Source organism: Mesorhizobium sp. CNPSo 4688 (genome assembly GCF_057784295.1).
The window spans coordinates 111,994-225,777 of the sequence record NZ_JBWLUY010000002.1; the positions used below are offsets into that span (position 1 = coordinate 111,994).

The following is a 113,784-nucleotide window of genomic DNA, read 5'->3' on the forward strand; positions in this document are numbered from 1 at the left end:
ATGCCGATGGCGGTGATCAGCGGCGCCAGCCGGAACGAACCGCGCAGCGGCCGGTAGGCCACCTTCTCGATCGTCCAGTTGTAGAGGCTGGTGAGCAGCATCGCCACGATCATCATGATCAGCAGCGCCAGGACGATCGGCACCGAATAGAACAAGGCGCCGAGGATGAGGAAAACGACGAGGGCGGCGAAGGCCCCGACCATGAAAATGTCGCCGTGGGCGAAGTTGATCATGCCGATGATGCCGTAGACCATCGTGTAGCCGATTGCGATCAGCCCATAGATCGATCCCAGCGTCAGCCCATTGATAAGCTGCTGGACAAAGTACTGCATGTGTACATGGCTCCCCTGGAATGTCGCCCATGCAGACGCATTCCTTTTCGTATTTCCCCTAGTCGTAAAGTTTCGAGCCCGGATTGCAACGTGATTTTTCAAACGTCGTGCGTGTTTTGGCGGCACGCCTTCCGATTGCCCGTTTTTTTGCTCCCGACCCCTGGACTATCGCGGACCCTATCATTGGCCCAACGCAATGTCTTTGACGATTCAGCCGGACAATGCACCCCGTTTCGAAGAAATCGCCGTCAAAATTAGGTGATGAGACGATTCGTTGCGTTGCTGACAGGCTTCGTTTTTTAGCCACATTCCTTTCCGCAGAGGCAAGATTCTTGCTGCCTAGCCACAAAGCGTTGATCGAGTCGGCCGCGATGGCCGATAAAAGACCGTGTTGAACCCGAGCTTCCAGGCCCGGCCGCCGGACAAGGAAGCGACTGCCCGTCTGTGATCAGTAGGCGGATCCACCGTCCTCGCTCAGCGCATGCCGCTCCGTGCCTTTCAAGGGTGGATTGAAGACGCTGACCAGGATCATGTCGCCTGCGGCGTCGGCCCGCAGATAGTGCTCGTCATGCTCATTGAGCACATAGATCGTACCCGGTTCGATGCGGTGCACCGCACCGGACATGTCCTCGACCTCGCCGGTGCCGGCGATGCAGTAGCAGGCCTCGAAATGCCGCCGATACTGAAGGCGCGATTCGCTGCCGGCGCGCACGACGGTGTGACAGACGGTGAAGCCCATGCCGTCCTGCTGGGTCAGCAGCCGGTGGCTGGTGCCATTGCCCCAATTCACGAAGAAGTCAGATTTTTCTACATCAGCCAATTGTCTGGTGAACATGTCGATTTCCCTGCGGATACCGGCCAAGGACCGGGAAGTTGCGGATGGATTGGTGATCCACGGCAGAGATGCCGCATGCCGGGCGGGCCTTCAAATGATTGCTTCTCACTGATCATGTTAGTAAATCTTACAGATGGACTACATTCCGCTGAATGCCATCCGCGCCTTTGAGGCTGCCTCGCGCCGCTTGAGCTTTTCCGCCGCCGCCGACGAGCTGCATGTGACCCATCCGGCGATCAGCCACCAGATAAGGCGCCTGGAAGAGTGGCTGGGCGTGCCTCTGTTCCACCGCGACGCGCGCAAGGTAAGGCTGACCGATGCCGGCGTGATCCTGCAGGCGTCAGCGAGCGCTGCCCTTGCCGAACTCGGCGCCACCTGCCGGCGCATCCGGCGCAATGCCGCGGAGGCGACCATTTCTGTCGGCTGCATCCCGTCCATCGCCAGCCGCTGGCTTGTGCCCCGCCTGCCAGCCTTCACCGCCAGTCACCCCGACATCGGCATGCGCGTCGCCTATGCCAAAGCCGAGGACAGGCTTGGCGATGGCGACAATGACGTGCTGATCACGCTCGGCGCCGATCCGACGCCCGGCGTCACCAGCCTGAAACTGTTTTCGCGCCTCAACCGCCCAGTGTGCAGCCCCTACTATCTGGCCGGCAGGGAGCATCTCAGGACACCTGCCGCGATCGCCGGCGCCGAACTGCTGCACGACGAGAACCGCCAGGGCTGGAGCGAGTGGTTTGCCGAGGCCGGACTGGCCAAGGTCGATGTCGGCAACGGACCGGTCTTCGCCGACTTCAATATTCTTGCCACCGCCGTCATCGCCGGCCACGGCGTGGCGCTGTGTCCGGTCGATGTTTTCCGTGACGAGTTGAAGCGCGGCGACCTGGTGGTCCTGTCCGACATATCGACGAACCGCGACAAGGCTTACTTCCTGACCATGGCGGCGAATGCCTCCCCCGCCGCACTCACCTTCGCCGACTGGTTCCGTCGTGAGGTTTCTGTCGGGCCGGATGATCAGCCGCCCAGCAACCTCACTTGACGACGAACCCATGCGCGAACGGATCGCGGTCGTCGATGAAGATAGTGTTCAGACCGGTCATCCGCGCCCAGCCGCCGATCGAAGGGATGATGGCCGGCTTGCCGGCAACGGTGACGTCCTTTTCGACCTTGCCCTTGAACAGCGAGCCGATGATCGATTCATGGACGAAGCTGTCGCCGGCCTTGAGCTTGCCCTTGGCATGAAGCTGCGCCATGCGCGCCGAGGTGCCTGTGCCGCAGGGTGAGCGGTCGATCGCCTTGTCGCCATAGAAGACGGCATTGCGCGCATCGGCGCCCGCCACCGTCGGCTTGCCCGTCCACAGCATGTGCGACAGCCGGTTGATCTCAGGATTTTCCGGATGCACGAACGAATACTTCTCGTTGAGCCGCTGCCGTACCACCGGGCTCCAGGCGATGAAATCGCCAGCGGAGTAGTCACCCATATCGCGGTAATTCGCCTGCGGTTCGACGATGGCGTAGAAATTGCCGCCATAAGCGACATCGACGGTAATCTCGCCAAGCTGCGGGCACTCCACCGTCAGCCCTTCCGCATAAAGGAAGGACGGCACATTGGTGATACGCACCTCTTCGACATAATCGCCAACCTGTTTGTACTCGGCGATGACCAGGCCAGCCGGCGTGTCGAGCCTGAGCACACCCGGCGTTTTCGGCTTGATCAGCCCATGTTCGATGGCCATCGTCACCGTGCCGATCGTGCCGTGGCCGCACATCGGCAGGCAGCCCGATGTCTCGATGAACAAGATGGCGATGTCGCAATCCTCGCGCGTCGGCGGATAAAGGATCGAGCCCGACATCACGTCATGGCCGCGCGGCTCGAACATCAGCCCGGTGCGGATCCAGTCATACTCCGCCAGGAAATGCGCCCGCCGTTCCATCATCGTCGACCCCTCGAGCAAGGGACCGCCGCCTGCGACCAACCGCACCGGATTGCCGCACGTATGGCCGTCGATGCAGAAGAAGGATTTTTTGGCCATGATTTCCTCGAACTCAAAACCGTTGCGGGCTGAAGGGGGTAAGATCGATCGGCGAAGTCTGCCCGAGAACGAGATCGCGGATCAAGCGGCCGCTGGCCGCCGCCTGGGTCAGGCCGAGATGGCCATGGCCAAAGGCGTAGACAACGTTGGGCGCAGTGCGCGCCGTGCCGATGACCGGCAGCGAATCCGGCAGCGACGGACGATAGCCCATCCATTCGCGACCGCCTGACGGGTCCAGCCCCGGCAGGAACTGTTTGGCTTTTTCGAGCATGGCCTTCGAGCGCGCAAAATTCGGCGGCCGGTCGAGTCCGCCCAGCTCGACGGCGCCGCCGACGCGCAAACCTGTGTCGAGCGGCGTGATGACAAAGCCGTGGCCGGAGAAGATCAGCATCCGCTGCACGGCAAAGGCAGTCTTCGGCAAGGTCGTGTTGTAGCCGCGCTCGGTCTCCAGCGGGATAATGTCGCCGAGGTTCTTGGCCAGCAGATGCGACCATGCCCCGGCAGCGACGACGAGGTGTCTCGCCTGTCTGGTCGTGCCGTTAGCCAGCGTCAGCGCCGCGCCGCCATCATTGGCCGAAACGCGCTCGACGCGTGCTTTCTCGAAACGCGCACCCAGCCCTTCGGCATAGGCCCACACCGCCTTGCCGAGCAGTTTCGGGTCGGCAACCGTCTTCCATCCCGGCACGAACGTGCCCTTGATGAAGCGCGGCGACAGTCCAGGCTGCAGCCGCGCCAGTTCCTCGCCTTCGACATGGCGAAAGCCGATGCCGAAGCGCTCTCGCGCCGCCCAGCCCGACAGTCCGGCCTGAAACTCTGCCTCGCTTTCGTAAAGTTCCAGCGAACCATCCTCGTGCAGCATCGGCCGCGTGCCGGACCGCTCGAGCAACCCCATCCATTCGGCCTCGGCGAGCCTCATCATGCCCGCCTGTGCCACAAGGCTCGCCTCATAATGCCGCGGCGCGCCAGCGCGCCAGAAGCGGAACAGCCATGGCAGGAGCTTCGGCAGATAGGCCGGTGGGATGCTGAGCGGTCCGAGCGGATCGGCAAGCCATCTCGGCAATTGCCGCATCATGCCCTTATGCGCCATAGGCAGCACGTCGGAGAAGGCAAAGGCGGCGGCATTGCCGGAGCTCGTCTCCTCGCAGATGCCGGTGCGGTCGAAGATAGTGACGCTGCGCCCGGCCTCGGCCAGCTGCGCTGCGGCGCAGATACCGACAATGCCGCCACCGACAATGGCGATGTCGATCGCAGCATCGCTATTCATGACCGCGCGCCATGCAAAATGGCCAATCTCGGTGCTCCGAGCCAGCCCCCTCATCCGGCCCTTCGGGCCACCTTCTCCCCGAGGGGAGAAGAGTTCGCCAACGCCGGCGCGAGTCTCTTCTCCCCAACGGGGAGAAGGTGGCCGCGAAGCGGCCGGATGAGGGGGCCTGCAGCATTGACAATTCAGAACGTCGGCAACTTCGGCCGTACTGCCAGCGCGTCCGTGACGATCTTTTCCACCGTCTTGCGGCGCTCGCCCGACAGCGGCTGGCGCGGCATGCGCACGCGGTCGTTGGTCTGGATGGCGAACACTTCGGCAAGCTTGATGTTCTGCACCAGATAGGTAGACACGTCGAGATCGAGCAGCGGCCGGAACCAGCGGTAGATCGAAAGCGCCTCCTCGCGGCGGCCCTGCTTCATCAGCTGGTAGATGGCGACGGTCTCGCGCGGGAAGGCGGTGACCAGACCTGCCACCCAGCCGATGGCGCCGACCGACAGCGCCTCGAAAGCGAGATTGTCGACGCCGGTGAAGAGGTCGTAGCGGTCGCCGAAGTGGTTGATGATCTCGGTGGAACGGCGGATATCGTCGGACGATTCCTTGATGGCGACGAAGCGCTTGTCGGTGGCCAGTTCCTCCATCTGGTCGACGGTGACGTCGACGCGGTAGGCGAGCCGGTTGGAGTAGATCATCACCGGCAGGTCGCCGGCCGCGGCGACGGCGCGCAAGGCGGCGACGGTCTCTTCCGGGTTGGTGTGATAGATCGGGCTCGGCACCACCATCAGCCCGTTGGCGCCTTCCTTGGCGGCGCGCTTGGCGATGCTTGCCGCCTCGCGGGTGCCGGCCTCGTTGACCGTCAGCAGCACCGGCTTGTTCCCGGCGACTTTCTGTGCCGTCTTCAGCACCTCGATCTTTTCGTCATGCGACAGCATCGGGCCTTCGCCGAGCGAGCCGCAGACGATGATGCCGTCGCAGCCGGCCTCCATCTGTAACGCAAAGCAGCGCTCCATCTCGGCATGGTCGAGGCGGTCGTCGGCAGTGAATTTGGTCGTGACGGCGGGGAAAACTCCGGTCCACATAGCTATCTCTCCATCTGATATATCAGCCGTATATCTGCTAAGAAATCTACTGTCAATGCGGAATCTGCTATGATATATCTAAAATATATCAGGAGCGGACCTTTGATATCCACCGACACTGCATCCCCAGAGCCGGCTGCCACCAAGGCCTATCGCGCGCTCGAGCATATGATCGTGACGCTGGAACTGGCGCCGGCGAGCTTTGTCACCGAGGGCGCCCTGATCGAAAGGCTCGGCCTCGGCCGCACGCCAGTGCGCGAGGCGATCCAGCGCCTGGCCTGGGAAGGCTTGCTCGACATAAGGCCACGCGCCGGCATCGCCATTGCCCCGCTGCACCCCGGCGACTGGCTGCGCGTGCTTGACGCGCGCCGCGGCGTCGAGGTGGTGCTGGCACGCTCAGCCGCCCGTTTCGTCACCCGCGAGGCCGCCGACATGTTTCACGATGCAGCACTTGCCATGCAGAAGGCGGTCATCTCGGGCAACGTGCTGGCCTTCATCCAGGCCGACAAGGCGCTCGACGAGGCGCTGGCGCAGGCTGCCGACAACCCGTTCGCGGCGCGGCTGGCCGCGCCCTTGCAGACCCACAGCCGCCGCTTCTGGTTCCGCTACAAGGCCGACACTGGCCTTGCCGAATCCGCCGAGCACCACGTCGCGCTGATCCGCTCGATCCTGGACGGCGACGAGGAAGCCGCCGCCAAGGACGCCAAGCGGCTGATGGCGCTGCTGCGTGGCCATGCCGAGACGGCGGCGACGCGCTGAACGGGCGATCAGATCCCTTGCGCGGTGGCGATGGCGGTATTCTCCCATCCGTCACCGGTCGCGAAGATGCAGCTTCGACCCTTCACGTCGGTCACCAGCATCGACCAGGTCCCATTTGCCGCAACATAGATCTCGACAATGGCGGCCTCGCCGACCACACCGTAGCCGATCTGCTTTTGTTGAAAGGCCTGCGCCAGCCCCGCGACGAGGTCGCTGTGGCCACCGCAGATAAATTGCGCCTGCGCCGATGGCGTCGACAGCGCCAGCGCGGTGCCGATCGCGGCTATCCTGATCCATCGAAACGAAAATTTGTGTGCCATGGGCACCTCCTTCGCCTTGGCGTTCCGGCAAAGGGAGGCACATGGGGCAGCCTCAATATACCGAAACGTTCCAGGCCGGGTTCGACGTCTTCATCACGTCACTCCTTCTGGTTTTCCGGTCTGTCGTCAGGGAAATTTATCATTCCCTTGAATCGATATGGTGAGGCCCCGAACCGAAAACAAGCACCATTTCGGGACTTGCGGCGCGTTGCAGGACAACGGTCGGCGTCAGACTTCCGCCGGTTCGCGAAGTGCTGCCCATTTCAGCAGGGCATCGAGCGCCGGGCACAGGGCCTGACCCCAGTCGGTCAGGCGATATTCGACCTTCGGCGGCACCTGGTGATGCACGATACGGCGCACGATGCCATCGGCCTCCATCTGTCGCAGCTGCTGGATCAGCATTTTTTGCGAGATTGCCGGGATCGCCCGTTCGAGGTCGGAGAAGCGCAGCACCTTGCCGCCGAACAGGTGAAACAGGATCACCAGTTTCCAGCGGCCTTCGAGGATGCGCAGCACATTCTCCACGCCGCTTGCCGCCGATGAGGGTGTCAGCGGCTCGTCCTTGCTTTCAGGCCCAACCTTACTTTCGGGTAAGTACCTTACCTTTTCGTCGGTTCTTGTCATTTCCGCAGCATATCTCACTTTAGGGACCGAGCAAGCACCGCCGACGTCGAACCGGTGGAGCGACAACCGGAACCGGAGACGAGATCCATGACCGTAAAACTTCCCCAGCCGCTGGCGGATTATTTTGCTGCCAAGAACCGGCACGACATCGACGCCATGCTCACCCCCTTCGCATCGGATGCGACGGTTCGCGACGAAGGCGAAGTCCATCAGGGGTCGGCCGCCATCCGCGACTGGATGGATGCAACCACACGCAAATACCGGGTGACGGTCGAGGTCGCCGACGCGACGGCCAATGGTCAGGCTTGGCGGGTCGCCGGCCTCGTCTCAGGCAATTTCCGCGGCAGCCCCGCTACGCTCCATTACAACTTCACGCTGGCGGGCGACCGGATCGCGCGGCTGGAGATCGGCGCATGACCATCGTCCAGAAATTTGCGGTCGACGCCCAGGAATTTGCCGGCAAGCGGGTTCTGGTCACTGGCGGCACCAAGGGTGCTGGCCTAGCCATCGTTCACCGGCTTACGGCGGCAGGTGCGGCCGTTCTGACGACCGCCCGCTCTGCTAGCCCTGACGCGCCATCGCCGCAGATGTTCGTGCAGGCCGATGTAAGCACCTTGGCAGGCACCGAGACAGTCGCCGCAAGTGTGTTGGAGCAGCTTGGTGGCATCGACATCGTCGTGCACAGCGTCGGTGGTTCGAAGAGCCCAGGCGGAGGATTTGCCGGACTGCCGGAGCAGGCCTGGCAAGATGAACTAAACCTCAACCTGCTGGCGGCGGTGCGGCTCGATCGCCTGCTTGTCCCGCATATGATCGAGCAAGGCTCCGGCGCCATCGTCCATATATCGTCGATCCAGCGCCGCCTGCCGCTGCACGAATCCACCATCGCCTATGCGGCGGCCAAGGCGGCCCTATCGACCTACAGCAAGGCGCTGTCCAAGGAGCTCGGGCCGAAAGGCATCCGCGTCAACACCGTGGCGCCGGGCTGGATCCACACCACCGCTTCAGAAGCCATGGTGAAGCGGCTGGCATCCCACTCGGGTTCGGACGAGGCAACCGCCCGCCAGGGCATCATGGATGCGCTGGGCGGCATCCCGATCGGCCGGCCGGCATGGCCGCAAGAGGTTGCGGAACTGGTGGCTTTCCTTGTTTCCGACCGCGCCTCGGCGATCCACGGCGCCGAATACGTCATCGACGGCGGTACGATTCCGACGGTGTGACGTCATGCAAAAAATCAGGGGCGCAACTAAGTTGCGCCCCTGATCGTGGAACAAGTACCAGACGTCAGTTCATCGTCGGGATGACGAATTCCGCGCCATCCTTGATGCCGGACGGCCAGCGCGACGTCACCGTCTTGGTCTTGGTGTAGAAGCGGAACGCATCCGGGCCGTGCTGGTTGAGGTCGCCGAAGGACGACGCCTTCCAGCCGCCGAACGTGTAGTAGGCGATCGGAACCGGGATCGGCACGTTGATGCCGACCATGCCGACCTGGACACGGGAAGCGAAGTCGCGCGCGGCATCGCCGTCGCGGGTGAAGATGGCGACGCCATTGCCCATTTCGTGGTCGTTGGCGAGCTTGATGGCGTTCTCATAGGTCGGCGCCCGCACCACCGAGAGCACCGGTCCAAAGATCTCTTCCTTGTAGATGCGCATGTCGGCGGTGACGTTGTCGAACAGGCAGCCGCCCATATAATAGCCGTCCTCGTAGCCCTGCATAGAGAAGCCGCGGCCGTCGACGACCAGCTTGGCGCCTTCCTTGACACCAATGTCGACATAGCCCTTGACCCGCTCCAGAGCTTGGCGCGTCACCAGCGGGCCGAAATCAGCGGAGGAATCGGTCGATGGGCCAACCTTTAGGCTTTCGACACGCGGGACCAGCTTTTCCATCAGCCGGTTGGCGGTGTCGTTGCCGACAGGCACCGCCACCGAGATCGCCATGCAGCGCTCGCCGGCCGAGCCGTAGCCGGCGCCGATCAGCGCATCGACCGTCTGGTCCATGTCGGCGTCGGGCATGATGATCATGTGGTTCTTGGCGCCGCCGAAGCACTGCACGCGTTTTCCCGCCGCCGTGCCGCGCGAATAGATGTAATGGGCGATCGGCGTCGAGCCCACGAAGCCGATGGCCTTGATATCGGCATCGTCGAGAATGGCGTCAACGACATCCTTGTCGCCATTGACGACGTTGAGGATGCCGGCCGGCAGGCCGGCCTCGATGAACAGTTCGGCGATGCGCATCGGCACGCCCGGGTCACGCTCGGAAGGCTTCAGGATGAACGCGTTGCCGCAAGCGATTGCCGGCGCGATCTTCCACAGCGGGATCATAGCCGGGAAATTGAACGGCGTGATGCCGGCAACAACGCCGAGCGGCTGGCGCATCGAATAGACGTCAATGCCGGGGCCGGCGCCGTCGGTGAACTCGCCCTTCATCATGTGCGGCGCGCCGATGCAGACCTCGACCACTTCGAGGCCGCGCTGGATGTCGCCCTTGGCGTCGGCGATGGTCTTGCCATGCTCGCGCGCCAGTATGTCGGCCAGCTCGTCATAGTCCCTGGCCACCAGTTCGAGGAACTTCATCAAGACGCGCACGCGCCGCTGCGGGTTGGTGGCGGCCCATTTCGGCTGCGCTTCCTTGGCGTTCTCGACCGCCGCGCGCAGTTCCGCCGGCGAAGCCAGCGCCACCGTACCGCGCACCGTGCCGTCCATCGGCTGCATCACGTCCTGCTTGCGCCCGCTGGTCCCGGCGACATGCTTGCCGCCGATGAAATGACCGTATTCGATCATGGTTTCTCTCCCTGAGTTTGTGATGGCGCATTCAACGCCTTTGCCGGCGCGAAGGCAACGCGAGGGAGAACGCAACCGTTGTGCAGAAAATAGACAACCGAGGATGAGTGTGCATTAATTGCCGCAAATGACAGCGCGTGCCTATCTTTGCAGGACTTCTCAAAGTTGAGCTTCGTCACACCCCCCTCTGTCCTGCCGGACATCTCCCCCTCAAGGGGGGAGATTGAGCTCTCATGGCTGCTTTCGACAATATTCAACGTCGCAGAAAGAAAGCTGCCGATCTCCCCCCTTGAGGGGGAGATGTCCGGCAGGACAGAGGGGTGCGAAGGATCACAGCGCCGGTCATTGCCATCAAGGCCGTCCCCATGAACTGGGATGACGTCCGCATCTTCCTCGCCGTCGCCCGCGCCGGGCAGATCCTCGGCGCCGCCAAACGGCTGGAGCTCAACCACGCCACCGTCTCGCGCCGCATCGCCGCACTTGAGGACGCATTGCGGGCAAAACTCTTTCGCCGGCTCACCACCGGCAGCGAGCTGACGCCGGCCGGCGAGCGCTTTCTCGACATTGCCGAGCGCATGGAGGGCGACATGATCGCTGCGCGCTCGACCGTGTCGGGCGAAGGCGACGACATCTCCGGCACGGTGCGCATCGGCGCGCCCGACGGGTTCGGCGTCGCCTTCCTGGCCACGCGTCTCGGTGCGCTGACGGCGCTGCACCGCGAACTGACCATCCAGCTGGTGCCGGTGCCGCGTTCCTTCTCGCTGTCGCGGCGCGAGGCCGACATCGCCATCACCGTCGAGCGGCCGAGCGAAGGCAGGCTGGTGGCGGGAAAGCTGGTCGACTATACGCTCGGCCTGTTTGCATCTCGCGGCTATGTCGAGGCGCATGGCCTGCCGCGGACATCAGCGGAACTAAGCCAGCACACGCTGATCGGCTATGTGCCGGACCTCATCGTCAGCCCATCGCTCGACTATGCCGCCGAGTTCAGCCCGGACTGGCGCACCAGCTTTGCCATTTCCTCGGCCCTCGGCCAGGCCGAGGCGGTGCGCTCCGGTGCCGGCATTGGCATCCTGCACACCTTCGTCGCCCGCTCGATGCCGGAGCTGATCCCCGTCGACATCGTGGCTCCGATCCGCCGCGCCTACTGGCTGGTCTATCATGAATCGGTCAGGCCGCTGCGCCGTGTCCAGATCGTCGCCAACTTCATCACCAAGGCGGTGGAACGCGAACGCGGGCTGTTCGTGTAGGCTGCGCCTTATGAGGACAACCACGCGCTGGAGACCTATTTCGTCGAGCTGATCGACACCGCAAGCACCATATCGAGATCGTCAATCCCTACCTCAATCTGACACCGGAGCTCAGCCTGGCCATCGAGCGGGCTCTGGCGCGCGGCGTCAGGATCGACATTGTCGGCTGCATCGACCTCAAGGGCGACATTGGCGGCAAGTTGCTGACCGCGCTCAACAAGCTGTTCGTCGCGAAATATGGCGACCGCATCAACATCCGCGAATTCAAGGCGCCCGATGTCGTGCTGCATTCCAAGATCATGATGATCGACGAAAGGCTGGTGACGATCTCGTCGGTCAACCTCAACAACCGCAGCTTCTTCCACGACCTGGAGAACGGCATGATGGTGCTCGACCCCGCCTTCTACGCCAGAATGAAACCGGTCTATGACGACTATGTCGCCCATTCGAACCCGGTCCCGACCAAGGTGACGATCCCGTGGGCCTACCGGTGGCTGTTTACGAAGGGCTGGGTGAAGGAGGCGTTCTGATCCCTACCGCAAATACCGCTCCGGCCCCAACTCGCGCACGTCGATGTCGGGCACTTTGCTGGAGATGATGTCGGACAGCACCTTGGCCGAGCCGCAGGCCATGGTCCAGCCAAGCGTGCCGTGGCCGGTGTTGAGATAGAGGTTGGAAAACTCGGTGCGGCCGACCAGCGGCGGCCCATCCGGCGTCATCGGCCGCAGTCCGCACCAGAACGACGCGGCCTTGAGGTCGCCGCCATCCGGGAACAGATCGCCGACCGAATGTTCGAGCGTGCGCCGGCGCGATTCGTGCAGCCGCAGATCGAAGCCCGAAATCTCCGCCGTGCCGCCGACGCGGATGCGGTCGCCGAGCCTGGTGATCGCCACCTTGTAGGTTTCGTCCATCACCGTCGAAACCGGCGCAGCCGCCGCATCCTTGATCGGCACGGTGATCGAGTAACCCTTGACCGGATAGACCGGGATCGGACGCCTGAGCAGTCGCATGAAGCGTGCCGAATAGCTGCCCAGCGCCAGCACGTAGGCGTCGGCCGCGCGCGAGCGCTGGTCCGTGCCGAAGCTGACGATGCGATTGCGGTTTTTGGTGAAGCGCCTGATCTGGCTGCCGTATTCGAAGGTGACGCCACGCGCCACGCAGAGCTCGGCCAATCTGTCGGTGAACATCTTGCAGTCGCCGGTTTCGTCGCCGGGCAATCTCAGCCCACCGACGAATTTTCCCCTCACGCCGGCCAGAGCCGGCTCGGCCGCGATGCAGCCATCGGGATCGAGCAGCTCGTAGGGCACACCGTATTTCTTCAACACCTCGACATCGCCGCCGGTACCGTCGAGCTGCTTTTGCGTGCGAAACAGCTGCAGCGTGCCCTTGGTCCGCTCGTCATAAGCGATGCCGGTCGCCTCGCGCAGCGCCTTCAGCGTGTCGCGGCTGTATTCGGCGAGCGGCACCATGCGCGCCTTGTTGATGGCATAGCGATCGGCCGTGCAGTTACGCAGCATCTTGAGCAGCCACGTCCACATGTAAGGATCGAAGGCCGGTCGCACCACAAGCGGACCATGCTTCATCAACAGCCATTTGATCGCCTTCAGCGGAATGCCGGGACCGGCCCAGGGCGAGGCATAGCCGGGCGACACCTCGCCGGCATTGGCGAAGCTGGTTTCCAGCGCCGGCCCCTTCTGGCGATCGAACACCGTGACCTCGTGGCCGGCCTCGGCGAGGTAGTAGGCTGTGGTGACCCCGATAACGCCGCCGCCCAACACGAAGATCTTCATCGCATCACTCTCCACGACGACATCTTATCCGAGCCTGAAGCCGTCGCCTCCTGTCTGCCGGATTTTGCCGCGTCCGCCAAGGGGCGGCGTGTCGCGCCTCTATTCGTTGATGTAGCGGCGATGAAAGCGCGGGCCGAGGCTGGTCAGGATTTCATAGCCGATCGTGCCGGCATGACCAGCCGCATCGTCGACGCTCTGCGACGGACCCAGCAGTTCGACAAGGTCGCCCTCGCGCAGCCCGCCGGCCGGCAGCGCCGAAATGTCGAGGATGATCGAATCCATCGACACCCGCCCGACAAAGGGCAGCCTGACACCTTCGAACCAGGCGGCCGATGCGGCGCGCCGGTGCCAGCCATCGGCGTAGCCGAGCGAGATCGTCGCCACACGCAAAGGACCGCTGGCCAGAAAGGCATGGCCGTAGCCGACGCCCACACCCTTTTCGATGCTGCGCGTCTGGATGATCTTTGCCTTGAGCCGCACCACCGGCAGCATCGGGTTCGCCTCGTCCGGCGTCGGGTTGATGCCGTAGAGCGCAGCACCTGGGCGGGCGAGGTCGTACCGATAGCGCGGCCCGAGAAAGATGCCGGAGGAATTGTCGAGCGACGCCGGCGCCTTGGGCAGCATTTTGCGCAACCGTTCGAATTCCATGAGTTGCGCATCATTGGCCGCATTGGTGGGTTCGTCGGCACGAGCCAGATGGCTCATGACCAGGACAACGTCGATGCCGGTAAAGGCATCGGCCGCAAGCGCCTCGACCTCCGCAGGCGCCATCCCCAGCCGTGACATGCCGCTATCGACCTGAACGGCCGCCTTGAACTTGCGGCCAGCCTTTTGGCCGGCCCCGCTCCATGCCTTCAGTTGCCCGGCGCTGTTGATGACGGGCACAAGATCCGCCGCTATCGCTTCCGGCTCGGAGCCCGGCGGCAGCCCGTTCAGCACATGGATCGCTGGCTGCGGCCCGAGTGCCTCGCGCAGCGCGACACCCTCAGTGAGATGCGCGACAAAGAAGATGTCGCAGCCCTCGGCAACCAGCGCCGCCGCCACTTGCCGCGCGCCGAGCCCGTAGCCGTCGGCCTTGACGACGCCGGCGCAGCGCACGCCGCCAAGCTTCGCCTTCAGCCGCCGGTAATTCTCCCGGACGGCGCCGAGATCGATGGTCAGGACCGCGCCGGCCGCCGCTTCGCTGATCGGCCGCAGGCCGGCCTCACATGCTGGATCCAGTGACTTCCCCGAGGCGCTGCCCATCCCGGCTCCTGACCAGAGCACCAAACAACTCTATCAGTACGGACAGATCGTGGACGCCGCAACAGCTGAGCTGGTTACGCCAAGTGACGGAATGCCGCCACCACATCCTCATAGACCTTGCGCTTGAACGGCACGATCAAGCCGGGCAGGTCCTGCATCGGCCGCCAAGCCCATTCATCGAATTCGGCGGTATGGCCGCCGGGCGGCGGATTGATCTGGATCTCGCTGGTCTCGCCGTGAAAGCGGTAGGCGAACCATTTCTGCGTCTGGCCGCGATAACGCCCCTTGAAGGCGATGCCGACCAGATCGGCCGGCAGATCGTAATTGATCCAGTGCGGCGCCTCGGCCAGCAGCGTGACCGAGCGCATGCCGGTCTCCTCATAGAGCTCGCGCCCGGCCGCCTGCAGCGGCTCCTCGCCCTTGTCGATGCCGCCTTGCGGCATCTGCCAGAGCTGCTTCGTGCCGGCAAATTCACTATCCGGCTCGGCGATGCGATGGCCGACCCAGACCAGCCCGTCGCCATTGAGGATCATCAGTCCGACGCAGGGGCGGTAGGGCAGCGTCTCGGGATCGATCTTTTTAGCCATCAGTTAGGTTCAGCCGTTTCGGGAGTTCGCGCTAATTTTTTTCCGGATCAATCGCCACCGCCGAGATGGGCACGATCTCGATGCCGCGCTTTTTCGCCTCGAGCACCCACGCCGCAACCGTGTCGACGGTGAGGTCGAAGGCCGAGCCGATGCCGACGGCGGAGCCTTTGGCGCGCGCTGTGGCTTCCAGCGCGTCGAGCTTTTTCAGGATGGCGCCGCGATCCTGCACGGCATCGATCGCCATATCGCCGACGACAAACGGCACGCCGTCCTTCAAGGCGAGATCGGGCGCCAGGCTCCGCGCGGATGAGCCGTCGTCGATATAGGCAAGGCCGCGTTTGCCGAGCTCGGCCATGAACGGTCCCATCGCCGTCGCGTCGGCGGAAAAGCGCGCGCCCATATAGTTCATGACCCCGGTATAATTGGTGGTCCGCGACAGCGCCCAGCGCAGGCTCTTCAGGTTCTCGTCCGGGCTTGCCGCCACCGTCAGCGTGTTGCGGCCGGGATTGACGTTGGGATAGTCGAACGGTTCGAGCGGCACCTGCATGACCACCTCATGCCCGCTCTGCCGTGCCGCCTGCATCCAGCGGCCGATGCTGTTGCCTTGCGGTGCAAAGGCCAGCGTCACTTCCGCCGGAAGCTTGGCGATTGCTGCCTGGGTTCCGGTCTGCGACACGGCAAGCCCCCCGATGACAATCGCCACGCGGGCGCCGCGCGACCCGGACCACGGCCGCGCATAGACGTCGAACGGCCGCCTGCCGTCGGCGGCGCGCACCGGCAGCGGGCCGGTGTCGCTGGCCTCGATCAGCGCCTTGTCAGGAATATGCGCGATCTTCAGATTCTGACCGATCGTCGACGGGTCATGAATGACGATGGCCGCATTCGCTGGACCGTCGCCCTCCTGGGTCTGCATATGAATGATCTGCGGCCCGGCAGCCTTGGGCGGCGCTTCCGCCTTCGGCGCGGCGGGCGCGGCAGTCGGTGCCGCCGCGGCAGGCTCCGCCGCCGCCGTCACCTTCGGCGTCGAGACCGCCGCCTGTTCGGGCTTGCGGAACGGCTTTTCGCGAAGCGCGATCGCGCCGGAGATGCCGAGCGCGGCCAGCACGACCAGTGTCGTCGCGACAGTACGGGCGCTCAACCCGCGCGACGCAGCGCGCGGCCGGACGGTCTGTCCGAGCGGGCGTTCTATGTCCTTGCCGATGTCAGCCAAGCCGTATCCCCGGGCGCATGATCAGCGAAACCTTTTCGCCATGCGCAGATCCAACACTGACGGCGCGTCCTCGGCGCCTTTTGAGGCCCCGCTCTCCAGCCACTGCCTCCGAATCAAACTGCCGGAACCTTGCGGTCCCGGCAGCATTGCATTGCTTCGATCAGGCAGCCAGATGCATGTCGCTCAAAAGTGGTCCCGGTTTTGGGACATCGACATGCATCCAAACAAAGAGTCCCGCCGGTCGACTTACTGGTTGAGCACGGCCTTCTCCGGATTCGGCGGGAACGCCGGATCGGTCTTCTGGCCGCGCAGCAGCTGTTCGGCGTAGATCAGTTGCAGGTCGTCCTTCGGATCCGGCGGCACATAGGCAGCCGAGCCCGAACCGGTATCGCTCTCGTCGGCGCCCTTGATGTGACCCTTAAGGTCCGATTCGCCGCGCGTCAGGTCCCTGCCCTGCAGTTCGGGCGGCAGCGGCTGGTCGACCTTGATGTCGGGCGTAATGCCTTTGCCCTGGATCGACTTGCCGGACGGCGTGTAATAGAGCGCCGTCGTCAGGCGCAGCGCGCCGTTCTCACCAAGCGGGATGATGGTCTGCACCGAGCCCTTGCCGAAGGACTGCGTGCCGACCACGGTGGCGCGGCGCAGGTCCTGCAGCGCGCCGGCAACGATTTCCGAAGCACTGGCCGAACCGCCATTGACCAGCACGATCAGCGGCTTGGCGCCGATGTCGTCGCCTGCCTTGGCGTCGAAGCGGGTGACATCCTTCGGGTCGCGGCCGCGGGTCGAGACAATCTCGCCACGGTCGAGGAAGGCGTCAGACACGCTCACCGCCTGGTCGAGCAGGCCGCCCGGATTGAGGCGCAGATCGAGCACATAGCCCTTGAGCTTGTCGTTCGGCACCTGCTTCTTGATGGTGTCGATGGCGTTCTCGAGGTCGTCATAGGTCTTTTCGGTGAAGGAGGTGATCTTCATGTAGCCGACGTCGTTCTCGACCCTGAACTTGACCGCCTTGACCTTGATGATGTCGCGCACGACGGTCAGCTCGATCGGCTTGTCAGCGCCCTGGCGCAGAATGGTGAGCTTGATCGGCGTGTTGACCAGGCCGCGCATCTTCTCGACCGCGTCGTTCAGCGTCAGGCCGCGAACCTCTTCGCCGTCGATCTTGGCGATATAGTCGCCGGCCAGCACGCCTGCCTTGGCGGCCGGGGTGTCGTCGATCGGCGTGATCACCTTGACCAGGTCGTTCTCCATGGTGACCTCGATGCCGAGGCCGCCAAATTCACCCTTGGTCTGCACGCGCATGTCCTGCGCCTGCTCGGCATTCATGTAGGAGGAGTGCGGATCGAGTGAGGCGAGCATGCCGTTGATGGCGTTTTCGACCAGCGACTTGTCATCCGGCGGCGTCACATACTGCGCCCGCACGCGCTCGAAGATGTCGCCGAAGATCGCCAGTTGCTTGTAGGTTTCGGAGCCTGCAGCGTTCGCCGTCGAGCCCGGCGCGCCATAGACCAGGCTCATCGCTGACGCGCCCATCAGCGCACCGGCAATAAGAAGCGACAGTTTCCGCATCATTTCACGTCCTTCCAGAGAAGCGGTCCGCCCACCATGGGGTCGGATCGACGGGTTTTCCATCCTTGCGGAACTCGACGTAGAGTTCCGGCGTGGCATTTCCATTCTTCGAGGCCGAGGTGCTTGCCACCCGGGCCTCTCCCATCGCGCCGACCGGCTCTCCTGCGAGCACCGACTGGCCAGACGCGACGCTGATTCTGCTCATCCCCGCCAGGACGACATGATAGCCGTCTCCCGCATTGAGGATCAAGAGTTGACCATAGGAGCGAAAAGGCCCCGCATAAAGCACATTTCCGTCCGCAGGTGCTGTAACGATGGCTCCCGATTGTGTCGCAACCATGTCGCCAAGCATCACCGCGCCGTTACCGTCATCGGCCCCGAAACGGCGCTTGATCTTGCCGGTGACCGGCAGCGCGACCTGGCCCTGAAGCGCCGAAAACGGCGCCGATGCAGTGAGACGGTTGCCTTCCGGCACTGGCAGAGAGGCGAGCTCCGTTGACGCAGTGGTATCCGCGTCCGGCTTGTCGCCGTCAGCCGCCTTCTGCTCGCCTGCCTTAACTGCATCCGCCGCCTTGCGGCTCTTGTCGGCCTCGAGCGAGGCGATCAGTTCCTTCAGGCTGCCGGCCTTGGCCGCAAGGGCTTGGGAGCGCTGCTTTTCCGCCACCATCGCGGTCCAGGTGTCCGCTTCGAGCTTCTGCTTGGCCTCAAGCAGCATGGAGAGCCGCTTCTTTTCCGCCGTCTGCTCGCCGACCGCCGCCGTCAGCCGGGTCCGCTCGGCCTCGATCGAGGCCGTCACCCGCGCCTGCTCCTTGAGGTCAGCCAGCAATTTGTCGGTCTGCTGGCGCAGTTCAGGCACCACGGCGCCGAGCAGGATGGCGCTGCGCACCGACGACAGCGCGTCTTCCGGCTTGACCAGGATCGCCGGCGGCGGATTGAGCCCCATGCGCTGCAGCGCGCCCAGCACTTCAGCCAGCACGTCGCGTCGCGCCGCCAGTGAGACGCGGATTTTCTGTTCCTCGCCCTTCAGCCCTTCGAGCCTGGCGCCGATATCCTCGATGTCCTGGCCGAGCTTCTGCTCGGTCATCGCCGATTGGATCAGCGCCGCGGTGATCGAGGCATGGTCCTTCTTGACCGCCGCAATGTCGGCGGCAAGCTTGGCCAGCCGTTCGGACGACAGCGTGATCTCGGCCGACACCTTCTCATATTCGGCCCGGCTCTGATCGGGGTCGGGCGCGATATCGAGTGTGCTCTGCGCCCGCGCAAGCCCAAGCGATAGCAACAGCGCCGCGACAGCGATGCCGCAGCGCGCGCGCCCGTAGCCCGTTCCTGATTTCCCGTTGTCAGCCATTGAAGCCCGACTCTATGCGTGGCTTCGTTAACGAACCATCAACCATGATCGAAACCGAAGCCTAGCATAAGACAGCCGCGCATTGGGGCGGAAATCGGTATGACGGTGATTGCGTCCACCGGTTTACGACCGATGGTACGGATGGCCCGAGAGAATTGTCGCCGCGCGATAAAGCTGCTCGCCCAGCATGACGCGCACCAGCTGGTGCGGCCAGGTTGCCGCGCCGAACGACAGTACCAGATCGGCTTGGTCGCGCAGCGGCTGGTCGTGTCCGTCGGCGCCGCCAATGGCGATGATCAGCGCCTTGCGGCCGCCATCGCGCAGCTGGCCGATGCGGCTGGCGAAATCGTCTGAGGACAGGTTTTTGCCGCGTTCGTCGAGCAGGAACAGGGCCGTGCCCGGCTGCAGCTGCGCCTGCAGCCTCTGGCCTTCCTCGCGGCGGCGCTCATTGGCGTTCTGGGCGCGTCCCTCGGCAATCTCGGAGACACCGGAGAATTCGAGCCCGATCGCCGGGCCGCTCTTGGCGAAACGCTCGAAATAGCGGTCGGCGAGTTCTCTCTCGGGGCCGGTCTTCATCCGGCCCACGGCATGAACGAATACTTTCATCGCGCCTCTATAAGCCGCGCGAGCGGCTTAGTGGAGGGTCTCTTCCTCGAGATCCGGCGCCTGCCACATCTTTTCAAGATTGTAGAATTCGCGGACTTCGGGGCGGAAGACATGGACGATGATATCGCCTGAATCGATCAGGACCCAGTCGGCGCCGGACAACCCCTCGACGCGCGCCATGCCGAGGCCGGCATCCTTGAGCGCCTTGAGGAGATGGTCGGCGACAGCCGAGACATGACGGTGCGATCGACCCGACGCGACGACCATATAGTCGCCGAGGCTCGATTTCCCCTGAATGTCGATTGAGACAATATTTTCGGCCTTGGAGTCTTCCAGACTGGCAAGGACTGTCTTGATGGCACGGGATACGGCGTCGTCTACGCTGATCCTGGCCGGCGAAGGCACGATGTCGGCCTTCTTCCGCAGTGCTGTTCTCAGTGTATTTCCTTTCGCAGCAAGAACAACCAAATCACCCATGAAAATCAGGTGACCACCCATAGATAGGCAGAGTTCCGTTGCAGTTTCAAGACGCAGGCTCTGCCAGCGCGAACGTGGCGCCCACCTTGCGGTTCCGCCGGGCTTCAAAAAAATCGGAACCCATGGCGTCCGCAGGGGTTATCGACGCACCCGCCAACCGGAATTTCTCTGATGCCCATCGACCCCCAAAACACGCTTCTCACCGTGCAGGCCGGCCTTGCGCAACTGAGCACCCTGATCGTTTCCTATTCTTTCTCCGCCGTCGGCGCCGTCATCCTGCTGGTTGTCGGCTATCTCGTTGCCGGTCTCGCCGAACGCTCAATCTCAGCCGGGCTCGGCCATATCCATGGCTTCGACGCGACGCTGCGGCATTTCTTCTCCAAGATCGTGCGCTACGCCATTCTGATCCTGGTCGTCATCATGGTGCTCGGCCAGTTCGGCGTGCAGACGGCCTCGATCATTGCCGCGATCGGCGCCATAGGCCTTGCCATAGGCCTGGCGCTGCAAGGCACGCTGCAGAACATCGCCGCCGGCATCATGCTCCTGGCGCTCAGGCCATTCCGAATCGGCGAATATGTCGAGGTCGGGCCGATAGCTGGCACGATCGAGGAGATCGGCCTGTTTGCCACCAGACTGCGCACGACGGACGGCGTCTACGTGCTGGCGCCCAATTCGACCCTGTGGAACCAGCCGGTTCGCAATTTTACCCGCAACGGCGTGCGCCGCACCGACATCACGCTGAGCATAGGCTCGTGGAACGACATCGACCTGGCGCAGAAGACCATGCTCGGCGTCGCCGCTGGCGAGCGCCGCATCAAGCGCGAGCCGGTGCCGATCGCCTTTGTCGCCACTGTTGGCGACGCCAGTGTCGCCATCACCTTGCGCTACTGGACGTCAGCGGCGGATTTCTTCGCCACCCAGATCGATCTCACCAAACGCGTCAAGCAGGCCTTCGACGCCGAGGCCATCTCGGTTCCGGCGCCGCCGCCGGAGGCCCGGCAGGAGGCTTCCGCCACCCGACAGTAGGTTTGTGGAACCCGTCTAGCGCTGCTCTTCAGGGGCGAAAGCGAGCTCCACCGGCAGCGGCGCCTGCGCCGACATCGGCGCGAAACTGCCGGTCTCCGTGGCGGGCACGGCGCGCGTCGTCGCCACCCGCCACAGCACGAACAGGCAGAAGACGGTGGCGATGATAATCGCCACATAGATGAAGGCCTGCGTTCCATAGACAGCCGACAGCGCCGTCACGATGCCCGGCACGATGAAACCAGACAGCGACCAGGCAAACAGCAGCGAACTCGACAGCGCCACCATGTCGTCCTTGCCGGCGCGATCGGCGGCATGCGCGCTGGCCAGCGAATAGATCGATTCCGACGCGCCGTCCCAGATCACATAGATCACCACCAGCACCGCCAGCGCGCCGCCGTCGAAGCCGATGGCGAGCAGGCCGGCGACGATGGCGAGTGCTGCAGCGCCGGCCAGCACGTAGCGGCGGTCGGTACGGTCGGAGATCCAGCCGAGCGGGATCTGCAGGATCAGCGTGCCGACCGGCATGGCCGAGAGCAGCAGCGCCACATCGGCCTGGCTGTAGCCCTTGGCCGTGGCGTGGATCGGCGCGAAGCCAGAAATCGCCATCGACAGGCCGCCGACGGCCAACATGCCGGCCACGCCGACCGGTGAGATTCGCCAGGCGCGCCCAAGCGCCACCGAGGCCGCGCGAGGTGGTGGCGGTTGAGCTAGACGGGTCATCCCCACCGGCAGGATCGACACCGCGGTGAAGGCAATGCCGATCAGCGGCGCCTGCGCCGACGCGATGTCGACCGCCGCAAGCAGGGCATAGCCAACGCCGAGCCCGGCGACATAGGCGACGTAAAACACCGCCATCACCCGGCCGCGAATGGCGTTGGCTACGGCATCGTTGAGCCAGCTCTGAGCAACGATGAACAGGCCGCATATGGCAAAGCCGTAGAGAGCGCGCGCCGCGATCCACAGCAGCGGATAGGTGCCGGCGCCGATGGCCGCGTTGGAGAGCGCAATCAGCGCCGATAGCACCATGAACGCGCGGGCGTGCCCGACCCTTCTGACGAGAGGTCCTGTCAGGATGCAGCCGGCAAGGCCGCCGGCCGACAGGCCGGTGATGATCAGCCCGGCCCATGTCGGATCGAAATGCTCCACACCGAGCCGGACCGGGATATAGGCAAACATCAACCCATTACCGACCGCAATCAGCGCCATCGACACGACGACACTGGCAATGGCGATCACCGGCGCCGGCGGGGCGCCATGGTCCGGGTCGATGTGGGTCTTTGCGAACGTGGCCATATCCGCAGAGCATCGCCTACGCGGCAACGAAAGGCCGCCGCAAAAGCGACATCGGCAGGTCTTCCCTTCTCCCCTGTGGGAGAAAGGGAGGTCAGCCCTCCTTCGCAGACCTGCGAATAGCGCTCGACGACAGCGACGAGCGCGGGCCGTGAATAAAAGTCCAGGCCGGCGCCTTCATCCGCGCAAGCCTGGGCGCATCGCCTTCGTCGACGCGGGCATAGTCGAAGGTCTTGGCTACAACCGAGGACAGGAAGGACAGCGTCGCACCTGGGCGGTCGATGACGGCGATCGGGAAGGTCATGACGATCCGGCGCCAGCGCTGCCAACGGTGGAAATCTCGAAGTGAGTCGGCGCCCATGATCCAGACGAAGTCGACGCCGGGATTGCGCGCCTTGACCAGCGCCAGCGTGTCGGCGGTGAAGCGGATATGATGCGCCGCCTCGAAAGCCGTCACCTTGATCTTCGGGTTCTTGGCGATCTGCTCCGACTGAACCAGCCGGTCGCCGAGCGGCGCCAATTCCCTGGTGCTCTTCAGCGGATTGCCAGGCGTCACCATCCACCACAGCTGGTCGAGCGCCAGGCGCCGCAGCGCAATCTCGGCCACCAGCGCGTGGCCGGCATGCGGCGGGTTGAACGAGCCGCCGAACAGGCCGACGGCAAGGCCCTTCTCGGCGTGGGGCATGCGGAGATAGCGATTGGAAATAGCGCCCTTGCCCTCCCCCTTATGGGGAGGGTCGATCCGCGAAGCAGAGCGGGGTGGGGGTGTTGCGGAATTCAGCGTCGTACCCCCACCCGGCTCGCTGCGCTCGCCACCCTCCCCACAAGGGGGAGGGTAAGGCCAGCGCTCAAGGCCTCACCTGTCCCGACCCGCGCACGCGGTATTTGAACGAGGTCAGCTGTTCGACGCCGACCGGTCCGCGCGCATGCATCTTGCCGGTGGCGATGCCGATCTCGGCGCCCATGCCGAACTCGCCGCCGTCGGCGAACTGGGTCGAGGCATTGTGCAAGAGGATCGCCGAATCGATCTCGTTGAAGAAGCGCTCCACCGCCTTTGCATCCTCGGCGATGATTGCCTCGGTATGATGCGAGGAGAACGTTTCGATATGGTCGATGGCGCCGGCAATGCCGTCGACCAGCTTCACCGCGATGATGGCGTCGAGATATTCGGTCACCCAGTCGGCATCGGTCGCCGGCTTGGCGTCGAAGAACAGCTTCATCACGTCGAGATCGGCATGGATTTCGCAGCCGGCAGCGCGCAGCGCGTCGAGGATCGGCACCAGATGGGTGGACGCCACGGCACGGTCGACCAGCAACGTCTCGGCGGCGCCGCAGACGCCGGTGCGGCGCATCTTGGCGTTGACGGCGATCTTCACCGCCATGTCGAGGTCGGCCGAGCGGTCGATATAGAGATGGCAGATGCCTTCGAGGTGGGCAAAGACCGGCACCCGCGCCTCGCTCTGCACGCGCCCGACCAGGCTTTTGCCGCCACGCGGAATGATGACGTCGAGATTGCCGGAAAGCCCCTTCAGCATTTCGCCGACGGCGGCGCGGTCGGTGGTCGGCACCAGTTGGATGGCGTCTTCCGGCAGTCCGGCGGCCTTCAGCCCCTCGACCAGGCAGGCATGGATGGCAGCGGAGGAATTGAGCGAGTCCGAGCCGCCGCGCAGGATCACCGGATTGCCGGCCTTGAGGCAGAGAGCGCCGGCATCGGCCGTCACATTCGGCCGGCTCTCATAGATGACGCCGACAACGCCGAGCGGCGTGCGCACGCGCTCGATCTGCAGGCCGTTCGGCCGCTCCCAGGCAGCGATCACATCGCCGACCGGATCCTTGAGTTCGGCGATTTCACGAATGCCGTCAGCCATGGCGCGGATGCGCGCCGGATCGAGCTTCAACCGGTCCATGAAGGAGGTGGACAAGCCCGATTCATGGCCATTCGAGACATCGATGGCGTTGGCGTCGAGAATCTCCTGCTCACGCGAAATGATCGCCTCGGCCATGGCAACGAGCGCGGCATTCTTGGCGGCGGCGGTGGCGATGGCCAACGGTCGGGCGGCGGCGCGGGCGCGGCGACCGATATCGGCCATCAGCGCGATGGTGTCATCCCCGGATTTTTCATGCAGCTTCAGCATGGCTCATCCTCCGCTCACGTCGCCTCCGGCCCATAGCGGATCGGCAGCCCGTATCTGGTCACCCGCGCCGCTCACCACAAGGTCGTCGCGGTGGATCATCGCCGAGCGCGCCTCGTAGCCGAGCACGGTTTCGATCTCGGCTGTCTTCAGGCCAGCGATCCTTACGGCATCTGCGGCATCGTAGGCAACCAGCCCGCGCGCGATCTCGCGGCCCTCGGGCGACAGGATCGCCACCGTATCGCCGCGCGAAAAGTTGCCGCTGACCAGCCTGACGCCTGCCGGCAGCAGCGATTTGCCGGACAGCAGCGCGCCGATGGCGCCGGCATCGACGGTGAGCCGCCCCGCGGGTTCGAGCTGGCCGGCGATCCAGGTCTTGTAGCCTTTGACCGGATTGGCGCTCGGCCTGAAGAAGGTCGCGCGCTCGCCGCGTTCGATCGCCATCAGCGGTGACAGCCTGGTGCCCGAGGTTATGATCATGGCGGTGCCGGCGGCGGTAGCGATCTTGCCGGCGTCGAGCTTGGTGCGCATGCCGCCACGCGACAGTTCGGACGCGGCCGCCCCCGCCATCGCCTCAATGTCAGGCGTGATACGGTCGACCACGGAGATGAACCTCGCCTGCGGATCGCGCGCCGGCGGTGCGGTGTAGAGCCCGTCAATATCGGAGAGCAGCACCAGAAGATCGGCGCCCATCATCGTCGCCACCCGCGCCGCCAGCCGGTCATTGTCACCATAGCGGATTTCGGAGGTCGCTACCGTGTCGTTCTCGTTGATGACCGGCACCGCCTTCATCTTGAGCAGGGTCGAGATGGTCGCGCGCGCATTGAGATAGCGGCGGCGCTCTTCGGTGTCGCCGAGCGTCAGCAGGATCTGGCCCGATTTCAGCCCGCCCTTGCCGAGTGCATCCGACCATGCGCCGGCCAGCGCGATCTGCCCGACGGCGGCCGCCGCCTGGCTCTCTTCAAGCTTCAATGCCCGCTTGCCGAGACCGAGAATGGTGCGGCCGAGTGCAATGGCGCCGGACGACACGACCAGGATTTCGGCGCCACCACTGGCGAGCACCGCAATGTCGTCGGCCAGCGAGGCCAGCCAATCGCGCTTCAGGCCGCTGGCGCGATCGACCAGCAGAGCCGAACCGATCTTGACCGTGATGCGCCGGTATTTCTTAAGCGATTGCGCCGTCATCGTTATGAATTCCAGCGGGTCTCGACGGGAGCTGCGGCCCTGTCGCGCGCTTCGCCTACCACCGCCATCAGCGCGCGCAGCACCGCCTCGACGCCTTCGCCGGTGACGGCCGACAGAAGCATCGGCGCGCGGCCGGCGGCGCGCTTCAGCGACGCCGCCTTCTTCTTGCGCGCATCGGCGTCGAGGATATCGACCTGGCTGAGCGCGACGATCTCGACCTTGTCAGTCAAACCGTTTCCGTAAGCCTCAAGCTCGGCGCGCACGGTCTTGTAGGCCTTGCCCGGGTTTTCCTCCTGCGCCGAGACCAGATGCAGCAAAACCCGCGTGCGCTCGACATGGCCCAGGAAACGGTCGCCGATGCCGACGCCCTCATGCGCGCCTTCGATCAGGCCCGGGATGTCGGCGATGACGAACTCGCGCGCGTCGATGCGGGCGACGCCGAGGCCGGGATGCAGCGTGGTGAAAGGATAGTCGGCGATTTTCGGCTTGGCCGCGGTCACCGCAGCCAGGAATGTCGACTTGCCGGCATTGGGCAAGCCGACCAGCCCGGCATCGGCAATCAGCTTCAGCCGCAGCCAGATATTCATCTCTTCGCCGGGCAGGCCGGGATTGGCGCGGCGCGGCGCCTGGTTGGTCGAGGTCTTGAAATGCTGGTTGCCGAAACCGCCATTGCCGCCCTTGGCGAGCAGGAAGCGCTGGCCGACCACGGTCAGGTCGCAGATCAGCGTCTCATTGTCCTCGGCAAACACCTGGGTTCCGGCCGGCACTTTCAGCGTCACGTCGGCGCCCTTGGCGCCGGTCATGTTGCGGCCCATGCCGTGGACGCCGGTCTTGGCCTTGAAATGCTGCTGGTAGCGATAGTCGATCAGCGTGTTCAGCCCGTTGACGGCTTCCAGCCAGACATCGCCGCCGCGGCCGCCATCGCCGCCGTCGGGGCCGCCGAACTCGATGAATTTTTCGCGCCGGAACGACACCGAACCGGCGCCGCCGTCGCCGGAGCGGATATAGACCTTGGCTTGATCGAGAAATTTCATTGGACTACGCAGTTTCTGCCGTTGGCCTTGCGGCTTTGCTCTAACCTTGCGCCTTGCTCTAAACCAAGGCGGACCGAAGGGCGAGGCCGATTTGCGACTAAAGCGCCGGATGCCCTTTTGCCGGGGACGCGGTAGCGGTGTTCGCGGGACGGAGCGTGGGGGGCGCGGGAATGAAGGTTGTCACCTATAACATCCAGTACGGCATCGGTCTCGATGGCCGCTACGATCTCGGCCGCATCACCGATGCGGTGCGCGGCGCCGACGTCATCGCGCTGCAGGAAGTGACCCGCAACAACCCGCGGAACGGCAACCGTGACATGGTGGCCGAGATCGGCGAGGCGCTGCCCGAGTATTTTGCCGCCTATGGCAGCAATTTCGAGGTCAATGTCGGCTCGCGCCTGGAGGCCGGCCGCGCCATCACCACAACCTTCCAGCTCGGCAACATGGTGCTGTCGAAGACACCCATCCAACTGTCGCGCAATCTGCTTTTGCCACGTAGCCGCAGCCTGGAGGCTATGAACTTCCAGCGCGGCGCGCTCGAGGCGCTGGTCGAGACCCCGCTCGGCTTCGTCCGCTTCTATTCCACCCATCTCGACCATCGCAGTCCTGTTGAACGCGCCAGCCAGATCCGTTTTCTGCGCCAGCGCCTGTTGAACTATGCTCTCGAAGGCGGCGGTCTCTCCGGCATCCCCGAGATCGGCCTGCCGGACCTGCCCTATCCCGAAGCCTTCATCGTCATGGGCGACTTCAACATGCTTCCCGGCTCCTCGGAGTATGTCGAACTCGTCGGCCGTCCGGACCATGAGTTCGGCATGCCGCTGACCGCCGATCTCGCCGTCGATGTCGCCCAGCGCCTCAACGCGCCGGACATCGTCACCTGGGTCGATCCCAACCGGCCGCAAGACACAAGCCGCCACAAACGCATCGACTACATCTTCACCTCGGCCTCACTCGCCGGATCGCTGAAGCGCCTGTGGGTCGACCAGAGAGCCGTCGGTTCCGATCATCTCCCGGTCTGGGTCGAGATGGGCTGAGTTGAGCCCGATCCACAACCGACGTTTCCAAACCTGTCGTTTGGAACCACGCGCTTAGGTGCGTTGAGATTCAGGCCAGGCCGAGTCGAGAATGGTGGCTTCCGAGAACCGGAGCGGAGCGTACTTAAGTACGTGAGCACCGGAAGCGCAGGAAGCCGCCATTCGCAGACCGGCCTCGCCTGAATATCAATACACCTAGAAGTGGACCCAATTTCGGAGACTAATCCACGTCTTGCGATCCAGCCTATACCGCTCGACCGGCACCTGGCCGGCGACGATCGAGTTCAGCATGCCCTGGCCGGCATACTGGAAGCCGCACTTGTGGATGACCCGGCGCGAGGCCGGATTGATGACCCTGGTCGAAGCCTGCAGCACCTGCGTTGACGTCCGCTGGAAGGCGAGATCAACCAGCGCATGCGCGGCCTCCGTCGCATAGCCGCGCTTCCAGTAGGGCTCGCCAATCCAGTAGCCAAGCTCTAGCCCGCGATCGGTCATGTTGAGGCCGGCGCAGCCAACGAAAGTGTCGGTGCCCGCTAGCGTCAGAGCGTACGCAATTCCGGCCCGCCGCGATCTTGTCATGGCCAGGAAGGCGCGTGCCTCGGCCTCGCCATAGGGGTGCGGCATGCGGGCCAGCATTTCGGCGACATGACGGTTGTCGGCAAGCTCGACCAGTTGCGCGATATCGGCTTCGCAAGGCGCCCGCATCACCAGCCGTTCCGTGGCCAGCGCCGGGCAGTCTATCGCGTAACTTTCGTCTTCGGTGTCTTCCGCTTCGGCAACCATTTTCAGTCCTCCAGGCAAGAAAAAAGGGGAGATGGAAAACCCATCTCCCCTGATCCTTTTCCTGGCCCGATCCATTCATTGGTTGGCCAGACACCGGTTCCCGAGATGGGCGCCGGTTTTGTAGTGCGGAACCGGCTACTCCGCGGCTTTGGTAATCGGGTTGACCGATACGTAGGTTCGGCCGTTGGCTTTTTTGTTGAAGGTGACTGCGCCGGTCTCGAGCGCAAAAAGGGTGTGGTCCGTGCCCATGCCGACATTGACGCCGGGATGCCAGGTGGTGCCGCGTTGACGGATGATGATGTTGCCCGGGATGACGGCTTCGCCGCCGAACTTCTTCACGCCCAGGCGCTTGGAATGCGAGTCGCGACCGTTGCGCGACGAGCCGCCAGCTTTCTTGTGTGCCATCTAACTAACTCCGATGCGCCTCAAGAGGCGCTTGAATGGTCTTATGAACGCGTTCGCGTTCCGTTTCAAGTCCGATCCGGCGACCTTATCGCCGGAAAAATTACTTCTTCGCCAGCTCCTTGGCCTGCTCGCGCCAGTCCTTGATCTGGTCGGCGCTGAAGGGCATGTGCTCGTCGATCTTGGCGACATCCTTGTCGGTCAGCTTGGCCAGCTGCGCGAAGGTGATGATGCCCTGTTCGGCCAGATCCTTGGCGGCGACCGGGCCGATGCCCTTGATCACGGTCAGGTCGTCCGGCTCGCCCTTCGGCGCCTTGAACAGCGGCGCAGCGACGGTGGTCTCGGTCTTGGCCTCTGCCTTCGGGGCAGCCTCTGCCTTGGCTTCCTTCTTGGCCTTGGCTTCCTTCGGCGCGGCCTCGGCCTTCGCCTCGGGCGCTACGTCTGCCTTGGCTTCCGGCGCCTTGGCTTCGACCTTGGCGGCAGCCTTCTTGGAAGGCTTGGCGCCACCCAGCAGGATCTCGGCGATCCTGACCGTGGTTAGAAGCTGGCGGTGGCCGATCTTGCGGCGCGAATTCTGCCGGCGGCGCTTCTTGAAAGCGATGACGGTGCGGTTCTTGCCCTGCTCGACGACTTCCGCCGTGACCAGAGCGCCATCGACGAACGGTGCGCCGAAGGTGACATTTTCGCCCTCGCCATGCGCGAGAACGCTGCCGATTTCGACGATATCGCCGACATTGGCTTCGAGCTTTTCGATCTTCAGGAGATCGTTGGCGGCAACGCGATACTGCTTACCGCCCGTTTTAATGACTGCGAACATTTTTTGCCTTTCGCTGTTCGGTCGGCCTTGATGAACCGCCTCTGGCGGTTCGGCCGTCTTTTTGTCAGTCTGCGGGTTCAAAAAACAAGCGGCGCGGAAGAACCCTCCACGCCGATTGCGCGCTTCCCCTAACCGAAGGTTTGGCTGAAGTCAAGGCAAACGGCCCGATTCCCTGCTGCTCCGGTCCTTGCTCCAGAACGCGGGCTGACGCCGCCTGTCGACGCCGCCAATGCCTGATCAGGCAAGGCCCGCACAGGAAGCTGAATTTCCCCGCGGATTTGGCCTTGTAACCTGCCCGCCCAGCCGTTATCTAGTGCGCCGCGCCGGCAACGGCCGACCATGACCGCGGAGAGGTGGCAGAGTGGTCGAATGCACCGCACTCGAAATGCGGCATGGGTGCAAGCCCATCGGGGGTTCGAATCCCTCCCTCTCCGCCAGATTTCTCTCCTAACAGATTGATTTTGTGGGATAGTTGTCGACGCCGCCTGCCTCCTTCCCAATGCGTTTCCCAAGGAAAATGCACCGAAGGCGACTTGGATTATGCACCGCTTTTCTGACCGTACCGAAAGCCTGATCCTCGGGAGATTCTCCCGTCGCGCCCTACGGCGAGGTCATCATGTGGCCCGACGATCTGGAGTCGCAGGAAGTGCTGGTGAGGAGCGGGCTATGATAAATCCAAACGCCGTGCTCGACCCTCTACCAGCAGCGATCGAGCCGAGCAACGACATGATCGTTCTGCCGTTCCACCACGCTTGCCGCAACAACTTCGGCATGATCGCTCTCCGCACCGAAGATGATTTCATGCTCGTCTCGCCGTCGCACTACCCTGAGCGCTACCCGCCGGCTCTTGCATTCAATAGGTCCGACGCCCACCATTTTAGCCCGCTGCCGCAACGGTTGCGGGCTTTTCATTTGGCGGTGGGGACTAGCGGGATAGCGGGCAAAATGCCGTCGCTTTCGAGTGTCAGCAGATGTGGTAAGGTTGATCGTCGGCGAGTGGCAGAGGTCCAGCAACAATGACTTTGAGACGAACCAGAGCTTACGGCACATCCGGCTTGGTTCTAGCGGTTTGCATTGTATTTGCTTGGCAGAACGCCGCTGCCGCTCAAAATTGCGACGCAGCCGCGACGCCTGGCGTCAATTGGCAGGACTGTGACAAAAAGCTTCTCATCCTAAAAGGAGAGGACCTGAGCGGGGCGAACCTGATCGGCGTTGATTTCACTTCGACCGACCTCAGGAACAGCAATCTCCTTGCGGCAAATTTTGAGAAGGCAACGCTTGTGCGTGCTTCCCTGGCCGACTCGACCGCCAAAGGCGCCCGGTTCGACAAAATCGAGGCCTACAGGACCGACTTCAGCCATATGGACGCGCAGGGCGCTGTGTTTACGGGCGCGGAAGTGCAGCGCTCGAATTTCGAGGACGCCAATCTGACCAATGTTGATTTCACAAAGGCGGAATTGGGGCGAGCGCAGTTCCATGACGCCGATATCAGCGGCAGCCGTTTTTCGTTTGCCAATCTCGCGCGGGCGGACTTCCGAGGAGCGACGTTCACCGCGCCGATAGACTTTGACCGCGCTTTTTTCTTTCTGACCCGTATCGAGGGCCTCGATCTTTCCAATTCGGCGGGTCTATCCCAGTGGCAGCTCAACATGGCTTGCGGAGACGCCCGGACCAAGTTGCCTTCTGGCTTGACGAAGCCTGAAGATTGGCCCTGTAGCGAGCCATAGGCTCGGCGCCCTGTCGCTGCCGGGGCTGAAATCGCCAAGCGCGCCCTTGCGGGGGCGAAGCTTGCCCATCATGCTTTAGCGCATCAATTTGGGAGGCGGCGGCGATGACTGAACGTGAGCACGAGATACTCGCAAATGCTTGGGCGCAGGCAACCGGAGCGCAACAGATCCTGCAGGCGCTTCTCATCATGCTGAAAAAGTCTGGCACGTCGCGCGAGTTTTTGGAGCAGGTGTTTGATCTCGCGGCTCAGCCGTCTGAGGCCATGGCGTTGAGCGACGATCAGACGACTCGGGCGATCGCAGTGAGGACGGCTCAGATCGTGGATCACTTTCGCGCTAACGTCCTTGGTTGACGATTGAACCTCGTCCCGCTCGGAGTAGCCGCTTGCCTCCTGATGGCCGGCATGGGCGCCCATATGCTGTTTCGCTGGCGCCTTTTCGTGAGGAGACTATGGGCAAGCATTTCCGCGACGAACAGATCGAGGAATTCCTAAAAGCCTACGTCGCGAGGTTCCCGGACGCCGTAGAGCGAATGGAACATGTCATGTTGAATCCGTTCGACGATAATGACGAGCTGATGTCCCAGAACTTCCGCGAGATTTATCAGGTCGCACAGTCGATGGAATTCTTCACGGCATACGCGACGCATGAGCCGAGTGCGATCCATCATTTGGTCAGGGACGTCGCGAGACGTGTGTCGGATGGGCTTGGCCCTATGGGATCGAGAAAAATCAAATATTGACGCGCCGCCTGGCCTGGATAGCAAGATGCCCCACCGGAATCAGCCGGTGGGGCTCTTAGAACAGCCCACTTAGGGACTAGCTGAAGGGCTGTTCGGCGGTGTGACCCGGGGAGGATCACATGTGCAATTTAACGCCTTCCTTTGCCCGGCACATCGGCCGAACAGATGACGACGGTCCCCGTGCCTTGGACTCCCGCATAACAAATGATGCTGCGATCATGCTGTTAGGGGTGTAGGGTCGCTCGTCGTCCGCTTCCACCGGCATGTGGACGCTTGGGAGCCAACTCAGGTGCTTTCGCCCCGCCAGGGATAGAAAGCCATGGTTGAAGTTGCCCCGGACCCAGGTCCTGATTCCGTTGAGATCACCGATTGCCACGGCGAGTGGTTTGTCCTCGTTGTGCGAAACGGCAAAGCAAGTATCAGCAGTTTTGAGAGTGAATTCTACGCTCGCTCTTTCGCCGAGGTTCAGCGGACCGGCTTAGGTCTCCCTCCAAGAAAGAAGTCCCAATGAGCAAGCCCCAAAGTTCTACCGATCCTGCCTCAACTACCCGTACGACACGGCGGATTTTGCCGAGAAGCACGGTCTGTCACTCAGGGCGGCAGACGTCAGGCTTCAGTAAGGCTTAAGCCCAGGTTCAGGAGGCGGCGCGTTCGGGTCGGGGCAATCAGACAATTGCTCACACGCAGGAGGCCGATCGCCAACTCCGCCATAACGTTCCACCAGTTTTGCGAATCCGTAGGCGAAGGCGAAAAGAAGCGCCAGGACAGCCACTATTCGGACGGCCATGCGAGATTATAGCACGATCATCCCGGCGCGTTTGTTTAGGCTTCACGAACGTAATATGATCTCTTGCCAGCCGGCACCCATTGCCGGTTAGGCCCGGTGGTCAAACCCCAAGCCCCCCGCCCTTGACCGCTGGGCCGCCGGTAGCCTCGCCAGCGCGCATTTATGCCGACCGCTGTCTGCCAATGTTGGCGCGACCGGAAAGTGTATCGTTTTACTCAATTTCCAATTGCTGGACTCGCGCGATGCGTCGGTAGTTTAATTTTTGCATCAGGCCAAGGAGTGGAAGGGTCACGAACTGGGAGGAACTAGACACATGGATTTCGAATTCGACATCCGCCATCCGTCTGACGATCAGCCGTACGAAATCACCTCTTTCGCCCAAAAGTACGGCCTTACGATCCCAATTGCGGACGCCGTGCTCTTCGCCAAAGGACCGTCGCGGACGGCATGCGACGCTGCCGCACTGGCTTTCCTCTGCGCTATTGCCGCACAAGCCAAGAGACAGAGGGCGCAATAGGCCCGCCAGGCGGCCGGCGGGGCTCCTACGCCCGCGAAGCCCTCCGCGCATCCCGGTGCCCGCCTGTGGGCGCCATGCACTGCAACGCCATACCGCGGGAAAGCCGTTCCTACTTGTCGAGCCATGGCCCGAAATGACCGGGCGGCAGTGACGCCTTGTTGCGTAGCAGCCAGCGCCCGATCGGCGCCTGCTAGGCGACGAGGCCTTGCCTGATTTGGTTTACCTCTTCGATCGGGACCGGATGCCCGGTGAGGAAGCCCTGCATCAAATCTACCCCCAGGCGCTGCAGCAATATGTACTGCTCTTCCGTTTCAACGCCCTCGGCGAGCACGACATGGCCGAGATTGCGAAGCAGTCCGACCATGTCCCTCAACAGGCTAAGGCCATGAGACGTCTGGCAATCGTGGAGGAAGCTGCGGTCGATCTTGACCACGTCGAATTTGAAACGGCGGAGCCATGTAAGGCCAGCAAATCCCGTTCCGAAGTCGTCCAGCCAGATCTGAACGCCCAATTTTCGCAGCCGCTCCACGTTTCTTACCGCTTGCGCCTCCAGAAAGATGTCACTGCCTTCGGTGATTTCGATGGCCAGTTTCTGTGGCGCGAGGCCGTGCCGACCAAGGATTTCGGTGATCCGGAGTGAAAAGTTAGGAACCTTGAGCTGAAAGACAGATACGTTCACGGTCACGACCGAGCCCAATCCGTATTCGGCCATGTCACCGCAGGCTCGATCGACCAGCCACGTACCCAGTTCCACTATCGCGCCGGTTTGCTCGGCAACGGGTATGAATACGGACGGACTGATCATGGTACCGTCGAAGTCACATACCCGCATCAGCGTCTCGTGGCCCAGCACTCGTCCAGACGCCAGGTCGCAAATTGGCTGGTAGGCGACAGAAACGAGCTGGTTGGAAACTGCCAGCTTCAGCAGTTCCGAGAGATTTTCGCCGGAGCGATCCCGGCCGGTGGCGTGCGGGTCGTAAATTGTGAACGTAGCCCGACCCGCAAACTTGGACGCGTAGAGCGCGCGGTCAGCTTCCTGCAGCAGGATTCGAAGTTCTATGCTCTGATCGGCGCGCGTCAACGAGGCTCCGGCACTGATCGTGACAATGTTGAGCTTGTCACCCCGATCAGGGTGGTAGATGTCCAAGTCCTCCACAGCGCGACAAAATTGCTGCGTTATTTCGTGAAGGTGAGCCCGTCCGGTGACCTTGCAGAGAATGACGAATTCTTCTCCGCCATAGCGTGCCGCGACGGCGTTGTTCGAAGCCGCTATTTCGGAAAGGACCTGGGCGAGTTTGATCAGACAATCGTCGCCGGCTTGATGACCAAGTCCGTCATTGAACCTTTTGAAGTAGTCGACGTCGATCAGAATGAGGCCTATCTCGTCGTCGTCCGCGACCCAGTCTTCGCGCAGCTCCGAGAACTCTCGAATGATCGCTCTCCGGTTTTTCATCCCCGTGAGCGGATCCGTGTCCGCGATCTCGGTTAGCTTCTGCCCCTTCCTTATCGCAGCCTGCTCCTGGAACTGCGCCCGAAGTGCGTGCAGGAAAGTCTGGTACCGCTCCAGGCTAAGTCGCCAGGAAAGATACAGCGACAACACCAGACAATTCACGAAATAGGCCGACAGCACGACTCGGCCCACGATCTCGGCCTGGAGGAAGAACAGCGCGGCGCACACAAAGCTTGCGGCGACCGTCGCGGAGGCAATGGCCGAAAGCCAAAACCGGAAGTTGAAGAACAAATTCGCACCCAGGATAAACACGGTGCCAAAAACCATGAAATGGGAGAGGGCATCCTGATGCTCTGTTCCAAGAGCGGAGACGAGCCATCCAAGGGCCCCGGATACAATCGCCAACGCCGCTACAAGGTGCAAGGTGGCAAGGGCGAAGCCCCGTCGGGCGACAAATTCGACAAGCGCCAGGGAAGTGAGCCCTAGCACAACGCGGGTCAAAACAAGCCGATCGGCGATATCCGGAAAAAGAAACCAATCGAAGAGGCCGTAGGCCACATAGCTGACTACAGCAGCCGCAATACCCCATCGCACGAGCCTGCGATTTTCATCCGCATCTTTCTGCAGGAACAGCGCCAGGAGTTCCGGATCGGCCGAATGCCACCGCGGGCGTGCAATCGCCACCGCCACCTTCTGGGCAACGTCCTCGCTCAGTTGCATTGCAACGCTCCTCTGCGATCTGCAGTAGCGAATGCAATAGCCGAGGTTGCCTGCCATCGGAGAATGAAGGCGCCACTGTCCGCAGGAAACGTCGGATGTCGCTAACCGACGGTAAACAGGCGGTCCGGATTTAGCCAGTTAAGGAGGGTGGATGACCGCCCAATTGGCTAAAGTTTTATTAAAATTTTATTAAAATAGTTCGCATCATGCGGCGACGCACCTATGCTGTTTGCCGTTGGGCCGGGGGGCTAAACCTGAGGGTAAACGGCATGCCTATCGACCCAAAATTGCAGCTCGACGAATACAGCCTCGTCACCACCAGACTGATGAAAAAACATGCCGCGACCTCGGAAGAGACGGCTGACGCGGACGAGTTGAGGAACAGCACGGCCCAGCTCGCCTTGATACTGGATCTTGCTCATCAAGCCTTCACGCGGCACAAACCGGCCGCCCTCACCGTCCATCGTTTGGCGGGCAGACTCCATAAGCTCCGCCGGCAGGTTGCTCCCGCGGTCTGGCAGAAACTCGTCCCTATGGCTCAGCAGCATCGTGTCGCGGAATATTTGATCCAGGACCCGTTCACACGTTGGTCCGTCGAAAAGCCGCGCGGGTATTCAGGCGATGCAGGCCTGCTGGACATTTACTACAAGCATCCCACTGCCGACGAGACCGTGGCTTCGTCGACCTTACTTGGTCGGCAAATTTACGCATACACCAGTGAAGCTGCCAGTTCGGTGGCGGGGCGCGAGCGGCGGGATATTCTGACCAGGACGGTGGACGAGACGGCCAGGAGGACGGAAAAGGCGGAGGTGCTGGCGATTGCCTGCGGCCACCTGCGGGAAGCCGAACGCTCCGACGCATTGGCCAAGGGCAAACTGCAACGTTGGATCGGCCTGGACCAGGACCCCGTCAGCGTAGCCACTGTGAATCACGACTTTGCCGGCACGGCAGTAGAGGCACTCCAGGGCTCTGTACGCGGCATTCTTCGCCGCGCCTACGCTCTTGGCACGTTCGATCTCGTCTACGCATCGGGGCTTTACGATTACCTGCCGCGTGCCATCGGCGTCCGCCTGCTGCAAAGAGCCATGGAACTCGTCAAGCCTGGTGGCGAATTCCTGTTTGCCAATTTCAGCGACGAGATCACGACGGATGGTTACATGGAGACCTTCATGGATTGGCCACTCATCTTACGGTCGGCTGACGATATGCGGGACATCATCAATGCCGCCCTCGGCGGGAGCTCTTTCGAAGCGCAAGTATATTATGGCTCGAACCGAAATATCGTTTACGGCAAAGTCAGGAAGGGCGACCTCTAACTGGCCACAGTGCAGGAAATCGCGCGAGTCGCCCATTTTCGGCATCATCGTTGCCAGCGCTTCAGATGATCGATCAGCGCGCGCAGTTTCGGCGCGACATTCCTGCGGCTTGGGTAATAGAGGTAGAAGCCAGCAAAGCGCGGGCAATAATCCTCGAGCACCGGGAACAGTTCGCCCCGTTCCATTGCGGGGCGAAAACTCTCTTCCATGCCGAAGCTGATGCCAGCCCCGGCCACCGCCAGCTTGACCATCAACGCCATGTCATTCGTTGTGATCTCCGGCGCGACGTCGACCCGGACCTCCTTGCCGTTCTCTGCGAACTCCCAGCGATAGGGCGCGGCCTTGGGCGCCGGACGCCAGCCGATGCAGCGATAGCGGGCAAGGTCGGCGGGATGCGAAGGCACGCCAAAGCGATCGCGATAGCCAGGCGAGCAGACGGCAATTTGCCGCTCGTCGCCGGCAACCGGTACCGCGATCATGTCCTGCGCGATGACCTCGCCCAGCCGAACCCCAGCATCGTAGCCTTCGACGACGATGTCGAACTCTTCGTCGGTCACCGTGATATCGAGCTGGATCTCGGGATTGGCTTCGACAAACCCGCCAAGAAACGGCCCTGACAGGAAGCGTTCGGCAATCGATGATACGGCCAGTCGCAATTGTCCGCGCGGACGGTCGCGCAAGGCCTGTGTCACATCGAGGGCGGCGCGCATGTCGGCAATGGCTGGTCCGACCTCGGCAAAAAGCCTTTCGCCCGCCTCGGTCAGGCTGACGCTGCGCGTGGTGCGTTGCATTAGGGCAATGCCGAGGCTCTCCTCCAGCCGTTTGATGGTCTGGCTGACGGCCGAGCGGCTGACGCCCATCCGGTCGGCTGCAGCACGGAAATTCCGCTCCTCGGCCACAAGCGCAAAGACCACCAGCGCATTGATATCGGGCGACATTGGTTTGCTCAGCTTTCCACGGCGTATCGAACTGGGCGCCTTATCGCAACAATGCCTCTGCGCTATCTCCTTGGCAACCACCTCGCAGCCTAAACATCAAAGGAAAGTTGCCATGTCTCTCGACAAAGTCGTTCTCAGCACCGGTGCCTCCAGCGGCGTCGGCCAGACCCATCCTTACGTCGGCATGTGGGTCACGGCCGACCGCCACATCCGCCACGAACTCCTGCCGAGCGGCCGCTATGTCGAGGCAAGGGGAAAGCGCGAGCGCGCCTATCTCGGGCGCTATGTCGTGACCGGCAACCACATCGACTATTGGGACGACACCGGCTTCACCGCCGACGGAGACTTCGTCGACGATGTGCTGCACCACGCCGGCATGATCTTGTACCGGGACAAGTGACGAGCCGCGCGCAAGGCCGATCGGCTGGATCGGATTTCTAAGCCTTTGCTGGTACTCAATCGTCGGTGGGCGGAGTTTCCCGACAGTGTCGCAGCGCGCATTCATCACCCTGCTGATCCTGCTGGCGGTGCTTGTCGCGCTGTCGGCAGCATCGTTTCCCGGCGCGATGATCGGCTTCCTGTTCGGCATCACGATCGCCTTCTTCATCGCGATACCGGGAGCAGCCATTGGCGATGCGCTGCATCGGGCCGGCATTCCGGTGACGGGCGAGCAACTCGTCTAGGCTCTGGGCGGCCTCTACGCCGTTCGTCCTTGCCGCGGCCTGCAGGCTTGGCTGCGGCTCCGGCGAGGCGACATGGACGGAGCGCGATCAGCGGGTTGCGGATGGCCCTTCTGCTGGCCCTGCCGCGGATCGCCTGGCTGTCGGTCAATGCCATGCAACGCAATTGGCCGTGACCCCATTCAGCTCTCGAAATAGCAGGCACGGTCGAGATCGGCGATAAGCCCCGGCCCGGTCGGCAACCATCCAAGCGTGTTGCGGGTTTGCTCAGCTGAAGCCGACAGGTCCCTGCCGATGAAATGGCCGAGGAAGCCGAAATGCCCGGCCGCCTCCTCGGGGCTTTTGGAAACGACCGGCAGGTTGAGGCGGCGGCCGATGATCTCGGCGATCTCCCTGGTCGCCACGCCCTGTTCGGCAACGGCGTGATAGCTGACGCCGCCCGTCCCCTTCTCCAGCGCCAGCCTGTACAAAGTGGCGGCGTCGAGCCGATGCACCGCCGCCCAACGACTCATCCCATCGCCGATATAGGCCGACACTCCCTTTTCACGCGCAATGGCAATCAGCATCGGCACGAAACCGTGGTCGCCGTCGCCATGAACGGTCGGTGGCAGCCGCACGGTCGAGGCGCGCACGCCGCGTGCGGCTAGCGCCATGGCCGTCGCTTCGGAAGCGCGCGGCATGGCGGCCGATGGCGGCGCAGGTTTGTCGTCCTCGGTTGCGGGCTTTCCCTGCGCAAAGCCCGCAAGTCCGGAGGTGACAAGCAGCGGCCGCTCGGAACCTTCCAGCACCGCGCCGAGCGTTTCGATGGCGCGCTGGTCTGCTGCACAACTGGCGGCGAATTTCGAAAAGTCGTGGTTGAAGCCGGTATGGATGACGCCGTCCGCCTGGGCGGCACCGCTGCGCAGGCTGTCCAGGTCCTCGATATCGCCGCGATGCGCCTCGGCACCAGCGGCAATGATCGACGTCGCACCCGCTTCCGAGCGGGCAAGGCCGAGCACCTGATGACCCGCCCCAAGCAATTCCCGCACAACCGCCGAACCGACAAAACCGGTGGCGCCGGTAACGAACACACGCATGATGATTTCTCCTTGGTTTTTGCCGAGCCGCTTGGGGCAGCCCTGTTGCCGAAGGAGATAGAAGGTTGAGATCATACGATCTATGCTGTAGAATCCGAAATATCTTCGCAATCGTCCGGGAATGCTCATGGATCCGCTGTCAGACGTGCTGTCGCTGCTGAAGCCGCGCAATTATCTCTCGGCCGGGCTGGAAGCCGGTGGCGACTGGGCGATCCAGTTTCCCGACCAGCAGGCCGCCATCAAATGCGGCGCCGTGGTCTCCGGTCGGTGCTGGCTGTCGGTCGAAGGCGTCGCTGACGCGGTGCGCCTTGACGCCGGCGACTGTTTCCTGCTGCCGCGCGGCCGGCCTTTCCGCCTTGCCAGCGATCTCGGCCTGCCGACGGTCGACGCCCGAACGATCTTTTCCCCGACGCGCACCGGCGGCATCACCACCCACAATGGCGGCGGCGATTTCCTGCTGGTCAGCAGCCGCTTCGCGCTGTCCGGCGACCATGCCGGCATTCTGCTGCGGATGCTGCCGCCCATCGTCCATATCCGTGGGGACAGCGACCATTCGGCGCTCCGTTGGCCGGTGGAGCGGATGATGCAGGAATTGCGCCAGCGGCGTCCCGGCGGCTTTCTCATCGTCGAGCATCTCGCCCATATGATTCTGATCGAGGCCTTGCGCCTGCATATGGGGGCTCGTGACAGTGTCGGCTGGCTGTTCGCGCTGACCGACAGGCAGATCGGCGCCGCGATCGCCGCCATGCACGAAGACCCGGCGCATGGCTGGACATTGCAGACGCTGGCCGAGCGCACCGGCATGTCGCGATCGACCTTTGCGCTGAAGTTCAAGCAGACGGTCGGGGCCTCACCCCTCGACTATCTGACGCGCTGGCGCATGATGCTCGCCGGCGACAGGTTGATGCATTCCGGCGATCCGGTGTCCGTTATTGCGCTGGCGCTCGGCTATGAATCCGAAAGCGCCTTCAGCACGGCGTTCAAGCGCGTCATGGGCTGTTCGCCGCGCCAATACAGCCGGCGCCTGGAAACGGACTCGCCGGCGCAGGGCGAACGCGAAGCCGCCTGAGCAGGCGATCCGATGCCGGATCACCTTGCTTACAGGCTGTAGCGCGAGCGAAACTCGGCGAAGGTCATCGCCAGATGGTTCTCGTCGACCTTGCCGGTGATCCCGTCGACGCTGCCCGACTGGCTGAATTGCCAGATGGCATAATTGGTGAAGCCCGACGGTATCGGCGGTGGATTTGAGCCGTAGCGGGCGAGCCAGAGCGGGCAGTTGCCGAAGCCGCTCGGGTTGCCCAGCGCCTGCCAGATGTTGGCGCGGGTATAGATGAACGGCCAGCGGCCATTATGGGCAGACCGCACCGCCGCCACCCAATCCTTCGCCTTCTGGACATAGGCGGCCCTTGCCGCCGGTGTTGCCGGAATGAGTTCGATGTCGAGCGAGGGAATGAGGTCGCCGCTGCCGAACGACACCGTGTTGAGGAAGGCATGCGCCTGGTCGGCGCCCGAAGCGGTGTTGCGCAGGAAGTGATATCCCCCCACCAGCAATCCCGCCGCCTTGGCATCGGCAACATTGCGCACCGCGAATGCGTCCTTGCCGGTCTTGTCGGATATCTTGACGAAGGTGAACTTGACCCCGGCGTTTGCGACCCGCGTCCACTTGATGGCGCTGGCGCCGCTGCCACCGGCCTCGTTCTGATAATGCGAGACGTCGATCCCCTCACGCGTCGGCATGCCTCTGCTCCATAGCCAGGCGGGCGCCGAGAAATTCGGCGCGCCTCGTTCGTTTGATGCAAGCTGTAAGAAACTTCCCCCGAAGCTCAATGAACACACATGCGGATAGCGGTTCTCTTGTCTTCGCTGAGTTCAGTCATATTAGCCCTATCTAAGTTCGCCTCTGTGAAACCCTTCACACAGTTCTGTTTTGCAGGGACTGGACGATCCGGCCGTCGACGGCGTCCGGTTGCGCCATGGCGGCGATATGGCGTGACCTGCCGGAGCGAAAAACGGGCGGCCTTTGGCCGCCCGTTTCGTTTTCGTCGGCGACTGGATCAACATCCAGGATCAATATCCGTCGACGTCAGTGACCGCCTGCGCGAAAGCCTGCGGCGCTTCCTGGGGCAGATTGTGGCCAATGCCGCCCTCGATGGTCCGATGCGCATATTTGCCCGAAAACTTGTTGCGATAGGCCGTCGGGTTGAGATGCGGCGCGCCATTGGCATCGCCCTCGAGCGTGATTGTCGGCACGCCGATGACCGGCCCGGCGGCAAGCCGGTTTTCCAGATCGTCATATTTCGGATCGCCCGCCGCCAGCCCGCCCCGCCAGCGGTAATTGTGAATGACGATGGCCACATGGTCCGGATTGTCGAAGGCCGCGGCGCTGCGCTCGAACGTGGCGTCGTCAAAGTTCCATTTCGGCGACGCCGTCTGCCAGATCAACTTCGCGAAATCGTGCCGGTATTTGTCGTAGCCGGCCGCGCCGCGCTCGGTGGCGAAATAGAACTGGTACCACCAGTTATGCTCGGCACTTGGCGGCAGCGGCACCTTGCCCGTCTTTATGTTGCTGACGAGATAGCCGCTCACCGAGACCAGCGCCTTTGCGCGTTCCGGCCACAGCGCCGAGATGATGCAGGCGCAGCGCGCGCCCCAGTCGAAACCGGCAAGGATCGCCTTCGGAATATTGAGCGCATCCATCAGCGCGACGATGTCCTGGGCGACCACCGTTTGCTGGCCGTTTCGCATCGTGTCGGCGGACAGGAAGCGCGTCGTGCCGTAGCCGCGAAGATAGGGCACGATCACCCGGTAACCCGCCGACGCCAGCAGCGGCGCGACATCGACAAAGGCATAGATATCGTAAGGCCAGCCATGCAGCAGAATGACCGGCGGACCGTCCGCCGGACCGGCCTCGGCATAGCCGATGTCGAGAACGCCGGCCTTGACCTGCTTCGGCGCCGCGAAAGACGTGTTGGTGCCCGGCTTGACCGTAGGCAAGGTCGCCGCCTTTGCCGTGCCGGTCAGCGCGCCGGTCGCGCCGGCCAGGCCGGCCGCAGCGAGGGTCAGGGCCGCCGTGCCGAAGAAGCGGCGGCGGTCGTGATTGATTTCGTCGGTCATGGGTTTCTCCTACTGATTTGATACCGGCTGGAAAGGATGGCCCGGGTGTATCTCCCATGTGTCCCCATCCGTTCAAATTGAAAGCGGATGTGGCGAGGCGGCACCCGGACACACTGAGATACATTTCCGGCCGATCGGCACACATTCGGGATACGTCGCCTGCCTCATATGCGGAGGTCGCTGGCCTCCGGGCCATTGCGACTCAACGTTATCCTCCCCTAAGGAAACTATCTCCATGACCGCGATCGAAAAAGTCCTCTACACCGGCAAGACCCACACCACGGGCGGCCGCGACGGCGCCTCGAAAAGCCGTCCCGCATCGACCTCGGCTCCTTCGTCGAAAGCCTGGTGTATGACCACCAGGACACCGGCAAGGCCGTCTCATCAGGCGCGGAAATCGATGCCGCCGTCATGACGCGCCCGTAGGCGCTGCGGCGCATCCTCACCAACCTCGTCGACAATGCGCTGAAGTTTGCTGAGAGCGCGGAAGTCTCGGCGGAGAAAGGACCCGGCGATCACGTCGTGATCAAGGTGCTCGATCGCGGTCCCGGCATCCCCTGACGACCAGCTCGAGGCTGTTCTGCAATCGTTCTTCCGTCTCGAGCAATCGCGAAACCGCGGCAGCGGCGGCGCCGGACTTGGCCTGGCGATCGCCTATCAATTGTCTCTCGCCATCGAAGGCAGGCTCGAGCTGAAAAACCGGCCCGGCGGCGGATTGATCGCCGAAATCCATTTGCCCAATCAGATGCAAATGGGCCGCAATTCGTAATCGCAGAGCGGCTGGGTGACCAGTCTGGCGGTCGTCACACCGATCCATGATGCGCCGCTATGGCGTTCAGGAACACCTTGCCAAACTCCTTGAGCTTGGCCGCACCGACGCCGTTCACTTCGGCGAAGGCATCAAGGTCGTGCGGACGGCGCTCCGCCATGTCGATCAGCGTGCGGTCGGAGAATACCACATAGGCCGGAACCTGACGCTCCTTGGCCAGCCGCAACCGCAGCGTCTTGAGGGCGGCGAGCAGCGACGCATCGACATTTTCGCCCTGGGGTATCTGGCCAGCACGAGCCGCGCGGCGCGCCGCCCGGGTGCGCGTCTCGACGCGGTACTGGAACGGAACCTCGCCACGGCCGAGCGCATGGCCTTTTTCGGCGATGGCTAGGCCGCCATGACCGCCCGGATCCGGCATCAGGAAACCATTCGCGACCAATTGGCGGATCAGCGACAGCCAAAAGTCCTTCTTGTGCGTGGCACCATTGCCAAAGGCGGCCAGCCTGTGATGGCCCCTTGCCGCCACCTTCTCGGTTTCATGGCCAAGCAGGATGTCGATGACATGGCCGGCACCGAAGCGCTCGCCGCTCTGTGCGACCGCCGCCAGGATAAGGCGCGCCTCGGCCGTTCCGTCGGCGCGCGGTGCCTGCTCCAGGCAGTTGTCGCAATTGCCGCAAGGGGCCGCCTCTTCGCCGAAATAGCCGAGCAGCACCTGGCGGCGGCACTCGGCCGTCTCGCAATAGCCGATCAGCGTGTCGAGCCGGCCATGCGAGCGGCGCTTGTGCTCGACAGCGGCGTCCTCGTCCTCGATGAACATGCGGCGCATGCGGATGTCGCCGAGACCGTACAGCATATGCGCTTCCGCTGCTCGCCCGTCGCGGCCGGCGCGGCCGATTTCCTGGTAATAGGCTTCGAGGCTGCCCGGCAGATCGGTGTGGAAGACATAGGCGACGTCAGGCTTGTCGATACCCATGCCGAAGGCGATGGTCGCCACCATGACGACGCCCGACAGCGTCATGAAAGCGTTCTGGTTGGCGTCACGCGCCTCCTTGCTCATCCCGGCGTGATAGGCAAGCGCGGTGACGCCGTTTTTCTCGAGGAAGGCCGCCATCTCTTCGGTCTTCTTGCGCGACAGGCAATAGACGATGCCGCTGCGCCCCTGATGGCGCTCGATGAAATGGAGCAATTGCCGCTTGCTGTCCTGCTTGGGCTCGATGGCAAGCTTGATGTTCGGACGGTCGAAGCCAAGGACTTGCGTTTCCACACGCCCGCCAAACAGCCGCGTCTCGATGTCTGCCCGCGTCGTCTCGTCCGCCGTCGCCGTCACGGCAATGATCGGCACATCGGGAAAGACGCCACGCAGCTGCGACAGATCTTCGTATTCGCGCCGAAACGCCGGACCCCATTGCGAGATGCAATGCGCCTCGTCGATGGCGATCAGGCTGACATCGAGCCTGGCCAACGCATCGAGCATGCGCTCGGTCATCAGCCGTTCCGGGGCGAGGTAGAGCAGACGCGTCTGCCCCGACGCGACGCGGCGCCACGCCGCGACATTGGCGTCACGATCGATCGAGGAATTGATCGTATCGGCCGCGACGCCGGCAAGGCGGAGTGCCGCGACCTGGTCTTGCATCAGCGCTACCAGCGGTGAGACGACAATGGTCAGCCCGCCTTTGACCAGCGCCGGGACCTGGTAGCAGAGCGACTTGCCGGCACCCGTCGGCATGACCGCCAGCACATGACGGCCGGCAAGCAGCGCCTCCATCACCGACGCTTGGCCCGGGCGAAAATCGTCAAAGCCGAACACGTCCTTGAGGACGCGCCGTTTGGGATCGTGCGCCGAAACGCTCGTCGTCGATATCTGCATCACGGATGTTTTCGATCGGCCGCCCGAAGCAGCGGCATGGGGCAACGATTAGCGCAGCCCCCGTCCGACCACAACAAGCAGCAGCAACATCCCACCGATGATTGACCTGGCTGGCACCGTTAAACCTATCTTCACCAAGTTGCGGCACCGTCCAAACCCTGCGGCGATGTTTCGAGTACCGCTGCGCCAAGAGCGCACAGGCAACAGGCCCGCGCCTCCCAGGAGGCGCGGGTTTCCGTTTCTGGAGCAGGCGAAAAGGATCAGGCCAGGAAATCAGCCCGGTGCGGGGTAAAACTGTCGACCAGCCGCCCGGCCTCCAGCGCCTTGACCCCGTGCACCAGGTTGGACGGCACGATGAAGCTGCCGCCGGTCTCGATTGTTTCGGTCCGGCCGTCGATGGTCACCTCGAAGCGGCCTTCGGCGACATAGCTGGCCTGGACATGCGGATGCGAATGCAGCGCGCCGACGCCACCCTTGTCGAAACCGAACTCGACCATCATCAGTTCGTCCGTATGCAGGAGAACGCGCCGCCTGTTTCCGTCCGGTGTCGGCGTCCAGGCGCTCTCGCCGGGATGGGCGAAAATCTTGGCATCGGTCATTGTTGTCTCCTCATCGCGCCAGCCAGCCGCCGTCGACCGGAACCACCGCGCCATGCATATAGTCGGACGCCGGCGCCAGCAGAAAGACGGCGGCGTCGCCTATGTCTTCCGGCCCGCCCCAGCGACCGGCCGGGATGCGCGCCAGTATGGCCGCACTGCGGTCGGGATCGGCGCGCAGCGCCTCGGTGTTGTTGGTTTCGATATAGCCCGGCGCAATGGCGTTGACGTTGATGCCTTTTGCCGCCCATTCGCAGGCGAGCAGCCTTGTTATGCCGAGCGCGCCATGTTTCGACGCGGTATAGGACGCGACACGGATGCCGCCCTGGAAACTCAGCACCGAGGCGATGTTGACAATCTTGCCGCGCCGGCCGGGCTCGGCCAGCACGTGCGTGGCAAAACCCTGGCTCAGAAAAAACAGCGTCTTCAGATTGACGTCGATGACGTCGTCCCAGTCGGCCTCACTGAAATCGACCGCATCGGCGCGGCGGATGATGCCGGCATTGTTGACCAGGCCGTCGATCGGGCCGGTCTTTTCCCAGACCTGGTCGAGCATGGTCTTGGCGGCGGCATGATCGGCGAGATCACACCGCACGGCTTCGAACTGCCCACCGGCCTCACTGACCTTTGTTTCCGTGTCGTCCATCGCCGAGCGGCCGACGCCGATGACGGTGCCGCCGGCGCGCGCGATCGAGACAGCGATGCCCTGGCCGATGCCGGTGTTGGCGCCGGTGACCAGGATGCGCCTGCCGGCGAGGCTGAAGGCGGACGGCCCGCTCAACGCAGTTCGCCCAGCGGCACCGGATCGACATCGGTGTAGTCGACATTGTCGCCGGCCATCGCCCAGATGAAGGCGTAGTTGGAGGTACCGGCGCCCGAATGGATCGACCAGCCCGGCGACAGCACCGCCTCTTCGTTGGCCATCACCAGATGGCGGGTTTCGTCCGGCTCGCCCATGAAGTGAAAGACGCGCGCCGTCTCCGGCAGATCGAAATAGAGATAGGCCTCCATGCGCCGGTCATGCACATGGCAAGGGATGGTGTTCCACACCGAGCCCGGCGCCAGTTGCGTCATGCCGACCACCAGCTGGCAGGTCTTGACGCCGTCGGCATGGATGAACTGGAAGATCGAACGCTCGTTGCAGGTCTCCTTGCTGCCGAGATCGAGCCGCTTGGCATCGCCGATGCGGATCAGCCGGTTCGGATAGGCGTGATGCGCCGGCGCGCTGAGCAGATAGAATTTGGCCGGCGTGCCCTTATCCGCCGAAGCGAACGACACATCAGTGCTGCCCATGCCGAGATAGAGCATGTCGCGCGGCTGCAATGGATGGGCCTCGCCGTTCGCCGTCACCGAGCCGGCGCCGCCGATGTTGACGATGATCAGCTCGCGGCGGTCGAGAAAATTCTTCGTTCCCGTCGGCTTGATCGCTTCCAGCGGCAACGGCGCTGCCGCCGGCACGGCGCCGCCGACGATCATGCGGTCATAATGGGTATAGGTCAGGCTGACGCGCCCCGGCTGGAACAGGTCGTTAATATGGAAGTTGTGACGTAACTCGTCGGTTCCCATGGACGCCGCGGCTACCGGGTCGATGGCGAAACGCGAGGTGAAATCGGTATGCGGGTGACTTTGAGACATTACTGCTCCAGCTGATTCGTCTATTCGGTTTCCGCCGCCTTGACCGAGTCGGCATAAAACACCTGGCGGGAGTGCAGGCGCTCGCGGTAGCGCTGCTGGCTGGCGGTGAGATGAGCGCGCATCGCCTCGCGCGCGGCTTCGGCGTCGCCCGATGTGATCGCATTGAGGATCACCAGATGCTCGCGCTGCAGCCCGCGCTGATAGCTGTCGGACTGCACCAGCTCGGTCGACCAAGGCGAGGTGACGTCGCAGGGAATGGCGCGGCGTCCGAGCACATCGAGCATCTCGACATAGAACGGGTTGTTGGTGGCGCTGGCGATCGCCCGGTGGAAGGCGAGATCGGCCGGACCGGTCGGTTCGCTGTTGAGCAGCAGGCGCTCGAACTCGAAGAAGGCTTCCTGGATCGCCGCCTCTTGCGCCGCGTTGCGGCGGATGGCGGCGAGCCCGGCCGATTCGATTTCGACCGCCAGGCGCACTTCGAGCACGTTGAGCGCGACCGAATCCTTGGCTCCCATATCGGCGGCGAGCGCGCCGAACATGGTCGAGATGTGTTCGGTGACGAACACGCCGGCTCCCTGGCGCGCCTCGACCAGGCCATCGGCCGCAAGCTTGGCCAGCGCCTCGCGGATAACGGTGCGGCTGACGCCGAAAGTCTCGGTCAACTGTCCCTCGGTCGGCAATTTGTGGCCCGGCAGGATCTCGCCGGCATGCAGCTGCTTGCGGATGGCCGCGACGACGGTTTCCGACAGTTTGGGTTTTCTCTCGACCCTCAGGTCAACAGCGCTATCCGATGCCATGTCGCACCCCTGTTTGAAGACGCCCTATTTGCCCTATTTGAAGACACTCGGCAGCCAGAGCGAGATCGCCGGAATATACGTCACCAGTCCCAGGACCACGATACCCGCGCCATAGAACGGCCAGATCGATCGCATCGCTTCCCACACCGTGATCTTGCCGACCGCGCAAGCGACGAACTGCACGGTGCCAACCGGCGGCGTGTTCAGCCCGATGCCGAGATTGAGGATGGTGATGACGCCGAAATGCACTGGGTCGACGCCGTAATGCGTGACCAGCGGCAGGAAGATCGGCGTGCAGATGATGATCATCGGCCCCATATCCATGAACGTGCCGAGCAGCAACATCAGGACGTTGAGCAGAAGCAGCACCACCAGCGGGTCGGTGGAGATGGCGTTCATCCCCGCGATCAGCAGCACCGGCACTTTGAGATAGGCCATCAGCCAGCTGAACGAAGCCGCCGTGCCGATGATCAAAAGCACCATCGATGTCGTGCGCACCGCGCCTTTGGTGGCATGGACGAAATCGCTCCACGCCATGGACCGGTAGACGAAGACGGTGACCAGCAAGGCGTAGATGATGGCGATGCAGGAGCTTTCCGTCGCCGTGAAAATGCCCGAGCGGACGCCTCCGAAGATGATGCCGATGAGCAAAAGCCCGGGCACGGCGATCACCGCCAGCTGGCCGACGCGCGAAAAGCCGGGGAAAGCCTCGACCGGATAACCGCGGCTGCGGGCGACAAAATAGGCCGTGACCATCAGCGACGCGGCGAACAGCAGACCGGGCAGGATGCCGGCGGTGAACAGGTCGGCGATCGAAATCTTGCCGCCGCCGGCGATCGAATAGATGATCATGTTCTGCGACGGCGGCAAAAGCAGCGCGATCAGCGCCGCCATCGAGGTGACGTTGACAGCGTAGTCCGCGCCGTAGCCGCGCTCTTTCATCTGCGGGATCATCAGCCCGCCGACGGCGGCGGCTTCGGCCACCGCCGAGCCGGAAATGCCGCCGAACAATGTCGCGGCGATGATGTTGACCTGACCAAGCCCGCCCCTGACATGGCCGACCAGTGAGCCAGCAAAGGAGACGATGCGCTGCGCGATGCCGCCGCGCACCATCAGGTCGCCGGCGAAGATGAAGAACGGGATCGCCATCAGCGAGAACGCCGACATGCCGGATTTCAATTGCTGGAAGACCACCAGGGGCGGCAGGCCGAGATAAAGCACGGTGGCGAAAGATGCAGCCCCTAGGCAAAACGCGATCGGCGTGCCGGCAAACATCAACAGCGTGAAGACGCCGAACAGGATCCAGAGTTCCATCTAGGCCTCCTGCACGGCCGGCATTTCCGGCACGTCTTCGAGATTGATGTCCTTGTCGATGTCGACGCCAGACCAGCGCAGCACGATGCGCTCGGCCGAGAACAGGCAGATCAGGACGCCGCCGGCAACCAGCGGCAGATAGTCGAAACCGCCGGGAAGTTCGAGCGCCGGAATGACGGTGTGCCAGGTCAACCCGACCAGCTTGCAACCATACCAGACCATTCCGAAGCCAAAGCCGAACGCGATCAGGTCCGACAATGTGCGCAGCGCCCATTTGCTGCCCTTCGGCAGGATGTAGAGCAGCACGTCGAAGCCCATATGGTAGTTCTCGCGCACGCCGACCGCCGCGCCGAGGAAGATGAACCAGTTCATCAGCATGATGGCGGTGACTTCCGTCCAGCTCGGCGACGCGTTGAGCACGAAGCGGGAAAACACCTGGTAGGCGACGAGCGCGGTCATGACGACCATCCCGATACAGGCGAGATAGAGCGCGCCGTCGCAAATCTTCGAGAGCACCGCGCTGAAGCGCGGCGGCGCGCCGCTCCTGGCATTTCCCGCAGTCATCCGATCCTCCCGGCCTTCCGTTCCTGAAATGATTGGCGGGGCGGCGCTCTGCCGTCCCGCCAGGAGATTACTTGGTTGCCTGGATGCGCGCGGCGAGATCCTTGAGTTCCGGCGTCGACAGGTACTTGTCGTAAACCGGCTTCATCGCATCGATCAGCGGCTGCTTGTCGATCTCGCTGACCTTGACGCCGGCCTTCTCGACGATGTCGCGCGACTTCTTTTCCTGCGCATCCCACAGCTCGCGCATCTTGACGACGCTGTCCTTGGCCGCCTGCTTGACGATCGTCTGGTCTTCCGGCGACAGCTTGTCCCAGCTCGGCTTCGCCATCACCAGCACTTCCGGTACGATCTGATGCTGGTCGACGGTGTAGTGCTTGGCGACCTCATAGTGCTTGGCGGATTCGAAGCTCGGCCAGTTGTTTTCGGCGCCGTCGATGACGCCAGTTTCGAGCGCCGAATAGACCTCGCCATAGGCCATCGGCGTGGCGTTGGCGCCGAGCGCATTGACCATGTCGACGAACACGTCCGACTGGATGACGCGGAACTTCATGCCCTTGAGGTCGGCGATCGAGGTGATGTCCTTCTTGGTGTTGTAGAAGGAGCGCGCACCGGAATCGTAGAAGGCGAGACCAACCAGATCATGCGCCTCGAAGGCCTTCAGGATCTCGTCGCCGATCGGCCCGTCCATGACATGGCGCATCTGGTCGACCGAGCGGAACATGTAGGGCAGCGACGGCACAGCGGTTTCCGGCACGATGCCGTTGAACGGCCCCATCGAGACCCGGTTCAAATCGATGACACCGGTTTGCGTCTGCTCGATCGTGTCCTTCTCCTCGCCAAGCTGGGCCGAATGATAGACCTCGACCGAATAGCGCCCGGCGGTGCGCTCCTTGATCAGTTCGCCCATATATTTGACCGCCTCGACCGTCGGATATCCATCTGGATGGGTGTCGGCCGAGCGCAGCACGGTCTGGGCGTTGGCGACGCCGATCATCAGCGAGCCGAAGGCGAATGTGGCCGCCGTCAGTTTTGAAAAAAGCAACATGACTGTCTTCCTCCCTTTGTAAAAATCAAGACGCCCGGCTCAGAGCCGGTACGCCTTCTTGGCAAGCGTATAGGCAAGCTCCCGCGCCAGCTCGTGCGCCTCGTCCTCCCGCAGCCGGTGCTCGGCGACGAGACGGGCGAGAAAGGCGCAGTCGACCCGGCGCGCCACATCGTGGCGGGCGGGTATCGATGGAAAGGCGCGGGTGTCGTCATTGAAGCCGACGGTGTTGTAGAAGCCGGCGGTCTCGGTGGTCATCTCGCGGAAGCGGCGCATGCCTTCCGGGCTGTCGTGGAACCACCAGGCTGGCCCAAGCTTCAGCGCCGGATAGACGCCGGCGAGCGGCGCCAGTTCGCGCGCATAGCTGGTCTCGTCAAGCGTGAACAGGATGACGGTCAGGTCGCGCTCCAGCCCGACGCAGTCGAGCAAAGGTTTGAGTGCCGCCGCATAATCGGTGCGGGTCGGAATATCGAAGCCTTTGTCGCGGCCGAATTTTTGGAAAACACCAGGCGAATGATTGCGCCACGAGCCGGGATGGATCTGCATAACCAGCCCGTCGTCGCGGCTCATCTTGGCCATTTCGGTCAGCATCTGGGCGCGAAACAGTTTGCGCTCGCGCTCATCGTCGGAGCCGCGGCGGATGCGGTTGAACAGCTCTTCCGATGCCGCATCGGACAGATTGGCGGTCTCGGCCGTCGGATGGCCGTGATCGGACGAGGTCGCGCCGAAACTTTTGAAGAAGGCGCGGCGCTGGCGATGCGCGTCAAGATAGCCGGCCCATGTGCCGGTATCGCAGCCGCTGATCTCGCCGAGACGGTCGAGGTTGCCTAAGAAGCCCTCGAAGTCTGGATCGACGACGGCGTCCGGCCGGTAGGCGGTGACCACGCGGCCTTGCCAGCCGCTGTCGCGGATCGCCTTGTGCCATTGGAGATCATCCAGCGCCCCCTCGGTCGTCGCAACGACCTCGATGTTGAAGCGCTCGAACAGTGCACGCGGGCGATAGTCGTCCTGTTTGAGCAGGCCGGCGATGGTATCGTAGTGGCGGTCGGCGGTGCTGGCGTTGAGCGGCTCGTCAATGCCGAACAGATGCTCGAGCACATGGTCGAGCCACAGTCGCGTCGGCGTACCGCGGAAGAGGTAATAGTGCTCGGCGAAGCGCCGCCAGATCGCCCTAGGGTCGCTCTCGGCCGGCAAGCCGTCGAGCGGTGATACACCGAGGTCCTCCAGCCGCACGCCCTGGCTGAACAGCATACGGAAAATGTAGTGGTCGGGCACGACCAGCAATTGCGCCGGGTCCGGAAACGGCTCGTTGAGTGCATACCAGCGCGGATCGGTGTGGCCGTGCGGGCTGACGATTGGCAGGTCCTTGACCCCGGCATAGAGATCGCGCGCGATCGAAAGCGCACGCCCTTCAGCGGCAAAAAGCAGATCGGGGTGGGTCAATCCTGCCACGTCACTCCTCCCAAGGGCGCTATCGGTAGGATTGGGAAGAAGTAATGTCAACATACAAAAATTGGATTGTTGTATGATGACTTTTAGCCGACACCGGGTCATTGTGCGGCGGGAGAACGGATGTTACGCCGCTAGCCTCCCGACCGATCAATCCGAGCCCGACAAGCCAAACCATGACAACCAGACGCCTTTGCAACGACACGGTGCGATCCTTGCCGGCCTCGGTTGCGATCCCGGCCTATGACCGCGCCGCCGTCGCCCCAGGCATCGTCCATCTCGGCGTCGGCGCCTTTCACCGCGCCCATCAGGCAGCCTATGTCGATGACTGCCTGGCGGCCGGCGAGACCGGCTGGGGTATCATCGGCGTGTCGCTGCGCAGCCCCGACACGCGCGATGCGCTGACGCCGCAGGATGGGCTCTACACGCTGGCGGTCAGGGATAGCGGCGGCGAAAAGCTCCAGGTCATCGGCTCCATCCAGTCGATGCTGGTGGCGCCGGAAGATCCCGGCGCGGTGCTCGCCGCGCTGACCGATCCGCGCACCCGCATCGTCACGCTGACCATCACCGAAAAAGCCTATTTGAGAGCAGCCGATGGCAGCCTTGACGAAAAACATCCCGATATCGTCCACGATCTGGCCAGCCTCGGATCACCAAAGACCGCGCATGGCTTCCTGGCTGAAGCGCTGGCACGCCGCCGTGCCGCCGGCACGCCGCCCTTCACCGTGCTGTGCTGTGATAATTTGCCGGCCAACGGCGCCACGCTGCACCGGCTGCTGATCGCGTTCGCGAAATTGCGCGACGCCCGGGTCGCTGCGTCGAGCGATACGCGACTCGCGGAACACATCGTCGACGAGGTCGCGTTTCCCTCGAGCATGGTCGACCGCATCGTGCCGGCAACCACTGATGCCGATCGGGGGCGCATTGCCGGCGAACTCGGCGTCGAGGACGCCTGGCCGGTGATGACCGAGCCGTTCCGCCAATGGGTGATCGAAGACAGCTTTCCGGCGGGACGACCGGCCTGGGAAAAATTCGGCGTCACCATGGTCGAGGATGTCAGGCCGTTCGAGGACATGAAGCTGAGGCTGCTTAACGGCGCCCATTCGGGCATCGCCTATCTCGGCCTGCTCGGTGGCCATGCCACCGTCGACCGCGCCTTTGCCGACCCGGCGATCCGTGAATTCGTCGACCGGCTCTGGGCCGAGGCCATCCCGACCTTGCCTGGAGATGCCGGGCTCGACACGTCAGCCTATACGGCAGAACTCGCCGACCGTTTCTCCAACACGGCACTCGCCCACCGCACGGCGCAGATCGCCAATGACGGCAGCCAAAAACTGCCGCAACGCATTGTCGCTTCCGCCATCGAACGCATCCAGTCCGGCCTGGTCCCGGAGCATCTGACTCTGGTGATCGCCGCCTGGATCGCGGCCTGCGAGGCGCGCGGCAAGGACCTGCCGGAAGCCCACTTCACCGACCCGCTCGACACAGCGCTGGCCGCGCTCGGCGACCAGCCGACGCTGGAACGGGTGGCGGCAGTGTTCGACCTCGCCGGCTTCGCCAGCGGCAAGCCCGAGAAGCAGGCGCTCATCGAACTGGTCGCCGCCCATCGCGTCCATATCCGGCAAGGCGGGGTCGCGCTTGCGCTCGCCGCGCTCGGCATACCGGGAAAAACAAAGTAAGCAGGGTCGCATCCACCAACCCTATTGTCCTGCCGGAGCGTCCAGCGCCTGCCGCGACGAATAGTCCGTGCCTTTCGAATTCCAGAACAATCGCACGGCCTTGCCGACCAGGTTGTCGAAAGGGATCGTCCCCATGCGAAAGCGGCTGTCATTGGAGTTGTCGCGATTGTCGCCCAGCATGAAATACTCGTTCTCCGGCACGGTCCACGCCATCGTATCATCCCCGACCGACCGATCCGTCAGACTGAGGGTCAGGTAAGAAACGCCATTTGGCAAAGTTTCTCGCTGCTCTTTGCCTGCCCCATCGTCCGATGAATAAGGACCAATGTCTTCCAGACCAACCGCTGCATCATTGATATGGAGCACGCCGCCGACCATTTGGATCTTGTCGCCGGGAAGACCAACGACCCGCTTGACGTAATCGATGTCGGGTTCGGACGGCGGCCTGAACAGGACGATATCGCCGCGCTTGGGCTCGGCGCCGAAGATCCGGCCCTCGAATGGCAGCAGCCCCAGAGGAACAGTGTAGCGGCCATAGCCATAGGCGAACTTGGAGGCAAAAAAGTAGTCGCCGTTCACCAGCGTCGGCACCATGCTGCCGGACGGCGTGGAAAAGGACTGGAACAGGAACGTGCGGGTGACGAGCGCGGCCACGATCGAGGCGTAAAACACCAGCACGAACACCGAAACCCCTCGCGCGTACCATTTGTCCGGCTTGAACCGGCCTGCGAAGGGGAGAACGATCGCTATCCACACGATCGTCAGGCCGTAACCTGAGTAGGTGCCCACGGCAGCAAGATCCATGCCCGGTATCACCGGAAACCCGATGTAGCAGATCGCGATGGTGGCGCCGGTGATGACCAGCAGGCTGATCAAGGCCAGCCGGCCGGCGCCGATCCATAGGAAGCCGGCGAATGGGCCGCCGAACGCCGCTATCAACGCCGTCGTCCACAGGGATCGCGAGGCCGTTTCCGGTTGCGCTGCTTGTTCCGTCATCGGCCACCCCTCAATGCCTAGGCAGCCGGACTGTCCGACAAACAAAAACCTGAGGCAAGTCCCGCCTGACTGTGCCGCCACAGCCAAATCGCGGTTGCGCCCGACCCAAGAATTGTCTCTGGCTGGCGCCCTTTGCCGGCGCTATCGCCTAGTACCGACTCATCTCGCTCTGCCTGACGGCCGGCATGCCGCTGCCCGACTTGAAGCTGGCCACCGACCGTTCGTGCTGCTGATGCTGGCGCTGCCCGCCCTGAAATCCCGCCACGGCCGTGCGCCTGTGCGCGCAACGATCCGGGGATGAAGGCCGCAACAAAAAAGCCGGGCTGAGCCCGGCTTTATCTTCAAGTCGTTCTGCGGCTTAGGCTGCCAGCAGTGCGCTTTCGAGCGTGGTGAGCTGAGCGAGGAACTGCTCGGCCTTGCTGCGGGACTGATCGTCCTTGGCATCGGCAGCGTCTTCCTTGGCGTCCTGGATGCGGCGGGCGAGATCGGCGCGATCGATGTCGCCGACGGCAACCGCCGATTCGGCGAGCAGCGTGCAGCCAGCCGGAACAATGTCGGCAAAGCCGCCGAACACCACATAGCGCTCTTCCTTGCCGCCGGCGGTCTTCACCGTGACGACGCCCGGCTTGATCGTGGTCATGACCGGTGCGTGATGCGCCATCACGGTCATCTCGCCTTCGGCGCCCGGAATGACGACAGCTTCGACCTGCTCGGAAACGAGCAGCCGCTCCGGCGAGACCAGTTCGAATTGGAAAGCTTCAGCCATGATCATTTTAGCGAGTAGGGAATAGTGAGTAGCGAGTAGGGAAAGAAGACCCGCTCAACCCATCAATCCCTATTCCGCTACTCCCTATTCGCTTCTTATGCCGCTTCAGCCGCGAGACGCTGTGCCTTCTCGACCGCTTCCTCGATGCCGCCGACCATGTAGAAGGCGGCTTCCGGCAGGTGATCGTAGTCGCCGTTGCAGAGGCCCTTGAAGCCCTTGATGGTGTCGGCGAGGTCGACAAGCTTGCCCGGCGAACCCGTGAACACTTCGGCGACGAAGAAGGGCTGCGACAGGAAGCGCTCGATCTTGCGGGCGCGGGCCACAGTCTGCTTGTCCTCTTCCGAGAGCTCGTCCATACCCAGGATGGCGATGATGTCCTGCAGCGACTTGTAGCGCTGAAGGATCGACTGCACCTGGCGGGCGACCTGGTAGTGCTCTTCACCGACAACCATCGGGTCGAGCATGCGCGAGGTCGAATCGAGCGGATCGACGGCCGGATAGATACCCTTTTCCGAGATCGCGCGGTTAAGCACGGTCGTCGCGTCAAGGTGGGCGAAGGAGGTCGCCGGCGCCGGATCGGTCAAATCGTCGGCGGGCACATAGATCGCCTGCACCGAGGTGATCGAGCCCTTGGTCGTCGTCGTGATGCGTTCCTGCAGCGCGCCCATGTCGGTGGCGAGCGTCGGCTGATAGCCCACGGCCGAAGGAATACGGCCGAGCAGCGCCGACACTTCCGAACCCGCCTGCGTGAAGCGGAAGATGTTGTCGACGAAGAACAGCACATCCTGGCCCTGGTCGCGGAAATATTCAGCGACCGTCAGACCGGTCAGGCCGACGCGGGCACGTGCGCCCGGCGGCTCGTTCATCTGGCCATAGACCAGTGCCGCCTTGGAGCCTTCGCCGCCGCCCTTCTTGTTGACGCCGGACTCGATGAACTCGTGATAGAGATCGTTGCCTTCGCGGGTGCGCTCGCCAACGCCGGCGAACACCGAGAAGCCGCCGTGAGCCTTGGCGACGTTGTTGATCAGTTCCTGGATCAGCACGGTCTTGCCGACGCCGGCGCCGCCGAACAGGCCGATCTTGCCGCCGCGGGCGTAAGGCGCCAGAAGATCGAGAACCTTGATGCCGGTGATCAGGATCTGCGCTTCCGTCGACTGTTCGACATAGGAGGGAGCCGGCTGGTGAATGGCGCGCATTTCGATACCGTCGACCGGGCCTTCTTCGTCGACCGGCTCGCCGATGACGTTGATGATGCGGCCGAGCATGCCCGGGCCGACCGGCACGGTGATCGGCGCGCCGGTGTCATAGACGTCCTGACCGCGAACCAGACCTTCGGTCGAGTCCATGGCGATGCAGCGCACGGTGTTTTCACCAAGATGCTGGGCAACTTCGAGCACCAGGCGATTGCCGACATTGGTCGTCTCGATGGCGTTCAGAATGGCCGGCAGGTGATCGCCGAACTGGACGTCGACGACAGCGCCGATGACCTGGCGGACCTTGCCGACAACGCCGGTCTTCTTCACAACGGCGGCTGTCGTCTTCGCTGCCGTAGCCTTGGCCGGGGCCGCTGCCTTGGCGGGCGCAGCCGCCGTCTTGGCCGGAGCGGCCTTCGCCGCTGCTGCCGGAGCCTTTGCCGCCGCTTTGGGAGCTGCCGCCTTCGGGGTCGCTGCTTTCGCCATCGTCTTTACCCTTTTCGTCCTTTGTTTCTCACGCTCCACCACAAGGTCGATGACCTCCTGGCGGCCGCGCCTAGAGCGCCTCGGCGCCCGAAATGATTTCGATCAGTTCCTTGGTGATCTGCGCCTGCCGCTGGCGGTTGTAGGTGATCGACAGCTTGTTGATCATGTCGCCGGCATTGCGCGTCGCATTGTCCATGGCGCTCATCTTGGCGCCCATCTCGCCGGCTGCGTTTTCGAGCAGCGCGCGGAAGACCTGGACCGAGATGTTGCGTGGAATGAGGTCGGTCAGGATTTCGCCCGGCTCCGGCTCGTATTCGTAGACGGCGTTGCCGCCGGCGGTAGCCTCGGCGGGAGCGGAAGCCACACCGGCGGGAATGATCTGCTGCGCCGTCGGGATCTGGCTGATCACCGACTTGAACTGCGAATAGAACAGCGTGCAGATGTCGAAGCCACCCTCGTTGAAGAGGTGGATGACCTTGCGGGCAATAGCGTCGGCATTGACGAAGCCGAGCGTTTTGACCTCGCGCAGATCGACGCGTTCGAGGATCATGGAACCATAGTCGCGGCGCAGGATGTCGAAACCCTTCTTGCCGACGCAGATGATCTTGACCTGCTTGCCGTCGGCCAGCAGCCGGCGGATGTGATCGCGGGCGAGACGCGCGATCTGCGAATTGAAGCCGCCGCACAGGCCGCGCTCGGCGGTGCAAACGACGAGCAGATGCACGTCGTCCTTGCCGGTGCCGGTCATCAGCGCCGGGGCATCGCCGCCGCCGCCGATCGCCTGGGTGATGTTGGCGAGCACCAAGCCCATGCGCTCCGAATAGGGGCGCGCGGCTTCCGCTGCTTCCTGCGCGCGGCGCAGCTTCGCCGCGGCGACCATCTGCATCGCCTTGGTGATCTTCTGCGTCGCCTTGACCGAGGCGATACGGTTACGAAGGTCTTTTAACGAAGGCATGCTTCAAACCTGATCCCGTCCGTCCGGCTTCTCAAGCGAAGGTCTTGGCGAAGGCGTCGATCTCGGCCTTCAGCTTGGCGCGCAGATCGTCCGACAGCGCCTTCTCCTTGCGGATGCCGTCAAGCACGTCCTTGCCGGCCGAGCGCATGTGGCTGAGCAGGCCATGCTCGAACTTGCCGACTTGATTGATCGCCAGCTTGTCGAGGTAGCCGTTGACGCCGGCGAAGATCACCGCGACCTGTTCCTCGACTTTGAGCGGCGAGAACTGCGGCTGCTTCAGGAGTTCGGTCAGACGCGAACCGCGATTGAGCAGGCGCTGCGTGGCGGCGTCGAGATCGGAGCCGAACTGCGCGAAGGCCGCCATTTCGCGGTACTGCGCGAGCTCGCCCTTGATCGAGCCGGCAACCTGCTTCATCGCCTTGATCTGCGCCGACGAACCGACGCGCGACACCGACAGACCGACGTTGACGGCCGGGCGAACGCCCTGGAAGAACAGATTGGTTTCGAGGAAGATCTGGCCGTCGGTGATCGAGATCACGTTGGTCGGGATGTAGGCCGACACGTCGTTGGCCTGCGTCTCGATGATCGGCAGCGCGGTCAGCGAACCGCCGCCATTGTCGTCATTGAGCTTGGCGGCGCGCTCGAGCAGGCGCGAATGCAGGTAGAACACGTCGCCCGGATAGGCTTCGCGGCCCGGCGGGCGGCGCAGCAAGAGCGACATCTGGCGATAGGCGACGGCCTGCTTCGACAGATCGTCATAGCTGATCAGCGCATGCATGCCGTTGTCGCGGAAATATTCGCCCATGGTGCAGGCGGTGAACGGCGCCAGGAACTGCATCGGCGCCGGATCGGAAGCGGTTGCGGCGACGATGATCGAATAGTCGAGCGCGCCGCGCTCTTCCAGCACCTTCACGAACTGCGCGACGGTCGAGCGCTTCTGGCCGATGGCGACATAGACGCAGTAGAGCTTTTCCTTCTCGGGTCCGTTGTCGTGCACGGCCTTCTGGTTGAGCATCGTGTCGAGAATGATGGCGGTCTTGCCGGTCTGGCGGTCACCGATGACCAGCTCGCGCTGGCCGCGGCCGACCGGGATCAGTGCGTCGATGGCCTTGAGGCCGGTCGACATCGGCTCGTTCACCGACTTGCGCGGGATGATGCCTGGCGCCTTGACGTCGACGCGCTTGCGTTCGGTCGCCTTGATCGGGCCCTTGCCGTCGATCGGGTTGCCGAGCGCGTCGACGACGCGGCCGAGCAGGCCCATGCCGACTGGCGCATCGACGATGGCGCCGGTCCGCTTGACGGTGTCGCCTTCCTTGATGTCGCGGTCGGCACCGAAGATGACGACGCCGACATTGTCGGCTTCAAGGTTGAGGGCCATGCCGCGGATGCCGCCGGGGAATTCGACCATCTCGCCGGCCTGGACATTGTCGAGGCCGTAGACGCGGGCGATACCGTCACCGACGGACAGCACCTGTCCAACTTCGGAGACCTCGGCCTCCTTGCCGAAATTCTTGATCTGGTCTTTCAGAATTGCGGAAATTTCCGCGGCGCGGATGTCCATCAGCCGACCTCTTTCAGTGCAAGCTTGAGCGAATTGAGTTTGGTTTTGAGCGATGTATCGATCTGGCGCGAGCCCATCTTGACCACCAGCCCGCCGAGCAGTGACGGATCGACGGTGACGGCGATGGCCACGTCCTTGCCGGCGACGCTTTTCAGCGCGGCCTTGAGTTCTGTCTGCTGGGCCGCCGTCAGTTCATGCGCCGAGGTGACCTCGGCGGCGGTCTCGCCGCGATGCTCGGCGGCGATCTGGCGGAACGCCTTGATCATGCCGGGCACGGCGAACAGGCGACGGTTGCGGGCGACGACGCGCAGGAAATTGCCGGTGAGACCAGTGATGCCGGCCTTGTCGGCGATCGCCGCGATGGCCTTGGCCTGGTCCTCGCTGGAGAACACCGGGCTGTTGATGAGGCGGGTCAGGTCGGCGCTGCCGTCCAGCATCGTTGCGAAGCTGTTGAGGTCGGCCTCGACCTTGGCCACTGAATTGGACTGCAGTGCGAGTTCGAACAGCGAACCCGCGTAGCGTTCTGCGACACCTGAGATTGGCGATGACGATTGAGCCACGGACCGTCTTTTCTCTTGTCTGACAGGCCGCAGATTGTTGGCGCGAGCAAAAAACTCTGGCTAAATCTTTGACCTTACTAAGTTTTTCCAAGCACGAAGACGCGGCTTCCGCTATCCCCGGCCGAAAGTCGATTGCCGTCTAGCACAGGCATTTTAAGACCGCAATGCGTCGTTCCGCATGCTTTTCAGGCACTATTGTCGCATCCGGCGGCAGAGTTCAACCAAAGCCTTCGGATTGGCCGCCGATTCAGGGCAAAAAGCCGAAGACGAAGGCGAGCGGCAGTGCGGCCAGCACCAGCTCGACAATGATCGACGCCCAGTTGAAAGGCGTGTTGGCGCCGTCCGACATCATCGACAGCAAACGGCCGAAAGCGGTGAACAGCCAGGAGAAGCCGAGCGCCATATAGAGCCACGGCTGCGCCAAAAGAATGCAGCACAGGCTGACGCCGAGATAGAAGCCCGACATGCGGCCGCGCCCTTCGGCGATGGCCGCTGCCTTCTCCGGTCTGACCTGTAGCCTGAGGATGCGAAAGGCGAGCCCCGGGGCGAGGAAGAATATGAGGCCCAGCGCCAAGGTGACCACGGCGCTCGACCACGCCAGCCACTCGCCCTGGCTGGTTGGCCACGGAAACGCAAATTCCATCTTATCCCCTCGCAAATGGCTGTCTGAAATCGCGGCCATTCTAGCGAAGGAAAGACTGTGCGCCAGATGGCGGTGGGCAGTTTAGCAACGGCGCATCAAGCGAGGGCGAACTCGACTGCGGCCTCGGCATGGATGCGCGTGGTGTCGAAAACCGGCATATCGAAATCGCCTTGGCCGATCAGCATGGTGATCTCGGTGCAGCCCATGATGACGCCGTCGATCTGTTCATCGCGCCGGAGGCGCGCGACCTCATCGACATAGGCCGCCTTCGACGGTGCGCTGACGATGCCCTGGCAGAGCTCGTCATAGATCACCCGGTGCACCATGTCGCGCCCGGCCTGGTCCGGCACCACCGGCTCGAGGCCATATTTGTCGGCCAGCCGTCCCTTGTAGAAATCCTGCTCCATGGTGAAGCGCGTCGCCAGCAGCGCCGGCCGCCTGACGCCCGCGCCCTTGACCGCCACTGCCGTGGCATCGGCAATATGGATAACCGGGATCGACACCACCGCCTGCACCTGGTCGGCCAGCTTGTGCATGGTGTTGGTGCAGATCAGCAGCCCTTCGGCGCCGCCCGCCTCCAGCTTGCGCGCGGCATCCGCCAGAAGCGCGCCAGCACCGTCCCAGTCGCCATGATGCTGCCGCTCGGCGATCTCGGCGAAGTCGAAGGAATGGAGCAGCAGCTTGGCTGAATGCAGCCCGCCCAACCGCTCGCGCACGATCTCGTTGAGCAAGCGATAATAGATCGCCGTCGATTCCCAGCTCATGCCGCCGAGCAGGCCAAGGGTTTTCATGCGCTGAGACTCCAGCAGGACCGGACGATCTCTCTCACAGAAAGCTTTGCAGGTCGATGTCAACCTGAAGGTGGGTGCGCTTCGGCCCATCGCCGAAAATGTCAGCGCGCGCCCGATTCGGTCATCCTCGTATTGCCGCCGAGATGATGCAGGCTTTGTGTCGTGTGCCTCGAACTCCAGGCAACCGGCGGGTCGGGCAAATCGAGATCGAAATATGCCCGCCCGAGCAGCGAATTGACGATCTTGGCGCTGCGCCAGGCCATCAGGCTGAGCTGCGGCTCGGCTATGCCATGGCTGAGCCGGCCGGCATTGAGCGCGTAGATGCGCCGGTCATCGGGGCCGTTCCATTCAACCTCGAAGCTGGTGTTGAGCCGGTAGTGACCGCGCTCATCCAGCGCGATCCTGTCCATCAGCGGCGCCATGCAGTCGGGAATTGCGAAGGCATACCCGGTGGCCAGCACCACCGCATCGACCGTGCGCGTCTCGATGGCGCCGTCGAAGCCGTTGCGCATGATCAGCCGGTATTCGCTGCCTTCCCGCGTCACGTTCAGCACTTCGCGGTGCGGCGTCATGTTGACCGTCGTCGTTTCCTCGGACAGATGCCGCAGCGTGTAAAGCTGGCGGTAGATCGCCCTCAGCGTGCTCGTCGATGCGCCGTCGCCGGCAAGCAGCTGCTGTTCCAGGATGGTCTCGCGCCGCCCTTGCGGCAGCCGATGGAAGTTTTCCACATAGCCCGGCGTGAAGAGCTCGTCGGTGAAGGGCGAGTCGTCCAGCGGCAGGAAATTCGGCCGCATCGAGATCCACTCGATCTCGCGGCCGGCAAAACGGTCGGAGGAGATCAGATGCAGCAGCACTTCGGCGCCGCTCTGGCCACCGCCGATCACCGCAATGCGCTGTCCGCTCAGGCGATCGAGACGGTTGGCGGCCTGGGAGTTGTGGAAGCATTGGTCGGAGGCCGCCGCCCGCGCCCAGGCAGGGATGTTGGGCTTCAGCCCGACGGCGATAGCAAGATTGCGCGCGCTGACCGCCTCACGGCCGATACGGAGCCTGAAATTCGTTCCGTCGAAGTCGATCTGATCGACGGCGCTGGCGAAGCGCAGCGATGACAGGCTCTCGCCGGCCCATGCGAGATAGCGAGCGAATTCCGGCCGCGGGATGGCGGAGAAATCCGCGTTGAGGAACTCGTAGAACCGCTTCTGCGCGACCAGATAGGACATGAACGACCATGGGCTGGTCGGATGCGTCGCGGTGACGAGGTCCTTGAGAAAAGACGTCTGCAGTTCGACGCCCGGCAGCATCATGCCGGGGTGCCATTCAAGCCGCGTCGCCCGGTCGAAGAAGCGCGCTTCGACGCCATCGACAGCATCGAGATGGGCGGCGAGGCTGAGGTTGAACGGCCCGATACCGATACCGGCGAGGTCAAGTGCTTGGGTCATGGCGAACTCCTTCTGGAGCTGGCTGGGCCGATGGGAGATCGCCGGGCTGACTCGGGTTGAGCGGATTGTCGAGCGGTGTGCCGAGGTCGGGCAGAGGGCGTTCGCCGCTATCGCCATAGCCGATCGCGAACCGCACCTTGTTGATGGCGATGCGCGGAATCTTAGGCGCAAACAGATCGAAAAGCGCGAACCGGTCCGCCAGTTCAGGATTCTGCACCTGGTAGCGCCGGATAGCGCCGGCGAGAATGCCGTAGAAAATTCTCTCGTCGAAGCGGTCGTATGCGACCAGCGCCTCGGACAGAAAGCGCAGAACGCTGACGATGTGGCCGGTCTGCAAATGCTGGAGAAGATGCGCCGGTGGCCGGCGCTTCAGCGTCGACAGGATTTTTGGGTCGAGGCCGGCCAGTTCGGGAAACGGCTGGTCGACCAGGTCAAGGTCGCCCTGAAAGTCCTTGACCGCCACGCCGACAGGCGTCGCTCCGTCGAGGATGATCGTGACGTTCTGGCCATGGGCGATGAAGCCGACGCCGTAGCGGCACATGAAGTGGTAGAGCGGCACGAAGACCGTGGAGAACAGGCGGTCCAGCCATGCCTCCGGGCCAAGGCCGGATTGTTCGATCAGGGCGCTGGCGATCGGCCTGCCATGGGCGTCGCGCTGTGGCAATGAGCCCATCATCATCGGGCGCTGGCCCGCCGGCAGATCCTTTTCAGGGCTTTCGCGCCAGATGGCGCCCAGCATCTCGCAAAACTGGTAGGGCGCGCCTTTGACGCCGGTGTAGTGCGGATGCGGATAGAAGGCGCCGGCGACTTCCCGCAGCACCTTGACGTTCTTGAGCACCGGGTCCGCGGCCGCCACCGTGCCCAGCCAGCGCGACAGATCGGCGCCGATCGCCATGTACTTTCCCGGCACGCCGCGCCAGGCCGAGGTGTTGAGGATGGTCAGCGGCAGCTTGACGTGCAGCGCCTCGGGCCGTGCCGCATTGGCAAGCGTGCGCAGCGACTGCAAGGGCAGGAACGGGTCGCCGAACGGACCGAGGGGCACCAGCCGGCCGGCGGCTATCTCGCCACCATATTGCGAGGCGATCATCGCCTGCCATTGCCAGGGGTGCACCGGCAGCAGCCTGTGCGTCGACCGCGAGACCTCGGCGGCAGTGAAGGCCGCCTCTAACCTTGCGCGCTCCTCGCCACCGAGTGCCGCCTGCAACAGCATCTCTTCGTCAATCTCGCTGTCGAGCGCCAGCAGACAACGGTCGCGTGCGGCGGCAAGCCAGAAGAGCTGGATGGCGGTGGCCGCTTCAGGCGCATAGCGCTCGAAGTCCTCCCGTCCCCAGCCGAGCCGTCCCTTGTTGGCAGGGGCTTTCGGATGGCCGTCGAGCAAGGCCTGCAACTCGGTGTCCGGCAGGTCAGCAAGTTCGGCGGCCGGGCGGCTGCCGCGCGCCGTGGCGACGCGCATGTCAGCCATCAGCGTGTTGTAGAGTTCCTTTGCATAGGTGCAGAATGTTGCCGGCGACATGCCGAGCATCTCGCGCGCATCGGCGAAGAAGGCGACCGCATCGTCGACCGGCAGCTCGATGCCGGCATCGCGGGTCAGCGTCTCCGGGCGGACGGCGATCTGGCCCCACAGCCGCCGCGTTGCAGCAAAGCGATAGGTCACGCCGGGGCCTGGCGTCAGCTCCCATCGTCCGGGCGAAAGTTCGCGCGGCGCCAAGCACTCCTCGAAGGCCAGTTCGGAAATGGCCTTGGCGAGCGCCTCGCGGTTGATCGCGGCCCAGCGCGCGCCCGCCTTGGCAATCGGTTGCTGCACCGTCACAGCGGCACCTCGCGGAAGAAGCGCTCGCGCTCGCAGCAGACCAGCGCCGCGCGCTTGTGCGGGAAGTCGAACTCCTTGACCTTGTCGTAGGCCGCGTCGGCGCAATAGCTCAGCATCTTCTGGTGCGCGGCGCGCGGCTCGCCGACGATACGCTGCGTGCGCGGCTCGTCCAGGAACAGATAGTGGGTGACGGACCGGAACAGAGCCAGTGTCTTCGGCCGGCCGAGATGGCGCGTATTGCCGATCAGCCCATGCCAGCCGCGGTCCCAGTCGAGCGGCTCGTAATAGGGCCCGAGCCGATCCTCCTTGGCCCAGTAAAACTCGAAATAGCCGGTCGGCTCGCCGTCGAAGCTGGCGATGACGCCGAAGATGTGCGGATCGCTTTCCTGCTCGGCGAGATATTTGTCGAGCGCCTCATGGCTCTGGGCAAGCTCCCAGAAGAAGGCGACGCGGCCATCGTTCATCCAGCGATGGAAGAGATCGAGATCGGTCCGGCGGTCGATCGGGCGCAGCGACACGGTGAGGCCGATCTCCGGTATCCAGCGCTGGTACATCGGGCCGCAGGGGCGTGGTTGACGCAATGGCGGCAGCCGGTCCTCCGGGCCTATCCTTGTTGCCAGCGCCGGATAGGTCACATGCGAGGCCTGGCTGCGCCACAGCAGCGGCAGCTGACGCAGGACCGAGCGATGGATGATAGCGCGTTCCGGTTCGCCTGCGGCCGTCTCGGTGGCCAGCGCCGAAACCGGCCAAACGGTTTTGGCTGACGGCAGGAAGGCACGGTCGAAGGAAGGATGCAGGTGGAGCGCGGCATCGACGAGACCCGCCAAGATCTGCGGCTGGTCGAGACGGGCCCCGGCGAACGCGACGTCGTCGATAAGCAGGCGGCCATCGGCGACTGAGATGCGGGCCTGTCCGACCGCTGTCCCGTCGGCATTGACCAGGCTGACATGCCCGTGCCCGGCGCGGATGGCGATCGGTTCCGCGACGGAGGCCAGATGCTGCCATCCTTCGTTGCCGGCAACGGTGGCGGGTGACCAGTTTTTCGCAGCCTCGATGTTCATGCGTATTCTCTCACATGCAGGGGGTTGGGAAGCTCGACGTAACCGGCCAGCGGGTCGGTCACTTCGGTGTTCTCGTTGATGTCGCGCAGCGCGAACAGGAAATTGCCTTTGGCGGCGAGCGTCGGCGCGTTGAGCAAATAGTCGACGCAGGACCTGTCGGTCATCAGCGTGGCGGCCAGCCGCTCGAGTGAGCGGCGGAATATCGCCAGCAGATCGTCTTCCCCAGTGAAGCCAGCGGCAGCAAGCGCCGCGACGGCGGCGAAGGCGCCGTTGACGATCAGGTAGTAGCCGAACAGTTTGGCGGCCGCTTCCGCCGGGAAGACATGGTCCCCCGGCTGACCAGCCTCGGGCAGGAATTCGCGCAGCCTGGGCAGGAATTCCTTGACATAACCGGTGCCCTGGCAATCGCGGAAATAGAGCGCATTCGGCCAGCCTCCCGAAAGGCCGACGACGAGGTTTTGCTGGTGGGCGCCGAACAGCAGGCCGAATTCCGAGAAGGCAACGATAAAGGGCTCGATGGCGGTTTCGAGGAAACGCTCGAACCACTGACGCGCCGTCTCCTCGACAGGTCTCTTCTCGTCGCGGGCGATGCGGCGGACCAGATCGGACAGATGGCTCTCGCTACAGCCGGGATGGCGCTCGCAAAGCGCGCCGAGAACGGCGGCCCGCGGACTGCCCGTGCCGCGAAACGGATTTTCGCGAAACGAGACGATAGTGTCCGTCATCAGCCGGCCGTCATGGTCGCGCAAGCCGAACCAGGCCGGCTCACCCAGCACTGTCATGGTCGGGCAGCGGTTCTTCAAGGCGTCGCCAAGCTTGCCCTTGACCAGCCGGTGGACTGAGAGGCCGCGCCGGCATTCATGCTCCTCGACGATGCGCCGGGAGTTGGTCAGGCGCAGGCTGAGCGAGAATTTCAGCATCCACTCGGTTTCAGCTGAATGAATCGTACGCAGCGACGTCGTGGCCCGCCATGCTGGCCCCCCGAGCCCGAGATCGACGATGCGCCCGCCGCGAAACAGGCTTTCGACGCGGTCTTCCAGCATCAGCCGCGCCGCCTGCCACGGATGCATCGGAACGAGGAGCTTGCCCTGCTCCCGGCTGGCCCGGGCGAGCAGCTGCGTATCGCTGACGGCGAGCCCGCGGGCCATTTCGGTGATTTCAAGCGGCTCGACGCTGCCGCCGGCGAGGATGGCCGCGTCGACGGCCCACCAGCGCAGTTTGAACGCATTGCCGTATTCATGTCCGAAGCGCTCGGAATCCGTCTGCGTGAACTCCTCGCGGCTCATCGGCGCCGGATGCACGGCATGGCCGAAGCGCAGCGCACTTTCGGCTTCGATGAAATCCGGATCACCTTCGGAGAAGGGCCGCGACGATCCGCGCGCCGCAGTCGCCCCTGCGATCGCGGCGATGCTGGCCAGGCTGCGGCGCAGGAAGGTCAGCCGGCTTTTCGGCGTCGCCCGGCCGGCAATGTCGGGTTCCGCCAGGATCAGCGCCAAAAGACTGAAAAGATCGATCTCGGTCGCTTCGCCATCGGCATCGAGCCGCCAGAGCGGCATCGCGAAATCGTGGTAGCCGACCTTCGAGCGATGCCGCGCCTCGACGAGCACGGCGGCGCGCGAGGCAAGGAAGTTCAGGCGCAGCACGGCCGCCTGCGGCCGGAATAGTCCGGCTTGCATGGCATCGATGAATTCCCAGCCACTCCATTCGCGGAGCAACGCGTTGAGGAACGAGCTCAATGAAGAGGAAGTTTCTGGCCTTATTTTTTCCATATTTGTCCTCATAAAACCTGATCTATATTGCATCTATAAGGTATCATACTTTTATGTTTTCAATGTTTCTATTGATTATCTGGCAAAAACGAGAAATAAGCTTCCGTTGTGATGAGCAATATGAAAAATCGATCTTCGACTCTGCACCGCCTGGCAATCGCGGTCTCCGCGATCGGCTTCGGCCAGTCGGCCTTCGTATCGCTCGTTCCCCTGGTGATGGAGCGGCTGAGCCTCGACACATTTGCCGTCGGCGCCGCAACCGCGATCGGCGCGGCGGCCTTCCTGGTCGGCTCGCCGCTGTGGGGCCGCATGGGCGAACGGCTTGGCCACGCCAGGCTGTTGCGCCTGCTTGGCCTCGCCATGCTGGCCGGTCAGGCGGTGTTCGCCATGCTGCTGGCAGCCGGGACCAAAGCCGCGCTCGGCATCGCTTTGCTGATGCTCTCGCGCTTCGTCTACGGCTTCGCCGTATCGGGCGTCATGCCGACGGCGCAGGTCTGGGCCAGCCGCTCGGTTGCCGACGACAGGCGCCAGGCCGCGCTGGGGCTGCTCGGCGCCGGCGTCAGCATGGGACGGCTGGCCGGTGCGCTGCCGGCGGCGGCTGCCGTGCTGTCGCCGCTGCTGCCGCCCATCCTGTTCCTGTTCAGCCCGCTGCTGCTGTGGCTGGCGCCGGGCCGGGAGCAAAGCGGCGGACGGACCGACGCCAAGGTGACTGACGCCGGCCGCGGAATATCGCCATTCGATCGCCGCGCTCTGCCTTGCCTGGTCATGGGCTTGTGCCTGACACTGGGCTTCGGACAGGTGCAGATGATGCTCGGCCCCATGGTCCAGCAGCGCTTCGCCCTTGGCGCGGCGCAGGCGACGACGGTGACCGGCCTTGCTTTGATGCTGGTCGCCATCGTCATGGTTCTGGTTCAGGGGCTGGTCGTGGCACGCCTGCGGCTGGCCGAACGCAACAGCATTATCGTCGGCTGCCTCCTCGTGTGCGGCGGCATGACGATGCTGGCCGTCGCGGCCAGCCATGTCGTCTCGGCAGCATCCCTGATGGTTGCGGCCGCCGGCATTGCGCTGGCGACGCCCGGCTACACCGCCTGGCTGATGAAGCGCCTGGGGCCCGCCGAGCAAGGCGCCGCGGCCGGCTGGCTCACCAGCACCCATGTGCTCGGCCAAAGCATCGGCGCATTGGCCGGCGGCTTTGCTTTCACGCTCTGGCCCTTTGCGCCGCTGGCCGGCTGCGCGGCGCTGGCGCTGGCTGCCGCCTGCCTCGCCGCCATGGTTCGTGAGGCCGCGCGTTAGGAAGACCGCTTTCATTCGGCGACCTCCGGCAGTGGCTGCCTCGGAGCGGCCGGGCGGGCTTTTTCGGCATTGGCAAAATGGGCGTTCAGCATGCGATAGGTCGCCACCACAGCAATTCCCGACAGCACGGTCGCCAGGGTGAACAGCGAGGCGTAGCCGAGCATGTCGGCGAGGCGCCCGGCAAGCATGGAGCCGACGAGGTAGACGATGAGCTGGGCGCAGGAAAGGATGGTGAAATCGGTGCCCGGCTGGTCCGACGAGGTTACGGCCATGAACAGGCTGTAGAGCGCCACGATCTCCATGTAGCGCACCAGCGTCTGCAGGAACGAGGCGCCGAAGATCGGCCAGAAGCCGGCAATGGCGCCGAAAGCATGCAGGGCGAAGATCAGGAAGCAGACGGTGCGTAGCGCGCCGAGCAGGCCGAGCACCGAAGCGGCGCCCCGCTTGTGCAGCAGCCACGCCGCCAGCACCGAGCCGCCAAGTCCGACGGTGAGCGCTGCGCCGCCCGAGAGATAACCGATGATGTCGAGCGGCACGCCGGCATCGACGAGATAGGAGCCTTCCATCGACTTCACCAGCCCTTCGCTGGCACGATAGATGAGAGCGATCCACAGGATCTGGCGCGCCTCCGACCGGCGCAGGAAGCGCAGGATGGAGGGGCGGTCGATGGCCGCCTGCGGGCCGCTGGCGACGGGATCGGTCTCGCGCATGGCGAAGGCGGCAAACAGCGGGATGACGGACAGCGCGGCCACCATGGCCACCATGGTTTGCCAACCGCCATGATGATAGGCCAACAGGCCAAGCGTGCCGCCCAGAACGACGCCAAGCGCGACGGAGCCGCCCTGGATCGCATTGCCGATCGGCCTGTCCTTCGGGTCGAGGTATTTGGCGGCGTAGCCGTCGGTGGCGATGTCCTGCGTCGACATCAGCAGGCTGACAGTGAGGCCGACGGCGAAGATACCGGCGACATCGGTCGGCTCGATCCACAGCATGGCGACGATGCCGGCGATGACGCCGACCTGGGTGATGATGACCCAGCCGGCGCGATGCGCGCGGGCCAGCGGCCGGAAGCGGTCGACCAGGGGCGCCCACAGGAATTTCAACACCAGCGGCAGCATCAGCAGCGCCATCATGCCGATGGCGGTGCGCGAGACACCCTGCTCGCGCAGGATCGGCGGGATCGCCGCCGCGAAGAGATAGCTCGGAATGGCCTGCGCCAGATAAAGGCAGGCCAGGACGACGAAGAACCGCAGGCGCGAAAGGCCGGCAGGCGCCGGCCGGTCTGCGTCGCCGCTCATTTGGCATATTCCTTCGGCGTGTAACCGCTCAGGAAGGCGTCGGCCTCCGCCCGGCTGCGGGTGACGAGCACCGGAAAGCCGAACAGGCTTTGCCAGACGCGCTGCATGTTCTCGTCGGCCGCGGGGCGCACCAGCGCACAGGCGCGGCAGATCTTTTCGAGCCGCTCGTGTTCCGCCTTGTACCAAAGGTTTTGCGCCTTGCGCTGGGCGTCGCTCAGCGCGATCTCGATGCCGATATCGACCAGCAGCACGAACGGCTCTTGTTCCAGCGAAAGGCGGCCGAGCGCCTCGACATAGGCCCCGCCATCCGCCGGATCGGCGGGCGCCTCTGCCAGCAGCGAGACCAATGCACCGTTTCGTTGGAGAGACACCGCCATCGCCGCCCCTCAGAAGGTGATCTGGTAGGACAGCGCGACCGAACGCCCCAGACCCGGAACGTCGGCACCGCGCGTCGCCGATGCGGAAGGGTTGATGTAGTAGGTGTCGAACACGTTGCGCACGGCAAGGTACAGCACGCTCTCATTGGCGAACTTCTTCGAGACGGCGAGATTGACCAGCGCGGCACCGTCCAGTTCCTGGGTGGCGATGCGGTCGCGCCCGGAAAACAGCTCCAGCTCGCTGCGCAGGGTCAGCTCGGTCTCGAAATGGGTCGTGAGATAGACCAGCCCCTTGTAGGTCGAGGGAATGCGGTTGTTGGGCAAATATTCGTTGGCTTCGATATGGCCGTCGCGATCCGCGTCGTATTTGCCTTCGACATAGCCGACCGATCCGCCAAGCGTGAACATGCCGCTGAGGTCGGCCTCGATATTGGCTTCGACGCCCCAGATGCGTTCCTTCTGCTGCGACACCCGGTTGTTGGCGATGTCGTAGCTGACGCCGTTGTCCGAGGTCGACAGATAGGTGCTGACGCCACCACGATAGTCGCCCCAGTCGCCGCGCAGGCCGGCTTCCCAGGTGTTCACCAGCTGCGGCTCGGGCGCGATATCGGCATAGCTGATCGCATAGTCCGGCGCATTGGTGCACGGCAGCAGCGGCCTGATGGCCGTGCCGTAGGCGTCGCAGGTTTCAGCGTTGGAGTTCAACCCGGCGCGGCGGGTGAATCCGCCAATGTCGGTCAGGCTGTAGCCTTGCGAAAAATTGCCGAAAAGCTGCATCCTTTCGGTCAGGTCGTAGACGGCGCCGGCATTGAAGGTGACGGCGTTGTAGTCGAACGACCCGCCGGTCACCTGGATCGCCGGCAGGCCGATGATGTTGCTGCCAAGCAGGACGGCTGCGGCGGGCCGGGTGAAATCCTCGACATTGAGGTAGAACTGGTCGAAGCGCGCCCCGCCGCTGATGCGAAAACGATCCGTCACCGGAATTTCGCCCTGGGCAAACAAGGCGACCGAGTTCTGGGTCGTGGGCGAGATGGCGTCCTGACCGTTGGTCAGCTGTTGATCGGTGGCATCGAAGACGTAGTCGGCGCCCCAGGTCAGCGTGCTGCCCTCCTTAATAAAGTCCGTCGGCGTGTTGACGGTCAGATTGACGCCGCTGCGCCGTGACTGCAGCGCCGTCTGGTTGAAGTCGGCCGTCGGGTCCGTGCCCGGCGGCAGGATCACCGGCCGCGTCGGGTTTGTCGGCAGGTAGACCTGGCTGTTGACGGCAGAGAATTTGGTGAAGGGCGACTGCTTGAAGATGTCGTTGTAGAACGCCTTGACCTCGAGGTTTCCGAGCGCGAAGTCGCTGTCGGTGTATTTGGCGGTCAGGTATTTCGAATCTTCCTTCAGCGGCTTGCCTTCATAGGGATCGCCGAAATCCGGGGAGACGGGATTGGTCGTGTAACCGGTGAACCAGTCCGGCTTCTGGTTGGCATAGGTCCAGTCGACACTGACCTCGAATCGCCGCGCATCGAACTGATAACCGGCCACACCGAACAGATTGCCCGTGCCGGTGCGGTCGCCGCCGCCTTGCCCAAGCATGGCGTCCGAAGCCATCTCGTTGCCGTGGCCGTCATAGGTGCGGCGCGACAGATCGCCGGAGGCCGAGAAGAAATAGTCGAAATCGCCTTTCTTGCCCTCGACCGAAACGCTGGTGCTGGGCCCGGCCGATTTGCCGGGATTCTCGGTGAAGGCGGTGACGCCGGTGCGCACCGTCACCTTCGGCTTGTTGCTGTCGCCGCGCTTGGTGATGAAGTTGATCGTGCCGCCGGTGGCGCCGGCACCATAGAGGCTGGACGCACCGTTGATGACCTCGATGCGCTCGACCGAATTGAGGTCGATCATCGACAGGATGCGTGACACGTCACGCAGCGGCGTGTTGCGCGGCACGCCGTCGACCATGATCAGCACGCTGCGCCCGCGGAAGGTTTCCGAGGCGCCCGAAATGGTCTGGTTGCGTGGCGCGTAGCCGGGGACGATGCGGCTGATCAGGGTCGCGGCGTCGATGTTTTCCTGCGCGGCTTCCTCGACCTGTTCCCGTTCCACGACCTGGACAGACTGGGCAACGCTGGAAATGGACCTTTCATTGCGGCCGGTGACGAGGATCTGGTCGAGCACGGTGGCTCCCTGACTATCTGTTGGGCTGGCTTCCTGGGCGAATGCCGCGCCCGCCAGGATCGATGAAGCCAAAGCCGATGACCAAAGAAGTGAAATGTAAAATCTGCGCATGCTGCCCCCATCCATGCCCTGGTCCCCAGTGCCAAAGCGGAAAGGCCCAGTTATAATTCATGATAAAACGAGTCAACATTTATTTTATGAGTTTTAAAGTCAGGATTAGTCAGCAAATGGAACGGGAGATGGGTACATAAGCCGCGCGCATTTTAGCGTAGGCTAAGGCACTGAGCTTTCTTGACAAAACGGCTTCGGGGCGCCGCCGTCGGCGTTAGCCTTTGCGCTTACAAAAAGCTCTGCGGGTCGATGTCGACCTGCACGCGGACCGAGCCGCGCTGCTTTGGCCCTTCGGCCAGCATGGTGCGGATGAAGCCTTGCATGTCGGCCCGCCGCTCGCCCTGGATCAGCAGGCGGAAGCGGTGGCGCCCGCCAAGCAGCGACAGCGGCGCCTCGGCCGGGCCGAGCACGAACAGGTCGCTGGCCTGGGGTGCGGCGCGCCGCAGGCCGCGCGCATGGCCTTCGGCCTCCGCTCGCGTCACCGCGCTGACGATGACTCCGGCGAGCCGGCCGAAGGGTGGGAGCGCGGCCCGTTCGCGCTCAGTGATCTCGCGCTCGTAAAACGCCTCGGCGTCGCCCGAGACGATCGCCCGCATCACCGGATGGTCCGGTTGAAAAGTCTGCAGCAGGCCGAGGCTCTTCTTGCCGGTGCGCCCCGCGCGCCCTGTCACCTGGCTGAGCAGCTGGAAGGTGCGTTCGGCGGCGCGTGGGTCGCCATTGGCGAGACCGAGATCCGCATCGACGACACCGACCAGGGTCATGTTGGGGAAGTTATGCCCCTTGGCGACCAGCTGCGTGCCGATGACGATATCGGCCTCGCCATTGGCGATGGCCTCCAGCTCCAGCCGCAGCCGCCGCACGCCCCCCATTAAGTCTGAAGACAGCACGATGGTGCGTGCGTCAGGGAAATGCGCCACGACCTCCTCGGCAATGCGCTCCACGCCCGGACCGCACGCCACCAAATGGTCGAGCGTGCCGCATTCGGGACAGGCCTCCGGCCGCTTCTCATTGTGCCCGCAATGATGGCAGACGAGCTGGCCGCGAAAGCGGTGCTCGACCAGCCAGGCCGAGCAGACCGGGCAGCCAAAGCGGTGGCCGCAGACCCGGCACAGCGTCAGCGGCGCATAGCCGCGCCGGTTGAGGAACAGCAGCGACTGTTCTTTTTTCTCCAGCGTGCGCTGCATCTGATCGATCAGCAGCGGCGACAGGAAGCCGCCGCGCGCCGGCGGCGTGCGGCGCATGTCGATGGTCTTGAGGTCGGGAAGGGCGGCCTCGGCAAAGCGCGCCGAAAGCACCGCCCTGCTGTAGCGGCCTTGCTGCGCATTGACCCGGCTTTCGACGGACGGCGTCGCTGATGCCAGCACCACCGGAAAGCTGCTGATATGGCCGCGCACCACCGCCATGTCGCGGGCATTGTAGAAGACGCGGTCCTCCTGCTTGTAGGCAGGGTCGTGTTCCTCGTCGACGACGATCAGCCCAAGCTGCCGGAACGGCAGGAACAGCGCCGAACGCGCCCCGGCGACGACGCGCACGCCGCCTTCCGCCACTTGCCGCCAGACCTTTTCGCGCATTCTGGGCGGCAGGTCGGAATGCCATTCGGCCGGCTTGGCGCCGAAGCGCTGCTGGAAGCGTTCGAGGAAGGCGTGCGTCAGCGCGATTTCCGGCAACAGGATCAGCGCCTGCTTGCCCTGGTCGAGAGCCGCCGCCACCGCTTCGAAATAGACCTCCGTCTTGCCCGATCCGGTAACACCGTCGAGAAGCGTCACGTTGAAAGCACCGGCCGCGACATTGGCGCGCAGCATGGCGGCCGCATCGGCCTGGTCTGGCATAAGCTCCGGCAGGGCGTAGGAGGCATCGGGCGCTGCGACCACCGGTCGCGGCGGGATCATCACCGTCTCGAACACGCCTTGCGCCTTGAGCCCCTCGATCACCGTCGACGACACGCCTGCCGCATGCGCCAACCCGGATCGCGTCCAGGCGAGGCCACCTTCCGCCGTCTCCAGCACGCGTGTCCTCGCATCCGTCATCCGATCGGGCATGAGAAGCGTCCGCTGTAGGCCCTTGACCCACGGTTCGGGATCGAACGCCTCCGGCGCCCTGAGCAGCATGCGCGCCACCATGCCGGGCGGCGACAGCGTGTACTGAGCGATCCAGTCGACGAAGCGGCGCATGCCGCGGTCGATCGGCGGACAGTCGAAAACCTGCTCGATCGGCCGCAATTTCTTCGCATCGACCTTTTCGACCGCGCCGTCCCATACGATACCGGCAACCTGGCGCGGACCGAGCGGCACGCGCACGATCGAGCCCGGCACCACGCGCATGCCGGCGGGCACCGCATAGGTGTAGGGCCGTTCGGCGGGCATCGGCACCAGCACCGGCGCGGCTGCGACAAAGGGCGAATCTTCGATCATCGGGCGTGACCTTGCCCCGACTTTGGTCTAGATCAAAGGGCAACCCCGAATGTGCATGACCTGCACATGGAAATCTTTCAGGAGACCCCCATGAAATTTTTTGTCGACACCGCTGACATCAAGGACATCAAGGAACTGAACGACCTGGGGCTGCTCGACGGCGTTACCACCAATCCGTCGCTTATCCTGAAATCCGGCGGCAAGATCGCCGATGTCACCAAGCAGATCTGCGACATCGTCAAGGGCCCGGTTTCGGCCGAGGTCGTGGCCACCGAATACAAGGACATGATGGCCGAGGCCAAGATCCTGGCCAAGATCGCCGACAATGTCTGCATCAAGGTGCCGCTGACGCTGGACGGCTTGCGCGCCTGCAGGACGATCCGCACCGAGATGAACCGCATGGTCAATGTGACGCTGTGCTTCTCGGCCAACCAGGCGCTGCTGGCCGCCAAGGCCGGCGCCTCGTTCATCTCGCCCTTCGTCGGCCGCATCGACGACACTGGCTCCGACGGCATGGAGCTGATCGCCGAGATCAAGCAGATCTACGACAATTACGATTACCCGACCGAGATCCTGACCGCGTCGGTGCGCACGGTGAACCACGTCAAGCAGGCGGCGCTGATCGGCGCCCATGTCATCACCGCGCCGCCGGCGACGCTAAAGGCGCTGGTCAAGCACCCGCTGACCGACAAGGGCCTCGAACAATTCCTCGCGGACTGGGCCAAGACCGGCCAGAAGATCAGCTGAGACCAGGCTTCGATATCAACAAAAAGGCCGGGAACCGGCCTTTTTTATTGCGATCCGCATATTGGGGAACGCTCAGAGACCGTTTCGAAATTCGCTCTGGCGAGTCATATGGTGGTGGTTTCGAGAACCGGAGCGCAGCGGACATTTCGGTCCGTGAGCACCGGAAGCGCAGAAAACGCCATCAGATGACCGCCGGAGTAGAATTTCCAAACGGTCTCTCAGGCCTTTTTGCCGTGCCTGACCAAGTCCTGGGCGACCGACAGGCTCACCATTTCGGCCAGTTCGCGCGCGGCGCGGTTCTCGGCGTCGAGCTGCGCCCGGTAGGAGGCGAACTCCTGCCTTGGCTTGTCGAAGGATGACGGGATCGAGCGCTTGCCGGTGGCGATGACCGCACCGGTCTTGGCATCGGTCAGCACATAATTCGCCGTCAGCGTCACCGTGCCTGCGGTCGGCTCATCCTCGTCGGTCTGGACCTGCACCACCGCGGCCGATTCGACCAGTTCGGTGACGCCGAGATCGAGCGTGTAGACCGGCGCTGGCGGCTCGCCGGCGCCCTGGCCAAAGGCAAAGATCAGATTGTTGCGGACCTGCTGGGCATAGCGGGTCTTGACCGGCTTGACCGCGATCGACGCCAGTTCGGCCGAAGCGCTCACCGTCGAGCCTGCCGTCAGCGGCGCGCTGGAATAGAGCGGCCTGACTGTGCAGGCCGAAACCAGCGCCATCGAGGCGACCATGCCGTACAGCGCGGCGCGGCGCAGCAAATGCGTCGTCTTTTCCAGATCAGGCAACGACATTGACGATCCTCTGCGGCACGATGATCACCTTGCGGGGCGCCTTACCTTCCAGCGCTTTTTGCACGAAGTCGAGGGCCAGCACCGCTTTTTCGACCGCACCTTGGTCCGCGTCGCGGGCAATTGTCAAATCCCCACGCTTCTTGCCATTGACCTGGACCGGCAGCACGATCTCGTTGTCGACGACCAGCGCCGGATCGTAGACCGGCCACGGCCGTTCGGCGACCAGATCGGTGCCGCCCAGCGTGTGCCAGCACTCCTCCGCCAGGTGCGGCATGACCGGCGCGACCACATGCACCAGGATCTCCACCGCCTCGCGGCAGGCGCCTTTGAGCGCCGCATCGGCCTTGCCCTCGGCGACGTCGTTGAGCGGCGTGGTCAAGGCATTGGCCAGCTCGTAAATGCGAGCGATGGCGCGGTTGAAGCCGAGTTTCTCGATGTCCTCGCCGATCGCCTTCAGGATCTTGTGCGCAGCCTTGGAAACGGCGCCGGCCTCGCCATCCTTCGCCGCCTGCGGCTTGACGCTATCCAGCGTCTCGGCGGCGATCGACACCAGGCGCCAGATGCGTTGGATGAAGCGGTGTGCGCCGGCGGCGCCATCGTCGGTCCATTCGACGTCGCGCTCCGGCGGCGAATCCGACAGCATGAACCAGCGCGCAGTGTCGGCGCCGTAGCCGTCGGTGATGTCTTCCGGGCTCACTGTGTTCTTCTTCGACTTCGACATCTTTTCGAGCGAGCCGATCGCCGCCTCTTCGCCGGTGGCGATCTCGATGGCGCGGCGCTTGCCGTCGGCATCCTCGATCCTGACCTCACTTGGCGACAGCCAGCGTCCATTGGCCGACGCGCCGCCGACACGGTAGGTCTCGTGCACCACCATGCCTTGCGTGAACAGGCCCTTGAACGGCTCGGCGAGATCGAGGTGCCCGGTCTCGCGCATGGCGCGGGTGAAGAAGCGCGAATAGAGCAGATGCAGGATCGCGTGCTCGATGCCGCCAATATACTGGTCGACCGCCAGCCAGTCGTCGGCAGCCTTGGGCTCGGTCGGCTCATTGGCCCAGGGCGCGGTGAAACGCGCGAAATACCAGGATGAATCGACGAACGTGTCCATCGTGTCGGTCTCGCGCCGCGCATCCTTGCTGCATTGCGGGCATTTGACATGCCGCCAGGTCGGGTGACGGTCGAGCGGATTGCCGGGACGGTCGAACTCGATATCGTCGGGCAGCTTGACGGGCAGGTCGGCCTTCGGCACCGGCACCACGCCGCAATCCTCGCAATGGATCATCGGGATCGGGCAGCCCCAGTAGCGCTGGCGCGAAATGCCCCAGTCGCGCAGGCGGAAGTTCACCTTGCGCTCGGCCATCGGCCGGCCGCCGATGCTTTTCTGCTCCAAAAGCTTCGCGACTTCGTCGAACGCTTGCTCCGGCTTCATGCCGTCGAGGAAGCGCGAATTGATCATCACGCCGTCATCGACATAGGCCTCTTCCGTGATCTGGAAGGTCTTTGCGTCGGCATCTTCCGGCATCACCACCGGGGTCACCGGCAGGCCGTATTTGTTGGCGAAGTCGAGGTCGCGCTGGTCGCCCGACGGGCAGCCGAAAATGGCGCCGGTGCCGTATTCCATCAGCACGAAATTGGCGACATAGACCGGCAGCGTCCACGAGTCGTCGAACGGATGGACGACGCGGATGCCAGTGTCGAAGCCCTTCTTCTCGGCCGTCTCCAGTGCAGCCACCGACGTGCCCATATGGCGCACCTCGTCGATGAACTTGGCCAGCTCGACATTGCTCTCCGCGGCCTTCCTGGCCAGCGGATGGTCGGCAGCGACCGCCATGAAGGAGGCGCCGAAGATGGTGTCGGGCCGGGTCGTGTAGACCTCCAGTTCGCGCGCGTCACCGACGGGTGCTGCCAGCGGCCAGCGGATCAGCAGCCCTTCGGAGCGGCCGATCCAGTTCTGCTGCATCAGCTTGACCTTTTCCGGCCACTCGCCGAGACCGTTCAGTGAATCCAAGAGGTCCTGCGCATAATCGGTGATCTTGAAAAACCACTGCGTCAGCTCGCGCTGCTCGACCAGCGCGCCCGAGCGCCAGCCGCGCCCGTCGATGACCTGCTCGTTGGCGAGCACCGTCATGTCCTCCGGGTCCCAATTGACCTTGGAGGATTTGCGCGTCACCAGCCCCTTCTCGACGAAATCGAGGAACAGCATCTGCTGGCGGTGGTAATAGTCGACGTCGCAGGTGGCGAATTCACGCGACCAGTCCAGCGACAGGCCCATCATCTTGAGCTGCTCGCGCATGGCGGCGATGTTGGCGTAGGTCCATTCCTTGGGGTGGACCTTGTTCTGCATCGCGGCATTTTCGGCCGGCATGCCGAAAGCATCCCAACCCATCGGATGCAGCACGTTGAAACCCTTGGCCCGCTTGTAGCGCGCAACCACGTCGCCCATCGTGTAGTTGCGGGTATGGCCGATATGGATCTTCCCCGACGGATAGGGGAACATCTCCAGCACGTAGTATTTCGGCTTCGGGTCGTCATTGTGCGCTTCGAACAGCTTCTTTTCGGCCCAGGCTTTCTGCCATTTGGGCTCAGACGCGCGCGGATTGTATCGTTCGGTTGCCATCGGATGATTTTCACTTAAAAGCAGGCGCAGACCGCCGGACAAGGCCCGGTGGCCAAGGTAAATGTCGTCGCGGTGTTCACCATGGATTGCCGGACCCGTCAACTGCGACGAGCCGGCGAGGGCGATTAAAGACAGGCAGGATATAGGCATGGCCAGCGCCGTCGAACAGTTTTTCGCCGTCAAGACGAGGATCGGCGTTGCCGAGCGCGAGGCCGGCCGCGCCGCCGGTTCCGTTACCCTGGTGGCCGTGTCGAAGACTTTTGAGGCCGACGCCATCCGACCGGTCATCGAAGCCGGCCAGCGCGTCTTCGGCGAAAACCGCGTGCAGGAAGCGCAGGCCAAATGGCCGGCGCTGAAAGCCGAATTCCCCGATATCGAGCTGCATCTGATCGGCCCGCTGCAGTCGAACAAGGCGAAGGAAGCTGTCGCTTTGGCCGATGTCATCGAGACCGTCGACCGCGAGAAGATCGCCGCCGAACTTGCCAAAGAGATCACAAGGCAAGGCCGGACGCCAAAACTCTATGTTCAGGTCAACACCGGCTCGGAGCCGCAAAAGGCCGGCATCGAGCCACGCGACGCCGTCGCCTTCGTCGGCCGTTGCCGTGATGTCCACGGACTCGCCATCGAAGGCCTGATGTGCATTCCGCCGGCGGACGAAAACCCCGGCCCGCATTTCGCCCTGCTGGAAAAGCTCTCGCGCGAGGCCGGGGTGGAAAAGCTGTCGATGGGCATGTCTGGCGATTACGAGACCGCCATCGCCTTCGGCGCCACCAGTGTCAGGGTTGGGTCGGCTATCTTCGGCAGCCGGTAGCTTCGCCCTGCGCTCCTTGCCGCGTCGTCGGCCGAGTGCTATATCTAGCCAAGCTAGCTAGGAAGCATTCATGAACTGGCACCTTCAGGACGCCAAGAACAATTTCTCCAAGGTGGTTCAACGCGCGCGCAGCGAAGGACCGCAGACGGTGACGTTGCGCGGCGAGCGTGCCGCAGTGGTGCTTTCCGCCGAAGATTATGACCGTCTGGCTGGAAAGAAAAAGTCGTTGGCCGAGTATCTTTTGACCGGCCCGGTTTGGGATGATGATTTCGCCGAAGAGGTCAACCGCCACCCGGATACGATGATCCGGGATATCGACCTCTGATGTATCTGCTCGATACGAACATCGTTTCGGATGTGCAGAGGCGACTGCCCAAGCCTACCGAATGGCTGGCTTCCGTGGATCCCACATCGGTGAGTCTCAGCGTCATAACGCTTGGAGAGATCGAGCGTGGGATCGTCAAGTTGCGCAAGGTCGACTCCGAAAAGGCAACACGCCTCGATCTATGGCTACGCGCGCTTCGGCGGGACAATGCCGACCGTATTCTTGCTGTTACGGAAGATGTCGCATTGGCTTGGGGCCGCATCACCGCCAACCGCCCACGAGGCAGCGCGGACACGCTCATCGCAGCAACCGCGCTCGTCCATGATCTCATCCTTGTAACGCGCAACGTCACTGATTTCGATGATACAGGCGTCACGGTGCTTAACCCTTGGGACGACTAACCGCCTCCGTTACCTGACGAACGCGAGCTGGCATGCTTGGACCAATCGCAAGCCTGTCGTTGCGCCACCACTGGAAACGAAACGTACCGTTCCTATTTGATTGGCGTCATCACACATCTGCTGGAGCCGCTACCCATGCGCTACAATCAACTCGGAAATACGGGGATGTTCGTCTCCGAACTCTGCCTCGGCACCATGACCTTCGGCGCCGCCGGCGAGAATGCCCAATGGGGCCTGATCGCTAGCCTCGACCAGAAAGGCGTCAACGACATCGTTGCCCGTTCCATCGCCGCCGGCGTCAATTTCTTCGACACGGCCGACGTCTATTCCTTCGGCCAGTCCGAACGCCTGCTCGGCCAGTCGCTCCGGGATCTCGGTATCAAGCGCTCCGACGTCATCATCGCCACCAAAGTCCACGGCGCCATGGGCCAGGGTCCGAACGAGCGTGGCTCGTCGCGCGGTCACATCATGGATTCGGTCGAGGGCAGCCTGGAGCGGCTGCAGCTCGACCATATCGATCTCTACCAGCTGCACGGCACCGACGCGGTAACGCCGATCGACGAGACGCTACGCGCCCTCGACGATCTCGTCGCCAGCGGCAAGGTGCGCTATGTCGGCGTCTCCAACTGGCAGGCCTGGCGCATCGCCAAGGCGCTGGGCATTGCCGAACGCAAGGGCTTTTCCCGCTTCGAGACCATCCAGTCCTATTATTCGATTGCCGGCCGCGACCTCGAACGCGAGATCGTGCCGCTCATCAACGAGGAGAAGCTCGGCCTGATGGTGTGGTCGCCGATGGCCGGCGGCCTGCTGTCCGGCAAATACGGCCCCGGCGCGCCGGGCAATGGCGAAGGCCGCCGCGCCGCCTTCAACTTCCCGCCGGTCAATGAGGACCGTGCCTGGGCAGCCGTCTCCGTCATGCGCGAGATCGCCCAAAAGCATGGCGTCAGCGTCGCCACCGTCGCGCTCGGCTATGTGCTGGCCAAACCCTTCGTGATGAGCGTCATCATCGGCGCCAGCCGCATGGAGCAGCTGGAACAGAACCTTGCCGCCGCCGCGGTGAAGCTCGACGCAGACGATCTGGCCAAACTGGATGAGATCAGCGCACTGCCGGCCGAATATCCCGGCTGGATGCTGGAGCGCCAGGGTGCCGGCCGCCGGCCGGCGCCGTTCGTGCCGAAGAAATAATCATCGCTGTCGATCTGATGGTTGGGGGGCCATTTGGCTCCCCAACGCCTTTTCAGGCCATCCGCACGCTCTCGACCAGAAAGTCGAGAAAGGCCCGCACCCGTGCCGGCAAATGCCGGCCCTGGCCGACATAGACGGCGTGGCTAGGCTCCTCGTCGCCCGGATTGAAATCCTCCAGCAGCGCCGTCAGCCGGCCCGCCGCAATGTCATCAGCCACATGCCAATGAGCCAGCCGGGCGATGCCAGCGCCGGCAACCGCCATCAGCCGCATCGACTCGCCATCGCTGACCACCATGTTTCCCGTGATCGGCACCATGACGGCGTTGCCGGCTGCGTCGACAAACTGCCAGCCATCGACATGCCGGACAAAGCCGAAAGCCATGCGGTTGTGCCGGTCGAGATCGGCCGGTGTCAGCGGCGTGCCGTGGGTGCCGAGATAGGACGGTGCGGCAACGACCACCATCCGACATTGCCCGAGCTTGCGCGCCACCAGCCGCGATTCGCCGAGCGGACCGGCGCGGATGGCGACGTCGGCGCGCTCCTGCATCAGGTCGATGACGCTGTCGGTCAGCACCAGATCGACCGAAATCTCGGGGTAGCGTTCGAGGAAGCGCGGCAGCAGCGGGATCAGCCGGTGCACCCCGAAGGGCACATAGCTGTTGACGCGCAGCCGTCCGCGCGGCGCCGCACCCACAGCGGCCTCGCGTTCGGCCGCCGCCATGTCGGCCAGGATGCGCAGCCCGCTGTCGTAGAAGGCCGTCCCTTCCGGCGTCAGCTGCAGCTTGCGCGTCGAGCGGCTGACCAGCCGCGCCCCAAGCCTTGCCTCCAGCCGCGCTATCAGTTTGCTGACTGCCGACGGCGTCATGCGTAGCGCGCGAGCGGCAGCCGAAAAGCTGCCCGCCTCGACGACGCACACGAACACTTCGATCTCGCCGGAGCGGTTGATGTCGGGCCTGGCCATCTGTGAATCTATTTCACAGGAAATATGCCTAGGGCAAGTCTGGTTCACAAGGCGTGGGTGCACGATTTCTTGGGTCGGGGCGCGGATTGGACAAGGCGCTCATCGTCTTCGAAGTGGAAACCGCCATGCCTCTTGCTCTCTATGCCCTCGCCGCCGGTGCCTTCGGCATCGGTGTCACCGAATTCGTCATCATGGGCCTCCTGATCGATGTCAGCAAAGATCTCGGCGTCTCGATCTCGGCCGCCGGCCAGCTGATTTCAGGCTATGCACTTGGCGTCGTCATCGGCGCACCGCTGTTGACCATCGCCACCGGCAACTGGCCGCGCAAGACCGTGCTCTTGGCGCTGATGGCCATCTTCACGATTGGCAACCTCGCCTGTGCGCTCGCGCCAGACTACTGGACGCTGATGGGCGCCCGCATCATCACCGCCTTTGCCCATGGCACCTTCTTCGGCGTCGGCTCGGTGGTCGCCACCGGTCTGGTCGGACCCAACAAGAAGGCTTCGGCGATCGCGCTGATGTTCACTGGCCTCACCATCGCCAACATTCTCGGCGTCCCCTTCGGCACATGGCTCGGCCAGGCCTTCGGCTGGCGCGCCACCTTCTGGGCGGTAACCCTGGTCGGCCTGGCAGCCTTTGCCGTTATCCTTCTTCTCGTGCCGCGCAGCCAGACGGTGCCCGAAAAGACCAATTTGCGCGCCGACCTCGCCGTGCTGCGCCGCACGTCGGTTCTGCTCGGCCTTGCCACCACCGTGCTCGGCTATGCCGGTGTCTTCGCCGTCTTCACCTACATCGCCCCGCTGCTGACCGAGATCACCGGCTTCAAGGAAGCGGCCGTGTCGCCGATCCTGCTCGTCTTCGGCGGCGGTCTCATCGCCGGCAACCTCGTCGGCGGCAAGGTCGCCGACCGCTGGCTGGTGCCGGCAGTGCTCGGCAGCCTCGTGGTGCTGGCCCTGGTGCTGGCAACCATGACCTTCGCCGTCCACAGCCAGATCCTCGCCGTGACCTATGTCGGCCTGCTGGGTGCCGCCGCCTTCGCCACCGTGGCGCCGCTCCAGATGTGGGTGCTGGAAAAGGCGCAAGGTGCGGGCCAGAGCCTGGCGTCGTCCTTCAACATCGCCGCCTTCAATCTCGGCAATGCCGCCGGCGCCTGGCTTGGCGGCGCGGTGATCGCCCATGGCATTGGCCTCGGCTCGCTGACCTGGGTCGCCGCCTTGCTCCCGGTCGCGGCACTCGGCGTCGCCGCCCTGGCGCTGCGCCTCGACAGAAACGGCGAGCGATTGGTGCCGGCCGCCGTCTGCCCAAGCGCCGCGGAGTGACCCGCAGAGTGACCGCAGCTCCGAAACATCCCGACCCCGACAGGAGCCAAGACACGAACCCGACAGGAGAAACCGTTGTGACCAACAGCAAAAATCCGGTTCGCCACGCCATCCTTGCCAATGCGATCAGGCATTGGAAGCTCGTTCCGCTCGCTTTGGCGGCTTCGTTGATGTTCGATCCGGCGATAGCCGGCGAAAAGCAAGGGTGGGTTGGCACCTGGCTGGCCAGTCCGCAATCGACATGGGGCGCCGATTTTGCCCTGCCGGTGAAGATACCGCCGCAGCTTGAGAACCAGACCATTCGCCAGACGGTCCGGATCAGCCTTGGTGGCGAGAAATTCCGTGTCGTCCTGTCGAACGAGTATGCCGGCACGCCGGTCCGGATCGGCGAGGCCCGTGTGGCCGTTGCCGGTGATGGGCCGAAAATCATCGCCGGCACCGATCGCGCGCTGACCTTTGGCGGACAGGCCAAGGCCGCAATCGCGCCGGGTACGTCTCTGATCAGCGATCCGGTGGACCTGCCGCTCGATGCCTTGAGCCGGCTTTCGGTCTCGGTCTATCTGCCTCAGGAAACGCCTGTCGCCACCTTCCATTGGGATGGCAAGCAGACCGCCTATATCGGCGACGGCAACCAGACGGCTTCGGACGCGTTCGCGGCCACGCAGACCACCGACGCACGCATCCTGCTCAGCGAAATCCTGGTCGATGCACCGGCAAATGACGGCGCTGTCGTCGCCATCGGCGATTCGATCACCGACGGCGCCGGCGCCACTCTGGTTGCCGACAACCGCTGGCCCGATTTCCTGGCCGCGCGCCTCGCCCCGAAACAGGTGGCGGTTCTCAACGCTGGCATATCCGGCGCCAGGCTGCTGGATGACGCCATGGGCGTGAAGGCATCCGCCCGCTTCGACCGCGATGTCCTGGCCCAGCCCGGCGTCAAGGTGGTGATCCTGCTCATCGGCATCAACGACATCAGCTGGCCAGGCACGCCCTTCGTGCGCGAAAAATCCCTGCCCGCTTTCGAAACCTTGACAAGCGCCTACCTGCAGCTCGCCGCCCAGGCCCACGCCCACAATCTCGGCATTGTCGGCGCCACGCTGACGCCCTTCGAAGGCGCATTGAGCGGGACGTCGCTCGATGCCTACTATACGGCGGAAAAGGATGCGCTGCGCAAAAAGGTCAACAACTGGATCCGCACCAGCGGTGCCTTCGATGCCGTGGTCGATTTCGATCTCCTCCTGCGCGATCCGGCGCATCCAACACGTCTGCTGCCCAAATTCGATTCCGGCGACCATCTGCATCCGGGTGACCAGGGAAACCAGGCCATGGCCGACGCCATCGATCTCGCCACACTGGTCAAAAACTGAGCGACGCATCCGCTGCTTCGGTTCACACTTTGAAAGGACATAAAATGGATTATCGACGTCTCGGCGCATCGGGCCTGAAAGTGCCCGCACTCTCCTTCGGCGCCGGCACTTTCGGCGGCTCCGGCCCGCTGTTCGGCGCCTGGGGCAACAGCGACGCCAAGGAGGCGCGGCGGCTGATCGACATCTGTCTCGAGGCCGGCGTCAATCTGTTCGACACAGCCGATGTCTATTCGAATGGCGCTTCCGAAGAGGTGCTTGGCGAAGCCATCAAGGGCCGCCGAGACGCGGTGCTGATCTCGACCAAGACGTCCTTGCCGATGGGTGACGGCCCGGCCGATTACGGCTCGTCGCGCTCGCGCCTGATCAAATCCGTCGACGCGGCACTGAAGCGCCTCGGCACCGACTACATCGACCTGTTGCAACTGCACGCCTTCGATGCCGGCACGCCGGTCGAGGAGGTGCTGTCGACGCTGGACGATCTCGTAGGCGCCGGCAAGTTGCGCTATGTCGGCGTGTCGAATTTCTCCGGCTGGCAAGTGATGAAGTCGCTGGCGGAGGCCGACAAGCACGGCTACCCGCGCTATGCCGCGCATCAGGTCTACTATTCGCTGGTCGGCCGCGACTATGAATGGGAGCTGATGCCGCTCGGCCTCGACCAGGGCGTCGGCGCGCTGGTGTGGAGCCCGCTCGGCTGGGGCCGGCTGACCGGCAAGATCCGCCGTGGCCAGCCGCTGCCGGAAAAGAGCCGGCTGCACGACACCGCCGATTTCGGCCCGCCGGTCGTCGACGAGCGCCTCTACCGGGTCATGGATGCGCTCGACGCCGTGGCCGAAGAGACCGGCAAGACCGTGCCGCAGATCGCCATCAACTGGCTCTTGCGGCGCCCGACCGTGTCTTCCGTCATCATCGGCGCCCGCAACGAGGAGCAGCTGCGCCAGAACCTCGGCGCCGTCGGCTGGTCGCTGACGCCGGAACAGATCGGGAGGCTGGACGCGGCAAGCGAAGTCACCGCGCCCTATCCGTACTTCCCCTACCGGCGCCAGGAAGGTTTCGCCCGGCTCAATCCGCCGGCGGTGTGAACCTGGCTCTTCATTGAACGGCTTCGCCGCCGTTCAATGAAGGACGAATTCGCCATCGACCTTCCGCCATTCATTCGGCGCGATCAGCTTCTGATGCGTGTAGGTCACCGAATGCAGCGGGCCGTCGAGCTTGGCCTGCCAGAATTCGATAAAGCGGATCAGCACCGGGAATTTCGGTGCGAGGTCGTAGTCCTGCCAGATGAAGCTCTGCAGCAGGTGCGGATGGTCGGGGAAGTGATAGAGAATCTTGGCCGTGGTCAGCCCATAGCCTTTGAGCATCAAGTCCATTTCGGCATGGTCACGCATTGCAGCCCCCTGCGTCGATCTCCTTTCCTCCCAATGTTGGATTTTGCGCTCACTTGCTTAACTGTCTATTGATTTTTTTTGATCGTCGCGGGCATTTTCTACGCTAAAACATGCAGTTAGCAGCGACCTTGGCAGAGTGCTGACAGCACCGGACAGCGCCCCTGCGTCATCCCGCCGCGCGAATCCAACGTCTAATGTTGCCGTCATCCCGGAACTGTTAATAATGCGCGCGAATTCGCGGCCGCATCGCCGCGATCCCGCCAATGATCAAATCGGCGGATAGTTTGGGGAGGAAGTGAAGAAATGTCCGAGGCCCAGGTCCACCGCGTCCAGCCGGCGTGGAAGAAGAACGCGCTGATCGACTACGACACCTATCTGAAATGGTATGCCGACAGCGTGAAGAATCCGGACAAGTTCTGGGGCAAGCACGGCAAGCGCATCGACTGGTTCAAGCCGTTCAGCAAGGTCAAGAACACCTCCTTCGACGGCAAGGTCTCGATCAAGTGGTTTGAGGACGGGCTGACCAACGTCTCATACAATTGCATCGACCGGCACCTGAAGAAGCGCGGCAATCAGACCGCCATCGTCTGGGAAGGCGACAACCCCTACGACGACAAGAAAATCACCTACAACGAGCTTTACGAGCATGTCTGCCGGCTCGCCAACGTGATGAAGAAGCACGGCGTCAAGAAAGGCGACCGCGTCACCATCTACATGCCGATGATCCCGGAAGCGGCCTATGCGATGCTTGCCTGCACGCGCATCGGCGCCATCCATTCGATCGTCTTCGGCGGCTTCTCGCCCGACGCGCTTGCCGGCCGTATCGTCGACTGCGAATCGACCTTCGTCATCACCGCCGATGAAGGCCTGCGCGGCGGCAAGACCATCCCGCTGAAGGAAAACACCGACAAGGCGATCGATATCGCCGCCAAGAATTTTGTCATGGTCAACAAGGTTGTCGTCGTGCGCCGCACCGGCGGCAAGGTCGGCTGGGCGCCGGGCCGCGACGTCTGGTACCACGATGAAGTCGCTTCCGTGAAAGCCGACTGCAAGCCGGAGAAAATGAAGGCCGAGGATCCGCTGTTCATCCTCTACACATCGGGCTCGACCGGCAAGCCGAAGGGCGTGCTGCACACGACCGCCGGCTATCTCGTCTATGCCTCGATGACGCACCAATATGTCTTCGACTACCATGACGGCGACATCTACTGGTGCACCGCTGATGTCGGCTGGGTCACCGGCCACAGCTACATCGTCTATGGCCCGCTCGCCAATGGCGCCACGACGCTGATGTTCGAGGGCGTCCCAAACTACCCTTCGCAGTCGCGCTTCTGGGACGTCATCGACAAGCACAAGGTCAACATCTTCTACACCGCGCCGACAGCGCTGCGCGCCCTGATGGGCGCCGGCGACGAACCGGTGAAGAAGACATCACGCAAATCGCTGCGCGTGCTGGGCTCAGTCGGCGAGCCGATCAATCCGGAGGCCTGGGAGTGGTATTTCAATGTCGTCGGCAACGGCAAGGTGCCGATCGTCGACACCTGGTGGCAGACCGAGACCGGCGGCATCCTGATCACGCCGCTGCCCGGCGCCACCGACCTTAAGGCCGGCTCGGCGACGCGACCCTTCTTCGGCGTCAAGCCGCAGCTGGTCGATGGCGAGGGCAAGGTGCTGGAGGGTGCCGCCGACGGCAATCTCTGCATCACCGATTCCTGGCCCGGCCAGATGCGTACGGTCTATGGCGACCACGACCGCTTCGTGCAGACCTATTTTTCCACCTACAAGGGAAAATACTTCACCGGTGACGGCTGCCGCCGCGACGCCGATGGCTATTACTGGATCACCGGCCGCGTCGACGACGTCATCAACGTCTCCGGCCACCGCATGGGCACGGCGGAAGTCGAATCGGCACTGGTCAGCCATGACAAGGTTTCGGAGGCCGCCGTCGTCGGCTATCCCCACGACATCAAGGGCCAGGGCATCTACAGCTACGTCACCTTGATGAAAGGCGTGGATCCGAGCGAGGAACTGCGCAAGGAGCTTATCGGCCATGTCCGCAAGGAGATCGGCGCCATCGCGTCGCCCGACAAGCTGCAGTTCGCCCCCGGCCTGCCGAAGACGCGCTCCGGCAAGATCATGCGCCGCATCCTGCGCAAGATCGCCGAGGACGATTTTGGCGCACTTGGCGACACCTCGACACTGGCTGACCCGGCCGTGGTCGATGATCTGATCGCCAACCGCCAGAACAAGAAGAGCTGACGCGTTTGATGACTGCACTGGGGGCGGTTACGGAGCTCTGGCGTTACCCGGCAAGCTCGCTTGCCGGCGAGCGCCGGGACGCCATTTCGGTCGGCCCTGAGACCATCGGCGGAGACCGCCTGTTCGGCCTCGTTGATGTCTCGGACAACGAGATCGCGCGGCCCGATCGCGACGCGAAATGGCACAAGGTGCCGCGCATCCGCACCCGGCTTACCAACGACCGGAAGCTTGAGATCGCTGTTCCCGACGGCGACTGGCTGGCAGCACCAGGTGCTGAATGCGACCGCGCCATCTCGGCCTATCTCGGCTTCGCCGCCTCGATCCGGCCGTTCAGCCAGGACAGCACGCCCGGCTACATCGGCCCGCTGATCGCCGAGCGCTACCGCAAGGCGCCGATCCATCTTTTGACCACCGCATCGCTGGCGCGGCTGAAGGCACTGCACCCGGAAGGCACCCCCGACCCGCGCCGCTTCCGCCCCAACATCGTCGTCGACACGGCGGCGGTTGAAGGTTCGTTTCCCGAGACCGAATGGATCGGCCGCAAGCTCGCCATCGGCGACCTGCTGGTGACCATCTCGGCACCGTGCCGCCGCTGCGGCTTCACCATCATCTCCCAGGACGGCTTCGACCACGACCCCGGCATCCTGCGCAATCTGGTCCGCCACAACGCCCATAATCTCGGCGTCTATTGCACGGTGGACAGGCCAGCCAGCGTCGAGATCGGCGCGCCGATGCGATTCGTTCAGGATTAGCGCCGGGCCAGCCCCGGATCAGACAGATCACTAACGATACAGATCCGCCCGTGTCGGCGGCAGGCCGCTCGGGCCGCGCGCGCGTTTGGTGACGACGGTCTGGAAAATCTGCGCCGAGGCGCGCTCGAAGGTGATCGAGCAGCCGGTGAGATAGAGCAGCCACAGCCGCGCCTTGGCCTCTCCGACTTCGGCGACCGCCTCGTCGAAACGGGCCTGCAGCCGTTCGGCCCACAGCCGGCAAGTGCGCGCATAGTGTTCGCGCAAATTCTCGACGTCGTAGACCAGGAAGCCATGCGCCTCGAAATTGCCGAGCGTCATGCCGATCGTGTCGAGTTCGCCGCCGGGGAAAATGTATTTGAGCAGCGCCTTGAACTCGGGACCCTTGCGTAGCGTCTTCTTCAAATCGCCCTTGCTGCGCCTTGTGATCGCATGGTGCAGATAGATGCCGCCCGGCTTGAGCAGGCGATGGACGGTCTTGAAATAGGTGGCGTGGTTGGCGAGCCCGAGATGCTCGAACATGCCGATCGACGATATCTTGTCGAAGCTACCTTCGAGCTCCGTATAGGATTTGATCTCGATGGTGATGCGGTCTTCCAGCCCTTCGGCGCGGATACGCTCGCGAGCAAGATCGGTCTGCGCCTGCGACAGCGACACGCCGTGGCCGACGACGCCGTAATGCTTCACCGCATGGATCAGCATGGCGCCCCAGCCGCAGCCAATGTCGAGCAGCTTTTCGCCCGGCTTAAGCCGCAGCTTGCGGCAGATATGGTCGAGCTTGTCGGCCTGCGCCTGGTCGATGCCGTTGGCGAAATCCGTGAAATAGCCGCAGCTGTAGACCATGCGCTCGTCGAGGAAGAGCCGGTAGAAGGCGTTCGAAATGTCGTAGTGATGCTGGATCGCTTCCTGGCTCGAGCCGCTGACATAGGGATTGCGCCCCGACAGATCGGTCCGCGCACTCATCTGCTTGCGTGACAACAGCACCGCCGGCAGGTCGCGCAGGATCGCCAGCTTCGGCAGCGACTTGATCTTGGTTCTGAGCTTGCCTTGCGACGGCAGGGCGTAGAAATCGAAAATCGTCCCGTCTTCGATGTCGATCGTCTTGGAAATCCACATCTCGATCAGCGTCGACAAAGACGGCCGCTTCACCACCTGCCAGACGATGTCCTGGTCGTTGATGGTCAGCACCGGACCGGTGGCGGGGCCGATCCGCTCGCCGGTCCACAGCCTGACCGCAAAACCCGGCTTCAGTGTTTCGATCACCGTGCGAACGATGCGCGCGGCCTTTTCGGCTGCCTCCATGCCATTCCTCCGAATGCTGGTCTCCCAGCGGGAGTTTGCCCGGCTGGACGGCCGATCGCAACCTGGCCCGGAAAAGCCGGCCCGCCGGCTATTTCAAACCGGCATCTTGTCTTTTGCTGCAACGCACCCCATCATGATGGTGTGTTCAACAAATCGAAAGGAGGTGATCCGATGTCGAGTGATTTCGTTTTCCAGAACGTGGCCTCAGCGGATTGCACTTTCGGGAAGCAGTCTTCCCGTTAAGGCGCGAGAAGCGCGGTGGGTGACTTCGGTCGCCGCCATCGGCCGCGCCATGGACGGAAACACGGAAGGCCGCCGGCTTCGTCAAGAAGCGGCGGCCTTTTCCTTTGGAGCCTTAGTGGGTCAGTGCGACCTTTTCGGTGTTGCTGATGATTTCCTGAAAGGCGGCGTCCAATTCTGCTCCGGTGGACGCCTCGAAATAATGTTTGGCGGCGGAAGTGTCTTTCGACGAACAGTCCTTCAGCACCGCCTTTGCCTGGTCTCGCTCGGTTGCCGACATGGCCTTGTCGTTTAGATCAAAGCCGATGGTAAAAATCTCGATGCCGTCATTTTTCATATTGCCGCACAGTGATTGGGCGTTGCTGCGCGTAAGGTTGCCTTGGCTGTTGTAGTTGCCGGTGGCGCCGGCGAAGGCGGTGTTGAACTGGCCATCGGTCATCAGGATCGCGACCTTGGCAATCTTCTTGGCATTGGCATCCGCCGCACCCTTGCCGAGGCCCGCATTCTTGATCGCGGTACGCCATTGCGGCGACAGCATATAATAGGTCCACTGGATGGCGATCGCGCCGGCCGTATAACCATCGGCCCGGAAGTCGTCGATCGAATCGAGCAGTACCCCGGAATCGGCGGTCAGCGGGATCACTTCCGCATCGGGGCACCTGTTCATGCCTCCGCCACCGAGATGATCATCCCGGTTGACCAGGGCATAATATTTCTTGCCGCTCTTGTCCGTGCGAATCGTATCCGGGCCATCGGCGCTCAAATCGGCATTGCCGTTTTTGTCCTTGCGCTCCGTGGCGCAATTATCGGGGTTTGGCACCGCCGCGCCAACAATGGAGATATAGTCGCTGAAGGACGGCAGCAGGTTCTTGCCCGTCTTGGCGACGAGAAGCGAACTGCCGGCGACAGGCGGCAGTTCAGAACTGCCTGCCTTCTCGGCATAGACGTTTTCCGCCAGCTTGCCGGCGTTCACGCCAGATGCGTAAGGCACGATCGCGACGCGGATGCGAGGGTTCTTCGGATCCTGGTTCCGCAGCATCGTCTGGACAGCGTTTTTCGCGGCGGCCTTCAGATCGCCGATCTTGTCGACACTGCCCCGCTTCGCCATCGATCCCGTTATGTCGAGCATCATGGCGATCTCGACCTGCTTGTCCGAATAGAGCGCGGAGGTGGAAGCACCTACGCGTTGCATGTCGCCGACGCTGAACAGCGGAAAGTAAAGCCCGACATCGACGTGGGCGTCGGCCGTGACCGTGTTGGCGGTCCTGTCGACGGTCAGCTTGTCGAGAACGATCTGATCGGCCTGTAAGATGCCTGCCATGCTGTTGGCGTCGAGAAAGGCCTGCACCGACTTGTTGGCATCGGCTTCCCTGATCACCCCGGTGGTCAGGTCGCGCGCCGTGGAGGTAACGGCGGCATCGACCACGCCCTGCAGGCTCGATTTGGCGTTGTAGATCTGGGAGATGTTGACGGCAAAGCCGACGCTGAGCGCCAGGACCGAAGCGGCAAGGCCGAACAGCACCGCGAAACTTCCACTGCGATCCCTGGCGAAAGCGCCAGCCGCGTGAACAAGACCCCCGTAATTCCGCATCCTTCACCCTCCGTTCGCCTCGGCCCAGTCGCCGCAGGAAGGCCAATGCAGGATTCCGGCCGGATCGCGCGGTTGCCTCCGCGAAAGCAGCCAACCATCATTCAAGCCGTTGTTTTTGCTGGGTTCTGCGTCGCAGCAAAGTGAACGCTCGGTAAACGGAAATTCACGCAAGCGACTTCGTTTACGAAGTGCTTACCATGATCCACTGCATGCCGAATGCCGGTCCCGATCCGGCACAGATGTCCGGAAGATGCAGTGTGTCGAAGCGGATCAGAATCCGGGCCAAGAACCGCTCTACGCGAGCATGTGCGCGCTGACGGTCTTGTCGACGCCGTGATAGGGCGGATTGAACAGCTTGCCTTCCTGCTCATAGGTCCAGACCTTGAACAGGCTGAGCCGATGCGGGCCGAAACTGTGCAGCAGCGGCACATCCGTGGCGTCGCGGCCGCGCGCGATGACGACACGGCCGATCCTGGGCGTGTTGTGGCGGGGGTCGAACGTGTACCACTTGCCGTCGAGGTAGACTTCCATCCAGGCCGAGAAATCCATCGGCGCCGGATCGACCGGCACGCCAATGTCGCCGAGATAGCCGTTCACATAGCGGGCCGGGATGTTCATACAACGGCACAGCGTGATCGCCAGATGGGCGAAGTCGCGGCAGACACCGACCCGCTCCTCATTCGCCTGTGCGGCCGTGCGCGTCGGACGGGCATAGCCATAGCCGAAGGACAGCCGGTTATGGACATAGTCGACGATCGCCTGCACCCGCGCCCAGCCGGACGGCAGATGGCCGAAAAGCTGCCAGGCCAGCCCACCCAGATGGTCGGTCTCGCAATAGCGGCTGCCGAGGAGATAGCCGAGCACATCGTCCGGCAGTTCCGCCACAGGCACTTCCCTGGCCAGCGTGTTGACCTCGTCAGGTTTGCCGCTGTCCTCGACGGCGGCGTCGTAGAGGATGCGGAAATTGCCGGCGGGCGCGACAAAGCGGCGGCAGGCATTGCCGAACAGGTCGTGATAGACCTTGCTCGGCACCGAAGGCGAGGTCAGCACGCGCGTCTGCCGCTTGATGTCGGCCTGCCGGTCCGCATGGATCTCGAGCAGCGAGATGACCGGCGTGGCGTCCACACAGTCAATGGCGATTTCGTAGCCAAGCCGGATCAGCATCGCAAGTCCCCCTCGATCTCGTGGAAAACAGTTTTGCTCAAACGCCAGAAGCGGGACCATGGTTCCCTGGAACTATCGAAAAGAACCGCCCACGCCTTCCCAGGCGGGCGTGGCGACGTTACGGTCGAACGACATGTTTTGACCCTCCTGAACGTTCCCTGACCCTATTGGAAAATCTTTATGTTTGCAGGCAGAAAATTCGCCGCCTTCCTCTTCGATATGGATGGCACGGTGCTCAATTCGATTGCTTCGGCCGAGCGGGTCTGGGCGGCGTGGGCGCTTAGGCACGGTCTCGACGTCGAAGCCTTCCTGCCGACGATCCACGGTGTACGCGCCGTCGAGACCATCACCAGGCTGGCGCTACCCGGCGTCGACCCCGTGCACGAGGCGCATGTGCTGTTGCAGGCCGAGTCGGACGACGTCGAAGGCGTGCTTCCGATCGCCGGCGCCGTGCCGTTTCTCAACGCGCTGCCGCCCGAGCGCTGGGCGATCGTCACTTCGGCGCCGCGCCCGCTGGCGCTGCTGCGCATGCAGGCTGCCGGTATCCCGGTTCCGGCCTTGATGGTCGCGGGCGAGGATGTTTCGCGGGGCAAACCGGCGCCCGACTGCTTCCTGCTCGCGGCAAAACGGCTCGGCGTCGATATCGCCGACTGCCTGGTCTTCGAGGATGCCCCGGCCGGCATCGCCGCCGCCGAGGCGGCAGGAGCGTCGGTGATGGTGATCAGCGCCACCCACCAGCACCCGATGGCGACGCCGCATACCGCGATAGCCGGCTACGACGCTGTAGGCATCGCCGTCGATAACGGTGGCTGGATGACCTTGGAGCCGCAGCGCAGCGCGGCCTAGCATCGCCTTAGGGTGTGTCGCGATTCAGGTCAGGCCGAGCCGAGAACGATCGGTTCCGAGAACCGGAACGGAGCGGACGTTCGGGTCCGTGAGTACCGGAAGCGCAGGAAACGGTTGTTCGCAGGCCGGCATCACCTGAATCCCGGCATATCCTCAGAAATCGCTGGTCAGGCCTTTGACTTCCCAGTCGCCGTAGCGGCCGGGTTCCTTGCCGCCGCGGCCGCCGATTTCCTTGGGCAGCGCAGCTTCCTTCTGGCGATACTCGTCACGGCGCGCCTTGGCTTCGGCCAGCGCACGGCGGGCGGCGGGTGTCAGGTCCTTCGGAGGCGCTGCGCCATCCGAATCGGCATCGGCTTTGCTGGTTTCATCGGTCATGCGATAGTTCCGGCGGATTGAAACGAGAGGCGGCGTTTCCCATCATATAGCGATGATGACACCCGGATCGACCCCTTTTTGCCACGGCCGCAAACGGAGCAGATGATGAGCACGCTACGCACCGCCATGCTTCTGGCCGCGATGACGGCGCTGTTCATGGGCGTCGGCTTTCTGATCGGCGGCACCGGCGGCATGATGATCGCCTTTCTGTTCGCCGCCGCCACCAACCTGTTCAGCTACTGGAAGGCCGACAAGATGGTGCTGTCGATGAACCGCGCCGTCGAGGTCGACGCCAGGAACGCGCCCGAATTTTACGCCATCGTCGAGGCGTTGGCCAAGCAGGCCGGCCTGCCGATGCCGAAGACCTATCTGATCGACAACCCGCAGCCCAATGCCTTCGCCACCGGCCGCAATCCCGAGAACGCCGCGGTCGCGGCCTCGACCGGCCTGCTGGAGCGCCTTTCGCATGAGGAAGTGGCGGCGGTCATGGCGCATGAGCTCGCCCACATCCAGCACCGCGATACGCTGACCATGACCATCGTCGCCACGCTCGCCGGCGCCATCTCGATGCTCGGCAATTTCGCCTTCTTCTTCGGCGGCAGCCGGGACAACAACAATCCGTTCGGCTTTGTCGGCGTGCTGGTGGCGATGCTGGTCGCGCCCTTCGCCGCCATGATCGTGCAGATGGCGGTCAGCCGCACGCGCGAATACGAGGCCGACAGGCGGGGTGCTGAAATCGTCGGAAATCCGCTTTGGCTGGCATCAGCGCTTGACAAGATCGCTCGCGGCGCAGAACGCATCCGCAACCCGGATGCCGAACGCAACCCCGCGACCGCGCATCTCTTCATCATCAATCCCCTGCACGGCGAGCGCATGGACAGCCTGTTTTCGACCCACCCGAACACCGACAACCGCATCGCCGCGCTGCAAGCGATGGCGCGCGACATGGCTGGCCGCACCAACCAGCCGGCGCCGCGCCAGGCGCCCGTGCCCACTGAAGAACTGCAGGCCGATGGCCAGCAAGGTCCGTGGGGCAAGGCAGCACAGCCCGCTCAGCCGGCCGAACCAGCACAGCCAAAGCCCAACCCGTGGGGCTGCAACCCGACCGGACCCAAGGGTCCGTGGTCGTGAGCGAAGCCAGAGGCCGGCCCGCACATTCAGGCAATCGCGAAAACAGCTCCGACGAATCGGTCGCCGGCCTCGCAACGCGCAAGGCGGCGGCGCGGCTGCTCGCCGCCGTCATCGATGCGCGTACGCCGCTCGACGGGTTGACCGATCACGAGAACGGCCATCCGCAATACAAGGCGCTCGACCTGCGCGACCGTGGCCTGGTGCGCGCCATACTGGTCACCGCGCTGCGCTACCGCATGACAATTGCCGGGCTTTTGGCCAAGCGCCTCGAAAAGCCGCTGCCACCCAACGCCACGGCTCTGTCGCACATCCTCCATGTCGCGGCGGCGCAGATCCTGTTCCTCGACATTCCTGACAGCGCCGCCGTCGACCTTGCCGTGACCCACGCCAAATCCGATCCCCGCACGCAGCGCTTTTCCGGCCTCGTCAACGGCGTGCTGCGCACGTTGGCACGCGCCAAGGAAACCGAACTGCCGGCAGCCCTCGCCGCCACCGACGAAGCGCCAAAGTGGTTCTCCGACCGGCTGATATCAGCCTATGGCATCGACAAGACGAGGCAGATTCTCGCGGCGCATCGCATTGAGGCGCCGGTCGACTTCACGGTCAAGGCCGATCCCGAACTGTGGGCCGAAAAGCTCGGTGGCATCGTGCTGCCGACCGGCACGATCCGGGTGGAAAAACTCAGCGCCTCCGTCACCGAACTGCCCGGCTTCGGCGAAGGTGCCTGGTGGGTCCAGGACGCCGCCGCCAGTTTTCCGGCGCGGCTGTTCGGCGATGTCAAAGGCCTGCGCATCGGCGACCTCTGCGCCGCCCCGGGCGGCAAGACCGCCCAGCTGATCCTGGCCGGCGCAAAAGTCACCGCGATCGACACATCGAAGAACCGGCTGGCGCGGCTGACGCAGAATCTCGAACGGCTCGGCCTGTCGGCGGACATCGTCCAGGCCGATCTGCTGAAGTACCAGCCGGCGGAGCTTTTCGACGCCGTCCTGCTCGATGCGCCCTGCTCTTCCACCGGCACGGTGCGGCGGCATCCCGACGTGCCGTGGACGAAGACGATGGCCGACGTCGAAAAGCTTGCCGACCTGCAGGCAAGGCTGCTCGCCCGCGCCGTCACCTTGGTCAAACCGGGTGGTCGGATTGTTTTTTCCAACTGCTCGCTCGACCCGATCGAAGGCGAGGACCTGTACCGCGCCTTTCTGGCCGGTAACAAAAACATCGCCGACGATCCGCTGCAGCCGGGCGAGATCGACGGCATCGATGCTTTCCTGACCAGCCAGGGCACGCTGCGCACCACACCAGCCGATTTCGACCTAGGTTCGCCGGGGATTTCCGGCCTGGACGGCTTCTTCGCCGCCCGCATGCGGCGGGCGGCCTAGGATTTGTCGGCACAGGCTGTGAACCGCAAACTCCGCAATCCATGCCGTGGCCTATGTTCGTTTGCGCTGTTCGGCCGACCGCAAAACTTTTGTGGGGCGAGTTTCGTTCGCTCTACAACTGCAAGACAACACCGGATTGCAGCCTTTAACCCGGAAATCGCTCGACTTTTTTCGGGGGTGGTCAGCTGCCGGCAGCGTGAAGCCCTTCACGTCGGCGGAATTCGACTTCGCATAAGTTCTTGAATCATATAAGCTTGTGCTTGGGAAGTGGACGACGAGGAGAGGTTTTGGCACTGGCTGCCGGCAGTACGACACGTCTGTGGACGCTTGTCGCCAAGGAGTTTTGGCGCAAGACGCGCCGGCGCCTGCGGGCAGGGCCAGTCTATCGCTGGCGCTATTCCGGACGCACGCCGGAGCGCGTCCTGATTGCGCCGCCGGATCTCAGGCTCGCCGACCCGCAGATCGCGCTCGAAATCTATTACGGTCGCTATCCGCTGTCGGGCCATCTGGTCGAGACCGGCGGCAAATCGCCGTTCCAGATCGACGTTGCCAATCGTGGTTGGGTGAAAACGCTGCACGGTTTCCGCTGGCTGCGTCACATGCGCGCCGCCGGCACCGAGCTGGCCGCAGCCAACGCCCGCGCGCTGGTTTCCGACTGGATCGCCATGCACGGCAACCAGATATCCGGCATCGCCTGGGAGCCCGGGACCACCGCCAAGCGCGTCATCGCCTGGCTGCAACATTCCTCGGTTGTCCTACAAGGGGCCGAGTTTCCGTTCTATCGCGCCTTCCTGAAATCGCTCGCTGTGCAGATCCGCTATCTGCGCTCGATGGCGCGCGAAATGCCGGACGGCAAGGACAGGCTGCGCACCCGCATCGCGCTTGCCTTCGCCGCGCTCTCGCTGCCGGCGCCGGCCTCGGCATTGCGCGGCGCCACCCGCAATCTGGCGGAAGAACTCGACCGCCAGATCCTTCCCGACGGCGGCCATATTTCGCGCAATCCGATGGCCGTGCTCGAACTGCTCGCCGACCTTTTGCCGCTGCGCCAGACCTACGCCAACCAGGCCGAAACGCCGCCGGCAGCGCTGATGGGTGCCATCGACCGCATGCTGCCGGCGCTGCGCTTCTTCCGTCACCAGGACGGCAGCCTCGCCCGCTTCAACGGCATGGGCGCAACCATCCACGACCGCATCGCCACCATATTGCGCCATGACGACACCGCCGGCGCACCGCTGCTGCATGCACCGCATTCCGGCTATGAGCGGCTGTCGATGGGCGGCGTGACCGTCATTGCCGATACCGGCGCGTCGCCGCCCATCGACGTCTCCAACGCTGCGCATGCCGGCTGCCTCGCCTTCGAACTGTCCTCGGGCCGCCAGCACTATGTCGTCAATGCCGGTATCGACACCTATGGCGCCGCCGAATTCCGGCCGCTGGCCCGCGCCACGGCGGCGCATTCGACCGCCACCATCAACGACACCTCGTCGGCGCGTTTTTCCCATTCGCTGCGCGTCAACGACCTGCTCGGCACGCCATTGCTCGGCGGCCCGCAGCATGTGCCGTGCAAGCGCATCGACCAGAAGGGCGCGCAAGGCTTCATCGCCCGCCATGACGGCTACGTCCAGCGCTTCGGCTTCCAGCATGAGCGTGAGCTGAAACTGTCGAGTGAGGGCAATGTGCTTGCCGGACGGGACCGCTTCCTGCGCCCCGGCGGTGCGGCGATCCGCAACAATGGCCGCGACTTCGTAGTGGTGCGCTTCCACATACATCCCGACATCAACCTTTTGCAGGACGAGCATGACCGACTGGTGCTGACCGCCGACCAGGCCGACACCTGGGTGTTCACCTGCACCGAGGTGGCGCCGGAGGTGGAGGAATCGATCTATTTCGCCGGCCTCGGCGGTCCGCGCCGCAGCCGCCAGATCGTGCTTGCCTTCAAGGCCTCGGAGATTGCCGAGGTCCATTGGCAGCTGACGCGCACCGGCATCGCCGGCTACCCCGAGAACAACTGAGCGTCGTTGCCGGCACCCGAGCTTCCGGCTTGATTTCCTGACCTCATGTGCTACGGCCCCGCAACGCTCTCCAATCAGCCCTGAAAGGCCGCCAGCCCATGGCCGTCGCCGCCAAGAACATTCCGGCACCCGACCTCGTTCCGGTCCGCCGCGCCCTGCTTTCCGTTTTCGACAAGACCGGCCTGATCGACTTCGCCAAAGGCCTGGCCGCGGCGGGCGTCGAGCTGGTGTCGACCGGCGGCACGGCAAAAGCGATCGCCGAAGCGGGGCTGGCCGTGCGCGACGTTTCCGAGCTGACCGGCTTTCCCGAGATCATGGACGGCCGTGTCAAGACGCTGCATCCGTCGGTGCATGGCGCGCTGCTCGGCGTGCGCGACGATCCGGAGCACTCCAAAGCCATGCACGATCACGGCATCGAGCCAATCGATCTCCTCGTCTCCAATCTCTACCCGTTCGAGGAGGTCCGCCGCTCCGGCGCCGACTATGCGGCGATCGTAGAGAACATCGACATTGGCGGCCCGGCCATGATCCGCGCCTCGGCCAAGAACCACGCCTATGTCGCCATCGTCACCGATCCCGGCGACTACGCCTCGGTGCTCAATGCGCTGGAAATGAACATCGGCTCACTGTCGCTGGATTTCCGCAAGAAGCTGGCGGCCAAGGCCTTTGCCCGCACCGCCAGCTACGACGCGGCAATCTCCGGCTGGTTCGCCGAGACGCTGGAGATCGAGCATCCGACCTGGCGCGCCTTTGGCGGCCGGCTGGAGAGCGTCATGCGCTATGGCGAGAACCCGCATCAGAGCGCCGGCTTCTACGTCAATGGCGACAAGCGGCCGGGAGTCGCCACGGCCCGCCAGTTGCAGGGCAAGCAGCTGTCCTACAACAACATCAACGACACCGACGCCGCCTTCGAACTGGTCGGCGAGTTCGATCCCAACCGCTGCGCCGCGGTGGCGATCATCAAGCACGCCAACCCGTGCGGCGTCGCCGAAGGCGCTTCGCTGACCGCAGCCTATGCAAGGGCGCTGGCCTGCGATCCGGTCTCGGCCTTTGGCGGAATCGTTGCGATGAACCGCATTCTCGATGCAGAGGCGGCCGAGGAGATCGTGAAAACCTTCACCGAAGTGATCATCGCGCCGAACGCCTCGGAAGACGCCGTCCGCATCGTTGCCGCCAGGAAGAATTTGCGCCTGCTGGTCACCGGCGGCCTGCCCGATCCGCGTTCTGCCGGCACTACAGTGAAATCCGTCGCCGGCGGCATGCTCGTCCAGGGCCGCGACAATGCGGTGGTCGACGACCTCGAACTCAAGGTGGTGACCAGGCGCGCCCCAACGGCGGCTGAAATGGCCGACCTGAAATTCGCTTTCCGCATCGCCAAGCATGTCAAGTCGAACGCCATCGTCTACGCCAGGGACGGCGCCACCGTCGGCATCGGCGCCGGCCAGATGAGCCGCGTCGATTCCTCGCGCATCGCCGCCCGCAAGGCGCTCGACGCCGCCGAGGCGGCCGGTCTCGCCGAGCCGCTGACCAAGGGCTCGGTGGTTGCCTCCGATGCCTTCTTCCCGTTCGCCGATGGGCTGATCTCAGCCATCGAAGCCGGCGCCACCGCCGTCATCCAGCCCGGCGGCTCGATGCGCGACGAAGACGTCATCGCCGCTGCCGATGAGCATGGCATCGCGATGGTGTTTACGGGTGTGAGGCATTTCAGGCATTAGCGCTACCTTTACCCTCCCCTCGATGGGTGAGCAGCCAGTTCGCGAAGCGAATTCATCGTGCAGTGGCACGATGAAAGGCCGGTGAACGGCGGGACGCAGCGGAGCAGCGGGGACCCGGCAGGACGGATTCTTATCGCTGGCCGGCCCTTCGCATGGCTCAGGGCGTTCGAAGCTTAAAAAGCCAAGCAATTGGCTTTTTTGTCCGCTCCGCGGACCGCTTCTCGCCCCCACAAGGGGAGGGTAAAGCTCACTCCACCGGCTGATCCGCCGGGTATGGCGTCCAGATCAATATCGCGATCCCCACGCCGAGGAATAGCACGATCGCCGCCATCCCCAGTCGCGCTGAGCCGCTGGCGAGCGTAATCGAGGCCACCATGAACGGCGCCAGGAAACTGGTCGCCCTTCCGGCCAGCGCATAGATGCCGAAATAGCGGCCGGACTCGGCAGCGGTCACGCTACGCGCCATATAGGAGCGCGACGATGCCTGCACCGGCCCGAAGGCCAGCCCGATCAACAAGCCGTAGAAGATGTAGGCCTTTTCCGCCGCCGTGCCAAACAGGCCGCCGCTATCGGCTCCCGGCATCATCCAGGCGCCGAACAGCGTGTAACCAGGCCCGGTCGAAACGATGCCGATGGTGGCGAGGCTGAGCATGACGAGCGAAATCATCACGATCGTCTTGGAGCCGAGCGCGGTGTCGAGACGCGCGGCAACCAGGCAGCCGACGATAGCGACGACATTGAGGATGATGCCGAACATGCCGATCTCGGTGATCGACCAGTGGAACATGGCCGCCGCAAAGGTGCCGCCCAAGGCGAGCAGCGCGTTGACGCCGTCCTGATAGATCATGCGAGCGACAAGGAAGCGAAGGATGCCGCTGCGCTGGCGCACTTCGGTCAGTGTCGACTTCAGCTCCGACAGGCCTTCGCGAACCGCCGGCACGATCGGAATGCCTTTGATGGCGTCCGGCGTGAAGAGGAACATCGGCAGGATGAACAGGAAATACCAGCCAGCCGAAAGCGGCCCGGTGGCGCGCGCGTCCTCGCCGAGTTTCGGGTCGAGCCCGAACAGAGGCTCGATGCCGATGATCGTCTTGCCGGTCTCCGCTGAGCCAGCCAGACAGGTGACGACGAAGATCAGCGCGATCATGCCGCCGAGATAGCCGAGGCCCCAGGCCATATTCGAGATGTGGCCGATCTCGCTCTTCGGCACCAGGCGCGGCATCATCGAATCGTTGAACACGGTCGAGAATTCCGCCGCGACTGAAGCCAGCGAGAAGAACAGCACCACCAGGAACAGGTTCGAGCCGGGAGCGGCGAACCACAGCAGGCAAAGACTGATGATCTTGATCGAGGCGAAGAAGGCGATCCATGGTTTGCGTGGGCCGGTCTGGTCGGCAATCGAGCCGAGGATCGGGGACAGAACGGCGATGACCAGGCCCGCGGCGGCAATGCCATAGCCCCAGGCGGCCTGGCCGCTTTCGGGATCGCTGGCCATGCGCGAGACGAAATACGGGCCGAAGATAAAGGTGGTGACGACGGTGAAAAACGGCTGCGCCGCCCAGTCGAACAGCATCCATCCCCAGATGCCGCGCCCGGATGCCCGCTGCACTGTTTCTACTGCCGCCATGGTTCCCCCGACATCCGCTCCGCCCGTGTCGGGCGCCATGTCTGCATGTTTCGCATTGTCTTGCAAACCACCCAGGTCGGCGCCTCGCCTGCCTGCCGGCATTCTCTCCCGAAGAAAGGCACGACGCCCTACCTCCCCCTTGTGGGGAGTTCGGACCGTAGTGTCCGGGTGGGGGTCGGTGCCGCGCCCCCACCCCGCTGCTTCGCAGCGACCCTCCCCACAAGAGGGAGGGTAAGGCCTCACATCCCCGTCAGATCGCTCATCAGCCCGGACGCAACCGACAACCGCGACACGGTGATGTCGCCGCCTTCGGTCAGAGCCTGCAGGCGTTCGCGGATGCGCGCCACCCGCTCGCCGCCGGCCTCCAGCCAGGCCGCCACCGGGTCCGCCGTGCCGGCATGGCCGGTGAGAGCGGCGACCGCGATGCCGCGTCGCGCCGCGCCGATCGTGTCTGTGGCGCGGGACAGCGCCAGCTGGTCGTAATAGTCCGACGGCGTGATCGACCGCGCCGCGTCCTCGACGCGCGGAATGCGGAAGGCATCGCTGACGGCAAAGAACGCCTTGGCCGCCGCAACGATGTCGGCATTGGCCATGCGCGACGTCAGTGCGATATCGGGGATCAGTTCCGCCAGATCGGCCAGCGCCAGCTTTTCAGCCAGCCTCTCCGGCGCGCCGGCCTTGAACAGGCCGTGCCGCCGCTCCTCGATCCGCTCGCGCGAGAAGGCCGGCAGCAGCGAGACGAGCTTCGGCTCCAGCGCCTTGCGCGCCTCCTGCAATTCGGCGATGCGCTGGCCGAGCGCTGCGGTGCCGGCATCGTTCTTCAGATACCAGCCGCTGGTCACAAAGATAAGCCGGCTGACCGACTGATAGAGGTCGAGCTGCACCTGGCCGTCGATCTGGCTGTCCAGCGCATCGATCTCGCGGTAGAGCGCCGGCAGGGCAAAGCCATCGCGCACCACGGCAAAGGTCCGCACCACGTCGGCGGCGCTGCGCCCCGTGGCTTCCTGCAGCCGGTTGACGAAGGACGGACCGCCGCGATTGACCAGATCGTTGGCGACGACGCGGGCGATGATCTCGCGGCGCAGCCGGTGACCGTGGATCTCGGCGGCGTATTTCTTCGCCATCCGGTCGGGGAAATAGCCCATCAGATCGCGGTCGAAATGCGCGTCGTCCGGCACGTCGCTGGCGACGATGTCGGAAAACAGCACGATCTTGGCATAGGCAAGCAGCACGCCGAGTTCGGCCCGGGTCAGCGGCTCGCCGCGCGCCTCGCGCTCGGCAAGGGCGGCCGGCGACGGCAGTGTCTCGACGGCGCGGTCGAGCAGGCCGCGCGCCTCGAGCGCCGTCATGAAACGGCTCTGATGCGCGATGTCGGCGAGGCCGCGCTTGCGGGCGATCGAAAGCGCCAGCGTCTGTTCGTAATTGTTGGACAGCACCAGCCCGCTGACCTCGTCGGTCATCTCAGCCAGCAATTTGTTGCGGGCCGGCCGGGTCAGCGATCCCTTGCGCATGGCCGACGCCAGCGCAATCTTGATGTTGACCTCGACGTCAGAGCAATTGACGCCACCGGAATTGTCGATGGCGTCGGAATTGCAGCGGCCGCCATTCATGCCGAACTCGATGCGGGCACGCTGCGTAACGCCGAGATTAGCGCCCTCGCCGATCACTTTCGCCCGGACATCGAGCGCTGTGATGCGGATGGCGTCATTGGCGCGGTCGCCGACATCGGCGTTGGTTTCACTGGTGGCCCGCAAGTAAGTGCCGATGCCACCGAACCACAACAGATCGACATTCGCCTTGAGGATGGCGGTCATGATCTCGACCGGAGTCGCGGTGGTCTTGGTGAGGCCGACCGCGGCGGCTGCCGCCGGCGGCAGCGTGATCGACTTCTGGCTGCGCGAGACGATCACGCCGCCTTCCGACAGTTTGGTCTTGTCGTAATCCTGCCAACTCGAACGCGGCAGTGCGAACATGCGCTCACGCTCGGCCATCGACGCCACCCTGTCCGGATCGGGATCGATGAAGATGTCGCGATGGTCGAAGGCGGCGATCAGCCTGGTCTGCGGCGACAACAGCATGCCGTTGCCGAACACGTCGCCCGACATGTCGCCGACGCCGACGACGGTAAAGGGGGAGGTCTGGATGTCGCGGTTCATCTCGCGGAAATGCCGCTTCACCGCTTCCCAGGCGCCCTTTGCGGTGATGCCCATCTTCTTGTGGTCGTAGCCGGCCGAGCCGCCGCTGGCGAAGGCGTCGTCGAGCCAGAAGCCATGCTTCTCCGAGATAGCGTTGGCGGTGTCGGAGAAGGTCGCCGTGCCCTTGTCGGCGGCAACGACGAAATAGGGATCGTCGGGGTCGCGCCTGACAACGCCGGCCGGCGGAATGACGCCGTCGAGGCCGATATTGTCGGTGATCGACAGCAGGCTGGAGACGAAGTTCTTGTAGGCCGAGGTGCCGGCCTCGAAGAGGGCGTCGCGGCTGCCGCCAGCGGGCAGGCGTTTGGGGAAGAAACCGCCCTTGGCGCCGACCGGTACGATAACGGCGTTCTTGACCTGTTGCGCCTTGACCAGGCCGAGCACTTCGGTGCGGTAATCCTGGGCGCGGTCCGACCAGCGCAGGCCGCCGCGCGCCACCGGGCCGAAGCGCAGATGCACGCCCTCGACTTCGGAGCCGTAGACGAAGACCTCGCGCCATGGCCGTGGCGCCGGCAGGCCTTCGACCGCCTGCGAATCGAGCTTGATCGCCAGCGACTGGCCCCTCGCCTTCGTTTCGGCGACGAAATGGTTTGTACGCAGCGAAGATTCGATCAGATTGAGGTAGCGGCGGATGATGGTGTCGTCGTCGATGTTGGGCACCTCTTCCAGGGCGTCCTTGATCTTGGCCTTGAGGTGCTTGGCGGCAACCACGCCTTCCGTCGCGGCCGTCGGGCCGAGGCGGGCGACAAACAGCGCATGCAGGCCGCGCGCAATGTCGGGGTAGCGGTTGAGTGCGGCGGCAATGAAATCCTGGCTCTGCGGGATGCCGGCCTGCTGCAGATAGCGGCCATAGGCGCGCAGGACGGTGACTTCGCTCGACCACAGGCCGGCGGTCTGGGCAAGGCCGTTGTAGCTGTCATTGTCGATATCACCGCGCCACACCGACAGGAAGGCGTCCTCGAACAGCGCCCCGCCACCGGTGAGGTCGATCGGCTTGCCGTAGCTGTTCTCCAACTCCATGTCGTGGACGAAGACCGTGTCGCCGCCATCTTCGCCGACTTCGAACGTTCGCTCGCTGATGACGCGGAAACCGATGTTTTCCAGCACCGGCACCCGCCGCGACAGCGCCACCGGGCTGCCATGATGGTAGATCTTCAGCGCCGCCTGGTGGGGCTTCTGCTCGGCATGCCGGTAGTAATCGATGGCGATCGGATTGGCGTCGCTGATGCTGGCGATGCGCCCGGCATCGGCTAGCGCCACGGCAGCACTGAAGGAATCGCGATAGCTCTCCGGAAACCGCGCGGCGATGGCTTTCAGCGCTTGATCGCTGCCGCCGTCTTCAGCGGCTTCGGCCAGCGCATCGTCCCAGGTGCGCACGATGTCGCGGATAGCCGCCTCGATCGCCGCCTGCTCGACCTTCGGCGTCTTGCCGCCGGAACGGCCGATGATGAAGTGAACACGCGTCAGCCCGCCTTCGGGGAAGGCCGGATAGTAAGCCGACAAACGGCCCTCGAACACCGTCTTGAGATAGGTGCCGATCTTCTCGCGCACGACGCTGTCATAGCGGTCACGCGGCACGAAGACGAGAACAGAGACAAAGCGGTCGAACTGGTCGGCGCGCACCAGCGCCCGCACCCGTGGCCGCTCGATCAGGCCGAGTATGGCTGCCGCGTGCTTCTTCAGGACGGGCACCGGCACCTGGAACAGTTCGTCGCGCGGATAGCTCTCCAAGACGTTGATCAGCGCCTTGCCGGAATGGTCGTGCCGGTCGAAACCGGACTTGGCGATGATGGTCTCAGCCTTCGACCGCAGATACGGGATCTTCATCACCGAGCGCGTGTAGGCGGTCGAGGTGAACAGGCCAACGATGCGCAGTTCGCCGGCAAGCGTGCCCTTGGCGGTGTAGGTCTTGACGCCGATATAGTCGAGATAGATGCGCCGGTGCACCAGCGACTTGGCATTGGCCTTGGTGACGATCAGCGGCTCCGGCCCATGCAGGAAGGCGCGGATCTCGGGCGTCGTCGTCACGGCTTCTGTGCCGCGCCTGAGCACCAGCACGTCGGGGTCGGAGAGGATGCCGAGGCCGGGCTTGTCGGCGCGTTCCAGATTACCGCTCTCCGCGCCGCCGGTGTATTTGAACTCACGCATGCCGAGGAAGGTGAAATTGTCGTCGCGCAGCCACTCCAGGAAGGCGATCGCCTCGGCGACGCTCTTCTTGTCCAATGGCACGGCGGAATAGCGGAATTCGGAAATCGCCTGGTCGAGACGGGCCAGCATCGGCTTCCAGTCGCTGACCGCGGCGCGCACCTGGGTGAGCATCTTGCGCAAGCGATCGGCCAGCGCATTCGCCTGTTCCGCCGTCAGGCGGGGAATGTGGACATGAACGACGCTCAGCCGGTCGTGATTGCCGTCGTCCTTGAGAGCGCTGCCGTCGCCGAGGATCTCGTCGACGCCGGTCTTGCCATGGCGCACCACGATGACCGGATGGGTAACCAAAGTCGGTTCGCCTGATGTCTCGGTGATCTCGCCAAGGATCGAATCGAACAGGAACGGCATGTTGTCGTTGACGACGGTGATGACCGTCATCGGACGGCCTTCGCGGGAGACGCCGGAATCGGTATCGACGGCGACAACACTTTGGCCTTTCTTGTGGACGGCGACGGCCCGTCCCGCCAGATTGGCGGCGCGCTCGAGGTCGGCGGCGTCATAGGCGGCAATGTCTTCGGCCGGCGCGCGAGCCAACAGATAGTCGGCGAGCCTGGGCGACTTCTCGTCAGGCTTCACCGCCGCGCTGGCTTTTTTCTTCGACTTAGCTGCGGATTTCACGCTCGCCATGATGTCCTCCCGTCACATGCTTTTACGACTATGGTAGCAGATGACCGCCGTTTGGCGACAAAGGTTTGACGGCTCGCTAAGAATTGTCGGGAATTCAGGCGGTCAGGCGGCAATGAACGAGGAGGAAGACCCCATGTCCGGCAAAATCAGCGCCCTTGACCTCGGCATCGCGGAGCTCAGCGAGGCGACAAAAGCCTATTTCGCCAAATGCGAGGAAAAGCTCGGCCTGGTCCCCAACGTGCTTCTGGCCTATGCCTTCGACGAGAAGAAGCTGCGCGCCTTTACCGACACCTACAACGATCTGATGTTGGGTGAATCCGGCCTGTCGAAGCTGGAGCGCGAGATGATCGCGGTCGTCGTCTCCTCAATCAACCATTGCTATTATTGCTTGACCGCGCATGGCGCGGCGGTGCGCCAGCTCTCCGGAGACCCCGCGCTGGGCGAGATGATGGTGATGAATTTCCGCGCCGCCAATCTTTCCCCGAAGCAGACGGCGATGCTGGAATTCGCCGTCAAGCTGACCGAAGAGCCGGCAAAGATCGTCGAGGCGGACAGGGCGGCATTGCGCAACGCCGGCTTCAGCAACCGCGACATCTGGGACATCGCCTCGACCGCCGCCTTCTTCAACATGTCCAACCGCGTGGCGGCGGCCATCGACATGCGGCCGAACGACGAATACCACGCCATGGCGAGGTAACCGTGCTTCTATCGCCCAGCCGCGCCGTATTTTAGCGGTCGCGCATCCCCGTTGCTTGTTTGGCGGTTTGGTCAGATGATCGGCACGCGGCGTGACCGCATGCCGGTTCGATGCCGCCGACGAAGGGAGGAGAACATGGCGAAGTTTCTCTACATCTATCACGGTTCCGGCAAGATGCCGGCGAACGAGGCCGATCTAAAGGCGTTGACGGACACCTGGACGGGCTGGTTCGGCAAGCTTGGTTCGGCTGTGGTCGACCGTGGCAATCCGGTTGGCATGTCGAAGACCGTTCTGCCCGGCGGCAAGGTCGAGAACAATGGCGGCAGCAACCCGACTGGCGGCTATTCAATCATCGAAGCGAAAGACATCGACGACGCCACCAGCAAGGCCAAGGATTGTCCGATCCTGATGGAGCCGAACTGCAACGTCGAGATCGCGCCGATCCTCAATATGATGGGTTGACGCGCCGGTTCAGGACCGCGCTGCGATCGCCGCGGCGGCGCCGGCCATCGTCGTGGCGCTGATGCGATTGGCGATCTTCATGGCGCGCTTGCTCTTCAATAGCTTGCGCGCCTGCGATGCCGCGACCACCCAGCCGAGATCGATGGCGATAAGCACCACCGCCATAGTCGCCGTCAGCTCGACCCAGCCGACAATGCTGACCGAAGCGAGGTCGATGATGGTCGGCAGCAGCGCCAGATAGAACATCATGATCTTGGGATTGCCGAGCGTCACCGCCATGCCGGCGAAGAACAGTTTTGCGGGAGAGTCCTCGCGCGGCATCTCGCCTTCCCTGGCGTCGACCGGTGCAGTCCACATCCTCCAGGCGAGGTAAGCAAGGTAGGCGACACCGACCCATTTCACGACCACGAAGGCGAAGTGAAAGGTTTGCGCCACGACGGCCAGTCCGAACACCGCCAGCGACAGCCAGATGCCCTCGCCGATCCACATGGCGAGCAGAAACGGGAACACATCGCGAAAGCCTTTCGAGATGACGCGGGCGACAAGTGCCGCAATCGACGGACCGGGCGAGCCGGCGGCAACGAACAGAGCGGCGGCGAAGATCAGGAGTGAGGTGAGGTGCATGGCGGAGCCTTCAAGCGTTGGAGCGCGAAGGATAGCCGATCAGCCGCAATTTGGAATGGGCCAGAGCTTACGAGAAATTCCAGCGCTCGCACCTTGCCCGCACCGGTGGTTTGAGAAAGGATCGCGGCCATGAAATCGATCGTCATTCACGCCGCGAAAGACCTCCGCATCGAGGAGACCGATCCGGGCACACCTGGCGCCGGACAGGTCGAGATTTCAGTCGAGGCCGGCGGCATCTGCGGCTCGGACCTGCACTATTACAATCATGGCGGCTTCGGCGTCGTGCGCCTGCGCGAGCCGATGATCCTGGGACATGAGGTCGCCGGCACGGTAAGAGCGCTTGGCGCCGGCGTATCCAGCCTCGCCGTCGGCGACCGCGTCGCGATTTCGCCCAGCCGGCCCTGCAATGCCTGCCGCTACTGCCTGCAAGGCATGCAGAACCAATGCCTCAACATGCGCTTTTACGGCAGCGCCATGCCGATGCCGCATATACAGGGCGCCTTCCGCCAGCGCCTGGTTGCCGAGGCCTGGCAGTGCCACAGAATAGCGGATCATGTCTCCATCAACGAAGCCGCCTTCGCCGAGCCCTTTGCCGTGACGCTGCACGCCGTCAACCGCGCGGGCTCGCTGCTCGGCAAGCGGGTGCTGGTCACCGGCAGCGGGCCGATCGGCGCGCTCTGCATCCTGGCCGCGCGCGTCCACGGCGCGCGCGAGATCGTCGCCACCGATGTCATGGACGCCGTTCTGGTCAAGGCCCTTGAGATCGGGGCCGACCGCACCATCAATGTCGCCACCGATGCCGACAAGCTCGCGGCCTACAATGTCGACAAGGGCAGTTTCGACGTGATGTTCGAATGCTCCGGCAACGAGCGCGCGGTGCGGGCGGGGCTCGACGTGATGAAGCCGCGTGGCGTACTCGTCCAGCTCGGCCTCGGCGGCGACATGTCCTTGCCGCAAAACCTCATCGTCGCCAAGGAGGTCGAGATGCGCGGCTCCTTCCGTTTCCACGACGAGTTCGCGCTGGCCGTCGACCTGATCAACAACCGTCGCGTCGACGTCAAACCCCTGCTGACCGGCATCTATCCGATGGACGAGGCGGTTGCGGCGTTCGAGATCGCCGGCGACCGCACCCAATCGATGAAGGTGCAGATCGCCTTCGCCTGAGCATGGCGGAACACCCGCTATGAGCCTTGCCCGCGTGGCATCTTGTCGCTAGAAGAGCCGTCCCGACATTCATTTCGAGCTTCACTTTGCCTCAGTAACCGCCGGTCTCGCCAACTCCCCCTGATCACACCTGGCAGGGCGCCGCATCAGCGGTGTCTGCTTCATTTTCATGTGTTCCTCAGGCGGCGGTTCGAGACCGGTTTGGCACTGCTGAACCGCTGTCGCGTGGGTCCGCCCGTGACACCTGACTTCCTACCATAGCTAGCTCTCGCCACGCCGTGCCCGCATGGGCATCTCGACATCGCCGGCCTGATGAACTTCCCGACGGGAAGGGCTTATCGGCATGTCCGGCACTTTGCGCATCCGCTGGGCGATTGCGCCCGAAATCGCACCTCGACCTCTCATCAACTGCAACCGCTGCGGCGCCGTGAAAGCCTATTGCTGCAGCGACAAATTCCGCGTCAACGCCAATGGCAAGCGCATCGACGTCTGGCTGATCTATCGCTGTGTCGACTGCGACAATTCGTGGAATTTCGGCATTTTCGAACGCTGCAACCGCCGCGACATCGAACCGGCGCTGCTGGCCGCCCTTGAAAGCGACGACCCGGCCCTCGCCCGCCGCCATGCTTTCGATGTCGTGACGTTGCGAAGCCGGGTTGGCCGCGTCGAGGAATTCTCCGACGTCGCCGTTCACAAGCACAGGCTCGGCGACGAAGGCGAATGCGTAACCGCGCTTGAACTCAGGCTTGCGCTTGAAATGCCGACATCGCTGCGGCTTGACCGTTTGCTTGCCGGCGAGCTGGGCATCTCACGGTCGAGGCTTCAGGCGCTGGAGGAGAAGCGATTGCTGGTGGTTGATCCGGAAGGGGCCAAGGCTTTGCGCAAGCCGGCCCGCAACGGCACGACCGTGCTGATTGATCTCGCCGGCGAAGCCGACCGCAAAGCCATTATCTCAGCGGCCAGCGGATAAACGAAAAAGGGGCGAAGCATGTTGGTGCTTCGCCCCGTCCCATATCCGGAAAAATCAGACGATTACGCCGCGCCGACCACTTTCGCAGACTTCTCGAAGCGCTTGCGCTCGTTCGGATCGAGATAGAGCTTGCGCAGGCGGATGGTCTTCGGCGTCACCTCGACCAGCTCGTCGTCCTGGATCCAGGCCAGCGCCCGCTCCAGAGTCATGCGGATCGGCGGCGTCAGCTTGACCGCCTCATCCTTGCCGGCGGCGCGGATGTTGGTCAGCTTCTTGCCCTTCAGC

General features: G+C 63.6%; 104 protein-coding genes, 1 tRNA gene and 2 pseudogenes (2 of these 107 cut by a window edge). 41 read left to right on the forward strand and 66 right to left on the reverse strand.

Going from position 1 to position 113,784, the window contains the following annotated elements; all coding sequences use genetic code 11:
• Both AC04SH_RS03580 and AC04SH_RS03585 read right to left on the reverse strand, forming a co-directional pair.
• Positions 1-332: the 5' portion of a branched-chain amino acid ABC transporter permease gene (locus AC04SH_RS03580; RefSeq protein WP_352556727.1), read on the reverse strand. It extends 571 nt beyond the left edge of the window; 332 of the gene's 903 nt are visible here — the first part of the coding sequence; its start codon is at positions 330-332; its stop codon lies off the left edge, out of view.
• A gap of 448 nt (positions 333-780) precedes the next feature.
• Complete coding sequence (locus AC04SH_RS03585) at positions 781-1,167, reverse strand: ectoine synthase (protein WP_477235170.1); 387 nt, start codon at positions 1,165-1,167, stop codon at positions 781-783.
• 133 nt (positions 1,168-1,300) lie between these two features.
• Between AC04SH_RS03585 and AC04SH_RS03590 the strand changes: the two genes are divergently transcribed.
• Positions 1,301-2,206 (forward strand): LysR substrate-binding domain-containing protein, encoded by a 906-nt coding sequence (locus tag AC04SH_RS03590; protein WP_488573959.1) that lies wholly within the window; start codon positions 1,301-1,303, stop codon positions 2,204-2,206.
• On the opposite strand, the gene AC04SH_RS03595 is transcribed toward AC04SH_RS03590, so the two are convergent.
• The 3 genes from AC04SH_RS03595 to AC04SH_RS03605 all read right to left on the reverse strand — a co-directional run bounded on the left by AC04SH_RS03595 (position 2,199) and on the right by AC04SH_RS03605 (position 5,540).
• Positions 2,199-3,200 (reverse strand): 4-hydroxyproline epimerase, encoded by a 1,002-nt coding sequence (locus tag AC04SH_RS03595; protein WP_488573960.1) that lies wholly within the window; start codon positions 3,198-3,200, stop codon positions 2,199-2,201. The genes AC04SH_RS03590 and AC04SH_RS03595 overlap by 8 nt on opposite strands.
• Positions 3,201-3,213: 13 nt before the next feature.
• The gene (locus tag AC04SH_RS03600) at positions 3,214-4,464 is read right to left on the reverse strand and encodes an NAD(P)/FAD-dependent oxidoreductase (protein WP_488573961.1); all 1,251 of its coding nucleotides are present in this window, start codon (positions 4,462-4,464) and stop codon (positions 3,214-3,216) included.
• A gap of 182 nt (positions 4,465-4,646) precedes the next feature.
• Positions 4,647-5,540, reverse strand: a complete 894-nt coding sequence (locus tag AC04SH_RS03605) for a dihydrodipicolinate synthase family protein (protein WP_488573962.1) — start codon at positions 5,538-5,540, stop codon at positions 4,647-4,649.
• A 69-nt stretch (positions 5,541-5,609) separates the two neighbouring features.
• On the opposite strand from AC04SH_RS03605, the gene AC04SH_RS03610 reads away from it, so the two are divergent.
• A complete protein-coding gene (locus AC04SH_RS03610) occupies positions 5,610-6,299 on the forward strand; it encodes a GntR family transcriptional regulator (protein ID WP_488553086.1) in 690 nt (229 codons plus the stop codon).
• Positions 6,300-6,307: 8 nt separating this feature from the next.
• Here the strand turns inward: AC04SH_RS03610 and AC04SH_RS03615 are convergent, their stop codons facing one another.
• A complete protein-coding gene (locus tag AC04SH_RS03615; protein WP_477235180.1) occupies positions 6,308-6,619 on the reverse strand; it encodes a hypothetical protein in 312 nt (103 codons plus the stop codon).
• A 228-nt stretch (positions 6,620-6,847) separates the two neighbouring features.
• Positions 6,848-7,171, reverse strand: coding sequence for a winged helix-turn-helix transcriptional regulator (locus tag AC04SH_RS03620; RefSeq protein ID WP_477235617.1), 324 nt, complete (start codon positions 7,169-7,171; stop codon positions 6,848-6,850).
• A 159-nt stretch (positions 7,172-7,330) separates the two neighbouring features.
• Here AC04SH_RS03620 and AC04SH_RS03625 point away from each other — a divergent pair, with 159 nt between their 5' ends.
• Together AC04SH_RS03625 and AC04SH_RS03630 are read left to right on the forward strand one after the other, a co-directional pair.
• A complete protein-coding gene (locus tag AC04SH_RS03625) occupies positions 7,331-7,660 on the forward strand; it encodes a nuclear transport factor 2 family protein (RefSeq protein ID WP_488573963.1) in 330 nt (109 codons plus the stop codon).
• Positions 7,657-8,460: an SDR family oxidoreductase gene (locus AC04SH_RS03630; protein ID WP_488573964.1), complete on the forward strand. Its 804-nt coding sequence runs from the start codon at positions 7,657-7,659 to the stop codon at positions 8,458-8,460. Before AC04SH_RS03625 ends, AC04SH_RS03630 begins: the two co-directional genes overlap by 4 nt.
• Before the next feature lie 64 nt (positions 8,461-8,524).
• Here AC04SH_RS03630 and AC04SH_RS03635 read toward each other — a convergent pair whose 3' ends face one another.
• The gene (locus AC04SH_RS03635) at positions 8,525-10,021 is read right to left on the reverse strand and encodes a CoA-acylating methylmalonate-semialdehyde dehydrogenase (protein ID WP_436261839.1); all 1,497 of its coding nucleotides are present in this window, start codon (positions 10,019-10,021) and stop codon (positions 8,525-8,527) included.
• A gap of 365 nt (positions 10,022-10,386) precedes the next feature.
• Here AC04SH_RS03635 and AC04SH_RS03640 point away from each other — a divergent pair, with 365 nt between their 5' ends.
• Both AC04SH_RS03640 and AC04SH_RS03645 read left to right on the forward strand, forming a co-directional pair.
• Positions 10,387-11,268, forward strand: a complete 882-nt coding sequence (locus tag AC04SH_RS03640) for a LysR family transcriptional regulator (protein WP_488574243.1) — start codon at positions 10,387-10,389, stop codon at positions 11,266-11,268.
• A gap of 122 nt (positions 11,269-11,390) precedes the next feature.
• Positions 11,391-11,798, forward strand: a complete 408-nt coding sequence (locus AC04SH_RS03645) for a phospholipase D-like domain-containing protein (protein ID WP_488574244.1) — start codon at positions 11,391-11,393, stop codon at positions 11,796-11,798.
• Between the two features lie 3 nt (positions 11,799-11,801).
• Here AC04SH_RS03645 and AC04SH_RS03650 read toward each other — a convergent pair whose 3' ends face one another.
• The 8 genes from AC04SH_RS03650 to rsfS form a co-directional block, all read right to left on the reverse strand.
• Entirely contained in the window at positions 11,802-13,058 is a 1,257-nt protein-coding gene (locus tag AC04SH_RS03650; RefSeq protein ID WP_488573965.1) for a D-amino acid dehydrogenase, read from the reverse strand.
• Positions 13,059-13,157: 99 nt separating this feature from the next.
• Complete coding sequence (alr, locus tag AC04SH_RS03655; protein ID WP_488573966.1) at positions 13,158-14,303, reverse strand: alanine racemase; 1,146 nt, start codon at positions 14,301-14,303, stop codon at positions 13,158-13,160.
• A 74-nt stretch (positions 14,304-14,377) separates the two neighbouring features.
• Positions 14,378-14,890, reverse strand: coding sequence for an RNA pyrophosphohydrolase (locus AC04SH_RS03660; protein ID WP_488573967.1), 513 nt, complete (start codon positions 14,888-14,890; stop codon positions 14,378-14,380).
• Between the two features lie 31 nt (positions 14,891-14,921).
• On the reverse strand, positions 14,922-16,100 hold the full coding sequence (locus tag AC04SH_RS03665) for a divergent polysaccharide deacetylase family protein (RefSeq protein ID WP_488573968.1): 1,179 nt from the start codon (positions 16,098-16,100) through the stop codon (positions 14,922-14,924).
• A 246-nt stretch (positions 16,101-16,346) separates the two neighbouring features.
• Positions 16,347-17,672 (reverse strand): S41 family peptidase, encoded by a 1,326-nt coding sequence (locus AC04SH_RS03670; protein WP_488573969.1) that lies wholly within the window; start codon positions 17,670-17,672, stop codon positions 16,347-16,349.
• Position 17,673: 1 nt separating this feature from the next.
• Positions 17,674-19,017 carry a murein hydrolase activator EnvC family protein gene (locus AC04SH_RS03675; RefSeq protein WP_488573970.1) on the reverse strand — a complete coding sequence of 448 codons (1,344 nt, stop codon included), beginning with the start codon at positions 19,015-19,017 and terminating at the stop codon, positions 17,674-17,676.
• A 123-nt stretch (positions 19,018-19,140) separates the two neighbouring features.
• Positions 19,141-19,623, reverse strand: coding sequence for a 23S rRNA (pseudouridine(1915)-N(3))-methyltransferase RlmH (gene rlmH / locus AC04SH_RS03680; RefSeq protein ID WP_488573971.1), 483 nt, complete (start codon positions 19,621-19,623; stop codon positions 19,141-19,143).
• Positions 19,624-19,650: 27 nt separating this feature from the next.
• Positions 19,651-20,028 carry a ribosome silencing factor gene (gene rsfS, locus AC04SH_RS03685; protein ID WP_112559829.1) on the reverse strand — a complete coding sequence of 126 codons (378 nt, stop codon included), beginning with the start codon at positions 20,026-20,028 and terminating at the stop codon, positions 19,651-19,653.
• Positions 20,029-20,271: 243 nt separating this feature from the next.
• Between rsfS and AC04SH_RS03690 the strand changes: the two genes are divergently transcribed.
• On the forward strand, positions 20,272-21,126 hold the full coding sequence (locus AC04SH_RS03690) for a mechanosensitive ion channel family protein (RefSeq protein ID WP_488573972.1): 855 nt from the start codon (positions 20,272-20,274) through the stop codon (positions 21,124-21,126).
• A 15-nt stretch (positions 21,127-21,141) separates the two neighbouring features.
• Here AC04SH_RS03690 and AC04SH_RS03695 read toward each other — a convergent pair whose 3' ends face one another.
• The 5 genes from AC04SH_RS03695 to obgE form a co-directional block, all read right to left on the reverse strand.
• Entirely contained in the window at positions 21,142-22,419 is a 1,278-nt protein-coding gene (locus AC04SH_RS03695; RefSeq protein ID WP_488573973.1) for an MFS transporter, read from the reverse strand.
• A 91-nt stretch (positions 22,420-22,510) separates the two neighbouring features.
• On the reverse strand, positions 22,511-23,101 hold the full coding sequence (locus tag AC04SH_RS03700; RefSeq protein WP_488573974.1) for a nicotinate-nucleotide adenylyltransferase: 591 nt from the start codon (positions 23,099-23,101) through the stop codon (positions 22,511-22,513).
• A 163-nt stretch (positions 23,102-23,264) separates the two neighbouring features.
• Positions 23,265-24,551 carry a glutamate-5-semialdehyde dehydrogenase gene (locus AC04SH_RS03705; RefSeq protein ID WP_488573975.1) on the reverse strand — a complete coding sequence of 429 codons (1,287 nt, stop codon included), beginning with the start codon at positions 24,549-24,551 and terminating at the stop codon, positions 23,265-23,267.
• A gap of 3 nt (positions 24,552-24,554) precedes the next feature.
• On the reverse strand, positions 24,555-25,733 hold the full coding sequence (gene proB / locus AC04SH_RS03710; RefSeq protein WP_488573976.1) for a glutamate 5-kinase: 1,179 nt from the start codon (positions 25,731-25,733) through the stop codon (positions 24,555-24,557).
• A 2-nt stretch (positions 25,734-25,735) separates the two neighbouring features.
• Positions 25,736-26,767: a GTPase ObgE gene (gene obgE, locus AC04SH_RS03715; protein WP_477235212.1), complete on the reverse strand. Its 1,032-nt coding sequence runs from the start codon at positions 26,765-26,767 to the stop codon at positions 25,736-25,738.
• 170 nt (positions 26,768-26,937) lie between these two features.
• Here obgE and AC04SH_RS03720 point away from each other — a divergent pair, with 170 nt between their 5' ends.
• The gene (locus AC04SH_RS03720) at positions 26,938-27,801 is read left to right on the forward strand and encodes an endonuclease/exonuclease/phosphatase family protein (protein ID WP_488573977.1); all 864 of its coding nucleotides are present in this window, start codon (positions 26,938-26,940) and stop codon (positions 27,799-27,801) included.
• 195 nt (positions 27,802-27,996) lie between these two features.
• Here the strand turns inward: AC04SH_RS03720 and AC04SH_RS03725 are convergent, their stop codons facing one another.
• The 3 genes from AC04SH_RS03725 to AC04SH_RS03735 all read right to left on the reverse strand — a co-directional run bounded on the left by AC04SH_RS03725 (position 27,997) and on the right by AC04SH_RS03735 (position 29,803).
• Positions 27,997-28,584: a GNAT family N-acetyltransferase gene (locus tag AC04SH_RS03725; protein ID WP_352593034.1), complete on the reverse strand. Its 588-nt coding sequence runs from the start codon at positions 28,582-28,584 to the stop codon at positions 27,997-27,999.
• A 135-nt stretch (positions 28,585-28,719) separates the two neighbouring features.
• Entirely contained in the window at positions 28,720-28,989 is a 270-nt protein-coding gene (gene rpmA, locus AC04SH_RS03730) for a 50S ribosomal protein L27 (protein ID WP_015315190.1), read from the reverse strand.
• A 100-nt stretch (positions 28,990-29,089) separates the two neighbouring features.
• Positions 29,090-29,803: a 50S ribosomal protein L21 gene (locus AC04SH_RS03735; protein WP_488573978.1), complete on the reverse strand. Its 714-nt coding sequence runs from the start codon at positions 29,801-29,803 to the stop codon at positions 29,090-29,092.
• A gap of 347 nt (positions 29,804-30,150) precedes the next feature.
• Between AC04SH_RS03735 and AC04SH_RS03740 the strand changes: the two genes are divergently transcribed.
• The 6 genes from AC04SH_RS03740 to AC04SH_RS03765 all read left to right on the forward strand — a co-directional run bounded on the left by AC04SH_RS03740 (position 30,151) and on the right by AC04SH_RS03765 (position 33,576).
• Positions 30,151-30,240 (forward strand) — tRNA-Ser (locus AC04SH_RS03740).
• Between the two features lie 229 nt (positions 30,241-30,469).
• Positions 30,470-30,823 carry a hypothetical protein gene (locus AC04SH_RS03745; protein WP_488573979.1) on the forward strand — a complete coding sequence of 118 codons (354 nt, stop codon included), beginning with the start codon at positions 30,470-30,472 and terminating at the stop codon, positions 30,821-30,823.
• Complete coding sequence (locus AC04SH_RS03750) at positions 30,820-31,530, forward strand: pentapeptide repeat-containing protein (protein ID WP_488573980.1); 711 nt, start codon at positions 30,820-30,822, stop codon at positions 31,528-31,530. Before AC04SH_RS03745 ends, AC04SH_RS03750 begins: the two co-directional genes overlap by 4 nt.
• Before the next feature lie 104 nt (positions 31,531-31,634).
• Positions 31,635-31,883, forward strand: coding sequence for a hypothetical protein (locus AC04SH_RS03755; protein WP_488573981.1), 249 nt, complete (start codon positions 31,635-31,637; stop codon positions 31,881-31,883).
• Between the two features lie 98 nt (positions 31,884-31,981).
• A complete protein-coding gene (locus tag AC04SH_RS03760) occupies positions 31,982-32,272 on the forward strand; it encodes a hypothetical protein (RefSeq protein ID WP_112559738.1) in 291 nt (96 codons plus the stop codon).
• Between the two features lie 1,100 nt (positions 32,273-33,372).
• A complete protein-coding gene (locus AC04SH_RS03765; protein WP_112559831.1) occupies positions 33,373-33,576 on the forward strand; it encodes a hypothetical protein in 204 nt (67 codons plus the stop codon).
• Positions 33,577-33,766: 190 nt separating this feature from the next.
• Here the strand turns inward: AC04SH_RS03765 and AC04SH_RS03770 are convergent, their stop codons facing one another.
• Positions 33,767-35,746 (reverse strand): putative bifunctional diguanylate cyclase/phosphodiesterase, encoded by a 1,980-nt coding sequence (locus AC04SH_RS03770; protein ID WP_488573982.1) that lies wholly within the window; start codon positions 35,744-35,746, stop codon positions 33,767-33,769.
• Between the two features lie 269 nt (positions 35,747-36,015).
• Between AC04SH_RS03770 and AC04SH_RS03775 the strand changes: the two genes are divergently transcribed.
• On the forward strand, positions 36,016-37,062 hold the full coding sequence (locus AC04SH_RS03775) for a class I SAM-dependent methyltransferase (RefSeq protein WP_488573983.1): 1,047 nt from the start codon (positions 36,016-36,018) through the stop codon (positions 37,060-37,062).
• A gap of 44 nt (positions 37,063-37,106) precedes the next feature.
• Here the strand turns inward: AC04SH_RS03775 and AC04SH_RS03780 are convergent, their stop codons facing one another.
• A complete protein-coding gene (locus AC04SH_RS03780; protein ID WP_488573984.1) occupies positions 37,107-38,000 on the reverse strand; it encodes a LysR family transcriptional regulator in 894 nt (297 codons plus the stop codon).
• Between the two features lie 112 nt (positions 38,001-38,112).
• Between AC04SH_RS03780 and AC04SH_RS03785 the strand changes: the two genes are divergently transcribed.
• Both AC04SH_RS03785 and AC04SH_RS03790 read left to right on the forward strand, forming a co-directional pair.
• A complete protein-coding gene (locus AC04SH_RS03785) occupies positions 38,113-38,400 on the forward strand; it encodes an Atu4866 domain-containing protein (RefSeq protein WP_488573985.1) in 288 nt (95 codons plus the stop codon).
• Between the two features lie 85 nt (positions 38,401-38,485).
• The gene (locus AC04SH_RS03790; protein WP_488573986.1) at positions 38,486-38,683 is read left to right on the forward strand and encodes a hypothetical protein; all 198 of its coding nucleotides are present in this window, start codon (positions 38,486-38,488) and stop codon (positions 38,681-38,683) included.
• Positions 38,684-38,862: 179 nt separating this feature from the next.
• Here the strand turns inward: AC04SH_RS03790 and AC04SH_RS03795 are convergent, their stop codons facing one another.
• Positions 38,863-39,756: an SDR family oxidoreductase gene (locus AC04SH_RS03795; RefSeq protein ID WP_488573987.1), complete on the reverse strand. Its 894-nt coding sequence runs from the start codon at positions 39,754-39,756 to the stop codon at positions 38,863-38,865.
• A gap of 127 nt (positions 39,757-39,883) precedes the next feature.
• On the opposite strand from AC04SH_RS03795, the gene AC04SH_RS03800 reads away from it, so the two are divergent.
• The gene (locus tag AC04SH_RS03800; protein ID WP_488573988.1) at positions 39,884-40,825 is read left to right on the forward strand and encodes an AraC family transcriptional regulator; all 942 of its coding nucleotides are present in this window, start codon (positions 39,884-39,886) and stop codon (positions 40,823-40,825) included.
• 29 nt (positions 40,826-40,854) lie between these two features.
• On the opposite strand, the gene AC04SH_RS03805 is transcribed toward AC04SH_RS03800, so the two are convergent.
• Both AC04SH_RS03805 and AC04SH_RS03810 read right to left on the reverse strand, forming a co-directional pair.
• Positions 40,855-41,493 carry a glycoside hydrolase family 25 protein gene (locus tag AC04SH_RS03805; RefSeq protein ID WP_477235238.1) on the reverse strand — a complete coding sequence of 213 codons (639 nt, stop codon included), beginning with the start codon at positions 41,491-41,493 and terminating at the stop codon, positions 40,855-40,857.
• A gap of 330 nt (positions 41,494-41,823) precedes the next feature.
• The gene (locus AC04SH_RS03810) at positions 41,824-42,870 is read right to left on the reverse strand and encodes an alpha/beta fold hydrolase (RefSeq protein ID WP_488573989.1); all 1,047 of its coding nucleotides are present in this window, start codon (positions 42,868-42,870) and stop codon (positions 41,824-41,826) included.
• A gap of 235 nt (positions 42,871-43,105) precedes the next feature.
• Here AC04SH_RS03810 and AC04SH_RS03815 point away from each other — a divergent pair.
• Together AC04SH_RS03815 and AC04SH_RS03820 are read left to right on the forward strand one after the other, a co-directional pair.
• A pseudogene (locus tag AC04SH_RS03815) lies at positions 43,106-43,180 on the forward strand (peroxiredoxin); the annotation flags it as partial.
• Positions 43,174-43,639, forward strand: a pseudogene (locus AC04SH_RS03820) (ATP-binding protein); the annotation flags it as partial. The pseudogenes AC04SH_RS03815 and AC04SH_RS03820, both read left to right, overlap by 7 nt.
• Positions 43,640-43,673: 34 nt before the next feature.
• Here AC04SH_RS03820 and recQ read toward each other — a convergent pair.
• The 9 genes from recQ to uxaC all read right to left on the reverse strand — a co-directional run bounded on the left by recQ (position 43,674) and on the right by uxaC (position 52,906).
• Complete coding sequence (gene recQ, locus AC04SH_RS03825; protein ID WP_488574245.1) at positions 43,674-45,506, reverse strand: DNA helicase RecQ; 1,833 nt, start codon at positions 45,504-45,506, stop codon at positions 43,674-43,676.
• A gap of 260 nt (positions 45,507-45,766) precedes the next feature.
• Complete coding sequence (locus AC04SH_RS03830) at positions 45,767-46,105, reverse strand: cupin domain-containing protein (protein WP_488573990.1); 339 nt, start codon at positions 46,103-46,105, stop codon at positions 45,767-45,769.
• Positions 46,106-46,115: 10 nt separating this feature from the next.
• On the reverse strand, positions 46,116-46,883 hold the full coding sequence (gene kduD / locus AC04SH_RS03835) for a 2-dehydro-3-deoxy-D-gluconate 5-dehydrogenase KduD (protein ID WP_488573991.1): 768 nt from the start codon (positions 46,881-46,883) through the stop codon (positions 46,116-46,118).
• Positions 46,880-47,737, reverse strand: coding sequence for a 5-dehydro-4-deoxy-D-glucuronate isomerase (gene kduI, locus AC04SH_RS03840; protein WP_488573992.1), 858 nt, complete (start codon positions 47,735-47,737; stop codon positions 46,880-46,882). Before kduI ends, kduD begins: the two co-directional genes overlap by 4 nt.
• A 20-nt stretch (positions 47,738-47,757) precedes the next feature.
• Positions 47,758-48,534 (reverse strand): FadR/GntR family transcriptional regulator, encoded by a 777-nt coding sequence (locus AC04SH_RS03845; RefSeq protein ID WP_488573993.1) that lies wholly within the window; start codon positions 48,532-48,534, stop codon positions 47,758-47,760.
• Between the two features lie 33 nt (positions 48,535-48,567).
• Entirely contained in the window at positions 48,568-49,848 is a 1,281-nt protein-coding gene (locus AC04SH_RS03850) for a TRAP transporter large permease (RefSeq protein ID WP_203280293.1), read from the reverse strand.
• Entirely contained in the window at positions 49,849-50,412 is a 564-nt protein-coding gene (locus AC04SH_RS03855) for a TRAP transporter small permease (protein WP_477235252.1), read from the reverse strand.
• Between the two features lie 67 nt (positions 50,413-50,479).
• Positions 50,480-51,457 (reverse strand): TRAP transporter substrate-binding protein, encoded by a 978-nt coding sequence (locus tag AC04SH_RS03860; RefSeq protein ID WP_488573994.1) that lies wholly within the window; start codon positions 51,455-51,457, stop codon positions 50,480-50,482.
• Between the two features lie 39 nt (positions 51,458-51,496).
• Entirely contained in the window at positions 51,497-52,906 is a 1,410-nt protein-coding gene (uxaC, locus tag AC04SH_RS03865; protein ID WP_488573995.1) for a glucuronate isomerase, read from the reverse strand.
• 173 nt (positions 52,907-53,079) lie between these two features.
• Between uxaC and AC04SH_RS03870 the strand changes: the two genes are divergently transcribed.
• A complete protein-coding gene (locus tag AC04SH_RS03870; protein ID WP_488573996.1) occupies positions 53,080-54,582 on the forward strand; it encodes a mannitol dehydrogenase family protein in 1,503 nt (500 codons plus the stop codon).
• A gap of 21 nt (positions 54,583-54,603) precedes the next feature.
• Here AC04SH_RS03870 and lepB read toward each other — a convergent pair whose 3' ends face one another.
• The 12 genes from lepB to AC04SH_RS03930 form a co-directional block, all read right to left on the reverse strand.
• Positions 54,604-55,578: a signal peptidase I gene (lepB, locus tag AC04SH_RS03875; protein ID WP_488573997.1), complete on the reverse strand. Its 975-nt coding sequence runs from the start codon at positions 55,576-55,578 to the stop codon at positions 54,604-54,606.
• Positions 55,579-55,936: 358 nt separating this feature from the next.
• Positions 55,937-56,344 carry a F0F1 ATP synthase subunit epsilon gene (locus AC04SH_RS03880; RefSeq protein ID WP_454572870.1) on the reverse strand — a complete coding sequence of 136 codons (408 nt, stop codon included), beginning with the start codon at positions 56,342-56,344 and terminating at the stop codon, positions 55,937-55,939.
• Positions 56,345-56,439: 95 nt separating this feature from the next.
• A complete protein-coding gene (atpD, locus tag AC04SH_RS03885) occupies positions 56,440-58,023 on the reverse strand; it encodes a F0F1 ATP synthase subunit beta (protein ID WP_477235263.1) in 1,584 nt (527 codons plus the stop codon).
• 70 nt (positions 58,024-58,093) lie between these two features.
• Positions 58,094-58,978, reverse strand: coding sequence for a F0F1 ATP synthase subunit gamma (locus tag AC04SH_RS03890; RefSeq protein WP_436262367.1), 885 nt, complete (start codon positions 58,976-58,978; stop codon positions 58,094-58,096).
• A gap of 31 nt (positions 58,979-59,009) precedes the next feature.
• Positions 59,010-60,539, reverse strand: coding sequence for a F0F1 ATP synthase subunit alpha (atpA, locus tag AC04SH_RS03895; RefSeq protein ID WP_023822025.1), 1,530 nt, complete (start codon positions 60,537-60,539; stop codon positions 59,010-59,012).
• Positions 60,539-61,099, reverse strand: coding sequence for a F0F1 ATP synthase subunit delta (locus tag AC04SH_RS03900; RefSeq protein WP_142869119.1), 561 nt, complete (start codon positions 61,097-61,099; stop codon positions 60,539-60,541). The genes atpA and AC04SH_RS03900 overlap by 1 nt, the downstream gene beginning before the upstream one ends.
• 247 nt (positions 61,100-61,346) lie before the next feature.
• A complete protein-coding gene (locus AC04SH_RS03905) occupies positions 61,347-61,742 on the reverse strand; it encodes an AGROH133_08824 family phage infection protein (protein WP_112559758.1) in 396 nt (131 codons plus the stop codon).
• 95 nt (positions 61,743-61,837) lie between these two features.
• Positions 61,838-62,533, reverse strand: coding sequence for an aspartate/glutamate racemase family protein (locus tag AC04SH_RS03910; RefSeq protein WP_488573998.1), 696 nt, complete (start codon positions 62,531-62,533; stop codon positions 61,838-61,840).
• 101 nt (positions 62,534-62,634) lie between these two features.
• A complete protein-coding gene (locus AC04SH_RS03915; protein ID WP_488573999.1) occupies positions 62,635-63,969 on the reverse strand; it encodes a lysine N(6)-hydroxylase/L-ornithine N(5)-oxygenase family protein in 1,335 nt (444 codons plus the stop codon).
• On the reverse strand, positions 63,953-65,779 hold the full coding sequence (locus AC04SH_RS03920; RefSeq protein ID WP_488574000.1) for an IucA/IucC family protein: 1,827 nt from the start codon (positions 65,777-65,779) through the stop codon (positions 63,953-63,955). Before AC04SH_RS03920 ends, AC04SH_RS03915 begins: the two co-directional genes overlap by 17 nt.
• Complete coding sequence (locus tag AC04SH_RS03925) at positions 65,776-66,840, reverse strand: GNAT family N-acetyltransferase (RefSeq protein WP_488574001.1); 1,065 nt, start codon at positions 66,838-66,840, stop codon at positions 65,776-65,778. The genes AC04SH_RS03920 and AC04SH_RS03925 overlap by 4 nt, the downstream gene beginning before the upstream one ends.
• Positions 66,837-68,516 (reverse strand): IucA/IucC family protein, encoded by a 1,680-nt coding sequence (locus AC04SH_RS03930; protein ID WP_488574002.1) that lies wholly within the window; start codon positions 68,514-68,516, stop codon positions 66,837-66,839. Before AC04SH_RS03930 ends, AC04SH_RS03925 begins: the two co-directional genes overlap by 4 nt.
• Before the next feature lie 213 nt (positions 68,517-68,729).
• On the opposite strand from AC04SH_RS03930, the gene AC04SH_RS03935 reads away from it, so the two are divergent.
• The gene (locus AC04SH_RS03935; RefSeq protein ID WP_488574003.1) at positions 68,730-69,902 is read left to right on the forward strand and encodes an MFS transporter; all 1,173 of its coding nucleotides are present in this window, start codon (positions 68,730-68,732) and stop codon (positions 69,900-69,902) included.
• An 11-nt stretch (positions 69,903-69,913) separates the two neighbouring features.
• Here AC04SH_RS03935 and AC04SH_RS03940 read toward each other — a convergent pair whose 3' ends face one another.
• The 4 genes from AC04SH_RS03940 to AC04SH_RS03955 all read right to left on the reverse strand — a co-directional run bounded on the left by AC04SH_RS03940 (position 69,914) and on the right by AC04SH_RS03955 (position 76,256).
• Entirely contained in the window at positions 69,914-71,200 is a 1,287-nt protein-coding gene (locus tag AC04SH_RS03940) for a RhtX/FptX family siderophore transporter (RefSeq protein ID WP_488574004.1), read from the reverse strand.
• A complete protein-coding gene (locus AC04SH_RS03945; protein ID WP_488574005.1) occupies positions 71,197-71,577 on the reverse strand; it encodes a hypothetical protein in 381 nt (126 codons plus the stop codon). The genes AC04SH_RS03940 and AC04SH_RS03945 overlap by 4 nt, the downstream gene beginning before the upstream one ends.
• A 9-nt stretch (positions 71,578-71,586) precedes the next feature.
• A complete protein-coding gene (locus AC04SH_RS03950; protein WP_488574006.1) occupies positions 71,587-73,845 on the reverse strand; it encodes a TonB-dependent receptor in 2,259 nt (752 codons plus the stop codon).
• Positions 73,846-74,072: 227 nt separating this feature from the next.
• Positions 74,073-76,256, reverse strand: coding sequence for a primosomal protein N' (locus AC04SH_RS03955; protein WP_488574007.1), 2,184 nt, complete (start codon positions 76,254-76,256; stop codon positions 74,073-74,075).
• 90 nt (positions 76,257-76,346) lie between these two features.
• Here AC04SH_RS03955 and fsa point away from each other — a divergent pair, with 90 nt between their 5' ends.
• Entirely contained in the window at positions 76,347-77,003 is a 657-nt protein-coding gene (gene fsa / locus AC04SH_RS03960; RefSeq protein WP_477235270.1) for a fructose-6-phosphate aldolase, read from the forward strand.
• Positions 77,004-77,221: 218 nt separating this feature from the next.
• On the opposite strand, the gene lptE is transcribed toward fsa, so the two are convergent.
• Both lptE and leuS read right to left on the reverse strand, forming a co-directional pair.
• Positions 77,222-77,797, reverse strand: a complete 576-nt coding sequence (lptE, locus tag AC04SH_RS03965; RefSeq protein ID WP_477235272.1) for an LPS assembly lipoprotein LptE — start codon at positions 77,795-77,797, stop codon at positions 77,222-77,224.
• Positions 77,784-80,411, reverse strand: coding sequence for a leucine--tRNA ligase (gene leuS / locus AC04SH_RS03970; RefSeq protein WP_488574008.1), 2,628 nt, complete (start codon positions 80,409-80,411; stop codon positions 77,784-77,786). Before leuS ends, lptE begins: the two co-directional genes overlap by 14 nt.
• A 148-nt stretch (positions 80,412-80,559) precedes the next feature.
• Here leuS and AC04SH_RS03975 point away from each other — a divergent pair, with 148 nt between their 5' ends.
• The 4 genes from AC04SH_RS03975 (at position 80,560) to AC04SH_RS03990 (ending at position 83,133) form a co-directional block, all read left to right on the forward strand.
• Entirely contained in the window at positions 80,560-81,222 is a 663-nt protein-coding gene (locus tag AC04SH_RS03975; protein ID WP_488574009.1) for a YggS family pyridoxal phosphate-dependent enzyme, read from the forward strand.
• 70 nt (positions 81,223-81,292) lie between these two features.
• Complete coding sequence (locus AC04SH_RS03980; protein ID WP_488574010.1) at positions 81,293-81,547, forward strand: type II toxin-antitoxin system Phd/YefM family antitoxin; 255 nt, start codon at positions 81,293-81,295, stop codon at positions 81,545-81,547.
• A complete protein-coding gene (locus AC04SH_RS03985) occupies positions 81,547-81,948 on the forward strand; it encodes a PIN domain-containing protein (protein ID WP_488574011.1) in 402 nt (133 codons plus the stop codon). Before AC04SH_RS03980 ends, AC04SH_RS03985 begins: the two co-directional genes overlap by 1 nt.
• Positions 81,949-82,083: 135 nt before the next feature.
• Entirely contained in the window at positions 82,084-83,133 is a 1,050-nt protein-coding gene (locus tag AC04SH_RS03990) for an aldo/keto reductase (protein ID WP_488574012.1), read from the forward strand.
• 52 nt (positions 83,134-83,185) lie between these two features.
• On the opposite strand, the gene AC04SH_RS03995 is transcribed toward AC04SH_RS03990, so the two are convergent.
• Positions 83,186-84,094 (reverse strand): LysR family transcriptional regulator, encoded by a 909-nt coding sequence (locus AC04SH_RS03995; RefSeq protein ID WP_488574013.1) that lies wholly within the window; start codon positions 84,092-84,094, stop codon positions 83,186-83,188.
• A 125-nt stretch (positions 84,095-84,219) separates the two neighbouring features.
• Between AC04SH_RS03995 and AC04SH_RS04000 the strand changes: the two genes are divergently transcribed.
• The 3 genes from AC04SH_RS04000 (at position 84,220) to AC04SH_RS04010 (ending at position 87,859) form a co-directional block, all read left to right on the forward strand.
• Positions 84,220-85,413, forward strand: a complete 1,194-nt coding sequence (locus AC04SH_RS04000) for an MFS transporter (protein WP_488574246.1) — start codon at positions 84,220-84,222, stop codon at positions 85,411-85,413.
• 77 nt (positions 85,414-85,490) lie between these two features.
• Positions 85,491-86,780 (forward strand): SGNH/GDSL hydrolase family protein, encoded by a 1,290-nt coding sequence (locus tag AC04SH_RS04005; protein WP_488574014.1) that lies wholly within the window; start codon positions 85,491-85,493, stop codon positions 86,778-86,780.
• A gap of 44 nt (positions 86,781-86,824) precedes the next feature.
• Positions 86,825-87,859 (forward strand): aldo/keto reductase, encoded by a 1,035-nt coding sequence (locus tag AC04SH_RS04010; RefSeq protein WP_488574015.1) that lies wholly within the window; start codon positions 86,825-86,827, stop codon positions 87,857-87,859.
• Between the two features lie 33 nt (positions 87,860-87,892).
• Here the strand turns inward: AC04SH_RS04010 and AC04SH_RS04015 are convergent, their stop codons facing one another.
• Positions 87,893-88,165: an usg protein gene (locus tag AC04SH_RS04015; protein WP_477235292.1), complete on the reverse strand. Its 273-nt coding sequence runs from the start codon at positions 88,163-88,165 to the stop codon at positions 87,893-87,895.
• A gap of 303 nt (positions 88,166-88,468) precedes the next feature.
• Here AC04SH_RS04015 and acs point away from each other — a divergent pair, with 303 nt between their 5' ends.
• The gene (gene acs / locus AC04SH_RS04020) at positions 88,469-90,424 is read left to right on the forward strand and encodes an acetate--CoA ligase (RefSeq protein ID WP_488574016.1); all 1,956 of its coding nucleotides are present in this window, start codon (positions 88,469-88,471) and stop codon (positions 90,422-90,424) included.
• Positions 90,425-90,432: 8 nt separating this feature from the next.
• On the forward strand, positions 90,433-91,176 hold the full coding sequence (locus AC04SH_RS04025) for an MOSC domain-containing protein (RefSeq protein ID WP_488574017.1): 744 nt from the start codon (positions 90,433-90,435) through the stop codon (positions 91,174-91,176).
• 30 nt (positions 91,177-91,206) lie between these two features.
• Here AC04SH_RS04025 and AC04SH_RS04030 read toward each other — a convergent pair whose 3' ends face one another.
• The 3 genes from AC04SH_RS04030 to AC04SH_RS04040 form a co-directional block, all read right to left on the reverse strand.
• Positions 91,207-92,475: a class I SAM-dependent methyltransferase gene (locus AC04SH_RS04030; RefSeq protein WP_488574018.1), complete on the reverse strand. Its 1,269-nt coding sequence runs from the start codon at positions 92,473-92,475 to the stop codon at positions 91,207-91,209.
• Positions 92,476-92,830: 355 nt separating this feature from the next.
• Positions 92,831-94,306 carry a TadE/TadG family type IV pilus assembly protein gene (locus tag AC04SH_RS04035; RefSeq protein ID WP_488574019.1) on the reverse strand — a complete coding sequence of 492 codons (1,476 nt, stop codon included), beginning with the start codon at positions 94,304-94,306 and terminating at the stop codon, positions 92,831-92,833.
• A gap of 294 nt (positions 94,307-94,600) precedes the next feature.
• Positions 94,601-95,470, reverse strand: coding sequence for a transglutaminase-like domain-containing protein (locus AC04SH_RS04040; RefSeq protein WP_477235301.1), 870 nt, complete (start codon positions 95,468-95,470; stop codon positions 94,601-94,603).
• Positions 95,471-95,650: 180 nt separating this feature from the next.
• Here AC04SH_RS04040 and AC04SH_RS04045 point away from each other — a divergent pair, with 180 nt between their 5' ends.
• Positions 95,651-96,316 (forward strand): HAD-IA family hydrolase, encoded by a 666-nt coding sequence (locus AC04SH_RS04045; RefSeq protein WP_488574020.1) that lies wholly within the window; start codon positions 95,651-95,653, stop codon positions 96,314-96,316.
• Positions 96,317-96,469: 153 nt separating this feature from the next.
• Here the strand turns inward: AC04SH_RS04045 and AC04SH_RS04050 are convergent, their stop codons facing one another.
• Entirely contained in the window at positions 96,470-96,691 is a 222-nt protein-coding gene (locus AC04SH_RS04050; protein ID WP_488574021.1) for a DUF1674 domain-containing protein, read from the reverse strand.
• Between the two features lie 105 nt (positions 96,692-96,796).
• On the opposite strand from AC04SH_RS04050, the gene htpX reads away from it, so the two are divergent.
• The 4 genes from htpX to purH all read left to right on the forward strand — a co-directional run bounded on the left by htpX (position 96,797) and on the right by purH (position 102,925).
• Positions 96,797-97,822, forward strand: a complete 1,026-nt coding sequence (gene htpX, locus AC04SH_RS04055) for a zinc metalloprotease HtpX (RefSeq protein ID WP_488574022.1) — start codon at positions 96,797-96,799, stop codon at positions 97,820-97,822.
• On the forward strand, positions 97,813-99,198 hold the full coding sequence (locus AC04SH_RS04060; protein WP_488574023.1) for an RsmB/NOP family class I SAM-dependent RNA methyltransferase: 1,386 nt from the start codon (positions 97,813-97,815) through the stop codon (positions 99,196-99,198). Before htpX ends, AC04SH_RS04060 begins: the two co-directional genes overlap by 10 nt.
• Before the next feature lie 287 nt (positions 99,199-99,485).
• Entirely contained in the window at positions 99,486-101,210 is a 1,725-nt protein-coding gene (locus AC04SH_RS04065) for a heparinase II/III family protein (protein WP_488574024.1), read from the forward strand.
• Positions 101,211-101,308: 98 nt separating this feature from the next.
• Entirely contained in the window at positions 101,309-102,925 is a 1,617-nt protein-coding gene (gene purH / locus AC04SH_RS04070; protein ID WP_488574025.1) for a bifunctional phosphoribosylaminoimidazolecarboxamide formyltransferase/IMP cyclohydrolase, read from the forward strand.
• A 247-nt stretch (positions 102,926-103,172) separates the two neighbouring features.
• On the opposite strand, the gene AC04SH_RS04075 is transcribed toward purH, so the two are convergent.
• Entirely contained in the window at positions 103,173-104,552 is a 1,380-nt protein-coding gene (locus tag AC04SH_RS04075; RefSeq protein ID WP_488574026.1) for an MFS transporter, read from the reverse strand.
• 239 nt (positions 104,553-104,791) lie between these two features.
• Entirely contained in the window at positions 104,792-109,582 is a 4,791-nt protein-coding gene (locus tag AC04SH_RS04080; RefSeq protein ID WP_488574027.1) for an NAD-glutamate dehydrogenase, read from the reverse strand.
• A gap of 133 nt (positions 109,583-109,715) precedes the next feature.
• On the opposite strand from AC04SH_RS04080, the gene AC04SH_RS04085 reads away from it, so the two are divergent.
• Positions 109,716-110,279, forward strand: a complete 564-nt coding sequence (locus AC04SH_RS04085; protein WP_477235319.1) for a peroxidase-related enzyme — start codon at positions 109,716-109,718, stop codon at positions 110,277-110,279.
• 135 nt (positions 110,280-110,414) lie between these two features.
• A complete protein-coding gene (locus AC04SH_RS04090; protein WP_112561310.1) occupies positions 110,415-110,741 on the forward strand; it encodes a YciI family protein in 327 nt (108 codons plus the stop codon).
• Positions 110,742-110,750: 9 nt separating this feature from the next.
• On the opposite strand, the gene AC04SH_RS04095 is transcribed toward AC04SH_RS04090, so the two are convergent.
• Positions 110,751-111,365 (reverse strand): LysE family translocator, encoded by a 615-nt coding sequence (locus AC04SH_RS04095; RefSeq protein ID WP_488574028.1) that lies wholly within the window; start codon positions 111,363-111,365, stop codon positions 110,751-110,753.
• Positions 111,366-111,494: 129 nt separating this feature from the next.
• On the opposite strand from AC04SH_RS04095, the gene AC04SH_RS04100 reads away from it, so the two are divergent.
• Positions 111,495-112,529: an L-idonate 5-dehydrogenase gene (locus AC04SH_RS04100; RefSeq protein ID WP_488574029.1), complete on the forward strand. Its 1,035-nt coding sequence runs from the start codon at positions 111,495-111,497 to the stop codon at positions 112,527-112,529.
• Between the two features lie 343 nt (positions 112,530-112,872).
• Positions 112,873-113,499 (forward strand): DUF1062 domain-containing protein, encoded by a 627-nt coding sequence (locus AC04SH_RS04105; RefSeq protein WP_488574030.1) that lies wholly within the window; start codon positions 112,873-112,875, stop codon positions 113,497-113,499.
• Between the two features lie 62 nt (positions 113,500-113,561).
• On the opposite strand, the gene typA is transcribed toward AC04SH_RS04105, so the two are convergent.
• On the reverse strand, positions 113,562-113,784 hold the 3' end of the coding sequence (typA, locus tag AC04SH_RS04110) for a translational GTPase TypA (RefSeq protein WP_488574031.1). It continues 1,607 nt past the right edge of the window; 223 of the gene's 1,830 nt are visible here — the last part of the coding sequence; the start codon falls outside the window, past its right edge — the gene reads right to left on this strand; its stop codon occupies positions 113,562-113,564.

Bases quoted from the DNA above. Each gene is read 5' to 3' on its own strand.
- AC04SH_RS03585 (WP_477235170.1), bottom strand. From the start codon at position 1,167: ATGTTCACCAGACAATTGGCTGATGTAGAAAAATCTGACTTCTTCGTG.
- AC04SH_RS03590 (WP_488573959.1), top strand. From the start codon at position 1,301: ATGGACTACATTCCGCTGAATGCCATCCGCGCCTTTGAGGCTGCCTCG.
- AC04SH_RS03595 (WP_488573960.1), bottom strand. From the start codon at position 3,200: ATGGCCAAAAAATCCTTCTTCTGCATCGACGGCCATACGTGCGGCAAT.
- AC04SH_RS03600 (WP_488573961.1), bottom strand. From the start codon at position 4,464: ATGAATAGCGATGCTGCGATCGACATCGCCATTGTCGGTGGCGGCATT.
- AC04SH_RS03605 (WP_488573962.1), bottom strand. From the start codon at position 5,540: ATGTGGACCGGAGTTTTCCCCGCCGTCACGACCAAATTCACTGCCGAC.
- AC04SH_RS03610 (WP_488553086.1), top strand. From the start codon at position 5,610: ATGATATATCTAAAATATATCAGGAGCGGACCTTTGATATCCACCGAC.
- AC04SH_RS03615 (WP_477235180.1), bottom strand. From the start codon at position 6,619: ATGGCACACAAATTTTCGTTTCGATGGATCAGGATAGCCGCGATCGGC.
- AC04SH_RS03625 (WP_488573963.1), top strand. From the start codon at position 7,331: ATGACCGTAAAACTTCCCCAGCCGCTGGCGGATTATTTTGCTGCCAAG.
- AC04SH_RS03630 (WP_488573964.1), top strand. From the start codon at position 7,657: ATGACCATCGTCCAGAAATTTGCGGTCGACGCCCAGGAATTTGCCGGC.
- AC04SH_RS03635 (WP_436261839.1), bottom strand. From the start codon at position 10,021: ATGATCGAATACGGTCATTTCATCGGCGGCAAGCATGTCGCCGGGACC.
- AC04SH_RS03640 (WP_488574243.1), top strand. From the start codon at position 10,387: ATGAACTGGGATGACGTCCGCATCTTCCTCGCCGTCGCCCGCGCCGGG.
- AC04SH_RS03650 (WP_488573965.1), bottom strand. From the start codon at position 13,058: ATGAAGATCTTCGTGTTGGGCGGCGGCGTTATCGGGGTCACCACAGCC.
- alr (WP_488573966.1), bottom strand. From the start codon at position 14,303: ATGGGCAGCGCCTCGGGGAAGTCACTGGATCCAGCATGTGAGGCCGGC.
- AC04SH_RS03660 (WP_488573967.1), bottom strand. From the start codon at position 14,890: ATGGCTAAAAAGATCGATCCCGAGACGCTGCCCTACCGCCCCTGCGTC.
- AC04SH_RS03670 (WP_488573969.1), bottom strand. From the start codon at position 17,672: ATGATGCGGAAACTGTCGCTTCTTATTGCCGGTGCGCTGATGGGCGCG.
- AC04SH_RS03675 (WP_488573970.1), bottom strand. From the start codon at position 19,017: ATGGCTGACAACGGGAAATCAGGAACGGGCTACGGGCGCGCGCGCTGC.
- rlmH (WP_488573971.1), bottom strand. From the start codon at position 19,623: ATGAAAGTATTCGTTCATGCCGTGGGCCGGATGAAGACCGGCCCCGAG.
- AC04SH_RS03690 (WP_488573972.1), top strand. From the start codon at position 20,272: ATGCCCATCGACCCCCAAAACACGCTTCTCACCGTGCAGGCCGGCCTT.
- AC04SH_RS03695 (WP_488573973.1), bottom strand. From the start codon at position 22,419: ATGGCCACGTTCGCAAAGACCCACATCGACCCGGACCATGGCGCCCCG.
- AC04SH_RS03700 (WP_488573974.1), bottom strand. From the start codon at position 23,101: ATGCCCCACGCCGAGAAGGGCCTTGCCGTCGGCCTGTTCGGCGGCTCG.
- AC04SH_RS03705 (WP_488573975.1), bottom strand. From the start codon at position 24,551: ATGCTGAAGCTGCATGAAAAATCCGGGGATGACACCATCGCGCTGATG.
- proB (WP_488573976.1), bottom strand. From the start codon at position 25,733: ATGACGGCGCAATCGCTTAAGAAATACCGGCGCATCACGGTCAAGATC.
- obgE (WP_477235212.1), bottom strand. From the start codon at position 26,767: ATGAAATTTCTCGATCAAGCCAAGGTCTATATCCGCTCCGGCGACGGC.
- AC04SH_RS03720 (WP_488573977.1), top strand. From the start codon at position 26,938: ATGAAGGTTGTCACCTATAACATCCAGTACGGCATCGGTCTCGATGGC.
- AC04SH_RS03725 (WP_352593034.1), bottom strand. From the start codon at position 28,584: ATGGTTGCCGAAGCGGAAGACACCGAAGACGAAAGTTACGCGATAGAC.
- rpmA (WP_015315190.1), bottom strand. From the start codon at position 28,989: ATGGCACACAAGAAAGCTGGCGGCTCGTCGCGCAACGGTCGCGACTCG.
- AC04SH_RS03735 (WP_488573978.1), bottom strand. From the start codon at position 29,803: ATGTTCGCAGTCATTAAAACGGGCGGTAAGCAGTATCGCGTTGCCGCC.
- AC04SH_RS03745 (WP_488573979.1), top strand. From the start codon at position 30,470: ATGATAAATCCAAACGCCGTGCTCGACCCTCTACCAGCAGCGATCGAG.
- AC04SH_RS03750 (WP_488573980.1), top strand. From the start codon at position 30,820: ATGACTTTGAGACGAACCAGAGCTTACGGCACATCCGGCTTGGTTCTA.
- AC04SH_RS03755 (WP_488573981.1), top strand. From the start codon at position 31,635: ATGACTGAACGTGAGCACGAGATACTCGCAAATGCTTGGGCGCAGGCA.
- AC04SH_RS03760 (WP_112559738.1), top strand. From the start codon at position 31,982: ATGGGCAAGCATTTCCGCGACGAACAGATCGAGGAATTCCTAAAAGCC.
- AC04SH_RS03765 (WP_112559831.1), top strand. From the start codon at position 33,373: ATGGATTTCGAATTCGACATCCGCCATCCGTCTGACGATCAGCCGTAC.
- AC04SH_RS03770 (WP_488573982.1), bottom strand. From the start codon at position 35,746: ATGCAACTGAGCGAGGACGTTGCCCAGAAGGTGGCGGTGGCGATTGCA.
- AC04SH_RS03775 (WP_488573983.1), top strand. From the start codon at position 36,016: ATGCCTATCGACCCAAAATTGCAGCTCGACGAATACAGCCTCGTCACC.
- AC04SH_RS03780 (WP_488573984.1), bottom strand. From the start codon at position 38,000: ATGTCGCCCGATATCAATGCGCTGGTGGTCTTTGCGCTTGTGGCCGAG.
- AC04SH_RS03785 (WP_488573985.1), top strand. From the start codon at position 38,113: ATGTCTCTCGACAAAGTCGTTCTCAGCACCGGTGCCTCCAGCGGCGTC.
- AC04SH_RS03795 (WP_488573987.1), bottom strand. From the start codon at position 39,756: ATGCGTGTGTTCGTTACCGGCGCCACCGGTTTTGTCGGTTCGGCGGTT.
- AC04SH_RS03800 (WP_488573988.1), top strand. From the start codon at position 39,884: ATGGATCCGCTGTCAGACGTGCTGTCGCTGCTGAAGCCGCGCAATTAT.
- AC04SH_RS03805 (WP_477235238.1), bottom strand. From the start codon at position 41,493: ATGCCGACGCGTGAGGGGATCGACGTCTCGCATTATCAGAACGAGGCC.
- AC04SH_RS03810 (WP_488573989.1), bottom strand. From the start codon at position 42,870: ATGACCGACGAAATCAATCACGACCGCCGCCGCTTCTTCGGCACGGCG.
- recQ (WP_488574245.1), bottom strand. From the start codon at position 45,506: ATGCAGATATCGACGACGAGCGTTTCGGCGCACGATCCCAAACGGCGC.
- AC04SH_RS03830 (WP_488573990.1), bottom strand. From the start codon at position 46,105: ATGACCGATGCCAAGATTTTCGCCCATCCCGGCGAGAGCGCCTGGACG.
- kduI (WP_488573992.1), bottom strand. From the start codon at position 47,737: ATGTCTCAAAGTCACCCGCATACCGATTTCACCTCGCGTTTCGCCATC.
- AC04SH_RS03845 (WP_488573993.1), bottom strand. From the start codon at position 48,534: ATGGCATCGGATAGCGCTGTTGACCTGAGGGTCGAGAGAAAACCCAAA.
- AC04SH_RS03850 (WP_203280293.1), bottom strand. From the start codon at position 49,848: ATGGAACTCTGGATCCTGTTCGGCGTCTTCACGCTGTTGATGTTTGCC.
- AC04SH_RS03855 (WP_477235252.1), bottom strand. From the start codon at position 50,412: ATGACTGCGGGAAATGCCAGGAGCGGCGCGCCGCCGCGCTTCAGCGCG.
- AC04SH_RS03860 (WP_488573994.1), bottom strand. From the start codon at position 51,457: ATGTTGCTTTTTTCAAAACTGACGGCGGCCACATTCGCCTTCGGCTCG.
- AC04SH_RS03870 (WP_488573996.1), top strand. From the start codon at position 53,080: ATGACAACCAGACGCCTTTGCAACGACACGGTGCGATCCTTGCCGGCC.
- lepB (WP_488573997.1), bottom strand. From the start codon at position 55,578: ATGACGGAACAAGCAGCGCAACCGGAAACGGCCTCGCGATCCCTGTGG.
- AC04SH_RS03880 (WP_454572870.1), bottom strand. From the start codon at position 56,344: ATGGCTGAAGCTTTCCAATTCGAACTGGTCTCGCCGGAGCGGCTGCTC.
- atpD (WP_477235263.1), bottom strand. From the start codon at position 58,023: ATGGCGAAAGCAGCGACCCCGAAGGCGGCAGCTCCCAAAGCGGCGGCA.
- AC04SH_RS03890 (WP_436262367.1), bottom strand. From the start codon at position 58,978: ATGCCTTCGTTAAAAGACCTTCGTAACCGTATCGCCTCGGTCAAGGCG.
- atpA (WP_023822025.1), bottom strand. From the start codon at position 60,539: ATGGACATCCGCGCCGCGGAAATTTCCGCAATTCTGAAAGACCAGATC.
- AC04SH_RS03905 (WP_112559758.1), bottom strand. From the start codon at position 61,742: ATGGAATTTGCGTTTCCGTGGCCAACCAGCCAGGGCGAGTGGCTGGCG.
- AC04SH_RS03910 (WP_488573998.1), bottom strand. From the start codon at position 62,533: ATGAAAACCCTTGGCCTGCTCGGCGGCATGAGCTGGGAATCGACGGCG.
- AC04SH_RS03915 (WP_488573999.1), bottom strand. From the start codon at position 63,969: ATGACCCAAGCACTTGACCTCGCCGGTATCGGTATCGGGCCGTTCAAC.
- AC04SH_RS03925 (WP_488574001.1), bottom strand. From the start codon at position 66,840: ATGAACATCGAGGCTGCGAAAAACTGGTCACCCGCCACCGTTGCCGGC.
- AC04SH_RS03930 (WP_488574002.1), bottom strand. From the start codon at position 68,516: ATGCAAGCCGGACTATTCCGGCCGCAGGCGGCCGTGCTGCGCCTGAAC.
- AC04SH_RS03935 (WP_488574003.1), top strand. From the start codon at position 68,730: ATGAAAAATCGATCTTCGACTCTGCACCGCCTGGCAATCGCGGTCTCC.
- AC04SH_RS03940 (WP_488574004.1), bottom strand. From the start codon at position 71,200: ATGAGCGGCGACGCAGACCGGCCGGCGCCTGCCGGCCTTTCGCGCCTG.
- AC04SH_RS03945 (WP_488574005.1), bottom strand. From the start codon at position 71,577: ATGGCGGTGTCTCTCCAACGAAACGGTGCATTGGTCTCGCTGCTGGCA.
- AC04SH_RS03950 (WP_488574006.1), bottom strand. From the start codon at position 73,845: ATGCGCAGATTTTACATTTCACTTCTTTGGTCATCGGCTTTGGCTTCA.
- AC04SH_RS03955 (WP_488574007.1), bottom strand. From the start codon at position 76,256: ATGATCGAAGATTCGCCCTTTGTCGCAGCCGCGCCGGTGCTGGTGCCG.
- fsa (WP_477235270.1), top strand. From the start codon at position 76,347: ATGAAATTTTTTGTCGACACCGCTGACATCAAGGACATCAAGGAACTG.
- lptE (WP_477235272.1), bottom strand. From the start codon at position 77,797: ATGTCGTTGCCTGATCTGGAAAAGACGACGCATTTGCTGCGCCGCGCC.
- leuS (WP_488574008.1), bottom strand. From the start codon at position 80,411: ATGGCAACCGAACGATACAATCCGCGCGCGTCTGAGCCCAAATGGCAG.
- AC04SH_RS03975 (WP_488574009.1), top strand. From the start codon at position 80,560: ATGGCCAGCGCCGTCGAACAGTTTTTCGCCGTCAAGACGAGGATCGGC.
- AC04SH_RS03980 (WP_488574010.1), top strand. From the start codon at position 81,293: ATGAACTGGCACCTTCAGGACGCCAAGAACAATTTCTCCAAGGTGGTT.
- AC04SH_RS03985 (WP_488574011.1), top strand. From the start codon at position 81,547: ATGTATCTGCTCGATACGAACATCGTTTCGGATGTGCAGAGGCGACTG.
- AC04SH_RS03990 (WP_488574012.1), top strand. From the start codon at position 82,084: ATGCGCTACAATCAACTCGGAAATACGGGGATGTTCGTCTCCGAACTC.
- AC04SH_RS03995 (WP_488574013.1), bottom strand. From the start codon at position 84,094: ATGGCCAGGCCCGACATCAACCGCTCCGGCGAGATCGAAGTGTTCGTG.
- AC04SH_RS04000 (WP_488574246.1), top strand. From the start codon at position 84,220: ATGCCTCTTGCTCTCTATGCCCTCGCCGCCGGTGCCTTCGGCATCGGT.
- AC04SH_RS04010 (WP_488574015.1), top strand. From the start codon at position 86,825: ATGGATTATCGACGTCTCGGCGCATCGGGCCTGAAAGTGCCCGCACTC.
- AC04SH_RS04015 (WP_477235292.1), bottom strand. From the start codon at position 88,165: ATGCGTGACCATGCCGAAATGGACTTGATGCTCAAAGGCTATGGGCTG.
- acs (WP_488574016.1), top strand. From the start codon at position 88,469: ATGTCCGAGGCCCAGGTCCACCGCGTCCAGCCGGCGTGGAAGAAGAAC.
- AC04SH_RS04025 (WP_488574017.1), top strand. From the start codon at position 90,433: ATGACTGCACTGGGGGCGGTTACGGAGCTCTGGCGTTACCCGGCAAGC.
- AC04SH_RS04030 (WP_488574018.1), bottom strand. From the start codon at position 92,475: ATGGAGGCAGCCGAAAAGGCCGCGCGCATCGTTCGCACGGTGATCGAA.
- AC04SH_RS04035 (WP_488574019.1), bottom strand. From the start codon at position 94,306: ATGCGGAATTACGGGGGTCTTGTTCACGCGGCTGGCGCTTTCGCCAGG.
- AC04SH_RS04040 (WP_477235301.1), bottom strand. From the start codon at position 95,470: ATGCTGATCCGGCTTGGCTACGAAATCGCCATTGACTGTGTGGACGCC.
- AC04SH_RS04045 (WP_488574020.1), top strand. From the start codon at position 95,651: ATGTTTGCAGGCAGAAAATTCGCCGCCTTCCTCTTCGATATGGATGGC.
- AC04SH_RS04050 (WP_488574021.1), bottom strand. From the start codon at position 96,691: ATGACCGATGAAACCAGCAAAGCCGATGCCGATTCGGATGGCGCAGCG.
- htpX (WP_488574022.1), top strand. From the start codon at position 96,797: ATGAGCACGCTACGCACCGCCATGCTTCTGGCCGCGATGACGGCGCTG.
- purH (WP_488574025.1), top strand. From the start codon at position 101,309: ATGGCCGTCGCCGCCAAGAACATTCCGGCACCCGACCTCGTTCCGGTC.
- AC04SH_RS04075 (WP_488574026.1), bottom strand. From the start codon at position 104,552: ATGGCGGCAGTAGAAACAGTGCAGCGGGCATCCGGGCGCGGCATCTGG.
- AC04SH_RS04080 (WP_488574027.1), bottom strand. From the start codon at position 109,582: ATGGCGAGCGTGAAATCCGCAGCTAAGTCGAAGAAAAAAGCCAGCGCG.
- AC04SH_RS04085 (WP_477235319.1), top strand. From the start codon at position 109,716: ATGTCCGGCAAAATCAGCGCCCTTGACCTCGGCATCGCGGAGCTCAGC.
- AC04SH_RS04090 (WP_112561310.1), top strand. From the start codon at position 110,415: ATGGCGAAGTTTCTCTACATCTATCACGGTTCCGGCAAGATGCCGGCG.
- AC04SH_RS04095 (WP_488574028.1), bottom strand. From the start codon at position 111,365: ATGCACCTCACCTCACTCCTGATCTTCGCCGCCGCTCTGTTCGTTGCC.
- AC04SH_RS04100 (WP_488574029.1), top strand. From the start codon at position 111,495: ATGAAATCGATCGTCATTCACGCCGCGAAAGACCTCCGCATCGAGGAG.
- AC04SH_RS04105 (WP_488574030.1), top strand. From the start codon at position 112,873: ATGTCCGGCACTTTGCGCATCCGCTGGGCGATTGCGCCCGAAATCGCA.